Source organism: Mycobacterium sp. NGS29, from assembly GCF_059812965.1.
This window is the reverse complement of the sequence record NZ_JCALDR010000010.1, coordinates 1-112068: the sequence shown is the minus strand read 5'-3', so window position 1 is coordinate 112068 and position 112068 is coordinate 1. Positions and strand designations below refer to the sequence as shown.

The window sequence follows — 112068 nt, the reverse complement described above, 5'->3', positions numbered from 1 at the left end:
ATGACTGTCACCCGGTTCATCCTCGGTAGCCGGATGTTGCGGACGTCGAAGATGGTGCTCAATTCTGGCTACCTCCCGCTGCGCCACTGCCACCGGATCCACCGGGATTGATAAGCGGAGCCGGCAACTGAGCCCCCGGCCCGGGTGGTGCCGGCGGGCCCGGGGGCAGCCCGGGCGCGAAGGTCGATGGCGGACCTACCGGGCCGGCCGGTCCCAGCGGTTCGGTGCGCGAACCCGGCGGGCTGTTCGGCGGTATCGGCACGGGGGTGCCCTGCACCTCCGGCGCCGGTTCGCCCGGCCGTCCGGCTATCGGCAGACCCGGCACGTATGGCACCCCGTTCGGGTTGGGCGGCGAGGACTGCACGTCGAATGGCGCGGGGAAGCCTATTCCACCGAACGGACCCACGTTGAGTCCCAGGCAGGGCAGCGGGTTCTGGGGCGTCGGGACGCCGTCCGGCGGCGGGGTGTACGAGCAAGGCGAACCCGGCGGCACGGCCGGCCCCGGGTGGTCCGGGGTGCCTTCCAGAACCCGCGGTCCCGGCGGCGGGGCGCCGTTGGGGAACCGGGTGCCGTTGGGGTCGGGGAACCGGTAAGCCGGCAGCCCGGCGCTGCGCCAGAAATTCTCCGGGTCCAAGCCGCGCTTCTTGAATGCGGCGTCGATGAACGGCTGGATGAGCTGGCCGGGGACTAAATTATGGATCACGACCTTGAAGAACGGACCGGACCCGATCGACTCGTTCAGCGACGGCAGGAACCCGCCGACCATCTGCAGGGCATTGGCCACGTCCTGCTTGCGCTCCGCTAACAGGTCACTGACGGTGCGCAACTGCTCCAGTACGTGGTTGAGATTGGGGTTGTCATTGATCAGACCGGACACCTGGGTCGAGAAGGAGGCGACGTTGCCCAACAATGCGTCGATCGCACGACCCCGCTCGTTGAACGCGGCCAGCAACGTCTTGGCGTTGACCAGCAACCGGTCCACCTGCTCGCTGCGGTCGCCGAGCACACTGGCCACCTGATTGGCTTGGGCGAGTAGGTGCTTGAGTTCGTCGTCACGCTTGCCGAGGGTGTCAGAGAAGCGGGACACCCCGTCCAGCGCGGGGCTCAGCTGAGGGTAAGTCTGGTCGATCGTCTCGGAGAGCACATGCAGTGATTGTTTGACGGTGTCGATGTCCCAGCCGCGTGCCGCCTTGGTGACGTCCAGGAAGGCATCGTAAATCTGGTAGGGCGTGGTGCTTTGACCGAGCGGAAGGACGCCGTTGGGGCGCAACGGCTGATTGCCGCGCGCCTCGATCTCCAAGATCTTCTTGCCCAGCAGCGTGTCGGTGCGGATCTGCAGGCGGCTTTCGGTGCCGATGCTCTGGGTGCCGATCTGGAACTTCATCACGATGTGGTCGCCGTCGATCTTGATTGCCTCGATCTTGCCGACATCCATGCCGGCGATGCGCACCTTGTCGCCTTTGTTGATGCCGCCGGTGTCGGTGAACTGCCCGTAGTAGTACGGCTTTGCCATCAACATCGGCACACTGGTGAAGCTTTGGCCAACCCCGATGACCAGCAGCGTCACCAGGATGCCCATCAGTCCGATTTTCAAGCGGTTGGGGGGCTCCAGCGTTCTCATTGCGGCGAGCACCTTCCTGTCGGCTGGTGGAAGAGCCGGACGGTGCGCACCGGACCGCCGGCCTGCAAGCCGTTGAGCCGAAGGCTGATGTCGCAGGAGTAGAAGTTCACGAAGTCTCCGTAGGACCCGATAGACCGGCCAATCAGGTTCAACGCGGGCGGCACGTGCTGCAGGAAGTCGCTGAACTGCTGACGTTGGTCGATGATTGGCTGCTGCACGGAATCGAGGTAGTTGACAGTGCGGTGCAGCAAAGACCGGTCCTCGGCCAGCAGGTCGGCCACCGTCCCGGCACCGTTGCTGATGTTTGCCACTCCGCCTGCCAGGCCGTCGCTATGGTCCTTCAACCCGGTGATCAACACCTCGAGATTGTTGACCGTCTGGTCAAAGTCCTTGCGGTGCCGAACGGTCGTGTCCAGTACCGTGTTGAGGTTCTTGATCACCTCACCGATGGCTTGGTCGCGCTCGGCGAGTTGCGAGGTCAGCGACGCGGTCTGATCCAGGATGTCGTTGATGGTGCCGCCCTGCCCCTGGAAAACGGTGACCAGGGACGACGCGATAGCGTTGACCTTGTCCGGGTTCAGCGCCCGGAAGACCGGTTTGAAACCGCCGATCAGCGCGTCCAGGTCCAGCGCCGGCGACGTCCGCGACAGCGGGATCAAGCCACCGGGCGCCATCACTTTGTCCGCGCCGTCACCTTCGCCGCGCCGCAACTCCAAGTAACGGTTACCGATCAAGTCAAGGTAGCGAATCTGGGCGGTCGTCGACTGGTACAGCGGGATCGTGCGGTCGACGTCGAAATCAACCTTGACGCGCCGGCCGCCGTCGAGCAGTTCGACGTTCTTGACCTTGCCGATCTCCACGCCGGAGGCCCGTACGAACTGCCCGTTACGCAGCCCGCTGATGTTGCTGAACTCCGCGGAGTAGTTGCTCGTCCGGTCGAAACGGATCTGACCGAAAACCACGATGATCATGACGCTGAAGATCAGCAGCACGATCGCGAAGATGCTGAGTTTGACTAACGTCCCGGTGATTTTCATGGGTTGATCGTGTTGTCCCCTACCTGACGGCCCCAGACGTACTCAGTCACGTAGGGCGAACCGGTATCCAAGTGGTTGTACGGCGCGATGCTGTTGCCGGTGTCCATCACCAATTCCGGCGCCGGCCAGAGCTGGCGGGTGATCTGCTGCCAGCAACCCGGGGCGCCGCCCGGCCCACCGTGCGCGTTGACCCGCGGCAGGTTCTCCGGGTACATGTAGGGGTTCGGCGCCCCACCCACCAGGCCGGCGGCCAACCCACCGACCGCTGAAAGCAGCAGTGGCACCAGCGACACCGGGTTCAGCAGCCCACCCAGCGCGGAAAGTAGCTCCGTGCGGCTGTTCAGCGCGTAACCGTCGCCGCCCAAGAAGGCACGAACCGTCGGCTCGACGTCGTGGTAGTTGCGCAACGTGCAGAACAGCTCCGGGCTGTAGGTGTCGAGCAGTTCGGCGGTGGGCCTGAGGTCTGCAGCGCCGCGGGCCAGATACGGTCCACCGCGCTCGAAGATGTCGGCGCCGGTGTTGCCGAACCCGGCGGCCGCCAGCAGCGCCTGGTCCAGATCCCGTTGCTGGGCATTGATGCTGCGCGCGGTCGGCACCGAGTTGTTGAGGAAGTCCAGCAGGTCGGGCGCGGCGTTCGCGTAGACGTCGCCGAGCGCTGCCAATTGCTGGATGTCGCGGCGGGCCTGCGGCATTTGCGGGTTGATGTCGTCGAGGATGGCGTTGCCGTTGACGACCGACTGGCCGAACCGATCGCCCAGTCCGGTCAGGGCTTGCGCGGCTGCGCTCAGCGTCAGATTCAGCTTGACCGGGTCCACCTGTTGAGAGATTGAGGTCAGCGTCTGGAAAACGGTGTTGATTTCGGTGGTCACCGCGGACGCGGTGATGGTGCCCTTGGCCGATAGGTGACCCCGCGAGACGATTTGGCCGTTGGCGTCCTTCGGCGTCGTCAGCGACACGTACTTGCCGCCAAACACGGTGGTCGCCTTGATCTGGGTGTCCACGTTCTCCGGGACCACGCCGTCGGGGCCGAGGTATTGCGGGTAGATCTCCAGGGTGAATTTCGCGGCCGGCTTGCCGTTGCGTGTTACCTCTTCGATGCTGCCCACGCGGCCGATCTGGACGCCGTTGTAGGTGACCTTGGAGCCCGGGTCCATCACCAGGCCGGCCCGCTCCGAGTACATCGTCACTTTGTCCTTGGACGTGAATCCGCCGCGGAACTGTATGTATACCAGCGAGAGCACCAGCAGGAGCACCACGAGCGCGCTGATGCCGATGGTCTTATAGGGGGTGCTCGGCATCTTGTTCTGTCTGCCTGGACCAGTCATGGCGCTACACCGTCAGTGCGAAGTTGGGGTTGACGCCATACAGCGCCAACGCAGCGGACAAGACAACTATCTGCACTGAAACCAGCGAGAACCGCATGGACCTACCGACGGCCTCGCCGACGCCGACAGGTCCCCCGCCGGCGTTGTACCCGTAGTAGCAGTGGGTCACCATCACGATCAACGCAATGATGATGGCTTCCAAGAACGACCAGAAGACGTCCTCGGGCCGAAGGAACGTCCGGAAGTAATGCTCGTAGGTGCCAGTTGACTGGCCGTACAGTGCGGTGGTCACGACTTGCGGGGACAGGAAGGACATGATCATTGCCAGCGCGTAGAGAGGGATGATCACTACCAGCCCCGCGACTACGCGGGTGGAGGTGAGGTACGAGATCGAGTTGATACCCATTACTTCCATCGCATCGATTTCTTCGGAGATTCGCATGGCGCCCAACTCCGCGGTGGCACCGGCGCCGACGGTGGCCGCCAGCGCAATGCCGGTCACTACGGGCCCGGCAATACGCACATTGATCAGCGCGGAAAAGAAGCCGGTGAATGCCTCGACACCGATGTTGCCCAGCGACGCGAAACCCTGGATGGCCACCAGTGAACTACCCGACAAGGTCACGAAGCCGACGATCGCCGCAGTGCCACCGACCACAGCCATCGCACCGGTACCCATACCGATTTGCGCGATCAGGCGCAGCGTCTCCTTTCGGTACGACGCAAGCGTCTGGGGGACCAGGCCGATGCTGCGAAGGACGAACCAGGCCATCTCGCCGGTCTCGTTGAGCCCACGCCCGAAGCTGCCTGCATACTTGTTGAAATTCTCGACTGCCCTGGGGAACCGGGACCGGACTACCGCAGCTGTCGACATTTCAGCGTCCTGTCCCAAAGCGCACACCGATCGTGGTCAGGATGACGTTGACGGCGTAGAGCGCGACCACGCACAGCACGACGGTCTCGTTCACGGCGGTGCCCAGCCCTTTCGAGCCGCCACTTACGGTCAACCCGCGGTAACACCCGACCAGACCCGCGATCAGTCCGAACGTCGCGGCCTTGACCATGGCGATGATCACTTCGGGAAGGCCGGTGATGGTGGTCAGCGTGGCCAGGTAAGCGCCACCGGACACGTTTTGTAGATACACGCCGAACAGGTAGCCGCCGACCAGACCCACAGTGATCACCAAGGCGTTGAGTAGGGTGGCGACCACGGTCGCAGCGATCACCCGGGGTACAACTAGCCGGTGAATCGGGTCGATGCCCAGCACCTCCATCGCATCGATTTCTTCGCGGATGGTGCGGGCGCCCAAGTCGGCGCAGATAGCAGTGGAGCCAGCACCGGCGACGACCAGCACCGTGGTCAGCGGACCCAACTGGGTCACTGCACCGATCGCTGCGCCCGCGCCGGACAGGTCCGCGGCACCGAACTGCGCAAGCAGCACGTTGAGGGTGAAGATCAGCAGCACGGTCAGCGGAATCGACACCATGATGGTTGGCAGCAAGGCCACCCGCATGATGAACCAGCACTGCTGAATCAGCTCCCGCCACTGGAACGGCCGGCGGAATAAGGCCCGGCCGGTAAGCACGCACATGCGGAAAAAGCCGCCGACCATGGTCAGCGGTGTCTCTAGCTGATCGCGGACGTAGCTGACGAGTTGGGGCCGGGAGGATGTCGTCACTGCTGCCCCCTCACAGACCAACGCCCTGGGAGAGCGGGACCGATCGCACCGGAACGGTGCGGCGGATTTCGGTTCACGCCTCCTCCTAGCCCCGAGCCTGTGTGTGTGACCCAGCGCTTCCTACCCGCAGGTAGTAACTGAGACCACAGGAATGTACCCGATGGTTGCTCCCGTGTGTACCGCAACGCGACAATTGACACTTCGTCAGCACCTGGCAAACATCTTGAGTCCCGTCCGCTTTCCTCTCAATTGATCGATCCTTCTGTCGCAGAATCGCTTTCGCATCCATTGGGTGTCCCGTACCGCAAGCGCAGCTCAGTTTTGAGCACTTTCCCGGCGGCGTTGCGAGGCAAGGCGTCCACGATCTTGAGCGCCCTGGGGTGCTTGTACCGCGCGAGCCGCTCGGTCAGGTACTCATCTAGCTCTTCGATGCGTAGGTGGTCTTCTGTTACAGCGGCTACCGCGATCGGCACCTCACCCCATTTGTCGTCGCTGAGCCCGATGACGGCCGCTTCGATGACCCGGGGATGACTGACCAAGACGTTCTCCACCTCGGCGCAGTAGATGTTCTCCCCCCCGGAGATGATCATGTCCTTCTTGCGGTCGACCACCCACACGTAGCCGTCGTGGTCCATGCGCACCAGGTCCCCGGAATGGAACCAGCCGCCGGCAAACGCCTCGGCGGTGGCGCCGGGATTGTTCCAGTAGCCGCTCATCAGGGTCGCTGCGCGGTAGACAATCTCGCCTACCTCACCCACCGGTACGTCGTTCATGTCGTCGTCGACCACTCGGGCGGCGACCGTCGGGATCACCCTGCCCACCGACCCGCGTTTGCGTGTCGCGTCGTCGCCCAACAGCATGCACGTCACCGGTGACATCTCGGTCTGCCCGAAGGCGGCCAGTACCTGGGTGCCGGGGAACATCTCAGACATCCGGCGCAGCAACACATCCGGCGCCGGGGCCGCGCCCCACGAGATCACCCGTAACCGGAGGTCGCGCGGCCGGGCCTGCTGCTCTGAGCACACCGCCTGCCACTGCGCGGGGACCAGGAAGATGCCGGTGACCTTCTCGGCCTGCAGCACGTCGAGCAGTTGTCCGGGTTCAAAGGCACCGAGCGGGTAGATCACCGTGGGCAGGCCGAGCAGCATGCTGCCGAGCAAATTGCCGATTCCGGCGATGTGGAAGAGCGGGACACCGATGAAGCCGACGTCGTTGTTGAGGTCCACTCCGTTGGTGTAGAGCATGGTCATCGTCTGACCGGTCAGGTTGGTGTGGGTGAGCACCGCGCCTTTCGGCCGGCCGGTGGTGCCCGAGGTGTACATGATCAGGGCCGGTGACTCGTTCGGGACGTCGACGAGTACCGCCGGGTCGCCCGCCTCACTCATCAGGTCTTCATATAAATGGGCTCGGTCGTCAGTCGTCGCGCCGTCCGCATCACCTGCCACCACCACGGCCTCAAGGAGCGCGGCGATGTCGCGGACGCCGATGGCCACCGGTACCAGCACCGCTTCGGTAATGATCACCCGCGCTCCACTGTCCTCGACCAGGAACGCGATCTCGGTGGGGGTCAGCCGGAAATTCAGCGGTACTGCGATGGCCCCCAGCATGTTGGCCGCCAGCACCGACTCGACGAATTCGGTGCGGTTGAGCATCAAAACCATCACCCGGTCGCCGAATCCCACCCCGCGACGGCTCAGGGCTCCGGCGAGCGTCGCGACGCGGTGCCGCAGCTCGGCCCAGGTGATGGTGTTGCCCAGGAAGCGCAGCGCGGTGGCCTGCGGCTGCATCATGGCGTGCCGCTCGAGTTGGTTGACCCAGTTCTGCCGACGAGACAGGTAAGGCTGCTCGTGCGCATAGGCCTGGGTAGCATGGCCGGCGAGTTGCGCGGTCAACTCAATTCCTTTCACGCCTTCTGTTTAGTCACATACGCACCGCTTGCGTTCCGGTGATATTTGATAAAACATGTGTTGTCTGGGTCACATTAACGGGCATGGGAGCCATTAACAAGGCCCAGCAACACACCCGAGACGAGACCGATAAGCGCCTGAAAGGCCTGGCAGGCCCACGTGAACGCACCCTCGCCGGCAGCGTCGTCCAAGGCACGACGCCGGCGGCCGCTACGTCGGTCACAGCTGTCCGACGAGGTTGCCGGCCACCTACGCGCCGCAATCATGTCCGGCACCCTACGTCCGGGCACCTTCATCCGGTTGGACGAGACCGCCGCCGAACTCGGGGTGAGCATCACGCCGGTGCGTGAAGCCCTGGTGAAGCTGCGCGGCGAAGGCATGGTTCAACTCGAGCCGCACCGCGGCCACGTCGTGCTGGCCCTGACCCGACAGGACATCAAGGACATCTTCTGGCTGCAGGCCACGATTGCCCAGGAGCTGGCGGCCACCGCCACCGGCCGCATCACCGAGGTCGAGATCGCCGAGCTGGAACGCATCAACGACCTGCTGGCCGCGGCCGTCGCCGCGGCCGACGCCGAGGCCATCGCCACTTATGAGTTCGCGTTCCACCGCGTGTTCAACCAGGCCAGCGGGCGGATCAAGTTGGCCTGGTTCCTGCTCAACGCCGCGCGGTACATGCCGGCGCAGATGTATGCCGCCGACCCGCAGTGGGGCGAGGCCGCGGTCGGCAATCACCTGCAGTTGATCGCCGCGCTACGCCGCCGGGACGCCGCCGCCGTGGTCGAGCACACGGTGTGGCAATTCACCGACGCCGGCCAGCGGCTTACGGAGGCGCTGGACCGGACCGGGATATTCCGGGAGCGGTAGCGGGCTACCGCAGACTGCGGATGAGGAAGACTGCGCCAGGCACCCGGTAGCCGAGCCGATAGAAGAAGGCGGTCGACGTGAGCCTGGAGTCCGCGATGACTCCCCTGGCCCCGAGCAGTCGCGCCCTATCGACGAGCGCTTCGTGCAATACCTTTCCGGCGCCGGACCGCTGACACTCGACGCTGACGGCGATGTGGCTGAGGAAGACGTGGAAACCGTTGAAGACAGCCAGCGCCGCGCCCACCCAGTCTGCGTCATCGAGGACCACCAAGCAGGTCTCGGGAGAGTGCTCGATCGATTGCCGGACTCTCGCGTGCAGCCCCTCGGGCTCGCAAAGATCAACGGCAACAAGCAGATCGGCGATCCACCCGATATCCTCCGGAGCCGCTTGGCGGACGCTGAGCTCGGACATGCGCGCCGGCGCGGGCTAACCGGCCAGCTGCTCGGCGCGCTGCTTGACGTTCGCGGCGAGCTGATCCAACACGTTGTTCAGCAGCATCTTCACCATCGGCGGCGGCACCGGCATGCTCGGCTCGACGTCGATGTCCACGGTCAGCAGGCTGCTGGGGCCGGTGGCCACCACACTGAACAGCTGCTCCTGCTTGGTGAACAGGTCACCCTGCTGCATCACGGTCTGAATCTGGTTCTCGCCCGGGTAGTACACGGCGTGGATGTAGACGCCGTCGATGCCCTGCACGGAGGTGTCGAGGCGCACCTGGCTGGCGCGGCCGTCGTCATAGCGGGCAAGGACCCACGCGCCCTTGACGCCTTCGTTCCACTCCGGGTAGCGCTCGATGTCGGAGACAATGCCCATGATGGCGTCAGCATCGGCGCTGACCTCGACCGTCTTGCTCAAAACTGGCATTGGCGAAGCATACTGGTGGCCGCCCGTGATCAATCGGTGCAGGCGGCCAGCAACGGCCGGATCGTCTCGGGAATCGGGACGGGCCGGCGGCTGGCGCGGTCCACATAGACGTGCACCCAGTGGCCCAGCGCGGCGATCGGTTGCGGGGAATCCGAGGCCCGGAATACCCCCAGTCGATAGGTGACGCTGCTGCGGCCCAGCCGGGCGACCGCCAGTCCGACCGTCAGTTCGTCGGGAAAAGCGAGCTCGGCGAAGTATCGGCAGCCCGACTCCGCGACGATGCCCAACTCGGGGATGGTGAGCGGGTCGACACCGGCCTCGGTGGCGATCCAGCCGTTGATCGCGGTGTCGAACAGTTGGTAGTAGACGGCGTTATTGAGGTGGCCGAACATGTCGTTGTCGGCCCAGCGGGTGCGCACCGGCCACAGCACCGGGAAGTCGCTGCTGGTCAGGTCATCCCGCCCAGCCGGTACAGCGGGCGGCACGGAACTCATGGTTGTATTCCAACATGTCTGCGATCCGGGGCGCGGTACTCGAGCGGATCGGTGCGCCGCGGCCGTACGCGCAATCCCGCCCGATCACCGTCACCGACCTGGACCTCGATCCTCCCGGAGCGGGTGAGGTGTTGGTTCGCATCGAGGCGGCGGGGGTGTGCCACTCCGACCTCTCGGTGGTGGACGGCAACCGGGTCCGGCCGGTGCCGATGTTGCTCGGCCACGAAGCGGCCGGGATCGTCGAAGCGCTCGGCGACGGCGTGGACGGGTTGACCGTCGGCCAGCGGGTGGTGCTGGTGTTCCTGCCGCGCTGCGGGCACTGCCGAGCCTGCGCGACGCAGGGGCTGACACCGTGTGAGCCGGGCAGCGCGGCCAACAATGCCGGCACGCTGTTGGGTGGCGGGATGCGGTTGTCCCGGGACGGGCATCCGGTTCATCACCATCTGGGTGTCTCGGGTTTCGCCACGCACGCGGTGGTCAACGCGGCCAGTGCGGTCGCGGTACCGCCCGACGTGCCGGCCGGGGTCGCCGCGCTGCTGGGGTGCGCGGTGCTGACCGGCGGCGGTGCGGTGCTCAACGTGGGTAATCCGCAACCGGGCCAGTCGGTCGCCGTCGTCGGGCTCGGCGGGGTCGGCATGGCCGCGGTGCTCACTGCGTTGACCTTTCCCGACGTCCGCGTCATCGCTGTCGATCAGCTGGCGGAAAAGCTTTCTGCGGCAACTCGTTTGGGCGCCCACCAGACATACACACCGCAGCAGGCCGACGAGGCAGCGGTTAAAGCCGACGTCGTCGTCGAGGCCGTCGGTCATCCCGCTGCGCTGCAGACATCGATCGGACTCACCGCGCCGGGCGGGCGCACCGTGACCGTCGGGCTGCCGCCACCGGACGCGCGAATCAGTGTGTCGCCGTTGGGTTTTGTCGCCGAGGGCCGCTCGCTGATCGGCAGCTATCTGGGTTCGGCGGTGCCCAGTCGCGACATTCCCCGGTTCGTGTCGTTGTGGCAGTCGGGCCGGCTGCCGGTGGAATCGCTGGTGTCCTCGACGATCCAGTTGGACGCGATCAACGAGGCGATGGACAACCTGGCCGACGGCACCGCGGTGCGTCAGCTCATCACCTTCTGACGGGGATCAGGACATGTCGATCAACGATCGGGTATATCGGCTGTTGCGGTTGCCACTGCCGCTGGTGTCGCTGCGCACCATCGTGATCGTGGCGGCGATGTCGGTGATCGCGTTGGTCATCCTGTTGGGCACCTGGGTATGGGTCGGCGTCACCAACGACCAGTACAGCCAGTTGGATCGCCGACTCGACTCGGTGAGCAGTCTGGGCGACGTGAGCACGCTGCTGCAGAGCCCGGCGCAGTCGGGCTCCGAGCGGCCCGCCGCCGACGACACCGTGGTCCGCACCGTGCGGGTGGGGGGTAAGACCACGACGGTGCCCAGCGGCATCGACCTTCCCGAGTTGCCGGTCGGGTACGTCACCACCACCATCAAGGGCGTCCCCTATCGGGTGCGCACCTTCACCGCGGGCAACGCCACCGTCGCGTTGGGTGCGCCGCTGGCGCAGGCGGAGGACCGCATCGACCGGTTGCACCTGCGCGTGCTGCTGATCTGCGGCAGCGTGATCGTCGGCACCTTCCTGGTGGGCAGCGTGATGTGGCTGATCATGATCAACCCGTTCCGGCTGCTGGCCCAGCAGGCCCGGGCCATCAACGCACAATCCAAACCGGACGAGGTCCAGGTCCGCGGGGTGTGGGAGGCGGTCGAGATCGCCGAGGCCGTCGAAGGCATGCTGGCCCGCATCGGCGACGAACAGCAGCGCACCAAGAATGCCCTGGACTCGGCCCGCGACTTCGCCTCCGTCGCCTCCCACGAGTTGCGCACCCCGCTGACGGCGATGCGGACCAACCTCGAAGTGCTCGCCACGCTGGAGTTGCCCGCCAAGCAGCGCGAAGAGGTGATGGCCGACGTGCTGCGCACCCAGAACCGCATCGAAGCAACCCTGTCCGCACTGGAACGGCTCGCCCAGGGCCAGACCATCACCACCGACGACTTCGTGCCGGTCGACATCACCGAGTTGCTGGATCGCGCCGCGCATGACGCCGAGCGCAGCTACCCCGAGCTGACGGTATCGCTGCTACCTTCCCCGACGCTGCTGATGCTGGGTCTGCCCACCGGTCTGCGGCTGGCGGTGGACAACGCGATCGCCAACGCGGTCAAGCACGGCCACGCGGACCGGGTGCAACTGTCGGCGGTCAGTTCCCGTGCCGGCGTGGAGATCGCGATCGACGACGACGGCACCGGGGTACCCGAGCACGAACGCCATACGGTCTTCGACCGGTTCTCCCGCGGTTCGACGGCGTCGCATTCGGGCTCGGGCCTCGGCCTGGCTCTGGTGGCACAACAAGCCGAATTACACGGCGGCACAGCCTCTCTGCACGCCAGTCCGCTCGGCGGCGCGAGGTTGCTGTTGCAGCTTCCCGGGCCACGCCCACCCAGCGAGACGTCTTAATCCGGGTAAAAGGCTTTTGTCAGCGCATCGCCCTGCAGCGCGAAAAGTCGTTGACTGGCCGACCATTCCGGCAACAGCGAATCGAATCCGTGGCAGGCGCCGGGAAACACGTGCAGGCCGGTGCCGACCCGAGCGCGCAGCATCCGCAGCGCGTATTCGACCGCTTCGTCCCGGAACGGATCGATCTCGGCGCACGTCACCAATGCCGGTGCCAGGTCGGTCAATTCGTCACGACGGGCGGGGACCGATGCCGCCGACGGGGCCTGGCCGGCCAGATAGTGCCGCCACATCAACTGCGCACCCTCGCCGTCGAAGGCCGGGGTGGCGCGGAACTCCGTCATGGACGCGGTGCTGCGGTCATCCAGGACAGGCTGATGCAGGAGCTGCAACACCAACGGCGGCAACACTCCGTCGGCGGCGCCGTGCGCCAGGCAGGCGGCCAGCGCGGCACCGGCGCTGCTACCCGCGACGGCCAGCCGCGCCGGGTCTACCTCCAGCTGCGTCGCGCTGTCGGCTACCCACCGCAGCACGGCGACGGCGTCTTCGAGCGCGGCCGGGAACGGATGCTCGGGCGCCAGCCGGTAGTCGACCGAGATCACCGAACACCGTGCGCGGCGGGCGAGTTCGATGCACTGCCGGTGGTCGGTGTCCAAGTTACCCAGTGCGAAACCACCTGCGTGGCAGTAGATGAGGGCGGGCGCCGGCGCCGGGCCGCCCCGATAGATGCGCACCGGCACGCCCGCGGCGAGCGTGTTCTCGATGGCCACCCCGGCGGTGTCCCCGGCGATGTCGGCGCGCCGCTGGTTCATCGATTCGCGGATCAGCGGGATGGCTTCGGCGGTGAAGACCGTTCGGGTGACCGCTACGGCCCGCAGGGCCGGATGCAGTCGGTCGACGGCCTGCAACTGCGTCGCGCTCATCGGATCTGCAGGCACTGGCCACCGTCGACGACGAGTTCCGAGCCAGTGATGAAGGAGGCCGCGTCGGACACCAAAAAGGCCACCGCGTCGGCGATCTCGGCGGGTCGGCCGAGTCGCCCGAACATCGCGACGGCGGCCAGCCGCTGCTGAATATTTTCGTCGAGCATCGGGGTGGCGACCGGGCCGGGGAACACCGCGTTGACGCGGATACCGTCCGGCGCGAGCTCGGCGGCCGCCGTCTGGGTCAAACCACGCAGCGCCCACTTGGCCGAACCGTAGGCGCAGTGCTGCGGGAAGGGCCGGATCGCCCCGGTGCTGCAGATGTTGACGATCGCGGCACCTTCGGCCTCTCGTAGCGGCGCGAGCGCGGCGCGCATGCCCAGGAACGCGCCCAGACAGTTGACCCGCCAGGAGTTCTCGAAGTCTTCGACGGTCTCGTCGGCCAGCGCGGCACGGTGCAACACCCCGGCGTTGTTCACCAGGGCGGTCAGCGCACCGAACCGGTCGACGGTGGCGGCCACGGCGGCGTCCCACTGCGCGGGATCGGTGATGTCCAGCGGGACCGTCAAATCCGCGGCATCGGTATCGATCTCGTCGACGCTCAGATCCCCGACTGCCACGTAATAACCTTGCCCACGAAGCTTTTTGGCGATCGCTGAGCCCTGTCCGCCCGCGGCGCCGGTGACAAATGCGACGCGGCTCATTCCGCGGCCGCTTCGCGCAGGTGTTCGGCTGCACCGCGGCGCAGCGCCTGCGACTCGGCCGCCAGGGTGATCATCTGAAATCCCATCTTGGCCAATGCATTACCCGTTGGGCCGTCGCTGCCGTGGATGCCGGTGACCAGGCCGGCATCGGTGGCCACGCGGTGAATCCGGGCGATCGCGTCCAGCACTTGCCGATTCCTGGAGGCCCCGACGACGTCTACCCCCATCGAGATCGCCAGATCGGCCGGCCCCACATAGATTCCGGTCAGCCCCGCGACAGCGCAGATCTCCGCGATGCCGGATACGGCTGCGGCGGTCTCGATCATGGCGAACACGCTTGCGCGGGATTCCAGCGCCGTCGGGTCGTGTCCGAGGCTGGTCCGCAGCGGGCCGAAACTGCGCACGCCGGAGGGCGGAAACCTGGTGGCAGCGACCGCTGCCGCGGCCTGGTTTGCCGATTCGATCATCGCGATGATCACCGCGTCCGCCCCGGCGTCGAGCACCCGGCCGATCGGCGCCGGGTCGGCATCGGGCAGCCGCACCGCGGTGGCAATCGGGACGTGTTCGAGACGGCGCAGGATGCGCGCGACGTCGGCGTCATCGAGATAGCCGTGCTGGGTGTCGAATCCGACGTAGTCGTAGCCGGCCTTGGCGAACTCCTCGGGTCCGATCAGGGTGGGCCCGGTGACCCAGCCGCCAAAGATGGGGCGCCGCACGTCGGATTGGAAGATGCTCATTGGGCGATCGCGATCTTGATTCGCTCGGGGATCGGGCGGCAGGCGAGGTCGAACGCGCCCTGCACGTCGTCGACCGCGAAGGTGTGTGTCAGGTAAGCCTCGAGCAGATCCGGGTGTTGGGCGGCGAACTTGCCGGCATCCTCCAGGACGCGCCGGCGATCCAGTGTGACACCGGATTTCAAGGTCAAGTTGTTGCGCAACATGCCGCGCATATTGATCGGGTAGGCGTCGTCGTCGGCCACGCCGAAGTAGAACACGGTTCCGCCCGGGGCGGTGGCAGCGATCGCGTGGTTGAGGGTGGCCACCTGGTGTCCGACCGCTTCGATCACCACGTCGGCGCGGTCGGCGGCGACGAGCTGGCTCACCCACCTATCGCTGGTGGCGCGTACCGTGTCGTCGACTCCGAATGTGCGGGAGAGCTTTTCGCGATCCACCGGGTCGACTCCGGTGACGCGTCGCGCGCCGGCCGCTTTGGCGACGTAGGAGAACAACAACCCGATCGATCCCTGCCCGATGATCGCGACGTGCCGTCCGGCCAAGTCCGGCAGCTGTTCGCAGGCATACAGCACGCAGGCCAGCGGTTGCAGGCCGACCGCCTGCGCGGGTTCCAGGGCCGGGTCGTACGGTGCCAGACCGTCACCATTGCTGATGACGCATTCCATCAACCCGTCGAAGCCTGATGCCCAGCCCACCACCAGGTCACCCGGACGATGCTCGGGGTGCCGGCTGGCGATCACCTCCCCCGCGACCTCGTGGATGGGGAAGCCGTCCTTCTCCGCCGCGCTGCGCCCGTCGTCACCGGGCAGGCGGCCCCGGGTGCCGCGGAACGCGGGCAGATCGCTACCGCACACCCCGGCAGCCAGAAAGCGCAGCAGCACTTGACGATCCGAGAGATCGTCCGCGGTCTTCGTTGGGATGGCAGTCCGTTCGAATTGATAGGGCGCGATGATCCGATAGGACCACACGTCAAACCTCCACCGGCAAGTTGTTCCAGCCCCATTGGAAACTCGACGGCAGCCGGGTCGCCCTGTCGTCCTGGATCTCGAAGTTCGGCACGCGGCGCAGCCATTCCTCAAGCAGCACAGAAACTTCCAATCTCGCGAGATGGAAACCGAGACAGAAGTGCTGGCCGCGGCCGAACACCAGGGAACGTCTTATCGGCCTGTCCCAGATGAATTCGTCGGGGTCCGGATATTCCCGTTCGTCCCGGTTCGCCGACGCGAGCAACGTGATGACCCGTTGTCCGGGTTCGATGGTCTGACCGTGAATCGTGAAGGGTTTGCGCGCAGTGCGGGCGAACCACTGCGCGGGTGCGCAGTACCGCAGTATCTCTTCCCGCGCGATCTGCACGTTGGCGGCGAGATCTGCTCGGACCGCGGCCATCTGATCGGGGCGTCGACTGAGCTCCCACAGCCCCGTAGCCACGATCTTGGGCACTGTCTCGGTGCCGCCGATGAAGACGCACAACATCTGGGTGGCCACCTCGATGTCGCTGAGCCCGCTACCGTCGGGCAGTTGATAAGCGAGAAGGCCATCAACGATCGGCAAGACGTTGCCGCCACCTTCCCGGTGACGTTCCACCACCGGAATCAGGAATTGCAGGTAGTTGGGCCGGGATTCGGCGGTGTCGACACCTTCGCCGGGCTGGGCGAGGCTGCCGGCGTTGACCGCCGCCAACACCTGCGGCGCGAGATCTGTTGATATGCCCAGTAAATCGCACACCATCGACGCCGCGACGATACCGCCGTACTCCTGGGTGAGATCGAATTCGCCGCGCGGTAACAGCAGGTCGAGGCGTTCGTTGGCCAGCGAGCGGATGCGGGTCTCCAGCGCGGTGACCGACCGCGGCCGGAACGGCTGGGAGTGTGCACGGCGTATCTCACCGTACAGGTCCGCGTCGAATACGGCGTGAAATGGCAAGGGGTGCAACGGTGGATCGGCGACCGGCCCGTCGTTGTGCTTGGCCAGCACCGAGGCCGGCGGCAACGTACCCTCCGATGCGACGAACGTCCCGTCGTTGACTTCCAGTACCCGCCAGATGTCGTCGAACCGGGAGAGCGCGAACGTATCCCACTGCGGCATGTAATACACCGGGTATTCGTCACGCAGGGTGCGGTAGTACACCGGCGGGTTCGCCATCACCTGCGGGTCGAAGGGGTCGTACCGGAAATCTGTCACTGCAACGGCGACGGTGGTAGCGCCTGCAGGATCGAATCCTCCCAGCCGTCGCGCAGAGCGGGCGCGACACTCATCCAGGTGACGATCTCCGCCGGTGGGCTGTCCTTCCACGACGGGTAGTGGTTGGCGAAGCATTCCCAGCCGCCTTCGAGCGCCCAGTAGTGGATGACCTCGTTGAAGCGGAAGGTGGTGGTGAAGGAGCCGAGCCAGTACTTGCCGGTGCTCTCCGACCACGGGACGTAGAGCCGTTCCAGTTCGCGGATGTAGTCGTCCTGCCGACCGGGCTTGGTCTGCATGATCTCCTGAATCACCAGACTCGCACTGAAATTGGCTTCTGTGAGTTGCGCGAGACTCCGGTTGCTCGGGCCCGCGTACATGATGCGTCCCTCTCCTTTGGCGCCGGTGTCGGACAGGAACGCCGACCACTTCCCGGCTGCCGCCTCATGGCTGCCGCCGCGGGCCTGCGCGGCGCCGATGCGTGCGTAGTCGGAGAACCCGTCGATCTCCCAGATCACGGTGACCTGGGGCCAGTGGCCGTTGAAGGGGGTGGACTCCCAGATCGCGAACAGCCGGGCACCGAGGTCTTCCATCATCGGTTGGTAGGTGTCGCTGAACACTTCGGTGAACCGGTCGCTGCGGCCGGCGCCCAGGTCGATCGTCTCGTGCAGGTAGAGCAGTGTGTGCCGGTAGTACTTTTTCATCCCCGGCTAGCCCAGCCAAGCCGAGTCGGTCAGCAGTGTTTCAATGGGATCTATTGAGAGATAAGGTATTCCGGCTGCGCGTAGCGCCTGCCCTTTGAATGCCCGGGCGGCGGCACTGAGCTGGTAGCGGGTGGTGGTCAGCCCACGGCTGACCCCGAGCGGCCAGCCCTCGCCCCACAGGGCGACTCCGGTGACGCGATTGCCCAGGGCCTGCCGCACCATCTCGCGGACGCAGTCGTAGGCCGCGAGAGCCTCGGCGCTGACGGCCAGACCCTGGCCCATCGGGCCCGTCATGTCGAAGTCGGATTCCAGGTCCAGCACCCGCACTCCCAGAATGCGCAGCGGCCGGGGATCGTAGCCCCGGGGCAGCATGACGTTGACTTCCCAGCCGGCCATCACCCGGTCAAAGAGCCAGCCTCCGGTCGTCTGCACGACGTCATCAGCGCCTGCGGCCACCACGTCGAGCCGGTGCCGTAGGACCTGGCCGTCGTCGCGAGTGCGTCGCGCCGCGCTCGTCACATTGATTGTTGAAATGACCATCAATCCGTACCTGTCGCGCTTGTCATGGGCTGTGCACAGCGTGACACTTTTGCGTAGTTTTGTAAAGCTCCCAGCTGCGTTCAGGAGTCGCGGCGAGACGCCAGCTCGGCAATCACCTCGTCGGTGTGCTGGCCCAGTTCTGGCGCCGTCCAGCGCGGCGACCAGGGCGTACCGTGGAAGTCCGCCGGCGTGGCCACCATCGGCACACCCGCCTCACCAGCTGGTACGTCGACGATCCCGCCGGCGGCATGGAACTGCTCGTCGGCGACGATGTCTTCCAGGGAGTTGATCGGCGACCAGAAGAAGTCCGGTTCGCCGGCGAAGAGTTCAGCCCATTCGTCGAGCGGCCTGGTCGCGAAGATCTCGTCCAGGCCGGCAATGAGTTGCACGGCGTTCTCGGCGCGGGCGCGGGCACTGGGGTATTGCGTAAGCCAGTCCGGCTTGCCCACCACCCGGCACAGCGCCGGCCAGTGGCGGTCGACTTCCAGTCCGACAATCCAGAACCGGCGGCCGTCGCCCGCTGCGTAGTTATTCATGCACGGATTGCCCATGGTCGTGCGTTGTCCGATCGCAATCGGTTGACCGGTGAGCAGATAGGTGTTGAGGTCGAAACTCACCGTGTACGCGCCCTGCCGGTACAGCGAGGTGGTCACCAGTTGGCCCTCGCCGGTGCGAGCGCGGGCCAGCAGCGCCGCGCACACAGCCGCGGCCAGCGTCATGCCGGCCGAATGATCACCCATGCCGCCGCGCTGGAACGGTGGGGTGTCGCCGGGCCGGGTAAGCAGGTGGGCGATCCCGCCGCGCGACCAGAATGCGGCCACGTCGAAAGCGGCGCGGTCGGCGTCCGGCCCGGATTCGCCGTAGCCGGTGATCAGGCCGTAGACCAACATCGGATTGCGGGTCGACACCGTCTCGTAGTCCAGCCCCAACCGCTGCAACGCTGCGGGCCGGACGTTGGTGACGAAAACATCTGCGTCGGAGAGCAATTCGAATGCGGTCTCGCGACCGGCAACGGTCGTCAGGTCCAGGACGACGCTGCGCTTGGACCGGTTGTCCATCTCGAACGGCGGGTTCACCCCGAGATCGCAGCCCAGCATCCGGCCGAATAACCGTCCGGGGTCACCGGTGGGCGGTTCGATCTTGATGACGTCGGCGCCCCAGTCGGCCAAGATGCCCGCGGTCGCAGGGCCGGCGACCCATACCCCGAGCTCTACGACTTTGGTGCCCTCCATCGGTCCAGCCATGACAGGGACCTTAATCAGCCGCGTCAGAACGGAGGTTCGTCGGGCAGCAGTTCGTGGGGTGGTGTGTCGGGTGCCCAGTCCTTGGGGAGGTCTTCGGGTTCGCGGGGGTCGTTGATCCAGGTGCTGAACGGGCTGGTGCTGGGCGCGCCGCCGTTAGAGATGAGCGGCCCCGCAGGCGATTCCGCAGAGCCCCGCGAAGGAGCGGAATTGACCAGCGGGCCATCCACGATGCGCACGGGCCTAACATCGTTCGGGCCGGTAACCGATCGCGCAGGGAGTCACATGGTCACGATCAACGTGGAGCGCACGATCAGAGCATCGCCGGAGCGTGTCTTCTCCTGGCTTGCCGACCCCGCGGACCTGACGACCGCTCCTTTGATCCTCAGAGCTGGATGGGCGAAAAATTCCTCGCAGCCCGGCGTAGGCGCACTTCGGCAGGCTACCGCTGTCGGCATGTGGCTCCGCGAGGAAATCACCGCGTACGACCCGCCGAGGACCTACTCGTATCGGATCATCCGTTCTTTCCCTGGTTTCAAGCACGAGGGCGGGACGCTGACTCTGACCCCGTCCGGCGACGGCACCCATGTGCGTTGGTCGACCACCTATACGCACCCACTTCACTCGGGCGGGAAGGCACTGGAAGCCGTCACCTCCCGGCTATTCCCGTGGAACTTTCGAGCGATCCTTGACTCCTGCGCGAGTGCTTTGGAGAGCTAGTGTTACGACTCGCGCTGACGCTGACCTGCTGACTTTCGTCAGCCGCGTCAGAACGGAGGTTCGTCGGGCAGCAGTTCGTGGGGTGGTGTCTCGGGTGCCCAGTCCTTCGGGAGGTCTTCGGGTTCGCGGGGGTCGTTGATCCAGGTGCTGAACGGGCTGGTGCTGGGCGCGCCGCCTTTGAAGAGGAGCAACATGTCGCGCATGTGATTTCGCCAACGCCGGTCGGCGATCTCCTGTTTGCGGGCTTGGGCCAGCTCGCGACGTTGCTCGTTGATCGGGCGGAATTCTCGATTATGCTTGCGAGCCCGCATGATTCGGCTCGCGCGTTGCTTGGACCGGCTGCGCCGGTTCGGTGTCGGCGGCGCACAGGGTGGGCGACCGACTGTCGGGAACAGATCGACTCCGGCGGGTGAGGTTCGATAGGTCCGCCCCAGAGGCGAGGTCCACACCACCGTCCCGTCAGGCAGTTGCTGATCTCGCCAGCCACCGAAGGTTTTGAGCCGATGGTGCTGGCGGCACAGGCATTTGAGGTTTTCGAACACCGTGCGTCCGCCGGCTTCGGGGTTCTGGTGGTTGAACGGGACGGTGTGGATGCTCCTATGCACCGTCAAGGGTGGCTGCTGGCGGGTTCAAATCGGCTTGAAGTGCGCGGTAGAGCTCGCGGATTACTGCGCGTTTGAGGCAACGGATGATCTCCTTGGTGGTTTTACCTTCTTGGGTTCGACGTTCGACGTAGCGCTTGGTTGTCTCGTGCCAGCGAAGTCTGTTGACGACGATCAGGTGGATCGAGCTGTTGGCGCTGCGGTCGCCGCCGCGGTGTAGGCGGTGGCGGCTGGTGTTTCCGCTGCTTGCTGGGATGGGGGCAACGCCGCATAGTCGCGCCAAAGATGCCTCGGATTTGAGCCGATCGATGTTTTGGCCGGCGGTGGTAAGAAGTTGCCCGGCGGCTTCAGTGCCTACGCCATTGACGGCCAGCAGGTTGGGTGCGTGATGGGTCAAAACGGCGCTGAGTTCGGCGTTTGCGTCGGCGATCTCGAGGTCAAGCATTTGGATTCGCTTGGCCAACCTGCGCAGCATCCGACGGGCGCCGACGGTGGGATCATCGAGTGAGTGGGTGCGAGGAATGCGCAGCCGGGCGCAACGTACCACCAGGGCAGCACGGTCATAGTCAGCCAATTTCGTACGCAACTCCTCAGGGGCGCACCACAGCAGGCCATGAATCTGAGCCAGTGCGGCCCTGCGTGCTTTGACCGCGCCGCGCCGGGTCGCACGGATCTGACGCACAGCCTCGACATAGCCGTCTCGGCACTTGGGCGTGGTCGTTGCCAGCTCACTTATGACCGCACGTGCGGCGTTAATCGCATCGATCGGGTCAGACTTGCCCTGCCGGCGACGATCTTGGCGGTTCGGCCGCGACACCTCGATCACTGTCACCGCTTGAGACTGCAAATAGCGCTGCAGACCCGCACCATAAGAGCCGGTGCCCTCCACTCCGGCCTTGACGACCGACCCAAACGAGCACATCCATGTGTAGAGCTGGCGGTAGCCGGCCCGGGTGGCAGGAAATTCACGATCGCCCAACAATTTTCCAGTACTTGCGTCGAGCGCTGCGCCGTGATGCGTCGACTTGTGGGTATCGATTCCAGCGACGATGTGACGAGTGCCCGCTTGGCTTGTCATGCTTATACCTGCCGTCCTCTGTTCCGGTGGATGGGTGGCGCCACCGGCGTTGACGGTTGGACAAGACAGAAATGGGCAGCTTGTGGCGCAAGCTCCTATGAAGTCACAGCCGTCGCGTCGGTGACGTCAAGCGCGTCACCCGCGGCAGGGGCCGACAGATCCACACAAAGACAACCGCCGGCGTCAATCGAAGTCAGAGTCAGACCGCCACCGCGAGCGACAACCCATCTTCTCTGTCAAGATCGCAACGCATCGCCGGTCGCCCGCATCCGGGAAACCTGCAGGTCAGGTCGCGGCACCGTACTGCCCGCTCCAACGAGGCCGGGGGCTGATAGGCCAGCGCCTGCGCCGGAGTGGTGTAAGGGTTGATCACATGTAGTGCTGCGGTGGCCACCAGCTGCTGTACCTGCTCGGCGTCGATCACCCCGTAGCCCTCCAGATAACCCGGTTCGGCGCCGGTGCGGGCCACGGTTTGATCGGTGGCGATCACGTTGATGACCACCCGCGCCCCACCCGCGGGATCGGCGGCCTTCTCGGTCTTTGCCGGGCAGTCGGGCTGTCCACACCCGCACGCCAGCCGGCTCCCCATGACTAAAGACCACAGCGCGTCGGCTCGACGTTGATCCATCGTGCGTGGATCCCCGGGGCATACGCCTTTGGCCAGTTGCGAAAGCCGCTGATCGAACGCCGTCGCTACCGGCGTGGTGACCTTGCCGCGCAGCTCGGCCACCCCGTCCTCAGTCGCGGTCACCACGATATGGCGTTCGTCCTCTTTGGCCTGGCGCTGCTCATGGATGGCATCGGGATCCGCAGCGCGGACCGCGGCATCAACGGCGTTGATGATGCGCCGCCGAGACCAGCCGTGCCACCTACCGATCCGTTTGGCCAGCGACCGATCCAACTGGGCAATCACTTCGTCGTCGTTGACCAGCTCGGTGCGGGTAATGATCAACCGTACGGTCCGCCAGTCGGTCAACCCTTGGGCCAGCAGCTCGGCGATCTCCGGTAGCCGGGTATCGAGAGTCTCGGCGTAACCCACCACGAAACTGGCGGCCATCGGCGACAGGTTCATCGCCGCAGCTACGTCCGCCGACGTTAGGTGATACCCGTCCATAGTGGCGTACCCACGTTCCTCATCGCGCTCTTGTACGGCGTCGAGCCGGTGTCGCAACAACGCGGCCACCGCTGCCATCTGCTGAGCCATCAGCACCGACTCTTCGCGCTGTAACGACTCCACCTTCGCCACCAGCGCATTGGCACTCAGGTCCTCGAACTCATCGAACATACATTCGATTGTGCCATGTGGGTGTGACAATTCCTGTGATGTCAAAGTTCATGGTGGCAGTTCCAGGGATGCGACCCGCGGGGGTTGCGCCGCCTGTCGAAATCGGATTCGTCACGAATAATGCGCCTGTCCTGCAGTCAGTTTGCGGCACCATTCAGGCCCAACCCCGTATGCAGTCAATGAGAACGACACTGTTGCCGTTAAGCCCTCTACCCTCAAAGTCAATCACCATGACGCATCAGGCCACCGGCCTGGTCCGGTCGCAACGCCGCCGGGCGCGGCCTCCGCTCACGGACGCCCTCCGTTCATTCGCGTAGACCATTGGACGCCTGGCCGTCGTTAAGATAGCCGTGCAGATACACGGGACCGGTCGGCAGATGCGTATGCCGAGGAGGAACAAATGGCCGCCAACAACACTCCGTCATCTCTGAAGCTCAGTTGGAATCCTGGCAAAGGCCGTGATTTTTTGCGCCGCTCCGATGGCGCTGAGTACTCAATCGGGACGGGGCGCAAGGGCACCTACGAGTGGGTGTTCAAGGACGGTCTGCACTCCGCATACTTCTTCGCAAACGGTGTCCAAACGCGCACGCCAGTCGTACTGATGCCGCCACAGAGCAGCTGGAAGCGCGCTTACCAGGCGTGCGTCGATCACAACAAGGCCGGCCTCTGAGCCGGCGGGTTAACTGAGCATGCTCTCCCTAACACCTCGACCTCCGTCGAGATCGGAGACATGCCCATGAGTCTGGTAACTGGCCACGGTCCGTTGAGCAGCAACCCGGCCGGACGCTTCGTTCCGCCGATACCCGCCAAAGTTATCTACATCGAGCCGCATCCGCGTCGAATCCAGGCAATCATCAACGGCCGCACCGTCATCGACACCGAGAAGGCCCTGCTGGTACACCGGCCAGACCGCCCGCTCAGTTACGCCTTCCCCGCCGATGCGGTCGCCGACCTACCCAGCGAGCCCGAACCCGAGGCACCGGGTTACCGGCACGTGCCCTGGGACGCCGTGGACACCTGGTTCGAAGAGGGGCGCAAACTGGTCCACTACCCGCCGAATCCGTATCACCGTGTCGACTGCCGTCCGACTAATCGGCGCCTCAGCGTAAGCATTGACGGCACCGTCTTGGTCGATACCGACGACACGGTCGCAGTGTTTGAAACCGCGTTGCCAGCAAGGCTTTACGTATCACCACAACACGTGCGCACCGACCTGCTGCGCAAGACCGACACCGCCACCTACTGCAACTACAAGGGCTTCGCGACGTACTGGGCAGCAGCCGGCAGAGAAGTTGCCTGGAGCTACGAGGACCCGCTGCCCGAAACTCGGCCCATCAAAGGCTATTTCAGCTTCGATGCCGCTCAGGCCGAGGTGGAGGCCGAACTACCGTAGGCGGGCCGCCCCAGCCGCAATTCATGCTGGGCAATCATATTGCGGAACACCTCCAACGAGCCGCCGTAGATGCCCACCGGCACCGCCAGTCGCGAAACCTGTTCGGTCGCACCATCATCGGGTGATCCCTTGGCATCCGTCGGCAGCACCGACGCCGGACCAAGGAGTTCCATCAGATCCCGGGAGATATCCCGCATCGTCTGCGCGATCGCGACCCGGCCATACATCCCCGGGGTGGACAGCGAAGCCTCGATTTGCGCACAACTGCGCCCGAGTCGGTATGCCACGCCCCCGTCGTCCACATCGACCAAGCCGGCCACCCCGTCCAGCGCCTCAGCCATCAGCATGCCCTGCATCACCATCGCCGCAACATCCTGCAGGCCATGGTCTTCGGTTTCGGTGAGGCCGTGCTCGGAGTCGAGCGCTGCCCGCATCACCGTCCAGCCGCCGTTGACTTCACCGATGCGGTAGAGGTCGTCGACTCGCACATCGCTGTAGAAGACGATGTTGGTGCGGTCACCGTCCAGCGTGCGGATGCCCTGGATCTCGATCCCGGGCGAGTCGAGCGGCACCAGAAACATGGTGAGACTCTGGTGTTTCGGTGCTTGCGGGTCGGTGTTGGTGAGCAGGAATACGTATTTCGCGTTCTGCGCGTTGGAGGTGAACATCTTGGAGCCATTAATGATCCAGCTAGACCCATCCGCCTCCCGTACCGCGCGGGTCTTGCAGGTGGCGACGTCCGACCCACCCTCCGGCTCGGTGTAACCCAGACACAACCGGATGTGGCCGGAAAGCACCCCCGGCAATACCTTCTCGGCGAGTTCCCGGGCCCCGAACTGTTGCACCAGGTGCGCAACCACCGATGTGGTGCCCCAGTGGTACCACGGTGTGTGCGCCCGCGCGATTTCCAGATTGAAGATCCGCCGGCGCACCGGACTGAACCCGCCGTCGGACTCGTCGTTCCAATCTGCGGCCAGATAGCCGGCTTCGCCGAGCGCTAGATGTACCTTCTCATCGAAGTTTTCGCCGAACTCACGATTCCGCGCCAACACCTCGGAGGTGACCAGCGACGTCACCAACGCCTGAGTCCGATCGTAGAAGGCCTGGTCGTCGGCGGAGAGTTCTACTCGCGAGAAGTCCATTCAGATCACATCGATCACCGAAGAGCGGAACCGGTCTATGGTTTCCAGGATGTGCGTCAGGCTGTCGCCGGGCAGATGCACCGTGACCCACGTAACACCCAGTGCTGCAAGCTTTTCCAGGCCACCCAAATAGGCATCGGCGTTGAAGTCGTCGGTCGCCGGATTGCCGCCGTCGAAGTTGGTGAACGTCACATCCACCGCCGACCAGTCGCGGCCCAGAGATTCACACCGGCGCCGCAGATCGTCGATACCGGAGGCGAGCTTGTCCATGGAGTCGATGGAGGCGGTGCCCGCGGTACGAGCCAGGCCCGCCGGTGCGGGAAATGGGCACCAGCCGTCGCCGAATTGAGCCACCCGTTGACGAGCCGTGGTCGTGTTGCCGCCCACCCAGATCGGCGGGTGCGGATGGCTCGAAGGGCGCGGATGCGCGGTGATGCCACGCGCGGTGAAATGCTTGCCCTCAAAAGAGATATTGTCAGACGTCCACACGGTGCGGATGACTTCGAGCGCTTCTTCGAACAACTCGGCACGCTCGTCGTAGTCCACACCGAGCGCGGCGAACTCCTTCTTGAGGTAACCGACTCCCACCGCCAGCGTGAAACGACCACCCGACAGCACGTCCAATGTTGCCCCGGACTTGGCCACCACGAACGGGTTTCGGTAGGGCAGCACCACGATGTTGGGGATCAACCGCAACGTCGTCGTCCGGGCGGCCGCATACCCGAGTGCGACAAAGGGATCCAGCGCATCGTGACCACCGGCCTCCAGCCAGCGCTGCGATGGCGCCGGGTGGTCGGTGAAGCCGAAGCCGTGTATACCGGCTTGTTCGACGGCAGCGGCGACCGTCGCGATACCGGCCCCAGAGATCAGCTCCGGGTTGTACGGATGACTGTGCATCGGGTGAGTGACGGTGAAACGCATGGGATTCAGAACCGTGCCCGTGCGTCGATCGACGTGTCGGTGGTGCGTAACGGGCGGATCAGTGCCTCTTGCGCGAAGGAGCACAGCAGCTCGCCGCCCTCGGTATGCACCGTGCCGCGCACATAGGACATCCCGGCACCCACTTGGGTGCTCTCGTGGCTGTAAAGCAGCCAGCCGTCCCAGCGCACCGGTTCATGGAATGAGACGAAGATCGACATCGGCGCGGTGGAGACGGTCAAGTGCGCCTGGGCGGTGCCGATGCCCTCATGGGCGCGCATAGTCGTTGAAATCCCCAGGTGGCCAGTGAAATACGCGATCAATGCCTTGGCGAGGTCGTCCCGGGAAGGGATCGGGTCGTAGTGCAACCAGGCGTGCAATTCAGGTGGTCCGACCTCGTCGGGACTGTTGACGTCGACCACGTCGACGAGGCGCAGTTCCCGACCGATCATCGGCATCTCCGACACGTTCGCGTCCGCGGGCGCGGCGACCTCGGGTCGCGGCTGGTGATGGCGAATCACGTCCTCGGTCGGGACATCGGTCAGAACCGTCACGACCACGCAGCGCTTCTGGTTCTGGTACACCGAGATGACCGCGGTCGCCGTCGACCTGCCCTCGTTGAGCACGTCGAGGACGAGTTCGATCGGCGGCCCGACCATGATCGCGCGGGCGAAGACCGCGTGCGCCGATCGCACCGACTTGCCCTGGAACCGGGTTGCCGCCGCCACAATCGCCTGGGCTACCACCTGGGTGCCTTCCACCACCTGCCGGCCGTCCTGCCCGGGCAGCCCGGTCTCGGCGGCGTAGCGATCAACTCCGTCGATGGCCTGCACGGCGAAAAGATCCAGCAGGCCCGCGACCGACCATTGGGCCTGGTCAGATTCTGTCGTCAATGCGTTCACCTCTTGCTCCGGCAGCTCTCGCCCAGCGTGACAGTTTGCGCATTGTTTGTAAAGCTAGGTAAGGGTCTGCGGCCACAACGCGCGTTGACAGCGATACCCGCAGTGCATGACACTTCTGCAGTGATTTGTAAAGGCTCGGCGGCGGCCCCGCTCGCCGACGGCTTTTGCTTCGGCGAGGGTCCGCGCTGGTTCGAGGGATTGCTCTGGTTCTCCGACATGCTCGGGGAAGCAGTTCACACCGTGGACATGCGCGGCTCCCTGACCACGGTGCCGTTGCCGGGTCGCACGCCTGCGGGTCTGGGGTTCCGGCCCGACGGCTCGCTGCTGATCGTGTCGACCGAAGACCGGGTGGTGCTGAGCTACGACGGCGAGGCCGTCGTCCCTGTCGCCGACCTCTCCGAGCTCGCCCCGGCCAGCCTCGGCGACATGGTCGTAGACGACTCCGGACGCGCCTACATCGGATCGCAGGCATTCCACGGCGGGCTGATCATCCGCCTCGATCCGGACGGCCGCGCCGTCGTCGTCGCCGACGACCTCGACTTCCCCAACGGGATGGTCATCACCGAAGACCGCAGGACCTTGATCGTCGCCGAGTCGGTCGGCCGGCGGTTGACCGCGTTCAGCATCGGGGACGACGGCGCCTTGCACGACCGCCGGGTCTTCGCCGACAATCTCGACGGTCCCCCGGACGGCATCGCGCTGGATGCGCAGGGTGGGGTGTGGGCGGCGATGACGCTGGCCCACCAGTTCGAACGGATCGTTGCCGGCGGCGAGGTGACTGACCGTGTTGACATGGAAGACCGGGTGGCGATCGCCTGCGCGTTGGGCGGCCCGGAGCGGCGCACCCTGTTTCTACTGTCGAGCACCGATGCTTATCCCAAGCGCTTGGTGGGCACCCGGCTGTCGCGGTTGGACGCCGTGCGGGTCGAGATTCCCGGCCTGCCCTGAACGTAAGGTCTGCCGTGACACGAAAAGGTGAATGAATGTCCGACTCGTATTACGAGCTGATAGGCGATGGCGCGCACGGCGAGCAGTTCCGGGCCACCGACCTGGCTCGGGGCACCTGGTCGGCCACGATCCAGCACGGTGCGCCGGTGTCGGCGTTGCTGGTGCGCGGGTTGGAGCGTTGCGAGGCGCGCGACGACACCCGGCTGAGTCGCGTCGTCGTCGACCTGCTGGGCCCGGTCCCTGCCGACGGCGACCTGTGGATGCGATCCCGGATCGAGCGCGGGGGCAAGCAGATCGAACTGGTGACCGCCGAGATGCTGGCGCCGGGTCCCGACGGGCAGCCCCGGCCGGTGGCCCGCGCCAGCGGTTGGCGACTGCAACAACTCGGCACACAGGCGGTCGCGCACGCGTCGATCCTGTTGCCGCGCCCACGATCCGAGGCGCGCGAACGCAACATGAAGGCGCAGGGCTGGGACCGCAATTACGTGCACAGCCTGGAATGGCTGTGGCTGACCGAGCCGCTGGCCCCGGGGGGCGGTGAATCCTGGATCAGACCGATCGCCGACCTGGTCGCCGGTGAGGCGATGACCCCGCTGGAACGGTTGTTCGCGGTGGCTGACTGCGCCAACGGCATCGGCAGCACGCTGGACATCAGCAAATGGACTTTCCTCAACACCGATCTGGCGGTGCACGTGTTCCGGGTCCCGGACGGGGACTGGATCGGGATCCGAGCGGAGACAAGTTACGGGCCCGACGGGATCGGCACGACGATCGGGTCATTGTTCGACGAAACGGGTGCGGTCGGGGCCATCCAGCAGTCGGTGCTGGTACGGCCCCGACCGCCTAAGCCGCCGAAGGTGCAGTCATGACTCAAGCCTCTGAAATGGACACCTTCGAGTCCGACAGTTCCACGCGACTGCGCATCCTGGCGGCCACCGCTGAGGTGCTGGCGCGCAGCGGCAAGACCAAGCTCAGCCTCTCCGAGGTCGCCACCCAGGCCGGGGTGTCCAGGCCTACGCTGTACCGCTGGTTTGCCTCCAAAGAGGAGCTGATGTCGGCGTTCTCCCGCTACGAACGCGAGGTCTTCGAAAGCGGCATAGCTAAAGCCACCGCCGGGCTCAAGGGTGTCGAAAGACTCGACGCCGCAATGCGATTCATCGTTGACTTCCAATATTCCTACTCCGGTGTGCGGATGGTCGACATCGAACCCGAACACGTCATCTCGCAAATGGGTGGGGTGATCCCGGAGATGCGCGCAGGCCTGCAACGGCTAATCCCGGGCCCCAACGCCGCGGTCAAGGCAGCAACGGTCATTCGAATCGCCATCTCGCACTACGTGGTTCGCAGCGACGACGCCGACCAGTTCCTGGCGCAGTTGCGGCACGCCGTCGGCATCAAGAACACCGACTAGCCCGGCAACCTCGGTGCGCGAGCAGACGCAAAAGCCCCCTGAGGGGGCGCTTTTTAGGGGCTTTTACGTCTGCTCGCGCGAGAACAGCACCGCCGCATTGAGATAACCCGTCGGGTCCAACGCCGCCTTCAGTGTCCGCATCGCCGCGATATCCGCCGCCTCGCGGGACATACCCAGATACGGCCGCTTGCGGGTGCCGACCCCGTGCTCGGAGCTGACGTTGCCACCGCACCCGGCGACCAGGTCCATCATCTGCGCATACAGCTCGTCCTCGCGGTCCGCCGGAAAGCGCAACACGTTGAAATGCAGGTTGCCCTCGCCGACGTGGCCGAACAGCAACGGCAGCGCCTCGGAAACCGAACCGGTCACCAACTCCACTGCCCTACAGGCGAAATCAGAGATCGCCGACAACGGCAGCGACACGTCGAACTTCAGCGGCGGCCCGTGCCCGCCCAATACCTCGGCCAGTGATTCCCGGACACGCCACAACCGTTGCTGCGCAGCCACATCCACGCCCACCGCCGGCTCCCCGCACAACCGCACTCCGTCGAGCAACTCAGCCAACCGCTCGCTCTGATCATGGTCGGCGGCCAACTCCACCAGCAGCAACCAGTCACCGGGCACCGGCGGAGGCACCCCGAGCTCGGACTGGACCAGCGCGGCGGCCCGGCCGTCGATCATCTCCAACGCGGCGATCCCGTCGACCTCGGCGAACTGCCGGCCAACGTCGACCAGCTCCGCGAGATCGTCGAACCCGCAGACCGCCGTCACCCGGTGCGCCGGGGTCGGGTGCAGCCGCAGGTCCAGCGCGGTGATGACGCCCAGGGTGCCTTCGGCGCCGACGAACAGCGCGGGCAGGTCGTAACCGGTGTTGTCCCGGCGCACCCGGCTGTGCCGGCGCAGCACTGTCCCGTCGGGCAGCGCCACGTCCAGACCGACGATCTGCTCGCCCATGTTGCCGTAGCGCACCGTGCGTAACCCGCCGGCATTCGTCGAAGCCATCCCGCCGACGGTCGCGGTAGCGCGGGCCGCCAGGTCGACGCCGAACACCAGGCCCGCCGCCGAAGCGGCCTGCTGCACCGCCGCCAGGGTGGCTCCGGCACCGGCCGCCACCCGGCGTTCCGACGAGTCGACATCACCTACGGCACAGAGCCTTTCGGTGGACAACAACACGTCGTCGTGCTCGGGAACGGCGCCGGCCACCAGCGAGGTCCGGCCACCCTGCACGGTCACGAAGGCGCCGGCATCGCGGCACACCCGCAGCACCTGCGCGACCTCGTCGGCCGAACCCGGGCGTACCAGCGCGCTGGCACGACCGCGGTACCGTCCGGTGTGGTCGACGCTGCGACCGGCGAGCACGTCGGGATCGGTGACGACGTGATTGGCGCCCACCACATCCCGCAACGCGCCGGCCAGACCCGCCGCGGTCATCCAGCGCTGAAATCTTTATGGTTCACGTCGGTCACCAAGCCGCCGTCCATGATGAACTCGCTGCCCGTCGCGTAGGACGCCTCGTCGCTGGCCAGGAAAACCACGAAGGTCGCCACTTCGCGCGCCTCGGCGGGACGTCCCAGCGGAATGGTGACCATGTCCTCGGGCAGGTGGGCGGTCATCGGGGTGCGGATGAAGCCGGGGTGCAGCGAATTCACCCGGATGTTGAGCGGCGCCAGTTCCAGTGCCGCCGACTTGGTGATGCCCCGCACCGCCCACTTGGACGCGACGTACGGATGCACCATCGGCGCGCCCCGGATCCCTTCGATCGAGGACACGTTGATGATGGACCCGCCGCCGGCCTCGGTCATCGGGTCGACGGCCGCGCGCATGCCCAGGAAGGTGCCGGTCAGATTGACGTCGAGCACCTGCTGCCACTTGTCCATCCGGAACGCGCGCAACGGCCCGGCCGCGACGATGCCGGCATTGTTGACCAGCACGTCGAGCTTCCCGAATTCGCCGGTCGCGGTGGCGACCGCTGCTTCCCACTGGTCCTGTTGGGTGACGTCGAGGTGGACGTAGCGCGCCGAGTCACCGATTGCTTCGTTGATTTCGGAGGCCAGTGCGCTGCCCTCGTCGTCTCGGATGTCGCCGATCACCACCTTGGCGCCTTCGGCGGCCAGCAGCCGCGCGTCCTCGGCGCCCATTCCGCGGGCGCCGCCGCTGATCAGCGCGACCTTGCCCTCGACCCGTCCCGGTCGTTCCATTGAGAGTCCTTTCGGTTATGTGGCGACTGGATCCGGCGGCGCGAACAGGCCCGTGCCGGTGACCAGCGGCAGGTCCAGCGTGTTCCGAATGCCGGGTGGGGCGGCGATCACATCCGGGATGGAGTTGACGATGCGGCCGGCAGCGCCGGCGATCGCGGCGTGGTTGTGGTCGCCCTTGCGGCTGGTCGGCACGATGTCCACGGCGTACGACGGTTCGCCGGTGATCTCGACCCGGTACGAGCCGGTGCCCGCGGCGGGCTGCGGAAGATCCGGCCGCAGATCCGGACGCAGCCGGGTGATGTGCTCGATGACGATGGCCGGGTGTCCCTTGACCAGGCCGCGTATCTCGAACTGCAGGACCGCGACGGTGCCCTCGGCCACGTGGCCGACGGCGATGTCGAAGTCCTCCGGCGCCGGTTCACGTTGGTAGGACTCGGTGATCTCGTCGACCTCGATGCCCAGGCCGGCCGCCAACTGTCGGATCGCGGTTCCCCAGGCGATGCTGAGCACACCCGGTTGCAGCAGCATCGGAATCTCGTCCATGGGCCGGGCGAACCCCATGTAGTGCATCACTTCCGCGCCGTTGTAGCTGGCATAGTCGTGGATCTCCATGCACCGCACCTGCTCGATGCGCTGGCAGGTGCCGGCCAGTGCGAACGGGACCAGGTCGTTGGCGAAGCCAGGGTCCACGCCGGTGATGAAAATACTCGAATTGCCCTGCTGCGCAGCGGCTTCCACCCGACCGATGTACTTCTCGGGCATCACGCCCCACGGGTACTGCAGCAGCCCGGGCGACGACCCGACGACGTTGATCCCGGCGGCCAGGATGTTCATCACGTCGGCCATCGCGTCCGGCAACCGGGTGTCACCCATGGCGCAGTACACGATGCAGTCGGGTCGGGTGGCCAGCAGTGCGTCGAGGTCGTCGACGGCTTTGATCCCGGTCTCCGCCGGGGCGTCCAGGCCGACTCCGCAGAGTTCGCCGGCATCCTTACCGACTTTTCCCGGAGTGGACACGCATACCCCGGTCAACTCGAACGTCGGATTGGTGATGAGTCCGGCCAGCGCCAACCCGCCGACATTTCCGGTGCCGACATGGGCGACACGAATCGCCATGACTGTCCTTCCGTCCGTAGGGCCCAGAAGAGATCCGAACTTTTCCAGACAGTAGTCCATAATTTTTGAAGGGGTTCCGATGGCACTGCTGTCGCGAAACGCCGAAATACCCGGCGGCACCGTTCTACCCTCTGAGGGTGCCTACTACCCGCGGTCTCGGGTAGGGGAAGGACGGGGGAAATGTCCTACTTGCTTGCCACGACCGACACGCTCGCAGCTGCGGCCACCGACGTAGACGGCATCGCCGCGGCCATCCAGGCGGCCAACGCCGCAGCCGCCGGCCCCACGTCGGGACTGCTCGCCGCGGCCGGTGATGAAGTTTCGGCCGCCGTCAGCGCGCTGTTCAACGCCTACGGCGCCGAATACCAGGCAGTCGTGCGCCAGCTGGGCGCCTTCCAGAGCGAATTCACCCGCACGCTGGCCGCAGCCAGCAATGCCTACGCACAGGCCGAGGCTGCGGCGGTCCAGGCACTGGTCGGCCCCACGACGGGAGCGGCGCTGCCGGCGGCAGCCACCAACGTCGCGCTGATCATGGGCGGCACCAACAATCCGCTGCCCATTCAGGAGTACATCGACGACATCCGCACGAATTGGCTCGGCAGACTTTATTCGGGCGTACCTTCCTTCGGCTTACTCACTCCGCAACAGTTCTGGCCGGTCACCCCCGACATCGGCACCATGACGTACAGCCAGTCGGTCGCCAAAGGTGTCGCCGCGTTGCACAGCGCGATCCAATCGCAGATCGGTTTCGGCAACAGTCCCGTCGTGTTCGGCTATTCGCAGAGCGCGTCGATCATCAACAACGAGATCCTGAACCTCATGGCGAACGGCTCGCCGTACCACGATGAGCTGTCGTTCATCATGGCGGCAGCCGGAAACAACCCGAACGGGGGCCTGCTGGCCCGCTTCCCCGGCTTCTACCTGCCCATCCTGGACGTGCCGTTCAACGGCGCGACGCCGGCCAACAACCCGTACGAGACCCTGATCTACACCGCGCAATACGACGGCGTCGCGCATGCGCCGCAGTACCCGACCAATATCCTGGCCGACGTCAACGCGCTGATGGGCTACTTCTACGTGCACAACCAGTACCCGACGTTGAATCCTCTGGACGCGGTCCAGCTGCCCACCTCGCCCGGCTACGACGGTGCCACCAAGTACTACATGTTCCTGACGCAGGATCTGCCGCTGCTACAACCGATCCGCGACATCCCCTACGCCGGTCCGCCGATCGCCGACATCTTCCAGCCGGCCCTGCGGGTGATGGTCGACCTGGGCTATTCCGACTACGGCTACGCCGACCTGCCGACTCCGGCCGGGTTGATCAACATCCCGAACCCGTTTGCCGTCGCGTACCACCTGGGCCAGAGTCTGTGGATGGGCCCCTACGGCGCGGCGGTGGAGATCGGCGTGGAGGCCGGGTTCTGGGGTCCCGAGCACTTCCCGGACGCCTATCCCTGGGTCCCCTCGACCAACCCCGGCCTGAACTTCTACCTCGGTCCGCAGTTCAGCCAGCCGCCGGTGACGCTGCTGTCGACGGTCGGGGGCGCGCTGGGCAACGTCCTGCACATCATCCCGCCGATCTTCAACTGAGCAGGACGGTCACGGTCCCAGCGGAGCGGTGGTGCGGATCCCCTCGTCGCGAATCAGACCGCGCAGCAGCGCCGTGCTGAACTCGGCGGCGATCTCCTTGGCCGACCGCCGTCCACTCGGCCGCAACCAGCGGTAGCTCCCCAGCGTCATCCCGATATAGCCGAGCGCCAGCACGTGCGAGTCGCACTCGTAGAACTCGCCGCTGGCGACCCCCCGGTCGATCAGGCCGTGCACGTGCTCGTAGACCTGGGCTTCCTTCTCGCGGACCTCGGCCACCTGTTCGCTGGTGAACCACTCGGTGATGTAGGGCTGTTCCTGGAAGTACACCGCGGCCCGCTCCGGGTTGCTGGCGATGCCCATCAGCAGCCGGACGGTGTACTGGTACAGCGCTTCCCGGGCGGTCCAGGTCGGATCGTCGTGCACCGCGGCCAGGGTGCCCTCGGCCGCCTGACGGTAGATGTCGAACAGGATCAGCGACTTGCTGGCGTAATAGTGATAGACGGTCGCCTTGTTCAGGCCGATCACGTCGGCGACGTCGTCCATCCGGGTGCCGTGATAGCCACGGGCGGCGAACAGCTTGGTCGCAACGGCCAGCAACTCTTCGCGGCGTGTCAGGCCAGTTTCGGACGGCATCGGTACTCGCTATTCGTCACTGCCGCCCCGGTCGAACAGCACCCGGCGCGACATTTACCAATCAACTGGTTGGACAGTTTACGGGCGATGCCGCCTGTCGCTGCGACCCGGATGGGACTAGACTCGATTTTCGGACCCAGTCGCGACGAGAGAGGCGAAGGAATGGACCCCACTCCTGACTACGACGGCAGCGACGAGATCGAGTTCTTCTTCAGCTATCTGACCTGGGGTTTGCGCGGGGTGGAGTCCGGCAACGGCTACCCGCCGCCGGCCTACCCGCCCGTCTAGAGCTACAGCGCTTTCAGTTCCTCGGCGACCTCGGTCACCGATTTCTTCGCGTCCCCGAACAGCATCGTGGTGTTGTCACCGAAGAACAGTGGGTTCTCGATGCCGGCGTAACCCGATGACATCGAACGCTTGAGCACGATCACCGAACGGGCCTCGTCCACGTTGAGGATCGGCATCCCGTAGATCGGACTGGACGCGTCGTTGCGCGCCGCCGGGTTGGTGACGTCGTTGGCGCCGATCACGATCGCGACATCCGTCCGGCTGAACTCGCCGTTGACGTCGTCCATCTCCTTCATCGCGTCGTATTCGACGTCGGCTTCGGCCAGCAGGACGTTCATGTGGCCCGGCATCCGGCCGGCCACCGGGTGGATCGCGTACTTCACCTCGACGCCCTTGGCCTCGAGCAGCGACGCCATCTCCTTGACCGCGTGCTGGGCCTGCGCGACCGCGAGCCCGTAACCCGGCACCACGATCACCTGATTGGCGTAGGCCATCTGGATCGCGGCGTCGGCTGCGGAGGTGGACTTCACGGTGCCCTGCTCGCCGCCCGGACCGGCCGCCGCGCCGCCGTCACCGCCGAACGAGCCGAACACGATCGCCGGGATGGATCTGTTCATCGCGACCGCCATCAGGTTGGTCAGGATCGAACCCGAGGCGCCCACGATCATGCCGGCGACGATCATCGCGGTGTTGTTCAGCGCCAGACCCGCAGCAGCCGCCGACAATCCGGTCATCGCGTTGAGCAGCGAGATCACCACCGGCATGTCCGCGCCGCCGATCGGGAACACCACGAACAGCCCCATCACGCCCGCGAAGGCCAACACCAACAGGATCCACCAGACCGGCCGGCCCGGGGTCAGCCCGAGGTAGACCGCAACGCCGACCGCGCCGAACAACAGCACGATGTTGGAGAGCTGGAAGAGCTTGGCCGACGCCACCAGCCGCTTCTCCACGTTCTTGGGGATCGACTCCTGCAGCTTCAAGAACGCCACCAGCGAACCCCAGAACGACACCGACCCGATGATCGCGGCGAACAGTGATCCGACGACCAGCGCGACGGTCGGCGACTGGTCCGGCCGGAAGACCGAGAAACCTTTGGTCTCAATGAATTCCGACCAGGCGATCAAGGCGACAGTGCCGCCGCCGACGCCGTTGAACAGCGCCACCAGCTGCGGCATAGCGGTCATCTTGGTCTTCTTGGCGGGTGGCACACCCAGCACCACGCCGATGGTCAGGCCCGCGGCAATCAGTATCCAGTTGAACGGCGCGGTGTCGCGCACCTTGATCAGCGTCGCGACCACAGCGATGCCCATACCGACCGCGGCGATCCAGTTGCCGCGCACCGCGGTTTTCGGGCCGGTCAGGCCGGACAGGCCGTAGATGAACAACGCGAACGCCGCGATATAGAGGACGTCCACGCCGTAGTTGACGTTCTGCGCGCTCATTTGACGGCTTCCTTGTCGGGCGCGGGCTTGCGCGACTTGAACATGCCCAGCATCCGGTCGGTCACCAGGAAGCCACCGATCACGTTCAGGGTGCCGAAGATCAGCGCGACGAACGCGATCGCCCGCACCCCCCAGCCGGCGTCGGCGGGCAGTTCACCCAGCACCAGCAGCGCACCGAGCACCACGATGCCGTGAATGGCGTTGGTGCCCGACATCAGCGGCGTGTGCAAGGTGTTGGGCACCTTGGAGATGACCGCGAATCCGACGAACCCGGCGAGCACCAGGATCGCCAGGTTGGCCAACAGCTGGTCGTACATCTAGGAGTCCTCCCCGGTGGTTCGGGTCACGCACGAGCCTGCGACGACCTCGTCGTCGAAGTCCGGCGCCAGCTTGCCGTCCTTGATCAGCAGCTCCAGCAGCGCGGTGATGTTCTTGCTGAACAGTTCGCTGGCGTGCTCGGGCATGGTGGCCGGCAGGTTCAGCGGCGACGCGATCGTCACGTCGTGCTTGACCACGGTCTGCCCCGGCTCGGTGAGCTCGCAGTTCCCACCGGTCTCGCCGGCCAGGTCCACCACCACGCTGCCGGGCTTCATCGCCTCGACCGCAGCAGCGGTCACCAGGCGCGGCGCCGGGCGGCCCGGAACCAGCGCGGTGGTGATCACCACGTCGAAACCGCTGATCGCCTTCTCCAGCTCTTTCTGCTGCTGGGCGCGTTCTTCGTCGGTGAGTTCGCGGGCGTACCCGCCCTCGCCGGCGGCGTCGATGCCGATGTTGAGCCACTGGGCGCCCACCGAGCGCACCTGGTCGGCCACCTCGGGACGCACGTCGTACCCGGTGGTCCGGGCGCCCAGCCGCTTGGCTGTGGCCAACGCCTGCAGTCCGGCTACCCCGACGCCTAGCACCAGCACGGTCGCCGGCTTCACGGTGCCCGCCGCGGTGGTCAACATCGGGAAGAACCGGGTGGACTCCGAGGCGGCCAGCAGCACGGCTTTGTAGCCGGCGACGTTGGCCTGCGACGACAGCGCATCCATGGCCTGGGCACGCGAGATGCGCGGGATCGCCTCGAGCGCGAACGCCTGCACCCCGGCCTGCTTGAGGGCACCGATCGCGTTCTCGGCATTACGCGGCGCGAGGAAACCGATCAGGGTCTGCCCGTCCCGCAGCTTGCCGACCTCCTCGGCGGTGGGTGGTGCCACCTTGACCACGATGTCGGCGGCCCAGGCATCGCCGATGCTGGCGCCGGCGTCGGTGTAGAGCTCGTCGGGCAGCAGCGCCCGCTCACCCGCGCCGGATTCGACCACGACGGCTGCGCCGCTTTTCACCAGTCCTGCGACCGCCTTGGGGACCAGCGCGACCCGGCGCTCGTCGACTCCGGACTCGGCGACGACCCCGACCTTCACGAGTCCCGTCTGCGCTTCTGTCATGGCGCGTACATCTACTTCCCTCATAGGTTGGGGTGGACCCCGATTAGATTGCTCAGACACCCTACGGGACTGTTCGGCCGCCCAAGAAACGCGACTACCAGAGCGGTATTTCGCTGTCGTGCTGGACCGCCGGGCGCGGACCGAAGATTCGCCGCTGCGCTTCGGTGATCGGTACGTCGTTGATGCTCGCTTCGCGCCGCGCCATCAGACCGTCGGCGGTGAACTCCCACAACTCGTTGCCATAGCTGCGAAACCATTGGCCGGTGCGGTCGCGGCATTCGTATTGGAATCGCACGGCGATGCGGTTGTCGTGGAAACTCCACAAGCTCTTGCGCAGCGAATAGTCGAGTTCGCGCTGCCACTTGCGGGTCAGGAATTCCACTATCTGCGCGTGGCCGACGAGGTGCTCGTCGCGGTTTCGCCACTGCGAGTCGGCGGTGTAGGCCAAGCTCACCCGGTCGGGATCGCAGGTGTTCCAGGCATCCTCCGCGGCTTGCACTTTCAGTTGCGCCGTAGCGGCGGTGAACGGCGGAAACGGCGGGCGGGGCTCGGTCATGACCACCATTCTTCCCCGCGAGCAGACGCAGAATCGCACAAATCCTGCCTGCCACATGCGATTCTGCGTCTGCTCGCCAGCGGGAGGTACCCCTACCCCGCGGCGGAGCGGATTGTCATATCGTGGCGGTCATGGACTTCGCGATGTCGGCCAAAGGCAGCGACTACCACAAGAAATTGTCCGACTTCATGACGGAGCACGTGTTTCCGGCCGAGGCCGAATACGACAGGTACCGGCACGAAGCCGGCCCCAATGACCACAGCGTGCCGCCGGTGGTCGAAGACCTCAAGATCAAGGCCCGCGAGCGTGGCCTGTGGAACCTGTTCCTGCCGGCCGAGTCCGGACTGACGAACCTGGAGTACGCGCCGCTGGCCGAGCTGACCGGCTGGAGCCTGGAGATCGCGCCCGAGGCGCTGAACTGCGCGGCGCCGGACACCGGCAACATGGAGACGCTGCACCTGTTCGCCACCGAGCAGCAGCGCAAGGACTGGCTGGAGCCGCTGCTCAACGGTGAGATCCGCAGCGCGTTCTCCATGACCGAGCCGGCGGTGGCCAGCAGCGATGCCCGCAACATCGAGACGTCGATCGTGCGCGACGGCGCCGACTACGTGATCAACGGCCGCAAATGGTGGACGTCGGGTGCGGCAGACCCGCGCTGCAAGATCCTGATCGTGATGGGCCGCACCAATCCGGAGGCCGCCAGCCATCAACAGCAGTCGATGGTCCTGGTTCCGATCGACACCCCCGGGGTGACCGTGGTGCGCTCGACGGGCGTGTTCGGCTGGCAGGACCAGCACGGGCACTGTGAGATCGTCTACGACAACGTGCGGGTGCCCGCCACCAACCTGCTCGGTGAGGAAGGCGCGGGCTTCGCGATCGCCCAGGCCCGGCTGGGTCCGGGCCGCATCCATCACTGCATGCGTGCCCTCGGCGGCGCCGAACGGGCGCTGGCGCTGATGGTGCACCGGGCCAACACCCGGATTGCATTCGGCAAGCCGCTGGCCGACCAGGGACTGGTGCAGCACGCAATCGCCAAGTCCCGCAACGAGATCGACCAGGCGCGCCTGCTGTGCGAGAAGGCGGCCTGGACCATCGACCAGCACGGCAACAAGGCCGCTCATCTGCTGGTCTCACAGATCAAGGCGGTTGCCCCGCAGGTGGCCTGCGACGTCATCGACCGCGCCATCCAGGTGCACGGTGCCGCCGGCGTCTGCGACGACACGCCACTGGCCCGGCTGTACGGCTGGCACCGCGCCATGCGCATCTTCGACGGTCCCGACGAGGTGCACATGCGCACCATCGCGCGCAAAGAGCTCGGCGGGGAGCAGTCCGCGCTCGCCGCGGCGGTCACCCGCCATGGCTGACGGCCTGCGAGAGTTGCCGGGCGCGTGGAATTTTCGCGACGTCTCCGACACGGTCCCGGCGCTGCGTCCGGGCCGGTTGTTCCGGTCCAGTGAGCTGAGCAGCCTCGACGACGACGGCCGCGCGATACTGCGGCAACTGGGCATCACCGACGTCGCCGACCTGCGCGCGGCCCGGGAGGTGGCCCGGCGAGGTCCGGGACGCGTGCCCGCCGGCGTCGAGGTCCACCTGCTGCCGTTTCCCGACCTCGCCGACGACGACAAGGCAGCCGACGCCGGCACCGACGACGAGGCGCCGCACGAGTCGGCATTCAAGCGGTTGATGATCGAGGGTGAATCCGACGAGTCGGACGAGGCCATCGAGGCCAAAGCCGTCCGCTACATGACCGACGAATACCGCCAATTCCCCACCCGCAACGGGGCGCAACGCGCGGTGCACCGGGTTTTCACCCTGCTGGCCTCCGGCCAGCAGGTCCTCACCCACTGCTTCGCCGGCAAGGACCGCACGGGTTTCGTGGTCTCCACCGTCCTGGCGGCGGTCGGGCTGGACCGTGACGTCATCATCACCGACTACCTGCGCAGCAACGACGCCGTCGCCACGCTGCGCGACCGGATCAGCGACATGATCGCGCAGCGCACCGACGTCGAACTGACTCCCGAGGTGGAGACGTTCACCAAAGCCCGGCTCTCCGACGGGGTGCTGGGGGTGCGAGCCGAATACCTCGAGGCGGCATGGCAATCGATCGACGAGTCACACGGGTCGCTGGACGGTTATCTGCGTGACACGGGAATCACCGAGGACGATGTGGCCCGGCTGCGGAGTGCGCTGCTGGGCTGAGCTCCCTATGAGCTCGGCCAAAGCCCGGACAGCCCGGCGGGATTCGCCCTACCCTCTACGCAGGAGGGAGTCAGCTTGTCTCACGTATTCGCACAACCGCCCGTATTGACTGCAGCCGCAACCGAGTTGGCCGGGATCGGCTCGGCCGTCGGGGATGCCGCCGCGCTCGCCGCTGCACCGACCACCGGCATCCTGACCGCCGCGGCGGACGAGGTGTCGGCCGCCATCGCCAACTTCTTCGGTGGCTTCGGGCTCGAATTCCAAACTGTCAGCGCCAATTTCGGCCTGCTCTACGACGGATTCGTGCAGCGGCTCAACGCCACCGTGGCGTACTACACCAACGCCGAGGCGATCAATGTCGCTCAGCTGGTCCAGGGCGCGACGGGTGGGCTCCCCAACCCGCCGACCGGCCCGGCCGTCCCGATCGGGAATGTGGCGATCATCATGGGCGGGACCGGCACGCCGATACCGGGACCCACGTACGTCAATGCCGTCTATGACCTGTTCGTGGCGCCCTTCAACCCGCCTGCCGTCAAGATACCGCTGGCCACACCCGAGCAGCTCTACCCCATCACCGGCGTGCGGTCGCTGCCGCTGGCCACCTCCGTGCAGCAGGGGTTGGAGATTCTCAATGCCTCCGTCTCGGAGCAACTCGCCGCCGGAAACCACGTCACCGTCTTCGGCTACTCCCAGAGCGCCATCATCTCGTCGCTGCTGATGCAGCACTACATCTCGCTGGGTCCGAACATGCCGAACCCGGACCTGATCAACTTCGTCCTCACCGGCAACGAGATGAACCCCAATGGCGGGATCCTGGCCCGCATCCCGGGCTTGAACATCTCCACCATCGGCCTGCCGTTCTACGGCGCCACCCCCGACGGCCCCTATCAGACGACCACCTACACGCTGGAATACGACGGCTTCGCCGACTTTCCGCGCTACCCGCTGAACATCCTGGCCGACATCAACGCGGTGTTCGGCATCCTCACGGTGCACACCACGTACGCGGATCTGACCCAGGCCCAGATAGATTCGGCCATTCTGCTGCCGACCGAGAGTCCGACGAACAACGAGTACTACATCATCCCGCATCCCGATCTGCCGCTGCTGGACCCGGTACGGGCGATCCCGGTGATCGGCCCGCCGCTGGCGGCCCTGGTGCAACCCGACCTGAAGGTCTTCGTCAACCTCGGGTACGGCGACCCGAACTACGGCTATTCCACCAGCCCGGCCAACGTACCCACCCCGTTCGGACTGTTCCCCAACGTGCCGCCCGGCGTCATCTTCGATGCCCTGGTCGCCGGGACCAACCAGGGCATCAACGACTTTGCCGCCGCGTTGCCGGTTGCGCTCAGCACGCCGCCGGTGATCCCCACCCCCGCGTTCCCGCCGCTGATCCAGGCCTACCTGCCGGACCCGCCGCCGAGGGTGCCGGCGACCCCGGTGAACATCGCCAACACGTTCGCTTCGGTGGTGTCCACCGGCTACTCGGTGCTGCTGCCGACGGCCGACCTGGCCACCGCGTTCGCCACCACCCTGCCGGCCTACGACGCGACCCTGTTCGTGAGCCAACTACTGCAGGGCAACATCAGGGAAGCGATCGAACTTCCACTGGCGGCGACGGCCGGATTGGCGGCGCTGGGCGGCATGATCGAATTCATCGCGGTGGTGGAAGCGGCGGCGGAAATTGCTCAGGACCTGCAGAGTCTCTCCTTCTGAGACCGGCCGGGCGTTGATCTCAATTCGGTTGCGCAGCAACAAATCACCGTAAAACGCCGATGTTTCCGGGTGTTCCCCCTACGCTTGCGCCTGGGTTCAGGGGTCAGCGCAGCCTGACGGTCGGGAAAGGGTGTGGCCTTGTCGTATCTATTCGTTGAGCCGGAAATCGTCACGGTGGCGGCCGCGCAGGTGGCAGAGGTCGGCTCCGCGATCGGCGCCGCCAGCGCCGCCGCGGCTGCGCCCACCTCGAACCTGCTGGCGGCGGCCGCCGACGAGGTGTCCGCGGCCGTCGCGAATTTCTTCGGCGCGTTCGGGCGCGAGTACCAGGACCTCCTCACGCAGCTGACCGGATATCAGAACCAATTCCAGCGGACAATAACCGCAGCGGCGACCGCGTACTCCACCACCGAGGTGGCGGCGGCCGCGGCCCTGCCTTGGCTTCCCAACGACGTGTCGCTGTTCATGAGCGGGACCGGGGTCCCGATCGTCACGTCACAGTTCATCCAGAAGGCCAACGACCTCTATGTCGGCGCCACCGGCCTACTGCGCGGACTCAACACTCCTGAGGAGCTGTATCCGCTGACCGGAGTCAGGAGCCTGTACTTCAACAAGTCAGTCGATCTGGGACTGACCATTCTCGACAACGCCGTCTTCGAGCAGATCCAGCAGGGAAAGACCGTCACTGTTTTCGGGGTTTCGCAGAGCGCGGTCATCTCGTCGTTGTACATGCGGAATCTCGCTGCGGGTCTGACGAGTTTCGGAGCCAACCCGCCGGGGGCGGGGGAACTCAACTTCCTGTTGGCCGGCAACGAGATGAATCCGAATGGCGGTCTGCTGTCGCGCTTCCCGGGCCTGTCGATGACGAGTCTGGGCCTGGACTTCTACGGCTCCACCCCGTCGGACACCATCTACCCGACCAAGATCTACACACTGGAATACGACGGCTTCGCCGATTTCCCCAAGTACCCGCTGAACATCGTCGCCGACCTCAATGCGATCGCCGGCATCATCTATGTCCACCCGACGTATTTGTCGCTGACGCAGGCGCAGGTCGCGAACGCCATTCAGCTGACGCCGTCGCCGGGCTATACCGGCAACACCGAGTACTACATCATCCCGACCGAACACCTGCCACTGCTCCAACCGCTGCGCGCGATACCCGGCATCGGCAATCCGTTGGCCAATCTGCTGGAGCCGACTACGCGGGCGATCGTCAACCTCGGCTATGGCGACCCGGCCTATGGCTACTCCACCAGCCCGCCGGACGTACCAACCCCGTTCGGCCTGTTCCCCGAGGTGGCTCCGAGCACTGTCTTCAACGCGCTGACAGCCGGGGTGCAGCAGGGGGTCACCAATTTCAGCTCCGACGTGCAGGTGCTGCTCAGCCAGCCGCCCGTGGTGCCGACGCTGGACCTGCCCATCCCGACCGCGCTGCCGTCGCCGTCGACCATCGCCAACACGGTGGCGTCGATCATCTCGACCAACTACAGCGTGCTGCTGCCCACCGCCGACATCGGGCTGTCCATGGTGACCTCGCTGCCCGCCTACAACCTGCAACTGTTCACCGAACAACTCGCGCAGGGCAACCTGATCAATGCGATCGGCTATCCGATTGCCGCCGACATCGGCTTGGCGACGGTGGCCGGCGGCGTCGAAGTCCTGGTGATCGCCGAGGCGGCGGTGAACACGATCCGCGACATCCAGTCCCTTTTCGCCTGAAAGATCCCGTCGGATATTTAGTCGGCAAAAGCAGTATGCGGTTGACCTGACCGTTCTAGTCTGACAAGTGCCGAGCTCGCTGGTGTCCTCAGCGCCGGGTTATCGAGCTCAGCTCCGCAACGAAATACCCTGGCCGTGAAGGGACTTCGCCGTGTCGCAGCTGACCGTGCAACCGTCATCGATTACCGCCGCCGCAGAGAACCTGGCCGGTATCCGAGCCGCTCTGGCAGAAGCCAACGCTGCCGTCGCCGGACCGACCACCAGTCTGCTGGCCGCAGCTGCCGACGAGGTGTCCGAGGCCGCGGCCCAATTGTTCGGTGTGTTCGGGCTGGAGTACCAGCAGATCGTCGGTCAAGCCGCGGCGTACCACGCGGAGTTCAACCGTGCCCTGGCCGCGGCCAGCCTTGCCTACGCGGAAGCCGAGCTGGCCAGTGCGGCAGCGCTGGCGGCACCGTCGCCGATCGAGGCGTTATTCGCCCCGCTGCTCGCACCGTTCCAGTCGCTCTTCGGACCGCCCGCCATTTCGGGCGGAACTCCGGTGACCGCGCCCCAGGTGTTGCCGTCAACCGACGTGGCGCTGATCATGACCGGCAGCGGTACGCCGATTCCCACGCTGGCCTACATGGCGAGTGTGCGGCCCTGGATTGCAGCCACGCTCACCCAGGGTCTGTTGATACCGCTCAACACCCCCGAGGGGCTGTATCCGCTGACCGCGATCAAGGATCTGCCCCTCAACATCTCCGTCGACCGTGGCGTCGAGATGCTGCACAACGCGCTCTTCTCCCCCACCGGGCTGATCACCAACAACCAGAGCGTTTCGGTACTGGGTTACTCGCAGAGCGCCGCATTGTCCTCGATCGAGTTGCGCAACCTGGTTGCTTCGAACATCCCCTACGACCCGGCCAACCCGCTGACCTTTACCCTGCTGGGCAACCCGATGGCACCCAACGGGGGCCTGCTCGCCCGCTTCCCGGGCCTGACGCTGCCCGCCCTGGGCCTGGACTTCTTCGGCCCGACACCGTCCAACACCGGCTACCCGGTCAACATGTTCTCGTTGCAGTACGACGGCTACACGCAATTTCCGAGGTACCCGATCAACTTGCTGGCCGACCTGAACGCTTTCCTGGGCATCCAGACGGTGCACGGCGACTACCCGAGCATCATCCAGGCCGACGGGACGCTGGCCCCCGGTTACAGCATGGTGGAGTTGCCGGTGTCGCCCGGCAATGGCACCGACAACTACTATCTGATCACCTACGACGGCCTACCGCTGGTGCAGCCGATCCGCGCGATCCCGGTGATCGGGAATGCGTTGGCAGAGCTGGTCGAACCGAATTTGACCTACCTGGTCAACTGGGGATACGGCGACCCGCGCTACGGCTATTCGACCGGCTACGCCGATGTGCACACGCCGTTCGGGCTGATCCCGCCGATCCCACCGAACTTCATCGGTGACCAGATCGCGCTGGCCAACCAGGGTTGGGGCGCGTTCGTGGGTGAGGTCGGCGCGATGGTTCCGACGTCGCTGCCGGCACTGACGGATCTGCTCCCGACAGGTGGTGGCGGCGGTGACGGTGGCGGGCTGCCGTTCGAATTGCCCTCCCTCGAGGGCATTTCGGTGAACGGCATCTTCGACGCATTGGAAGCGGCGAACACCAACGTCACCACCGCAGTCACCACTTCGGCCGCAGCCGCCTACGCGACGCTGCTGCCCACTGCCGACATCGTCAACTCGCTGTTCACCACCCTGCCTTCCTACAACGTGAATCTGTTCCTGGACGGCATCCAGCAGGCGTTCAATGGTGACCCCGCGGGGTTGATCAACGCGTTCGGTAACCCGATCGCCGCTGACGTCGCGTTGTTGACGCTGGCCGGAGGTTTCCAGCTGATCGTGGTGATGGACGCGCTCACTTCGATCATCGACAATCTGACCGGCGCTCTCATCCCTATCGATGTGATTCCGTAGTCGACGCATTGGTAAAAGTGCTGCGTGGAAATGCGAACGGCTCTACGCTGGCACATGCCGCAGTGCGGCATGGGGGGCCTTAACAGCTGAAGGATGGGCCGATGTCGTATGTGACCGTGCACCCGGACCTGCTCACTTCGGCAGTCACCAGCCTCGAAGAACTCAGTTCCACGATCGGCGCGGCGAACACGGCAGCAACGTCTCCAACCACCGGTGTGCTGGCCGCGGCCGCCGACGAGGTGTCGGTCGCGTTCACCCGGCTGATGAACGAGTTCGCCGCGGGATACCAGGGCGCCGCGCGGCAGGCCGCAGCGTTTCACGAGCAGTTCGCCGGTCTGGTCGCGGGCAGTGGATTGGCTTATGCCCAAACCGAACTCGCCAACGCCGTCGACAACGCACTGGCGCCGGTCCGGTCGCTGATCGCCAACACCGCCGCGGCCCCGGCCGCGGGTGTGTTCACCCTGGTGATGGGCGCCAGTGGATACCCGATTCCCATCGAGGACTACATCCAGGGCATCCCGCCGTCGTATATCGACCCGATCTGGGGCGGGGGGATCAACCTCGGTATCAATACCCCCGAAGGGTTGTATCCGCTCACCGGAATCAAGGACCTCACCTTCGACGTGTCGGCGGCGCGCGGGCTGACCATCCTGGACAACGCGATTCGGGCGGCCTTCGGTGAACTGACCGCCAGCCAGGTCAACGTGTTCGGTTACTCCCAGAGCGCGGTCATCGCCTCGATGGAGATGATCGCGCTCAATCCCGCCAATATCCCGGGCGCGGGCGTCTTCACCGACTTGAACTTCACCCTGGTGGGCAATCCCAGCAACCCGAATGGCGGTCTGCTGGCACGTTTCCCGGGGCTGGCGCTGCCGAGCCTGGGGTTGGACGTGTTCGGCGTCGCGACGCCGGACAACTCGTTCCCGTCGCGCATCTACACGATCGAGTACGACGGATTCGGCGGCTTCCCGCAATACCCGCTCAACGTGGTCTCCGACATCAACGCATTCCTGGGCATCATCGAGCTCCACGGCCGCTACCCGTTCCTTTCCGCGCAGACGTTGGCCAACGCGGTCGAACTGACCAACACCACCCACCCGACGCTGACCGAGTACTACATGATTCCCACCGAGAATCTGCCGATCCTGTCCCCGTTGCGCGCCATCCCGATCATCGGGCACCCGCTCGCCGCGCTGGTCGAGCCGTGCACGGAAGTGATCGTGAACCTCGGCTACGGCAGCACCACCAACGGCTGGTCGCCGGATCCGCCGAACGTGGCCACCGGATTCGGTGTCATCCCGCCGGTACCGCCGGGTGAGATCGTCGCCGCTCTGGCCGCCGGGGCCCAGCAAGGTGTCGTCGACTTCGCGCACGAACTGTCGCTGATCGGACCGTCGGACTTCACCTCGCTGCTGCCGACGGTCGATACCGCCGGGCTCAACAGGGTGCTGACGGGCGCACAGTACTCGTTGTCGTCGCCGCAGCATCTGGTCGAGTCCCTGCTCAATGCGAACCTCAAGATCGGTTACGCCACGTCGGCCATCGCTGCGTCGGCCTACTCGACCGTCCTGCCGACCACCGACATCGTGAACGCCGCGCTGACTGCCATCCCCGCCTACAACGTCAGCCTGTTCGGGAACGGAATCCTGCAGGCGCTCAACGGCGACCCCGTCAACGGGCTGATCAACGCGTTCGGCAAACCGGTAGCCGCAACCGTCGGATTGGGAGTGCTGATGGGCGGATTCGAGGTGCGGGTCTTCCAGCACGCGGCCAGCGACATCGTCGCCGAGATCAACGGCCTGTTCGCCTAAGGCTCCAGAACGACCTTGCCGAGCACCCCGCCGTCATCCAGGCTCTGCAGCGCGGCCCGCGCCTCGGACAGCGGATAGCGTTGCGGCGGAGGTGGTTTCAGGCCCAGTGAGACCAATTGGTGTAGACCCGCAGCGAACACCACCGCCGAACCAGGCACCTTGTTCAGGTACTCGCCCCACGCGACACCCAATACCCCGACGTTGCGCAGCAACAGCCGGTTGACGGTGAGCGTGGGAATGCTGCCCGCGGCGAAGCCGATCACCAGGAGCTTGCCGTCAATGGCCAGCACCCGGATTGCGTCGTCAAATGTCTTGCCGCCGATGGGATCCACGACGATGTCCACGCCCTGGCCGTTGGTGTGTTCGAGCACCCGCTCGACCCAGCCGTCGGCCAGGTGCACCACCTGGTCGGCGCCCAGTGCCGCCACGTAGGCCATCGCGGCTTCGCGGTGCACCACCCCGATCACCTGGCTGGCACCCATCGCCTTGGCGATCTGCACGGCGGCGGTACCCACGCCGCCGGCCGCGCCGAGTACCAGCACCGTCTGTCCCGGCCGCAGCACCGCGCGCCGGGACAGGGCGAAATACATGGTGTTGTAGTTGACCAACAACGACACCGCTTCGGCGTCGTCGAGTTCGGCCGGGCTGCGGATCACGTGGGACACCGGCACGGCCACCTGCTCGGCGTAACAACCCAGCACACCGAACGCCGAAACCCGTTCGCCCACCCGGAAACCCGAGTCCACCGGCGCCGATCGCACCACCCCGGCCGTTTCCATGCCGGGCACGAACGGCGGCGGCAACTTGAGCTGGTATTTGCCCTTGCTCAGCAGCAGATCAGGAAAGCACACCCCGGCGGCGCGTACCTCGATGACGATGTTGCCACCGCCATCGGGTACGTCGTCGATATCGGTGTAGACGATGCCGGACGGACCGGAAAGCTCTTGAACCACAGAAGCTTTCAAGGTTCGTCTTACAGCTTGAAGCCAGCTTTTTGCGCGGCCGACAAGTCGGTGATCTGGCCCCAATGGTCGGCGACGTCCTCCACCGTCGGCGGCTTGTCGAAGTTCACCCCGTCGTTCTGGAACAACGCAACGCGCTGCACCTTGCCGCCACCCACCACGAACACCGACCCGTTGTCCGGGTTCTCCTCGGTGCACAGGTAGGCCACCACCGGCGCGACGAACTCGGGCGTCAGCTTGTCCAGCACTTCCTTGGGCATGATGTCCTCGGTCATGCGGGTGGCCGCGATCGGGGCGACGGCGTTGGAGTGGATGTTGTACTTGGCACCCTCGAGCGCCAGCGTGTTGATCAGACCGACCAGGCCGAGCTTGGCGGCGCCGTAGTTGGTCTGGCCGAAGTTGCCGAACAGCCCGCTGGTGGAGGTGGCCACAACGACCCGGCCGTAGCTCTGCTCCCGGAAATGCGGCCAGGCCGCACGGATCACGTTGTAGCCGCCGTAGAGGTGCACCTTGAGCACGGCGTCCCAGTTCTCCGACGTCATCTTGTGGAACGTGCCGTCCCGCAGAATCCCGGCGTTGCTCACCACCCCGTGCACGGCGCCGAACTCGTCGATCGCGGTCTTGATGATGTTGGCCGCGCCGTCGGCCTCGGCGACGCTGTCGTAGTTGGCGACCGCACGGCCGCCGCCGTCCCGAATCTCGGCGACGACCTGGTCGGCCATCGCCGAGCCGCCGCCCGTGCCGTCGCGGGCACCGCCGAGGTCGTTGACTACGACGCTGGCGCCCTCCCGGGCGAGAGTGAGGGCGTACTCACGACCCAGCCCTCCGCCGGCTCCGGTAACTACGACGACGCGATCCTGCACTCCGGGCATCAGTTTCCTTTCCGCAACTCTGCAACGCGCTCAATGGACGCCTCAGGCTAGAACAGCTTGCGAGCCAGCTTGAAGGCCCGGTCGGTGTACGGCGGATAGATCATCTTGGAGAAGTCGGGACGGGTCGGCTTGGTCAGCACCGCTTTGCGGTGGCTGAACTCGTCGAAGCCCCATTTGCCGTGGTAGGCACCCATCCCGGAGGCGCCGACGCCGCCGAACGGCAACTTGGCGGTGGACACCTGGAAGGCGAGGTGGTTGATCAGCATGCCGCCCGCGGTGACCTCTTTGATCACCCGTTCGCGGGTTTCCTTGGCCTTGGTGAACAGGTAGGCCGACAGCGGCTTGGGCCGGGCGTTGACGTAGCGGATCGCCTCGTCCAGGGACTTGACGGTGACCACCGGCAGGATCGGTCCGAAGATCTCGTTCTGCATCAACGGACCGTCCGGGTCGGGATCGACGACCACGGTCGGCTGGATACGCAACGTCGATGGGTCGCACTTGCCACCGACGGCGACGGTCGACTTCCCGTCGGACTGCGCCTCCTCGAGGTAGCCGCTCAACCGGTCGAACTGGCGCTGGTTGACGATGCGCAGACCACTCGGGTTGTCCCCGCTCCGGAACTTGGCGAGCGAGGCCCCGATCTTCTCGACGAGTTCGTCGCGGATGGTGGCATCGGCCAGCACGTAGTCGGGTGCCACGCAGGTCTGCCCGGCGTTCATGATCTTGATCCAGGCGATCCGCTTGGCGGCGACGTCGACGTCAGCGTCGGCCGCCACGATCACCGGGCTCTTGCCGCCGAGTTCCAGCGTGACCGGGGTCAGGTGCTTGGCCGCACCTTCGTAGACCTTGCGGCCGATCTCGGTGCCGCCGGTGAACAGGACGCGGTCCAGGCCCTGCTTGATCAGCTCCTGGGTGGTGGCGCCATCGCCCTCGATGACCGCGACCGCCTCGGTGTCCAGGTACTTCGGTACCAGCTCGGCCATCAGCCGCGACGACGCCGGAGCAATCTCCGACGGTTTGAGGATGACGGCGTTGCCGGCGGCCAGGGCGCCGACGGCGGGACCCAGCGTCAGGTAGAACGGGTAGTTCCAGGCGCCGATGATCAGCACCGTGCCGTACGGCTCGTACTCCACCCAGCCGCGGCCGGGCAGCTGCGGCGCCTCCAGCAGCAGGTACTTGCGGCGCATCCATTTCTTCAGCTTCTTGGCCGCATATTTGGCCTCGCCGGCGGTGGTGGCGATGTCGGCGATGAACGCCTCGACCTGGTTGCGGTCCAGGTCCTCGGCCAGAGCGGCGGCGATGGCGGGTTCGTTCTCCTCGACCAGGTTCGCCAGGGCCAGCAGCTGCTGCTTACGCCACTCGTAACTGCGGGTGCGTCCCGAGGCGAACGTGCTGCGCAGCCGGGCGACCGTACCCGCCACCGCGTCGGTGTCCGGGGTGACGTGCGCCTGCGAGGGGGCGGGTGGGGATTCGGTGGTCATCGTTGTCCTTCCTTCCCCAGGGCCCGCACGCCGTCGGCGCGCGGTCGCTCGTGGGTGATAACCGCGATCCTAGTCACCCGGCGGTAGCCGCAGTAGGACGGCGGTAGGAAAGAAAACGACGAACGCGCAGGCGCTACCGGCGCTGCGCGGTGACGAAGTCGGAAAAGGCGCTCTTGTCGTCGGCCATCGGCACCTCGGCCACCCAGCGGCCCAGCCGCTCCATCTCGTCGGCGGAGCTCACGCCCACCGCCTGCCAGCCGTTGGCGTTCAGCCAGTCGGCCACCGGCGCGCGATGCTCGTCGCGGTATATCAATTCGCCGACATCGATGGTTTCTTCCAGGCCGATCTCGTCGGCGACCTTCTTGAACCGCTCGCGCATCTGCTGGCGCCGCTCGTCGGCATGCGCGGGCGCGGTCTCGGCCGCGATCCGGCTTCCGGCCGGGCTCAGCTCGCCGACCTGGGTGAACAGCTTGTCCTGCGCCTCGGCGGGCAGGTACATCAGCAGCCCTTCGGCCAGCCACGCCGTGGGAGCCGAGGCGTCGAAGCCGGCCTCGCGCAGGGCCGCCGGCCAGTCCTGGCGCAGGTCGATGGCCACCGCGCGGCGATCGGCCGACGGCGTCACGCCGTTGTCCGCGAGGGTTTCGGACTTGAACTGCAGCACCTGGGGCTGGTCGATCTCGAAGACGGTGGTGCCGGCCGGCCAGTCCAGGCGGTAGGCCCGCGAGTCCAGGCCCGAGGCCAGGATGACGATCTGGCGGATCCCGGCGGCCACGGCGTCGCGGAAGAACGTGTCGAAGAAGTGCGTGCGCACCGCCTGGTAGCCGCGCATGTGGCGGACCATCGCGGCGGCCTCGGGGTCCATCGCTTCGACCTTGGCCGCGACGGCCGGGTCGAGCATGGCCTCCCACAGCACCCCGGCGTTGGCGTTGGTCACCAGCAGTTTGGCGAACGGGTCACGGATCAGCGCGTCGGGTTGCTCGGTTTCGACGGCCCGCGCGGCGGCCACCATCACAGCGGTGGTGCCGACGCTGGTCCTGATGTCCCAGGTGTCGTCGTGGGTGCGCAGTCCGCTCATCGTTGTGCTCCTGTCAGGTGGCCCCACATCAGGGTCGACGTGATGGCGTCGGGGACCAGGTCTTCGGGTACCGGACGGCCCAGCCGGGCCATCTCCTGGTGGTTACCCACGCTGTGCACCTGCCAGCCGTGGTCGGCCAGCCACTGCGCCGGATCCGAACGGTCCGGCTCGTGGTAGGTGAGGTCGCCGATGTTCACGTCCAGACCGAGCCGGTCGCGCATCCGGTCCCAGCGCCGCCGGTTGCCGTCGACGACCATGTTGAACGCCTCGACGGCGATCCGGCTGCCCGGCGCGCTCTGCGCCGTGCACATCTGGAACAGGCGGTCCTGGGCATCGCTGGGCAGGTAGGCCAGCAGTCCCTCGGCCAGCCACGCGGTCGGACGGGTCGGGTCGAATCCGGCCCCGGTGAGCGCGGCCGGCCAGTCGTCACGCAGATCGACCGCGACCGCGTGCCGGGTCGCGGTGGCGGCCACGCCGTGCGCACTCAGGATCTCGGCCTTGTATTCCAGCACCTTGGGCTGGTCGATCTCGTACACCTGCGTTCCCGACGGCCACTGCAGCCGGTACGCGCGCGAGTCCAGTCCGGCGGCGAGGATGACGACCTGGCGGATGCCGGCCTCGGCTGCCGCTGCGCAGTAGGCGTCGAAGTAGCGGGTACGCACGGCCTGGTAGTCGCAGCCGACCCGGTGCAGCCGCTGCCCGTGCTCGTCGCCGTCCAGCCAGGCGATGCTGGGGTCGGCCAATTGCGCCCAGGCGGGGCCGGCAGCGGAGACCAGCAGCTGTGCGAACTCGTCGCGGATCAGCGGATTCGAGCCGGCCGTTTCCACGGCGCGCGAAGCGGCGACCGCCAGGGCAGTGGCACCGACACTTTCGGTGATATTCCAGCTGTCGCCGGCGGTGCGGAGCAGGGGTAAGTGCAGGTCGGTCATGAACCGACATCTTACCTCGTAAGTTAGGCAAACTATACGCTCTGTGTGGCAGTTCACGGCGGGCGAATCAGCGCCGTCAGGACCGCTGCGACCCGGGACTCCACAAGCTGCCCCCGATCAACTGCCGCAACGTACCCAGGATGTTCTCCACCTCCTGGAAGGAGCCCACGAAGCCCGCATAGAACCCGACCCCGCACAACATCAGCAGCAACGCCTCGGCCAACCGGTCGCCGTCGATGCCAGAGGCGAGTTCTCCACATTCCAGGGCTTCGGTGACCGACCGCCGCAGGAAGTCCCGGGTGACGCGCACCGCGTCGTTTTCGACCCGCCGCAGTTCCGGATGCCGCTGGGACTCCAGTACCGCAGTGGCCAGAAACGCCGCGGTTCCCGGGTTCTCCGCGTCCGCTTCCATCGCGACGGTGATGAACGCGGCCAACCGCCCCATCAGCGTCCGTTCCCCCCGCGCCCGGTCGATGCCGGCGGTGACGACGAGTTCGTTGGTGCGGTCGGATACCTCGGTGTACAGCACGCGCTTGCTGGCGAAGTAGTGGTTGATCGCCGGCCGGGTCAGATCGGCGCGCATCGCGATGGCCTGGAACGTCGCCCCGTCGTAGCCGCGTTCGCTGAACACCTGGCGGGCCGCGCGCACGATGCGCTTGCGCGTCTCGTCAGCTTTCGCGGCGGGAGGGCGCCCGGGCCCGCGACTTGCCAGGTGCGGCATCCCTAGAGTGTGCCACCGCTACGGTGCGGCATCAGGGCGTTCGGCGGGATACTGCCGAACTTGCCGGCCTGGTAGTCCTCCAACGCCTGGATCACCTCCGACTTGGAGTTCATCACGAACGGGCCGTAGTGGAAGACCGGTTCCCGGATCGGCTGCCCGCCCAGCAGCAGCACGTCGAGCGGGGTCTCCCGGCCGGCCCGGGCTGCGACGGTGATGCGATCCCCCACCCCGAGTACGGCGAGTTGGCCCTGCTTGACCGGGTGTCCGACCGGACCGACCGACCCTTCGCCGGACAGCACATAGACCAGCGCGTTGAAGTCGCGGCGCCACGGGATGTTCAGCCGCGCTCCGCTTTCGATCGTCGCGTGGGCCATGGTGATCGGCGTGTGGGTGATCCCGGGCCCGAGACGACCGTCGACTTCGCCGGCGATGACCCGAATCAGCGCGCCGCCGTCGTCGGACGCCAGCAGCCTGGTGTCGCCGCCCTCGATGGCCTGGTAGCGCGGCGGGGCGAACTTGTCCCGCTTCGGCAGGTTCACCCACAGCTGGATGCCGTGGAAGAGTCCGCCGCTGCCGACCATCTCGGCCGGCGGGGTCTCGATGTGCAGGACACCCGACCCGGCCGTCATCCACTGGGTCGCCCCGTCGGTGATCAGGCCACCGCCGCCGTGCGAATCCTGATGGGCGAACGTGCCGTCGATCATGTAGGTGACGGTCTCGAAGCCGCGGTGCGGGTGCCAGTCGGTGCCTCGCGGCTCACCGGGCTGGTAATCCACCTCGCCCAGCTGGTCCATGTGCACGAACGGATCCAGGGCGGCGGCGCTGACCCCGGCGAAGGCGCGGACCACCGGGAAGCCGAGGCCCTCATAGCCTTTCGGACCGGTGGTGACGGATCGGACCGGGCGCTCGGTGTCCGCGGGGCCGGCCGGCGCCACCCTGGTCAAGGTGAGGGTGTCGGCGGTGATAGCTGGCATGGGTACCTCCTCGATAGCAGATACCCGATATAACCGGACCGCAGTCCGTTTATTCCGTCCAGCCGGACGCCTGTTCCTCCACGCCGGAGGAAATGCAACCCCGGCTGCGAGGCGCAGCGCTACTTGCTCTTCTTGCGCGCCGCGTTGGCGGCGCCCTTTTCGCTGGTCGCCCCACCGTGCGCCAATTCGCCACCCGAACTCTCCAGGTGGGCCCGCACGAACCACTGGAACTTCTCCAGCTGACCGGCCTGCCCGATCAGCAGATCCTGGGTGACGGGGTCCAGGTCATCGGTTTCGTCGATGGCTTTACGGATGTCCTCGATCACGCCGTTGTAGACGAGGTCCAGGGCGGCCAGATGCGCCTGGACGGTGTCGCGGCCCACCGAGTAGTCGTCCCAATCCCGATCCTCGATGATCGCGGTCGGGGTGCCCTTGGGGGACGCGCCCAGGGCTGCAATGCGCTCGGCTACGTCGTCTGCAAACCCCCGCGCCGCATCAACCTGCGGATCGATCATCTCGTGCACGCCGATGAAATTGGGACCCACCACATTCCAGTGAATGTGCTTCAGCGTCAGGTGCAGGTCGTTGTAAGTGCTCAGCTGGCGCTGCAGCAACTCGGCGAGCCGCGCACCCTGCTTGTCGGTGAGGCCTGGAATGGTGAACTGCGTCATCGATGTCCCCTCGAAAAGTCGCTTTGTGGTCCTTTGGTGTCCTTGCAGCCGGGTACCCGATGGACGATTCCCTAACCCGAATGCCGTTACAGCAAACGGATTTGCTGCACCGGCAGGCGCGGGCCGCGGCGCGGTTCGTACGCCAATCCACTGGCGTACAGCAACTGGACCACCCGATGCCGGTGCGGGCGCATCGGCTCGAGCAGCTCGACCATCTCGGCGTCGTCGATCGGGTGGCCCAGCAACGTCCAGCCGATCATCTTCGACACGTGGTAGTCGCCCACCGACAACGCATCGGCATCACCGAAGGCACGCTGCGCGGTCTCGGCGGCGGTCCATATCCCGACGCCGGGCAGCGTCATCAGCGCGGCCCGCGCCCGGTCCGACGGCAGCGCGACCAGACGTTCCAACGAAGACGCCCGTCGAGCACAACCCACCACCGTCTGCGCCCGCCCGGGATCGACGTTGGCCAGGTGAAACTCCCAGGATGGGATGTGTCGCCACGCGTCCGCCGACGGCGGCACCCGCATGCCGTCCGGCGCCGGGCCGGGCGCCGGGGTGCCGAACTTGGTCACCAGCACGCGCCAGGACCGGAATGCGTCCGCGCCCGGAACCCGCTGTTCGATCACGGCCGGGATCAAGGCTTCCAGCACCTGTCCGGTGCGGCCCAGCCGCAGGTCCGGGACGTTGCGCAGCGCGGCGGCCACGGTCGGATTCCGCGGCACGAAGTCGGTGGCGTCGTCGTCGGCGCCCAGCAGCGCCGCAAATCGCTCGGCGAACTCCGCCGCTCCGTCGCCCCACGCTTCGCAACGCGCACTGTCGTGGGCCACCCTGCTGATTCGGGCGGTGACGGGCCCGCTCGGCAGCAAACTGGTGCGCCACACAGCGCCGTCCCCGGGTACCCGACAGCACGGATCGCCGCGGCCACGCCGCAGCGGTGCCAACGTATGCCCGAAGCGGGCGGCCCCGGGGAAGGTGACGGTTCGCGTAACACTCATGGCCATGAATCTGCGGTCAATTGACCGCGAACTCCCCGCCGGGACAGGATGACGGGGTGACGACGCCCTTCGACGACCCCCAGGCCGAGCTCGCCTGGATGTTCCTGCAGAGCATGTGCGAAGGCGGCGACGTCGACGAGGGCTTCGCGCTGCTCAGCGATGACTTCACCTACTGGAGCATCGTCACCCGGGTGGAATACGACAAGCGGCAGCTGCGGAAAGCGTTCGAGCGGCGCAGGAAAGTGTTCGAGACCAACATCGATCTGCTGCGCTGCGTCAACGAGGGTGAGACGGTGGTGGTCGAAGGCCAGGTCGACGGCGCCACCGCGGACGGCACTCAATACGAGAGTCCCTTCGTCTGCATCTTCGACACCCGCGACGGGCTCATCGTGTCGGTGCGCGAGTACACCGACACCCAGTCATTGGCGAAGGTGTTCCCCTGACACGCCATCACTCAATACTGATCTCGGCTTTGCTCGGATAGAAAGCCACGTGCCCGGCGATTGCGGCGACCGCGGGGTAGGGCTGTTCGTAGAACCAGATCGCATCCTCGACCGTCTCGCCGGCGGTGGTGGTCACGCTGTAGTAGCCCGCCTCGCCCTTGAACGGGCAGTAGCTGGTGGTGTCGGAGCGGGTCAGCCGGTCCCGCGCCACGTCGGCCAGCGGAATGTATTGCACCAGCGGCAAACTGGCCTCCTGCAGGCTCAGCGCCGCGGTGCTGTCGGCGACGAGTTCACCGTGGACCCGAACCCGGACCCGGCCCTCGGTCGGCTCGATCGTGATGGGGTGCCCGGCGCTGGGTTCTTTGATTTCTGGATGGCTCATAGCCTGTGCAACGCCGAGTAGCGACCGGCATTCCCGTCAGCCGGGCTTGCCCGCCTTGCCGGTGGTGCGCATCGCCGCCCAGAACCGGGCCGCCTCCCGTATCGATTCCTCGACCGGGCGGGGTTGCCAGCCCAACTCCCGTACCGCCTTGCCGTGGTCGACGTGGGCCTCGGCGCGCATCATCCGCACCGACTCCAGGCTCAGCTCGGCGTCCTTTCCGGTGAGCTTGGCCCGCGCGCTGCCCAGCGCGCCCAGCGCGTACAGCACGGGCACCGGGATCGACCGTTGCGGTGGCCGCACCCCGGCTTCGTCGGCCGCGATGCGGACCACGTCGGTCAGCGGCATCATCTTCTCCGAGATCAGGTACTTCTCCCCGTTGCGCCCGCGCTCGGCGGCCAGGATCATCGCCCGCGCCGCGTCGTCGACGCCGACCACCTCGAGCTGAATGTCCTTCATCAGGAACGGCAGTTTGCCGAAGACCGCGCCGGCGATGAAGGCGCCGTGCGGGGTGCGGCCCCAGTCTCCGGTGCCGTAGGTGGTCGAGACGCACATGGCGACGGCGGGCAGCCCGTGCTCGGCGACGTAGCGCAACACCAGGTCCTCGGCCTGCACGCGGGACCGGACATAGGGACTCACCCGGCGGTTGCCGATCCGGTCGGCCTCGGTGGCGACGTGTCCGTGCCGGCGGTCCACCGTCGCGTAGGTGGAGGTGAACACGAACCGGCGCAGGTCGGCGTCCTTGGCCACGTCGAGGACGTTGCGCAGGCCCTCGACGTTGGTGCGGAACAGCGGCGCGGGGTCGCGCAGCCAGGCGCGGGTGTCGACGACGCAGTAGTACACGTCGTCGCAGCCGTCCATCGCCTCGCGCACGGTGGCGGTGTCGAAGACATCCCCGTGAAAGCGGGTGAGCTCGAGGTCGTCGATCGAACGGGTGTTGGCGCCGTCGCGCACCATCGCGCGCACCTGGTGCCCGTCCTGCACCAGCAGGCGGGTGACGTGCGACCCGAGGAACCCGTTGGCGCCGATCACCAACTTGGGTTTGCCACTCCCCGAGCTCATTTGGCCGCACCGTACTGCTTCAGGAAGCGCGCGGCCTCGTCGTCCAGCGTGCCGCACTCCTGCGCCTTGCGGCACCACTTCAGCGCGGCCTGCACAAAGCGCAGCGGGTTGTAGATGTCTTCCTGCCGGCGCCACAGCCCGTCGCCGGCGTAGGTGATGATCGAGATGTTCGTCGCGGTGATCACGCTGCCGTCGCCGGGGTCGCGCATCGGATTGTCGAGTTCCATGATGACGCGACCGGTGGGCTCGTCGATCACCGACCACAGCGACGGGAATTCCACCATGTGGCTGCCCGGGAAGGTGGTCATCGTCCGCTGGATCCAGGTGCGGACTTCGTCGCGGCCGTGCATCGTTCCCGCTGCGTGTTCGATGTACAGCACGTCGGGGGTGTAGTGCTGCACCCAGGCGTCCCAGTCGTGGGTTTCGGCGGCGCGAGCGACCGTCTGCTCGAACGTCGCGAAGGCCTCGACGAGTTCGCTGCGGGGGAATTCTGGGCTGCTCACGAGCCGTTACACCTCACGGGCGGAGTGTAGCCTGGGGATTCTTGCGAGGGAGGACTGAGATGACGAGCACCCGACGAGCCGTTCTTGCCGGTGGCTGCTTCTGGGGAGTGCAGGATCTGATCCGCAAGCAGCCCGGCGTGATCTCCACCCGGGTCGGCTACAGCGGTGGCGACGTCCCCAACGCGACCTACCGCAACCACGGCACGCACGCCGAGGCGGTCGAGATCGTCTACGACCCGTCGGTCACCGACTACCGCACGCTGCTGGAGTTCTTCTTCCAGATCCACGACCCGACGACGAAGAACCGGCAGGGCAACGACCGCGGGCTGAGTTACCGCTCGGCGATCTACTACGTCGACGAGGAGCAGAAGCGGATCGCCCTGGACACCATCGCCGACGTCGACGCCTCCGGTCTGTGGCCGGGCAAGGTGGTGACCGAGGTCAGCCCGGTCGGCGATTTCTGGGAGGCCGAACCCGAGCACCAGGATTACCTGCTGCGCTATCCCAACGGTTACACCTGTCACTTCGTGCGGCCCGGTTGGAAGCTGCCGCGCCGCGCTGAGGCAAATCAGTAGCTATCGGCGCCGGTGCACCACGACGCGGCCGCCGTCCTTCGGGACGAACGCGACGCCGCGGTTGTGCGAGCGTTCCCCCGGCGCATCGGTGGTCGCAAAGCTGAACTCGCGCAACACCGTTCGCAACACCACGTCCATCTCCATATTGGCGAAGGCCGCCCCGACGCAGCGCCGGGTGCCGCCGCCGAACGGTATCCACGCCGCCGGGTTCGGCTTGTTCCCCACAAAGCGGTACGGGTCGAAGCGGTCCGGGTCAGGAAACACCTCGGGATTGGTGTGGATCTGCGAAATGCTGGTCAGGATCGAGTAGCCGCGGGGTATCTCCCACTGACCCAGTCGATACATGGGCGCGTGCACCTGACGCGCGGCGAAGTCGATCACGTTGCCCACCCGCTGGACTTCCAGGATCGTCGCCTGACGCAACTCGCTGCCACCGGCGTCGGCTTCCTCGACCAGCGCGGCCAGCACCTCGGGGTGCCGGGTCACCCGCTCGAACGTCCAGGCCAGCGTCGACGCCGTGGTCTCATGGCCAGCGGCCAGCAAGGTGAGCAGCTCGTCGGCAATGTCCTTGCGCGACATCACCGATCCGTCGTCGTAGGTGCTGCGCAGCATCAGCGCCAGCACGTCGGTGCGGTTCTCGAAGTTCGGGTCGGTCCGCTCGCCCTCGATGAGTGTGTCGATCACGATGTCGTACTGCCGCCGGTAGTTGGCCAGCCGGCCCCACGGGCTGTAGCGACCGTAGTCGCGCTTGGTCTGCGGCATCAGCGCCATCCGCGAGCCGAGGGTGACCCACGGCGGGATGATGCGGCGCAGCTCGTCGAGTTCGGCACCGTCGGCGCCGAAGATCGCGCGCAGGATGGCGTTGAGGGTGATGTGGTTCATCGACGGCAACGTCGCGAAGTGCCGACCCTGCGGCCAGTTCGCCGTCTCGCGCAAGGCCTCTTCTTCGATGATCGTTTCGTATTTCTTCATGGCCTTGCCGTGGAACGGCGGCGCCAGCAGGCGGCGCCGGCGGCGGTGGTCGTCACGGTCGAGGGCGAACACCGAGCCGGAACCGAACAGCCGGCTCAGGTTCGGCTGGATGTTGCCCAGTTCCTCGGGGCTGGTGGTGAAGATCTGTTTGGCCAGTTGCGGCTCACACACCACCACCACGTGGCCGAATACCGGGATGCGGACGGTGAACACGCTGCCGTGCCGGCGGACCATGCTGTCCATGAACTGCCGGCGGCGGACGGCAAAACCCAGCCCCTGCACGAATTTGGGCGCCCGGACTGCCGGTGGCAGCCGCGGTGCGGGGGTCGTCACCATCACGTCGCTGATCGCGTCGGCGCTCATCGAGTCATCCCTCCCTACGCGGTACTGCGGCGTACCACGCCTCTATCCCGGTACGGTACTCTGTGGTACCAACCATGACAAGCGCGAAGGGCGGGTCGGACGTGACGGTTACGGCCGGCGACACGGCACTGGCCGGGCCCGACCCGTTCCGGCTCCGGCTGATGGACGGACTTGCCGACTCCATCGCAGCGCGTGGCTACCGCGCCACCACCGTCGCGCACATCGTCAGTGCGGCGCGCACCTCCAAGCGCACCTTCTACGACCAATTCCCCAGCAAGGAGCAGTGCTTCCTGGAATTGCTGCAGGTGCAATTCGGGGTGATGGCCGAGGACATCCGCGTCGCGGTCGATCCGGACGCCGACTGGCATCAGCAGATTCGCCAGGCCGTCGAAGGCTACGTCGGCCACATCGAGGCCCGTCCCGCATTGACGCTCAGCTGGATCCGGGAACTGCCGTACCTCGGTGACGAGGCCCGGCCCGTGCAGCGGCAGGGCTTGGAGCTGTTGACGAACTTGTTGATCAGCCTCAGCAGCAGCCCCGGTTTCCGGCGGGCGGAGCTGCCTCCGTTGACCTGGCCGCTGGCGGTGATCCTGGTCGGTGGCCTGCGGGAGTTGGTCGCGCTGGCCGTCGAGGACGGCCGGCCGGTCCGGGACATCGTGGCGCCGGCGATCGACGCGTCTGTCGCTTTGCTCGGACCCCGGCACTAGGTTCGGTAAGTATGCCCGCCACCATGCGCGCCGAGCGCTTCTATGCCGACACCAAAACCGTTGCGTTGGAAGATGTTCCAGTGCCCCAGCCCGGACCCGGCGAAGTGCTGGTGAAGGTGGCCTTCTGCGGCATCTGCCACTCGGACCTGAGCCTGATCAACGGAACCTTTCCGGCCCAAGCGCCGGTGGTCACCCAGGGCCACGAAGCGTCGGGCACCATCGCCGAACTCGGTCCGGGGGTGACCGGCTGGGCCGAGGGCGACCGGGTGGTGGTCGCCGCCGGCCGGCCGTGCCTGCGATGCCCGAACTGCCGGCGCGGAGACGTGGTGAACTGCCTGCGAATTCAGTTGATGGCCTTCGCTTATGACGGCGCCTGGGCCGAATACACGGTGGCGCAGGCGGCCGGCCTGACCCGGGTTCCGGACAACGTGCCGCTGGAGCAGGCGGCGATTCTGGCCGACGCGGTGTCGACACCGTTCGGTGCGGTCGTGCGCACCGGCAAGGTGGCCGTCGGCGAATCGGTGGGAGTGTGGGGCGTGGGCGGCGTGGGCACCCACATCGTCCAGCTCGCCCGGTTGGTGGGCGCGGTGCCGGTGATCGCGCTCGACATCAACCCCGCGGTATTGGAACGCGCGCTGCAGATCGGCGCAGACTTTGCGTTCGACACCCGCGACGAGGCCCTGCGGGACAAGATCGCCGAGGTCACCAGCGGCCGCATGTTGGACGTCGCATTCGACGCAGTCGGGCTCAAGGCGACCTTCGAGCAGGGCCTGGACGCGCTGACCGCCGGCGGCCGGCTGGTCGGTGTCGGGATGAGCGCCGAGTCACCGACGGTGGGCCCCACCGCGATGTTCGGGCTCACCCGCAAGCAGGTACTCGGCCACCTCGGCTACCAGAACGTCGATATCGAAACCTTGGCGAAGCTGGTTTCCTATGGGCGCCTTGATCTTTCACGTTCGATCAGCGAAATCGTGGCGCTCGAGGACATCGCCCTGGGCATTGCGAAGCTGGAACGCCAGGACGGCAACCCGATCCGGATCCTGGTCAAGCCCTGAGGAATGCGCGCAGCCGGTTCAGCACCAGATCCGGGCGCTGGTCCACGATCCAGTGTCCGACGCCAGGCACCAGCTCCACGGCGAAATCGCTGATGTGGTCTTCGTATCCGTTGGTGCCGTCGGGGGTGATCACCGGATCCTCCGTGCCGGTGAGCCAGCGGACCGGAACGTCCACCCGGGCATCTTTGTATTCGCCGCGCGACCAGCGCAGCATTTCGGTGCGCTGAAACGAGCGGTACCAGCGCGACCCGGCCTCCGCGTGACCCGGCTCGGTCATGCACTCGAGGTAGAGGCGCATGTCCTCCTCGGGCAGCCTGAAACCGCCGCCCACCCAGGACGCCAGCATGCGGGCGTAGCGGGCCTTGGGGTCGCTGATCAATCGCGGGCCGATCACCGGCAGCGAGATCGGAATCTGATACCAGAACCGCCAGAGCTTGCCCAGCGCAGCGAGGTCGCGCTTGACGAAGGGCGCTGCCGTATTGCAGCCGAAGAAGCCGGTCACCTTCTCCGGATGACGCAGCATCATGATGAACGCGGCCGGCCCGCCCCAGTCGTGCGCGACCAGCGTGACCTGCTCGACAGCCAGCGCGTCCAGCAGGCCGGCCAGGTCGTCGGCCAGCTCGCTTTTGAGGTACCGGGTCGGCGGCGCCGAACTCCAGCCCGACCCGCGTAGATCGGGGCAGAGCACGCGGTAACCGTCGGCGGCCAACGGCCCGATCAGCGCGTGCCATTCCCACCAGTTCTGCGGAAATCCGTGCACTAGCATCACCACCGGACCGTCAGCCGGGCCGGCATCCGCCACATGGATGGTGACTCCGTCGCCCAGGTCGACGAACCGGTGTTCAACGCCTTCAAGTTCGGGCATGGTGACCATCTGACAGAACCTACTGCAGGAACCGCTCCACGTAGGGCGCGAAGCGTTCGCGCAGGTCTGCTTCGTCCAATCCGAACATCTCGAATGACGTCTCGACACTGCCCAGGCGCCCCCGCTGGTGACCAGACAGGTAGCCGGCGACGGCGGCGCGCACCTCGTCGGTGAACGGTTGGTCGGCCAGCGCGTAGATCCGTTTGGCGATGCCCACTTCGTCGGCCATGAAGTCGTCGAATCGGACGTCGATGGACCGGTCGTGCCCGAAGATGTCGCGGTCGCGGACCAGGGCGCTGAGCATGCGATCGAGGCGTTCGATCCAGTATTCGGCGATCTGGTGCACCGGCACCGGGGAGCGGTGCATCCGCGCCGAGTAGGTGATCATCGCAATCATCGACAACGCCACCGGCACCGGGTCGCGGTGGGTGAACACCACGATGCTGTCCGGGAAAACCCGGTCCAGCACCGGCACCTGCTCGAGGTGCTGTGGGGACTTGAGCAGCCAGCGCCGCCCGCCGCGCAGGAATTGCATCGCCTTGAGCTGGCGGGCGAGGTAGCGGTAGTGCGGCGTCTGGTCGTGGGTCTGGTAGTAGTCGCGCCAGCGCGGCACGTGACCGAGCGTCTCGAACAGCATGGTCGAGAAATCGTTGGCCAGTAGCTGGATCTCCTCGTGGACGTGGTCGGTGGTCATCTCGTGCATCAGCGCGAAATGCGGCATGACCAGGTCGATCACGCTGACCGCAACGTCCATCCGCGCCCGGCGCTCCTCGATACCGCTTTCGGAAGGCAACGGGAACGGCTCGTTGCTCTCCCAGTACGGCATGGTGCGGAAGGTGGGTGGCGCTGCCAGCAGGTTGTGCAGGTGGGTGGTGCCGGTCCGGGGCAGGCCCGCGATCACCACCGGCGAGTGCAGTTCGATGTCGTCGATCTCAGGATGACGGCTCGTCAGGTCGGTGAGCAGCAGCCGGTTCTTGAGCATTTGCAGCAGTTGGCCGTAGAAGTTGACGACTCCGGCGTCGTGCAGGCCGTCGATGTCGCGCACCGCGGCGAGGTAGACGTCGAGGCGTTCGCGGTAGTCGTCGGGGCCGAAATCGACCAGGCCGGTGTCGGCGCTGGCCTGGGCGTGCAGTGCGTCGGAATCCAGCGGACAGTTCGCGGCCATCGCGGCCATCATGTCCAGGATCGGCTGGGCCTCGGCGCTGAACCGGGGCTGCTCTAGATCGTCGAGGCGGGTCACGCCGAATTATGTTACTTTGAGTTTCGTAATGGTTCTAGATCTGGGTCGTCCCCGTGATCCGCGCATCGACGCGGCGGTGCTCAACGCGACCGTTGAACTGCTCGCCGAAACCGGTTATCCCGGCCTGTTGGTCTCGGTGATCGCCGAACGGGCCGGCACCAGCAAGCCGGCCATCTATCGGCGCTGGGCCAGCAAGGCCCATCTGGTGCACGAGGCGGTGTTCCCGATCGGTGCTGCGACCGAAATCCCGGACACCGGAACGTTTTCCGACGATCTGCGCGAGATGGTGCGGCGCACCACCGCGGTACTCACCACACCGGCGGCCCGGGCAGCGCTGCCCGTACTGGTCGCGGAGATGGCCGCCGACCCGACGCTGCATTCGGCACTGCTGGACCGGTTCGCCGGAATCTTCGCCGGCGGACTGGCCGGGCGCCTGCACAGTGCCGTCGCCCGCGGCGAGGTCCGTCCCGACGTATCCGCCACCGAACTTGCCGAGGCGATCGCCGGTCTGACCCTGATCGCCCTGCTCACCCGGATCACCGCACTCGACGATGCCTGGGTCGAACGCACCACCACACTGCTCCTGGAAGGAATCGGCGCATGACACACGAGTCGACCGCGGCCTGGAAAGACCTGTTGGCCACCCTCGGCGAGCTGGACCGCGGCTTCCTCGAAGGCGACAAGGCCGTCACCGACGACCGCCACATCGCCGACGGCTACCGCATGCTGGCCACCACGCTCGGAGTCGCGCTGGACACCTATTTGTTCACCGAACCCGGGCGCCCGCAGTTCTTCGCGGTCAACACGCCGTTTCGCCGCGATCGCCGCTGGGGTGGCGACAACACCGATGCCTACTACTTCTGCTGTCCGGTGGACCCGCAGCGGCGCTACCGGATCAGCGGCAACAAGGGCGACAGCGTGTACTTTTCGCTGACCGCCTACAACGAACCCTCGCCGGGCGCCTGGTCGGACCGGGTGGTCTCGATCGTGCGCGACACCGACCTCGACGTGGACGCCGACGGCAACTTCAGTTTCGAGTTCCCACCGACGCCCGGCGCTGCTGTACTGATGACCAGGGACTACCAGGCCGACCCGTCCACCGGTCGCCCGGTCACCTGGGAGATCGAGGCGCTGGACACGCCGGAACCGATCCGGCACGGGGACGCCGAGACCGCGGCGCGGTTACGGGCAGCGACCACCTGGCTGCGCACCATGTTCGCGATCGTACCGCTGGCGGTGGGCGCCCGGGCCGCGGACGAGCATGCGCTGGGACACGAAGTAGGTTATGCGGCAAACCAATTCGCCGATCCCTATCAGGTGCCTGATGCCAACTTCGGCTGGTCGGCACGCGACGCGTGCTACGCCTACGGCAGTTTCGTGCTCGACGACGACGAGGCACTCGTGATCACGCACCGGCCCCCGTCGTGCCGGTTCTGGAACCTGGTGGTGTGGAACCAGTTCATGGCAACCTATGGCGCCTCGGAGGGCCCCGACATCCGCTGTTCGGTCAACGGCCACAGCGCCGTGCCCAACAGTGACGGGTCGGTGACCGTCGTGTTGTCCAATGAGGTGACCGGACACCCGAATTCGTTGACGACGCTGGGTTACCCGCGTGGCAATCTGGCCTTTCGCTGGTTCCTGGCCGACGGGGTACCGGCGCGGCCCGAGGTCGAGCTGGTAAAGCTCTCGGACGCACCTACCGAAACCGACTAGACGTCGGTGCCAGTTCGAGACTGCGACCAGGGTGACCCGATATCGGGTGACACACCCTGGCCGCAGTCTCGGCGCCACCAGTACAGGCTGGTGAAGAATCAGGCAGCCACCAGCTCTGGCTCAGCGGGCGCCGGAGCCTTGGTGCGGGACCCGAACTTCCACGAGTCAGGGAAGGTCAGCCGCACGATCTTGCGGACCACCGTGCCGAATTGCTGCAACAGCGGACCCTTGTTGTACGGGATTCCGTAGCGCTCGCAGATCTCCTGCACCTCCGGGGCGATCTCGGCGTAGCGGCGGGCCGGCATGTCCGGGAACAGGTGGTGCTCGATCTGGTGGGACAGGTTGCCCGACAGCAGGTGGAAGACCTTGCCGCCGGTCAGGTTCGCCGAACCCAGCACCTGCCGGAAGTACCACTGGCCGCGGCTCTCGTCCCGGGTCTCCTCGACGGTGAATTCCTGCGTGCCGTCCGGAAAGTGCCCGCAGAAGATGATCATGTACGACCACACGTTGCGCATCAGGTTGGCGGTCAGGTTGCCGGAGAGGACGAACGGCGCGAACGGGCCGGCCAGCAGGGGGAAGGCGACGTAGTCCTTGAGCGTCTGCCGGCGGGTCTTCTTCCAGATCTCCTTGAGCGTCTCGCGCTTGTCGCGCAGCTTGATCTCACCGGCGCGGATCCGTTCGGTCTCCAACTCGTGCAGCGCCACGCCGTACTGGAACAGCACCATCAGCAGGAACGCGTAAGCAGGGTTGCCCAGGAAGTAGGGCTCCCACGGCTGGTCCTCGCTCATCCGGATGATGCCGTAGCCGATGTCGCGGTCCATTCCCACGATGTTGGTGTGGGTGTGGTGCATGTAGTTGTGCGAGTGTCGCCACTGGTCGGCCGGGCAGGCGGTGTCCCACTCGAAGTCGCGGCCGGAGATCGTCGGGTCACGCATCCAGTCGTACTGACCGTGCATGATGTTGTGGCCGATCTCCATGTTGTCCATGATTTTGGCGATGCCCAGCATGCCGGTGCCGAACAGCCAGAACGGCGGCAGGAACAGCAGCGCCCGCCCGCCGACTTCGAGGCTGCGCTGCAGCTTGATGACCTTGCGAATGTATTCGGCGTCTTCTTCGCCGAGGTCGGCCATCACGCGTTCCTTGATGGTGTCGAGCTCGCGGCCGAAGGCGTCGGCCTGTTCCTTGGTGAGGCTGATCTTGTTCTGTGACATGGCTTTTCCTTCTGTATTCCGTGGTGGCAGGGCGGTCAGAGGGAGATCTCGACGTCGCCGACGGGGGCGGTGACGCAAATTTGCACCTTCTCGTCGGGCGCGGTGGAAACAGCGCCGGTGACCAGGTTTCGTACGGTCCCGGAGGTCTTGCGGCGGGTGCAGGTGTGGCAGATGCCCATCCGGCAGCCGTTCTGCGGTGTCAGACCGGCCGCTTCGGCCTGCTCCAGAATCGAGCGGCCGTCGTCGGCGACGTCGACGTTGCTCTCCGCAAAGACCACTCGACCACCCGTCGGGGCGGCCGGTGCCGCGATCACCGGCGGCACGAAGCTTTCGGTGAACACGTTTTCACAGTTGGCCGCTGCACAGTGCTCCCGCACGGCATCGACCAAAGCGGTTGGCCCGCAGACGAACACCGCGTCGGGCGCTGTCATCGCCGCCGCCAGGTGCTCGGCGCCGAACCGGCCGTCCAGGTCGCCGGCCCCGGATCGGGTGTAACCGTGCAACACCCGCACTCCGGGCATCGTGGCCAGCTCGTCGCGGTAGCAGGCTTCCTCGGCGGTGCGGGCGTAATGCACGAAGGCGAGTTCGGTGCCCCGGTGGTTCGGGTGGCCTTCGGCGACCAGGGTGCGCAGCATGGCCAGCACGGGCGTGATGCCGCTACCGCCGGAGACGAACAGGATCCGGTTCGGTCGCTGCTCAGGCAATACGAAGTCACCACCGACCCCGTCCAAGCCGACTACCAGGCCGGGACGGGCCTGCTCATAGAGGAAAGTCGACACCAGACCGCCGTCGTGGACGCCGACCGTGAACTCGAGTTGGGTGCTGCCCTCGACGTTGGCCGGCGAGTAGCACCGGGAGTGCATGCGGCCGTCGATCTCGACCGTGACGTTGACGAACTGTCCGGCCTTGACGGTGTGGCGCTCGGTGAAGGCGGGATTCGGGGCCAGCGTCAGGGTGACGCTGCGCGGCGTGGACCGCCGCACATCGACCACCTTGGCGCGGGCTTCGCCCGACGTCCAGGTCGGCGTGACGAGCTCGGTGTACCGGTCGACGCCGTGCGGACCGGTGAGCAGGTCGACCAGGTCGGATCTCAGGACCCGCTTGGCGATCGTCCGAGTGAAAGTTTGAGTGAACATATGTACACCGTGACATCCGTTGATGCAGGTGGTCAAGGGTTTTCATCGGCCTTGTGGTACGGTTCACATAGTGAACGGTCGTACTCCTAGCTCACACTCCCGGCGCACCAGCCCGGATAGGGTCCGCGACCGGGTGCGGGACAGCCCGTCACGCGAGGAACGCAAGGAGGCGACCCGGCGCGCCATCGTCGCCGCGGCACTCAAACTGCTCAACGACCGCAGCTTCAGCGCCCTGAGCCTGCGCGAGGTCACCCGGGAAGCGGGCATTGTGCCGGCCGCGTTCTACCGCCATTTCGAGTCGATGGAGGCGCTCGGACTGGTGCTCATCGACGAGTCATTCCGCAGCCTGCGCGACACGCTGCGGGGCGCGCGGGCCGGGAAGCTGGACCCCAACCGGGTCATCGAGTCATCGGTCGAGATCCTGATCGCCAGCGTCGCCGAGAAGCGCGAGCACTGGCGGTTCATCTCCCGGGAACGATCCACCGGATTGTCGGTGCTGCGCTACGCGATTCGCACCGAGATCCGGTTGATCACCTCGGAGTTGGCCACCGACCTGGCGCGTTTTCCGCGGCTGAACGAGTGGAGCACCGAGGATCTGAACGTGCTGGCCAGCCTGTTCGTCAACGCGATGATCGTCACCGCCGAAGCGATCGAGGACGCTCAGAGCAACGAAGCGTTGGAAGAGATTCACCGGATCGCGGTCAAGCAACTGCGCATGGTCGCCATCGGGGTGGCCGGGTGGAAATCCAGCCCCTGAGTCATTCCTCCACGACGGTGTAGAGCGAATCACCGTCTTCGGGGGTGCCGTCCACCTGACCCCGGTGCACACCACCGGACAGCCCGCCTTCGCCGGTGCCGGCCGACCCGGGCCGGATCAGATCCGGTTCCTCGGCGGCCAGTTTCTGGTCCAGCGATTCCCCTTCCCGCTCCTCCCGCGGGGTCATGCCGAACTTGTCGGCCTCACTCCACTGATCGGGCGGGTCGACGACGGTGTCGCCGTCGTCGTTGCGCAGTTCGTCGGAGTCAGTCGACTCCTGTGGGCTCAGGGTCTCGTCGGGGCCGCCTTGCATGCGCAGTTGGTTGCCCATGACCACCGCGGCTAAACCCGCTCAGCGCGGGTCGCGCCACATCGGCCACAGGCTCGGTCCCCCGTCGGGAACCTTGATCTCACCGGTGACGGTGAAGCCGAAACGTTCGTAGTACGGCACATTTTCGGGTTTGGACGACTCCAGATAGGCCGGGCAGTATTCGGCGTCGCAGCGCTCCAGCCGCGACCGCATCAGGGCCTGGCCGAACCCCTGCCCCCGGACGCTGGGGTCGCTGCCGATGACCGCCAGATACCAGTGCGGCTCCTCGGGGTGCACCCGCTTCATCAGCTCCTGGAGCCGACGGCCCGGTCCGGTGTTGAAGCCGAACACCCGCAGGAAGGTCGGGATCTGCGCCAGCTCCGCCCGGCGCGATTCGCGCCACTTGTCCGGCGGGTCCCACAGGGCCGCCGCGCCGATGCCCGGCCCGTCGGTGGCCACCTCCACGCCACCGTGCGCCAGATGGTGGTGCCGGGTCATGGTGGCGAACATCCGGTGCAGGTGGCGGCGGCGCGCGTCGTCGTCGGGCAGCAGCCACACCGAGATGGGATCGTCGAAGAACGCGCGGCCCAACGTCCGTCCCAGTTCGCGAACATCGGCTCTGCGCGCTGGGCGCACCTGGGGAGTCACCCTGTCGACGCTAGCAAGGCCCTTACGATGGGGTGGCTCCAACGACAAGGCCGGTGCACCGCAGCGCCGGGGAACGGTGGCCAACGGTGTGGGACTTCGAAACCGACCCGGAATACCAGGCGAAACTGGACTGGGTCGAAGAATTCATGGTGACCGAACTCGAGCCGCTCGACCTGGTCGCACTCGATCCGTATGACAAGAACAACGATGAGATGATGGCGATCCTGCGGCCGCTGCAGCAGCGGGTCAAGGACCAGGGGCTGTGGGCTGCACACCTGCGCCCCGAGCTGGGCGGCCAGGGCTTCGGCCAGGTCAAACTCGCGCTGCTGAACGAGATCCTGGGACGTTCGCGCTGGGCGCCGTCGGTGTTCGGTTGTCAGGCACCGGATTCGGGGAATGCCGAGATCCTGGCGCTGTTCGGCACCGACGATCAGAAAGCGCGCTACCTGCAGCCGTTGCTGGACGGCGAGATCACCTCCTGCTATTCGATGACCGAACCGCAGGGCGGTTCGGACCCCGGCCTGTTCGTCACCGCTGCCACCCGGGACGGGGACGATTGGATCATCAACGGCGAGAAGTGGTTTTCCAGCAACGCCAGGCACGCGTCGTTCTTCATCGTCATGGCGGTCACCAACCCCGAGGGCCGCACCTACGAGAAGATGTCGTTGTTCATCGTGCCGGCCGAGACGCCGGGCATCGAGATCATCCGCAATGTCGGCGTGGGCGCCGAGTCGTCCAAGCGAGCCAGCCACGGTTACGTGCGATACAACGACGTCCGGGTACCGGCCGATCACGTGCTCGGCGGTGAAGGTCAGGCGTTCATGATTGCGCAGACCCGGCTGGGTGGTGGCCGCATCCACCATGCGATGCGCACAATCGCGTTGTCCCGCAAGGCTTTCGACATGATGTGCGAGCGGGCGGTGTCACGCAGGACCAGGCATGGCAGATTGTCGGACTTCCAGATGACCCAGGAGAAGATCGCCGACAGCTGGATCCAGATCGAGCAGTTCCGGTTGCTGGTGCTGCGGACCGCGTGGCTGATCGACAAGCACCACGACTATCAGAAGGTGCGGCGCGACATCGCGGCGGTCAAGGTGGCGATGCCTCAGGTACTGCACGACGTCGCGCAGCGCGCCCTGCATCTGCACGGGGCACTCGGCGTCTCCGACGAGATGCCCTTCGTCAAGATGCTGGTGGCGGCGGAATCGCTGGGCATCGCCGACGGCGCCACCGAGCTGCACAAGATGACGGTGGCCCGTCGCACGCTCAGGGAATACCAGCCGGTGACGACGCCGTTCCCGTCGCAGCACATCCCGACCCGTAAGGCCGAAGCGGAGGCCAGGCTGGCTGCCCGCCTGGAACACGCGGTCGCCGAATTCTGATCCTTTCCCACCCGCGAGCAGACGCAGAATCGCACTGTTCATGGCTCCCACGTGCGATTCTGCGTCTGCTCGCGGTCAGGAGATGTAGCGCGCCACGCTTTCGGCCACGCAGGCCGGCTTGGCCGCACCCTCAACTTCCACCGTGGTCGACAACGTGGCCTGGACGGTGCCTTCACCCAAGTCGTCGACGCTGACCAACGTGACCGCCGCCCGCACGCGGGACCCGACGGGCACCGGGGCCGGGAAACGAACCTTGTTCAGGCCGTAGTTGATCGCCAGCTTGATGCCATTGACGGTGTAGATCTGGTGCTGCAGCCGCGGCAGCAGCGACAGGGTCATGAACCCGTGGGCGATGGTGGTGCCGAACGGCCCCTTGGCGGCCCGCTCCGGGTCGACGTGTATCCACTGGTGATCACCGGTCGCATCGGCGAACAGGTTGACCTCTTCTTGGCTGATCGTCACCCAGTCGCTGTGCCCGAGGTCCTCACCCGCGGCGGCGGCGAGGTCGTTGACGGACTCGAACGTACGCATGGATCCATCCTCTCGTCGGGGTATGCATAGAACTTATGCGCCTGTTGCTGATCGCCGACACGCACGTCCCCAAACGGGCGCGGGACCTGCCGGCGCAGGTGTGGGACGCGGTCGACGAGGCCGATGTGGTCATCCACGCCGGCGACTGGGTGACCCCGGACCTGCTGGACCGACTCGAGGCCAGGTCCGCACGGCTGCTGGCGTGCTGGGGCAACAACGACGGCCCCGAGCTGCGGTCCCGGCTGCCGGAGCGGGCGGACGCGCAGCTGGCCGGGCTGCACGTCACGGTCGTGCATGAGACGGGTGCGACCGCAGGTCGCGAGGCGCGCATGTCGCGGCTCTACCCCGACTCCGACGTGTTGGTCTTCGGGCACAGCCACATCCCCTGGGACACCACCACGGCCAGCGGGCTGCGGTTGCTCAATCCGGGCTCGCCGACGGATCGGCGCCGGCAACCACACTGCACCTACCTGACCGCCACGGTCGCGCGGGGCGCGCTGCACGAGGTGGTGCTGCATCGCATTACTAGATAGCTCGGCTACAGAGGTATTCTGGACGGCAGTGGACACACAGACCGACCTCACTGCCGATATCCCGCGGATCCTGGGCAGGTTCCGCCGCCAGCTGCGGCGTTCCGCCGGCACCGGTTACGCACCCGGACAGCTTTCGGAGTCTCAGGCCGAGCTGTTGCGGTTGGTCACCCACCGTCCGGGGGTCTCGGTCAGCACTGCGGCCGCCGAACTCGGCCTGATGCCCAACACCGCGTCCACCCTGGTGACCAAACTGTCCTGCGCCGGCCTACTGGAGCGGACCGCTGACCCCGCCGACCGTCGGGTCAGCCGGTTGCGGCTCACCGAGTCGGCTCAGCAGGTGATGGACGCGACCGCGCAGACGCGTCGGGCCGTGCTCACCGACCTGCTCGCCGAGCTTGACGAAGACCAGATCGGGGTACTGGCCAACGGGCTGAAAGTCCTCGAAGACATGACCAGACGGCTGCGGGAGCGGGACACATGAACCAGGCGATCGACTGCCGGCACCTGACCTACCGCTACGGCCAGGACATCGCCGTCGACGACGTCACCTTCGGGGTGCACCCCGGTGAGACGATGGGCCTGCTGGGCCCCAACGGCGCCGGCAAGACCACCGTGGTGCGGGTGTTGACGACGCTGGCGCCGGTTCAGGACGGCGAACTCTATATCTTCGGGATGGATGCCCGACGTCAGACCATCGACATCAGAAGCAACATCGGCTATGTGCCACAACAGCTTTCGATTGAAACGGCATTGACCGGCCGGCAGAATGTGCAGTGGTTCGCCCGGTTGTACGGAGTGCCCCGTCGCGAGCGCTCCGAGCGCGTGGAGCAGGCGCTGGACGCGATGAACCTGCTCGACGTCGCCGACAAACTGGCCTCCAGCTACTCCGGAGGCATGGTGCGGCGACTGGAAGTGGCACAGGCCCTGGTCAATCGACCCTCGCTGCTGGTGCTCGACGAACCGACAGTGGGACTCGATCCCATTGCGCGCGATGGGGTTTGGACGCAGGTGCGGAGCATGCAGGAGCAGTTCGGCATGACCGTGCTGCTGACCACGCACTACATGGAGGAGGCGGACACGCTGTGCGATCGCGTCGCACTGATGCACCACGGCGCGCTGCAGGCGATCGGAACACCCGCAGAGCTGAAGGCCAAGGTCTCACCCGATGCCACCCTCGAGGATGTGTTCCGTCACTACGCCGCCTCAGATCTGCACACCGAAGCCACCACTCCCCGTGAAATCCGTTCCAGCAGAAGGGCTGACCGTCATGTCGGTTGACCGGGACTGTCCCCCTGCCACCGCCCATCCGGTACGCGCCCCACGCGGCATCGACCGGGTCAGGGCGACCGCGAGCAGCGTCGGGGCCTTCGCGATCGTCGAATTGCAGAAGTTGCAGCACGATCGCACCGAACTCGTGACGCGGATGGTGCAGCCCGCCTTATGGCTGCTCATTTTCGGGACCACCTTCAGCCACCTGCGTGTCATCGACACCGGCCACGTGTCCTACCTCGCGTTCCTGGCCCCGGGAATCATCGCCCAGTCGGCGCTGTTCATCTCGATCTTCTATGGCATTCAGATCATCTGGGATCGCGACGCGGGCGTGCTGGCCAAGCTGATGGTGACCCCGGCACCGGCCTCGGCCCTGATCGCCGGCAAATCGTTCGCCGCCGGCGTGCGCTCGGTGGCCCAGATCGTCGGCGTGTTGGTGCTGGCTTACGCAATGAACATCGGCCTGACGGCCAACCCACTGCGCATCCTGGCGGCGATGGGTGCGGTCATGCTCGGTGCTGCCTTCTTCGCTTGTCTGTCAATGACTTTGGCGGGTCTGGTCCGTAACCGCGACCGGTTGATGGGGCTCGGCCAGGCCATCACCATGCCGTTGTTCTTCGCCTCCAACGCCCTCTATCCGGTCGACGTGATGCCGTCCTGGCTGCGGGTGCTGAGCAAGATCAACCCGCTGAGCTACGAGGTCGACGTACTGCGGGCGTTGCTGATCGGCACTCCCTTCCACCTCGTCGACGTCGCCGTGCTGCTGATCGCTCCGGTGATCGGAATCGTTGCGGCGTCAAAGGTTTTGCGTCGACTGGTCACCTAGCCCTGGCACGGCCTGAGCACAAGATGCCACGGCTGATCCGGTAATCGATCGTTACGGTTTCGCGACCTCGTCACCGGCTTGTCCGGCCCGACACTCAACCGTTAGCCAACCGCGACCCAAGGTTACGGCCGCGACGCCTGAGTTGCGTCTGCCGCTTGTGTTTCACTCGCCGAGAACAGATTCCACCGCGGTGAGCGGCAGACGAGCAGTTGGGATGAGGTTAGCGATGTCGTTCTTGGCAAAGATGCGAAATCTGCGAGGCGCAGCCAAAACCATGCCCCGCAACCTGGCTGTCGCGGCGGTGGGCGCCGCGCTGCTGCCCGGTCTCGTCGGCGTGGTCGGCGGATCGGCTCCGGCGCAGGCATTCTCCCGGCCCGGCCTTCCGGTGGAGACGCTGCAGATCCCGTCCCAGGCCATGGGCCGCAACATCAAGGTGCAGTTCCAGGGCGGCGGGGCGCACGCGGTTTACCTGCTGGACGGCCTGCGCGCCCAGGACGACTACAGCGGCTGGGACATCAACACCCCCGCCTTCGAGGAGTTCTACCAGTCCGGGTTGTCGGTGATCATGCCGGTGGGCGGCACGTCCAGCTTCTACAGCGACTGGTACCAGCCGTCGCAGGGCAACGGCCAGGGCTACACCTACAAGTGGGAGACCTTCCTCACCCGGGAGATGCCCACCTGGTTGCAGGCCAACAAGGGTGTGTCGCCGTTCGGCAACGCGGCCGTGGGCCTGTCCATGTCGGGCGGTTCGGCGCTGGTGATGGCCGCCTACTACCCGCAGCAGTTCCCGTACGCCGCGTCGCTGTCGGGCTTCCTCAACCCGTCCGAGGGCTGGTGGCCGACGCTGATCGGCCTGGCAATGACCGACTCCGGCGGCTACAACGCCAACAGCATGTGGGGGCCGTCCACCGACCCGGCGTGGAAGCGCAACGACCCGATGGTGCAGATCCCCCGCCTGGTCGCCAACAACACCCGGGTCTGGGTCTACTGCGGCAACGGCACGCCCAGCGACCTCGGCGGGGACAACATGCCGGCGAAGTTCCTCGAAGGCCTCACCCTGCGCACCAACCAGCAGTTCCAGCAGACCTACGCGGCCAACGGCGGACGCAACGGGGTGTTCCAGTTCCCGAGCAACGGGACCCACTCATGGAACTACTGGAACCAGCAACTGATGGCGATGAAACCCGACATGCTGCAGGTACTCACCGCGGTGAACGCGCCGCCACCGGCGGCACCGGCCGCCCCGCCCGCGGTGCCTGGGCAAGGGGCCTGATCCGCCCGAGACCACATCGGCAGCAGCGCTACGGCCAGCGCTGCTGCCGATGTTTCTTTTTCACGCTCTGTTGTCCAGCAGGCCACGCCGATCAGCGTGCAGGTAGGTGTAACAGGTCGTCACCGCGCAGACGAATGCGGCGACGGCCAGCATCTGCGTCCCGCTGACCACCAGGCTGATCGCGCCGCCGATCGCGGCGCCCGCCATGAAAGTGGCCAGCATCATGAAGTATCCGAACCAGTCCTCGATCTGTCCGCCGGCCATGTGCCGTTCGATGCCCTGGCCCATCTTGACCAATGTCCCGGTCACATAGCTCAACGGCACCGACACTTCACCGTCCTTGACGAACGAGGTGTTCAGCGCGCCGACCCCGAACACCACACACATGATCGGCACGAAGTCGAGCATGGTTTCCTCCCAGCCGCCCAGGACGATGTCCAGACCGGTCGCGGAAAGCAGCGCGAACGTCGTCAGCACGGTCGGGCCGTGCGGGTGGGCCGCCCAGTACCGCCGCCGGCAGATCGAGGACACCAGGACGCCGGTGAGAAAGCACAGCAACAGCGTCCCGGCGGTGATGGACAGCCAGACGTCGTCGCGGAAGACCCCCAGCACCGCCCGCTGCGCGTTGCCGGTCATGAAGGTGACGAAGTAGCCCTCGGAGTGGCTGAACGCGGTGGCGCCCAGCACCCCGGCCAGCGCGGCCAGCAGCCAGGCCAACCTGGCCTCGCTGTCATACATTTCTTTCTGCACCCGCCCCATGCTTCCAGAGCGGCCGCGATCGGGCCTAACGCCGCATCTCAGGCGGTGGTCAGGCGCGCGATCGAGCGCAGCGGAATCGGCAGCCAGGTGGGACGGTGCCGCGACTCGTACCCGGTCTCGTACACCGCTTTGTCGAGTTCGTAGGCAGCCAGCAGCAGCGCCGAGTCGCGCGGGTCGGTCCCCGACGCGGCGGCGTAGCCGTCGCAGAAGGCGGTGCGGTTGCGTCCGACCCACTCCCGGGCCCGCGCGGCCAGCTGCTTGTCACCACCCTGATCCACCAGCGGACCGTAGGCGGCGTATTCGAACGACCGCAGTACACCCGCCACATCCCGCATCGGCGAATCCGGTGCCCGCCGCTCGGCCACCGGTTGGCCCGGCTCGCCTTCGAAGTCGATCAGCAACCACCTCTCCGGGGTGCGCAGTACCTGGCCCAGGTGCAGATCGCCGTGCACCCGCTGCACGGTGATCTGCTCGTCGGCGAGCTTGCCGAGCCGCTCCTGGATCGTCGAGGCGTATTGCGCCAGTTCCGGCACCGCGGCGACCGACAACGACAGCCGCGACAGCATGTGCTCCAGCGGGAACGGCGCCTGCGACGTGCCCAGGGCCTCCGCCAGCGTGGCGTGCACAGACGCCACCGCTTCCCCCAACCGATAGGACTCGCCGGCGAAATCGCCGCCGACTTCGTGGGCGTACAGGTCGCCTTCGGCGAATAAATCCCGCACGCTGGCGGTGGCCATGGCCCAGCCTTCGGCCGCGTTGCCGGCGAAGGCGGTCACCATGCCCAACGGGGACGTCGCGTCCGCGGACGCGTCCTGAGCGCCGATTTCGTAGCTGCCGAGCAGCCGAGCCACGTGCGGGTTCCCGGCGCGACCGAGCACTCGGTTCAGCTCGACGTCGGGGTTGATGCCGGGGCTGACCCGCCGGAACACCTTGAAGATGGCGGCTGGGGCACGGTCGAAGATCACGCTGGTGTTGCTCTGCTCGGCATCGGACACTCTGGGGTAGGCGTCCAGCGGCAGCTGGACATCCGGTTCCCCGATGAACCTCACCTGGGCGGCCGCGGAGCCGCGGACCTCCGAGGCGTCGATCAACGAGAGCAGGAAGCGGGGCGAGGCGCCGTCATAGAGCGCATCGAAACCGGTGTGCGTACCGACCTCCCCGATGGTGGCCTGGTCGCTGAACTCCGAGACGGGTTCGGCGTCCCAGCCGACGATCACCTGGTAGCGCTCGGTGCAGCCGTCCGTATATGCCACGTCGAGCAGCACCAATTCCAGGTCGTCCCGCAGCGGCACGACGACCCCGGGCCGGGCGCTCGACAGTTGCCGGTTGCGGCCCGCGTACCAGCGTTGCTGCGGCAGCCATTCCGACCACGGCAGCTGGGCTGCATCACCGGTGCGAGTCATGGTCCTCCTCAATCAGCGACAGCGAGAACCAGTAGAACCCGTGGCCCGGCAGCGTCAGCAGGTACGGCAGGTGCCCGATCCGCGGGAATTCCACCTGGCCGGTCAGCTCGACGGGTGTGTAGTTGTTCCACTGCTGCAGGTTCAGTTCGATCGGCTGCGGGAACCGCGACAGGTTGTTCACGCACAGGACGACGTCGTTGTCCCGGTCCTCGCGGGGCACTTCGCGCACGTAGGCCAGCACTGAGGGGTTGGATCCGCCGAGTTCGTGAAATGACCCGATGGCGAACGCGTCGTGGCGGCGGCGCACCGCCAGCATGGTGCGGGTCCAGTTCAGCAGCGATGTCGAGGTGTCGCGCTGCGCCTCGACGTTGACCGCCTGGTACCCGTACACGGAATCTTGGCTGGTCGGCAGGTAGAGCCGGCCCGGGTTGGCGGTCGAGAAACCCGCGTTGCGGTCCGGCGTCCACTGCATCGGGGTGCGCACCCCGTCGCGGTCACCAAGCCAGATCACGTCGCCCATGCCGATCTCGTCGCCGTAGTAGAGCACCGGCGATCCGGGCAGCGACAGCAGCAGCGCGTTGAACAACCTCATCTGGTTGAAGTCGTTCTCCAGCAGCGGAGCCAGCCTGCGGCGGATGCCGACGTTGGCTTTCATCCGCGGATCCTTGGCGTACTCCGCGTACATGTAGTCACGCTCTTCGTCGCTGACCATCTCCAGCGTCAGCTCGTCGTGATTGCGCAGGAAGATGCCCCACTGCGCCATGTCCGGGATGGCCGGCGTCTGGGCCAGGATCTCCGAGATCGGGAAGCGGGACTCGCGGCGCACCGCCATGAAGATGCGCGGCATCAGCGGGAAGTGGAACGCCATGTGGCACTCGTCGCCGCCGGTGCTGGGGTCGCCGAAATACTCGACCACGTCGGCCGGCCACTGGTTGGCCTCGGCCAGCAGCACCCGGCCCGGGTATTCGTCGTCGACCACCTTGCGGCACCGCTTGAGGAAGGCGTGGGTCTCCGGCAGGTTTTCGCAGTTGGTGCCTTCGCGGGCAAACAGGTAGGGCACCGCGTCCAGCCGGAACCCGTCGATGCCCAGACCGAGCCAGAAGCGCAACACGTCGATCATCGCTTCCTGCACGGCCGAACTGTCGTAATTCAGGTCCGGCTGGTGGGAGAAGAACCGGTGCCAGTAGAACTGGCGGCGCACCGGGTCGAACGTCCAGTTCGACTCCTCGGTGTCGACGAAGATGATGCGGGCGTCGGTGTACTTTTCGCTGGTGTCGCTCCACATGTAGAAGTCGCCGTACGGCCCGTCGGGATCGCGCCGGGACTCCTGGAACCACGGATGCGAATCCGATGTGTGGTTCATCACCAGGTCGGTGATCACCCGGATGCCCCGCTTGTGCGCTTCGTCGATCAGGGCGACGAAGTCCTCGACGGTGCCGAACTCGGGCAGCACCTTGTAGAAATCGCGGATGTCGTAACCGCCGTCGCGCAGCGGTGAGTCGTAGAACGGCGGCAGCCACAGGCAGTCGACACCGAGCCACTGCAGATAGTCCAGGCGGTCGATCAGGCCGCGCAGGTCACCGGATCCGTCGGCGTTGGAATCGAAGAAAGCCCGGACCAGCACCTCGTAGAACACCGCGTGCTTGAACCAGGTGGGGTCTTCGGGCAACGCAACGGCGTTCCCGAAGTCCTGGGCGGTCGGGTGCTCGACCACACCCCCCTCGACGTGACTGCCCTCCGCGGGATCGTGCGCGGGATCGTGCCGGACGGCATCTCTCTCGTCGTTCATCAATTCCACGATGCCACGTGTACCCGACGCCCGTCGTTAAGAAAACATGTGGCCCAGGTGACAGCGAATCCCGTTCAATACCAAAAGAATTGGCGTGTTGCAACCCGAGAGGACCTGTCCGCCTACGCGGGTGGCCCTTCTGCCAGTGTCACGTTCTCGGTGCGTGCGACTCCGGACTTGGACGTGAAGCTGATCGAGATGACATCCCCGGGGTGGCGCGGCGTGAGCGCATCGGACAGGGCAGTGGCCGAGTTGATCGGCACCCCGTCGATCGCGGTGATCACGTCACCGTTGGCGATCCCGACCGAGGCTGCCGGGGCGGAGCCAACCACCCGTTGCACCCGCGCGCCGTTGCCGCCGTTGTCGACGACGCCCAGGCCCAGGAAGGCCGTCGGCCCCACGTGCACGGTGGGTGAGCCACCGCCGCTGCGGATCTGGTTCGCAATGCCCATTGCGGTCCCGATCGGGATGGCAAAGCCCTGCCCGCCCTGCAACTGGAAGTTCTCCGAGGCGGCCGTGTTGACGCCGACCACCTGCCCGGCACTGTTGACCACGGGCCCGCCGGAGTCACCGGGGGCGATCGCGCCGTCGAACTGGATCAGTCCGTTCAGCGTTTCGGCCGCGCCGGTCAGCGCGTCCGAGGCCTGGACGGTTTGGCCGACCGCGATCACTTTGCCGGTCACCGCGCGCGGCGCGCCACCCTGTCCGCCGGTGTTGCCCAGCGCCACCACCGGTTCGCCGACGCTCACCGGTCCGCCGATTGCTGCGGTCGGGATGCCGCCGGCGCCACGCAGCTGCAGCACCGCGATGTCCTGGGTGCGGTCATAGCCGATCACGTCGACGCCGTAGGTGCGCCCGTCGCCGACGCTGAATGCGCTGATGTCGGTGGCGCCCGAGATCACGTGATTGTTGGTCAACACCACGCCGTTGGAGTCGATGACGATCCCCGTCCCGGCACCCACCGCGTTGTTGTAACCCAATTTCGTGTTGATGTTGACCACTTGCGGACTCACCTGGGCGACGGTGGCCGCGGGGTCAAGCGGTTTGGCGGGAAAGTGTTTGAACGGCGCGGCCTGCGCGGGTCCGGGCGGGATCGCCAGGCCCAATCCGAGCAGGACCAATACGGCGACCATCCACCCCAGCGAACGGTGGCGCAATTTGCTCATCGGTGAAGAACCTCCTGCGTCGGAAAACAGCCGAATTGTCCCAGCCCAAGGGTCCGGGCGGCGGCCTTGTCTGGCACCACCGTATTCCAGATACCCATTTAATACGGTGGTCAGGCAAGGAATCGGGGAAACTGCGACCCTAATTTCCGCTCAAAGCGCAATTGCCAAACCAGAAGGTGACTCTCGTCACCTCCTAAGCTGAGCCGGTGGAATTCGACCCCGTGGCGTGGTTTGCGCGTTCCCCGGTCGCGCGGCTGGCGACGGTGAGCGCGCAGGGTGTTCCCCACCTGGTGCCGGTGGTCTTCGCGCTGCATTCCGGTGTTGTCTATACCGCGGTGGACGCGAAGCCGAAAACCACCCGGCGCTTGCGACGGTTGACCAATATCGAGACCAACCCGGCCGTCAGTCTGCTCGTCGACCACTACGACGACGACTGGACCCGGCTGTGGTGGGTGCGCGCCGACGGCACCGCGGCCATTGCCCGCGACGGCGAGTCACTGGACACCGGATTTCGACTGCTGCGGGCCAAATATCCGCAGTACCAGTCCGTTTCGCTGGATGGCCCGGTGATCGCGGTGACCGTGTGCCGTTGGTCGAGCTGGCACGCCTGACCCCGCCGTCCCCGCCGTCCCCGCCCGCCCGGCGGCGCACTGCCGCGCCCGACCCTTGTGCTGGACGTCGCCGCGGAGAAAAGTTGGCACTGCGTCCTGTGAGCTGGATCACCCGGGATTCCGGGAGAACTGGAGGAATGTCATGGCCGACAGAGTCAGTGCTGCCCAGGGCGCGGCTACCGCCCCCACCGCGACCGGTCCGGACGGCATTCGCAATGTGGCGCTGGTCGGGCCGTCCGGGGGCGGCAAGACCACCCTGGTGGAGGCGCTGCTGGTGGCCGCCGGGGTGTTGTCGCGGCCGGGTTCGGTGACCGACGGCAACACCGTGTGCGACTTCGACGAGGCCGAGATCCGGCAGCAACGCTCAGTAGGCGTCGCGGTGGCGTCGCTCGCCTACCAGGGCGTCAAGGTCAACCTGATCGACACACCCGGGTACGCCGACTTCGTCGGGGAGTTGCGGGCCGGTCTGCGCGCGGCGGACTGCGCGCTGTTCGTGATCGCCGCCAACGAGGGTGTCGACGAACCGACCAAGTCGCTCTGGCAGGAATGCAGCCAGGTCGACATGCCCCGGGCCGTGGTGGTGACCAAACTCGACCACGCCCGCGCCAACTACGCAGAAGCGTTGGCGGCGGCCCAAGAAGCGTTCGGCGACAAGGTGTTACCGCTGTACCTGCCCACCGACGCCGGGCTGATCGGACTGCTGTCGCAAACCGAGTACACCTACGCCGGCGGCAAGCGCACCGAATCACCCGCCGACACCGACCGGATCGAGGAGGCCCGCGGCAGCTTGATCGAAGGGATCATCGAGGAATCCGAGGACGAGTCGTTGATGGACCGCTACCTCGGCGGCGAGACGATCGACGAGTCGGTGCTGATCGAGGATCTGGAAAAGGCCGTCGCCCGTGGCTCGTTCTTCCCGGTCATTCCGGTGTGCAGCAGCACCGGCGTCGGCACCCTGGAACTGCTCGAGGTGGCCACCCGCGGCGGCTTTCCCTCTCCCCGCGAGCATCCGTTGCCGGAGGTGTTCACCCCGCAGGGCGCCGCGCACGAGGACCTGGCCTGCGATGTCGACGCACCACTGCTCGCCGAGGTGGTGAAGACCACCTCCGACCCCTATGTCGGCCGGGTCAGCCTGGTCCGGGTGTTCTCCGGGACGATCAAGCCGGATGCGACCGTCCATGTGTCGGGCCACTTCTCGTCGTTCTTCGGTCAGGACCGGACCGTCCAGGGGCACGGGGCGCTGCACCCCGACCACGACGAGGACGAGCGCATCGGGGTGTTGTCGTTTCCCCTCGGAAAGCAGCAACGGCCCGCTCCGTCCGTGGTGGCCGGAGACATCTGCGCGATCGGCAAACTCAGCCGCGCCGAAACCGGCGACACTTTGTCGGACAAGTCCGAGCCGCTGGTACTCAGACCGTGGACGATGCCGGAACCGTTGCTGCCCATCGCTATTCAGGCACACGCCAAGACCGACGAGGACAAGCTGTCGGTCGGGCTGGCCCGGTTGGCCGCCGAGGACCCCACGCTACGCATCGAGCAGAACCCGGAGACCCATCAAATGGTGCTGTGGTGCATGGGCGAGGCGCACGTCGGTGTGGTGCTCGATGCCCTGGCCAACCGCTACGGGGTGACGGTGGACACCGTCGAGTTGCGGGTGCCGCTGCGGGAAACGTTGGGCGGCAAGGCAAAAGGGCATGGTCGGCACGTCAAGCAGTCCGGCGGCCACGGCCAGTTCGCGGTGTGCGACATCGAGGTGGAGCCGCTGCCCGAGGGCTCGGGATTCGAGTTCGTGGACAAAGTGGTTGGCGGGGCGGTGCCGCGCAACTACATTCCCAGCGTGGAGAAGGGCGTGCGCGCCCAGATGGACAAGGGCGTGCACGCCGGCTATCCGGTGGTCGATCTGCGGGTCACCTTGTTCGACGGTAAGGCACACAGCGTGGACTCGTCGGACTTCGCTTTTCAGATGGCAGGTGCCCTGGCGCTGCGCGAGGCGGCGGCCGCGACGAAGGTGGTGCTGCTCGAGCCGATCGACCAGATCTCGGTGCTGGTGCCGGACGACTTCGTGGGTGCGGTGATGGGCGACCTGTCCAGCCGCCGCGGCCGGGTGCTGGGCACCGACACCGCGGGCCACGAGCGCACCGTGGTCCATGCCGAGGTGCCGCAGGTGGAACTGACCCGCTACGCCATCGACCTACGTTCCCTGGCGCACGGGGCGGCGTCGTTCACCCGCAGCTTCGCCCGCTACGAGCCGATGCCTGAATCCGCCGCGGCCCGGGTGCGGGCCAGCGCCTAGCGCTGCGGACTGAACCGCTGCGACACCGCGCGCCGATCCAGCGAGCCCTTGGCGGTGTGCGGCAAGTCTTCGGCTACGGCGAAGCTGGCCGGAATCTCATACGGCGCCAACCGGTCCCGGCAGAACTGTGCGAGCTCTTCGGCGGTGGCGGCTGGCCCCCGGGGCACGATCACTGCCGCGACGGCCTCGCCGTACATCGGGTGCGGCACACCGAACACCGCGCATTCCAGAACCTGGGGATGGGCGGCCAGCACCCCCTCGACCCGCTCGGGTGAGATCTTCTCGCCGCCGCGGTTGATCAGCTCCTTGATGCGGCCGCGGATGGTCAAGTCACCGGAATCCGACAGCGTCCCCAGGTCGCCGGTACGCAGCCAGCCGTCGGTGAAGTTCGCGGCGGTGATCTTCGGGTCGCCGAGGTAACCGCGCACCACGGTGGCGCCGCGCAGCCACACTTCACCGACGTCACCGGGCGCGACGGTCTTGCCGTCGGAGTCGACGATCCGGATCTCGGGTCCGGTGGAGCGGCCGACCAGGCCGGCCGACGCCGCGGGATCAACCTCCTGGTCGGCGGACGTCGTCGCCACCTGATGGGTGGCCTCGGTCATGCCGAACGCGCACAACACCGGCGCCGAGAACTCCGCGTGCAGCGCCGCGGCCACCTCCGCGGTCAACGGTGCGCTACAGCTGCGGATGAAACGCAGACTGGCTCTTCTAGTTTCGGCGTTCTCGCCGGCAGCACGCTCCAACAGGATCTGATGGATGGTCGGCACGGCCGTATACCAGGTGGCTCCGACGGCGTCGATGTCGTCCCAGAAGGTGTGCGCCGAGAACTTCCCGCGGGCCGGCAACAGCACGGCGCCACCGGATGCCAGCGTGGACAGCAGCGCCGCGACCAGCCCGTGGCCGTGGTACAGCGGCATCACCGCGACCGTCGCATCCTGTGCGCCCAGCCGGTATCCGCCGACAATGGACCGGACCGAGGTGGCGATGTTGGCGTGGGTCCACGGGACCATCTTGGGCAGGCCGGTGGTGCCGCCGGTGAACATGATCATCGCGTCGTCGTCGTGCAACCCCGCAGGGGAAACGGCGGCCGCATCGGGTGCCGTGGGCGTATCCACTCGGGCTGTACACGTACCGCCGGTGACGGCAACTGCGATCGGCCACCACGGCACCGGCGGCTCGGTGGGACCGCCGTCGATGAGCACCACCCGCACACCGGCCGCCGCGCTGCGGGCGCGCTGGTCGGCGAGCGGCAGCGCCGGATCCAGCGGCACCACGATCAGGCCCGCCCGCAGCCCGCCCAGCAGACCGACCACGAATTCGGCGCTGCTCCCGGTGCGCAACCCCACCCGGTCCCCAGCCACCAGGCCGGCCTGCGTCAACTGGGCCGCGAGATCGTCGACCAGGTCCATCAGCCGGCCATAGCTGACCGGGACGCGATCAGCGGTGATGACCAGCGACGTCGCTTCCGGCGCGCGGTTCGCGGCCACCTCGATCAACTCGAGAATGCGCGGACGCCGTTCAGTGGTCTCATCGGCTGTCATGCCACGCTCCTTCGGGGCCGGTGCGGCTTCTACCGTGCACCCTGCCGGGGCGCAAGGCTCGCTGTCCAATGACGGGCAGCGTGAATGATGAGCAGTGACGCCGGATCACCACCTGAGGAGGGGCGACCCATGACCGCCGCGCTGACCAACGGCTTCCACCTGGTGGTGGACGCGCTGCAAGCCAACGACATCAGCACCGTCTACGGCCTGGTCGGGATTCCGATCACCGATCTGGCCCGCACCGCGCAGGCCGCCGGGATCCGCTACATCGGCTTCCGGCACGAGGCCTCGGCCGGCAACGCCGCCGCCGCGGCGGGTTTCCTGAACCGCCGGCCCGGGGTGTGCCTGACGACCTCGGGGCCCGGCTTTCTCAACGGCCTACCCGCGCTGGCGAACGCCACCACCAACTGCTTCCCGATGATCCAGATCTCCGGGTCCAGCGACCGCGCGGTGGTGGACCTGCAACGCGGTGACTATCAGGACATCGACCAGCTCAACGCGGCGCGGCCCTTCGCCAAGGCGGCCTACCGGATCGGCCGGGTCGAAGACATCGGGCGCGGTGTCGCGCGGGCCGTCCGGACCGCGATCTCCGGGCGGCCCGGCGGGGTCTATCTGGACATTCCGGGCGAGGTGCTGGCGCAGACGATGCCGGCTGCCGACGCCGCCAACTCGATCTGGCGCATCGTCGACCCGGACCCGCGGCAACTGCCGGCACCCGACGCGGTGGACCGGGCGTTGACCGTACTGGCCCGGGCACGGCGACCGTTGATCGTGCTCGGCAAGGGCGCCGCATACGCGCAGGCCGACAACGTGATTCGGGAATTCATCGAGACCACCGGGATCCCCTACCTGCCGATGTCGATGGCCAAAGGCTTGCTGCCGGACGTACACCCGCAGTCGGTCGCCGCCGCGCGTTCGCTGGCGATCAAGCGCGCCGACGTCGTGCTGCTGGTCGGCGCGCGACTGAATTGGTTACTCGGACACGGGGAATCACCACAATGGTCCCCGGACGCCGAATTCATCCAGATCGACATCGCGCCCAGCGAGTTCGACAGCAACCAGCCCATCACCGCGCCGCTGACCGGGGACATCGGTTCGGTGATGTCGGCGTTGCTGGACGGGCTGGCCACCCACCCGGTGGAGGTTGCGGCGGCGTGGCCGGATGAGCTCGGCGAACGCAAAGCCCGTAACGACGCCAAGATGCGCCAGCAGCTCAGCGAAAATCCGTTCCCGATGCGGTTTTACAATGCGCTCGGTGCCATTCGCGCTGTCCTGCAACGTAACCCGGACACCTACGTGGTCAACGAAGGCGCCAACGCGCTGGACCTGACCCGCAACGTCATCGACATGGAGTTGCCGCGGCACCGGCTGGACACCGGAACGTGGGGTGTGATGGGCATCGGGATGGGCTACTCCATCGCGGCGGCCGTGGAGACCGGGCGCCCCGTCGTCGCCATCGAGGGTGACAGTGCGTTCGGGTTCAGCGGCATGGAGATCGAAACCGTCTGTCGTTACCGGCTTCCCGTCACCGTCGTCGTCCTCAACAACGGCGGTGTGTACCGCGGCGACGAGATCACTGCGGCCGCATCCGACCCGGCGCCCACCGTGCTGAACATCGACGCACGGCACGACCTGCTCGCAGAAGCGTTCGGCGGCAAGGGATACCACGTGCGGACGCCGGCTGAGCTGGAGACCGCGCTGACCGAAGCACTGGCGTCGTACGGTCCCGCCCTGATCGACTGCGTGCTCGATCCCGGCGCCGGGGTGGAAAGCGGGCACCTGGCCGCCCTCAACCGCAGCAGCAAGATCTGACGACACCGGAAAGCCGAGCCCCGGCTACGCTGGCCATGTTTGCTATGACCCCTTCCGGGGGATAGCCACTAGACTGTGTGGTTGTGTCCACCGCACCATCCCGAAGGGTCGAGACCATGCGTCGAGCGGTTCGTTATCTTTTCGTCCTGGTCGCGATCACCACGATGGCCGCGGCCGGATCGGGCAGTCCCGCGACCGGCGCCGTCCCGGTCCCCCACCCGCTGCCCGGGGTGGCCTCGATCTTCCCCGCCGGGGGAGCCGTGGTGGGCATCGCCACGCCGGTGGTGGTGACCTTCACTGCGCCGGTGCGGGATCACCGCGCCGCCGAACGGTCCATCCGCATCAGTTCTCCGAGCAATATGACCGGTCACTTCCAGTGGCTCGACGGCAATGTCGTGCAATGGGTGCCGGACCGGTACTGGCCGGGCCACACCCACGTCTCCGTCGGCGTCCAGGCCCTCAACGAAGGCTTTGACACCGGCGACGAGCTGCGCGGCGTGGCCAGCATCTCCGCGCACACCTTCACCGTCAGCCGCAACGGCGAGGTGCTGCGCACCATGCCGGCGTCGATGGGCAAGCCCAGTCGTCCGACCCCGATCGGCAACTTCAACGCGATGTCCAAGGAACGCACCGTCGTGATGGACTCCCGCACCATCGGCATCCCGCTCAACTCCTCGGACGGGTACCTGATCACCGCCTCGTACGCGGTGCGCGTCACCGGCAGCGGCGTGTACGTGCACTCCGCGCCGTGGTCGGTGGGTTCGCAGGGCTACGCCAACGTCAGCCACGGCTGCATCAACCTGAGCCCGGACAACGCCGCCTGGTACTTCAACATGGTCAGCATCGGCGACCCGATCGACGTCGTGGCCTGACGCTCAGGACCGCCGGCGGGCTGATTCCGGGGGCATACAGTCGGGTGTATGGCCAATACTTTGCAAGATCCCCGGGTCGCCTCGGTGCTCGACCGGATGTATGCCGCTGCCGGCGCGCAGATGTCGCAACTGCGCGACCGGCGCGGTCAGTTCGACGGCCCGATGACGGTGCAGGAACGCACCGAAGCGATGAGCGAGTTCTATATTCCGGTGACGCCCGACGCCGGCCGCCTGCTCTACTCGCTGGTGCGGGCGAGCCGTCCGGCGACGGTGGTGGAATTCGGGATGTCCTTCGGCATTTCGGCGATCCATCTGGCTGCCGCGGTGCGCGACAACGGTGCCGGCCGGGTGGTGACCACCGAGCTCAGTGACACCAAGATCGCCGCGGCGAAGCAGACGTTCGCCGACGTCGGGTTGCAGGACGTGATCACGATCCTGGAAGGCGATGCGCTCGCCACCCTGACGAAACTGGACGGGCCGGTCGATTTCGTCCTGCTGGACGGCTGGAAAGACCTCTACCTGCCGGTGATCAATCTGCTGCAACCGTCGCTGTCGTCGGGCGCGCTGGTGATCGCCGACAATGCCAGCGCGTCGGATATGCAGCCCTACCTCGACTTTGTGCGCGACCCCAGCAATGGTTACGTGAGCTTCAACTTCCCGGCCAGGGAGAGCGACAGCATGGAGCTGAGCTGCTGGTCGAACTAGCGGACCGACTCCTCCAGCCAGGGCAGCAGCCATTTGACCCCTTCCGGAGTCAGGTGCACACCGTCGCTGCGTACCTTGATGCCGTCGACCTTCGCGGTGTAAACGCCGTCCGGACAGAGCTTTTTGTTCAGGTCGACGATGCCGACATGCGGATGCTCACCGATAGCGTTGCGCAACATGCTGTTCCACTGGTTGACCCGGTCCGGTTGGTCTTCGGGATACAGTCGGCCGTCCGGCTTCTCCCCGCCCCGGCTGTACGGCACCGTCGCCACCATCACCCGAACACCGGTGGAGCCGACGATATTGAGCGCCCGGTGCAGTTCTGAGTTAAGGTACGCGTCGAACGTCGGGTCGCCGATGTGCGTCCACTTTCCTTCGTTGACCCGGTCGACCGTCTCCCACCGCCCGATGACCAGCAGCGCGACGTCCGGCCGATCCTGGCTGATCTGGGTCGCCCAACGACCGGGCCACGAATCGCATTCGGAACGCTGCTCCAGCGTCTGACCGATGTACCGGTACGGCGTGCCGCGCACCAGGCTGCAGCCGATGACGGTGTGGTCGATGAACCGGAAACCGGGTGTCGGCGGCAGGAAGTGCATCATCGTCCAGCCGATCGAATCGCCGAACACCGAAACGGTGAACGGCTGATTGGGATCGCGCGGGCCGGGGGCGGCGGTGGGCTGAGCGGCGCCCGGTGGCGACGGCGACACCGCCGCGACCGCCGACACGCCGGGCGGCAGCCCGACCTCCCGCAGCCCCGCTCCGACCGGGACCACCAGGATGGTCGCCGCGGCGGCACTGGCAACGGTGGCCGCGGCCAGCGGCAGCAGCGGCACCCGTTCCGGGCGCCAGCGCCGGATGGGTTGCTCGATCGCCCAGTAGGACACGCCCGCCACCGCCAGCGTGACCGCGCAGCGGGCCGCGAACAGGCCACCGCCCGACCACCCGGTGCGTTCACCGTTGAGCACCAGGAAGATCGGCCAGTGCCACAGGTAGACGCCGTAGGAGATCATGCCCAGCCACACCAGCGGGCGCCACGCGAGTACGCGGGCAACGGCGCCGCGCTGCTCCATCGCCACCGGTGCCACCACCAGCACCGCCGCGACGGCCACCACGATCAGCAGGCCGTGGCGGAACTCACCGGCGCTTCCCGTCGCGTAATGCGTGACCGCCGCCAGCGTGCCTAACCCGACAAGTGGCAGCGCCCGGGCGGCCCGTCGTCCCCAGCGGCTGCGGATCAGACACCAGCCGCGGTTCAGCGCCGGCCAATCCCGGACCAGCAGTGCCGATGCCGCGGCACCGATCAGCAACGCCTGCGCGCGGGTGTCGGTGCCGAAGTAGATCCGGTCGCGATTGCCGTCGCTGGTGCAGACGATGGTGGCCGCGGCGGAGGCGACCACGCCCAGGGTGGCGATCACGAAGGCGCTGAACCGGACGTGCCCCACCGTGGTCTTGCCGAAGTAGCGCCGGGCGCGGGCGGCCAGCAGCAGCGTCACCGCGATCAGCAGCACCGGCCAGACGATGTAGTACTGCTCTTCCACCCCCAGCGACCAGGTGTGTTGCAGCGGCGAGGGTGGTGCGCCCTGGGTGAAGTAATCGGTCTTCTGGGCTACGAACCGCCAGTTGGCCAGCCAGCAGAACGCGGCGATCGCGTCCCCGCGCAGGCCGTTGAGTGACTGGTAGGGCAGCAGTTCCCGGGCCACGCTGACGGTCAGCACCATCAACAGCAACGCCGGCAGCAGTCGGCGCGCACGCCGAATCCAGAAGCCGCGCAGGTCGATCCGGCCGCTACGGCCGAGTTCGTCGAGCAACAGCGAGGTGATCAGGAAGCCGCTGAGCACGAAGAAGATGTCGACGCCGATGAATCCGCCGCTGACTCCCGGGATGCCACCATGTCCGATCAGGACCAGCGCCACCGCTATCGCCCGCAGTCCGTCCAGCGCCGGAACACCGCTGTGCCGCTCTTGCCGATCCCATCCCGCCGACCGGCCGACGCGTCGGACCGGGGCCACCCAGCGCCGCCGGAATGCGGAATTGGCCGGTGCGGCTGGTATCCCGCCCGGCTCAGTCCTTGTCTTCAGCGCGCCCTGACCGTGTGGTCGTCCGGCGCCGTCCTTGCTGCCGATACGTCGCTACCCCTCGAAGTTGATCCAAGAAATCCTAGAGGCGCGGGCCTCGCAAGCCCGGCAGGACACGCCACGGTCACGGAGCCCCCTCGATGTTCTGTGGAAGGGCCGCAGCAACTTCCGTACCCTGGACGACGCGCAACCGCGCACCCGGTCGGCACGGCAGAAGGCATCCACATGGGCTGGTTCACCCGGCGTCGCAAGACCAGTCCGGGCGAGGAAGCCGCTGCGGTGGAAGTCATCTCGGGCGACGCCGCCGCGGTTGCGGCCGGACCCGCATGGACTGGTCGCGCGCTACTGCTGCCGGCGGTGCCGAGTCCCGCCACGGCGGCCGAAATCGCCGGTCGTGCCGTCGCGGCAGCCCAGACGCTGTCCGCAGTCGAACTCGACTTCAGCCCGGCCTCGTTGCACGACGTGGACGCGATCCTGGACGGCTTCCGCGGGCCCGGGTCCGACCTGATGGCCGAACCCATCTTTGTGCTCGGCTGCTACCTCGGCGAGGTCATGGTGCGCAACGCCGGCTACGTATGGGTGGACACACCGGCCGAGCTGGCGCAGCATCTGGGCTCGCTGACCGTGTACCACCCCGGCACCCACACCCACGCCAACCCGATCAGCAAAGCCTTCAAGCGGGTCGATTACGGCAGCCCGGACAATCTGACGTACTTCTACCGGGCCTACACCACCGACAGTCCGCTCTTCGACTAACCGGGGGGTTCGGAGTCCACCGGCATCAGGCCCAGTTCTGCCAGCACCGCCTCAGTGTGCGCGCCCAGCTCCGGGGCAGGACCGGCGACGCGACCCGGCGTCCGGGAGAACCACGTGGGCACTCCGGGAAAGCGCACCGGTCCGTGGGGCGTGTCGACGGTCTCGAAGAAGCCGACCGCGTCGAGTTGCGGATCGTCCAGCAACTCCGCCGGACTGGACAGCGGGGATGCGGGTATCTCCAGTTCGCGCAGCAGATCCAGCCACTCCTGCGTGGTGCGCTCGGCGAACGTCTGGGCCAGCAACCCGTAGACGGTGTCGATCTGACTCGCCCGCCCCGCCAACGTCGTGTACCGATCGCTGGCCCAGGCCGGTCGCACCGCGTCGACGAATGCGGCCCAGTGTTTGTCGTTGTAGATCAGGGCGGCGATGTGGCCGTCGCTGGTGCGGTACGGCCGTCGGTTGGGCGCCACCGCGCGCGGGTAGACCGCGGGACTCAACGGCGGGTCGAACATCGCGCCGTTGACGTGTTCGACCAACATGAACGACGCCATCGCCTCGAACATGCCGACTTCGACCTCTTGCCCCTCGCCGGTGCGCTCGCGGTGGAAAAGCGCCATCGTCGTCGCGTACAGCGCGGTGAGGCCGGCGACCTTGTCGGCCAGGATCGTCCCGACGAAGTTGGCCTCGCCGGTCAGTTGCTGTTGCACCGACGGCAACCCGCACGCGGCCTGGATGGTGTCGTCGTACGCCGGCAGGTCGCGATTCGGCCCGCGCCGCGAGTAGCCGTAGCAGTTGGTGTACACGATGGCCGGGTTGACGGCCGCGACCTCGGCATAGCTCAGCCCGAGGCGGGCGATCGCCTTGGCCCGCATCGAATGGATGAACACGTCGGCGCGTTCGATCAGCGCCCGCAGGGCGCGCTGGCCGGCGTCTGACTTCACATCGATGGCAACGCCGCGCTTGCCGCGGTTGACGTTGACGAAGACGCCGCTCATGCCGGGCGCCGGGCCCACCGATACGTAGCGGGTGTCGTCACCCCGCGGGGGTTCGATCTTGATCACGTCAGCACCCATGTCGGCCATGATCTGCGTGCAGTACGGCCCCATCACCATCGCGGTGAGGTCGACGACGCGGACGCCGGCCAGCGGGCCGGTACCAGCCTCAGACATGGTGCGCGCGCTCCCGCATTGCCCAGGCCGCAGAGTCGAAGCTGTACCGGATGTGCTGGGCGTGCCCGTCGGGGACCACCGGGAATTCCAGTGGCGCCGCGAGGTTCCGGATGGCGTAGAGCTGTTCGGCGACATCCTCGACGGTCCACGACAAGCGTTGCACGCCCGGGCTTTCGGCGATCACCGCACGGGCGATCCGGCCGGCGATCGCGATCAACATCTCGCCGTTCACCGGGCAGGATTCGTGCGCCAGCAACCCCACCACCGGTGCCACCAGCTCGGTCCCCATCGGGGGGTATTGCGAAATATCAAGGCCGTCAGCCATTCTCGTCACCGCTGACGGGACGACGACGTTGCACAGCACCCCTTCCGCCGCGCCTTCGAGTGCGACGACGTTGGACAGTCCGATCACGCCGGCCTTCGCGGCCGCATAGTTGGCGACACCGTGGTTACCGTACAGCCCGCCGATCGAGGAGGTCAGCACGATGCGGCCGTAACCGGCACCGCACATCACCGGGAAGGCGGGGCGCACCACGTGAAAAGCGCCCCGCAGATGCACGTCGAGGACGGCGTCGAAGTCCTCGTAGCTCATCTCCTTCAGCGAACCGCGCCGCACCGTACCGGCATTGTGAATCAGGATGTCCAGCCGCCCGTACTGGTCGAGTGCGGCCCCGACGATGGCCTGCCCACCCGCGGCGGTGGTCACCGATTCGGTGCAGGCGACGGCCGCACCGCCGGCCGCGTTGATCTCGTCGACAACCTGCTGTGCCGGGCCGGCGTCCACGCCGCCACCACCGGTCAGCGCGCCGCCGGTGTCGTTGACCACGACGCTGGCCCCGCGGGCGGCCAGCATCAGCGCGTATGCGCGTCCCAGGCCCCGGCCGGCACCGGTGATCACCGCCACCCGATCGTCGAATCTGAGTTCAGCCATCACGGTTCCAGGATCAGCCCGTCCAGCTTGCCGCCGGCGCGCCACTCGGCGAGTAGGTCACCGAAAGCATAGAAGCCCGGACCGTACGGCTCACCCAGATGCGACCGGATGCCCTCGGTGCCGCCACCTTCGTTGTTGTAATAGCCTGGCGTGCAGGCCTGGTCGAACGCGCTGTTGTCGATCGCCGTCTCGCGGATCGTGGTGCACCAGTCGTCCTGCGCCTGTTGGCTGGGCTCGACCGTGGTCGCGCCACGGGCCAGCGCTTCGGCGATGATGTAGGCGATGTGCTCACCCTGCAGTTCGTAATTGGCGGCGATGTTCGCCGAAATGCCGACCTGGGTGAATCCGGTGAAGAACTGGTTGGGGAAGCCGCGGCTGGTCATGCCGTGCAGCGTCTTATAGCCGTCGCGCCAGTAGTCGAACAGCGACAGGCCGTCGCGGCCTTCGATCGCCTCCAGTGAGTACCGGCGGCTGATCTCGGTCGTGATCTCGAACCCGCTGGCGTAGATGATGCAGTCGACCTCATACTCGACACCGTTGGCCACCAACCCGTTTGCGGTGGCGCGCTCCACGCCCTTGGACGACGACACGTCGACCAGCGTGACGTTAGGCCGGTTGAACGTCGGGAGATAGTCGTCGTTGGTGCACGGCCGCTTGCACAGGAAGTTGTAGTACGGTTTGAGCGCCTCGGCGGTCTCGGGATCGTCGACGATGTCTTCGATGCGCCGGCGCAGCCGCTCCATGACCTTGTAATCTTCCTCCTCCCGGATGGCCATGAACTGTTCCGGGGTCATCGCTGCCGGATCCTCGAGCGCCATCACCCTGGCCGCGGTGTTGCGGCCGAGCTCGGTCCAGAAGTCGCACACCAGATCTGGCTGGCCGGGCGCCATGCCTTCGAACGTCCAGGCGTGAAAGTTGCGCTGCCGCTCTTTCTGCCATCCGGGTTGCAGCGATTTCACCCATTCCGGATCGGTCGGGGTGTTGTTGCGGACACCGACCGAGGACGGAGTGCGCTGGAACACGTACAGGTGCTTGGCGTAGCGGCCCAGGAACGGCACGATCTGGATCGCGGTGGCGCCGGTGCCCACCACCGCGACACGCTTGTCGCTCAATCCGTCGAGTCCACCGGTGGCGTCGCCGCCGGTGTAGCTGTAGTCCCAACGCGATGAGTGAAAGCTATGTCCCTGAAAGTCTTTCAGGCCCGGGATGCCCGGCAGCTTGGGACGGTGGAAGGGACCCGACGCGACGACCACGAACCGCGCCCGGATGTCGTCGTCGCGGTTGGTGCTGACCCGCCAGCGCTTGATCTCCTCGTCCCAGCGCAGCGCCCGCACCTGGGTGGAGAACAGCGCGGCGTCGTAGAGCCCGTAGTGCTTCCCGATCCGGCGGCAATGCTCGTAGATTTCGGTACCGTCGGCGAACTTCTCGCTCGGGATATAGTCGAGTTCCTCTAATTGCGGTATGTAGCAATATGATTCGTTGTCACATTGCAGCCCGGGGTAGCGGTTCCAGTACCACACTCCGCCGAAGTCGCCACCCAGTTCGATGATGCGCACGTCCTCGACGCCCGCCTTCTTCAGGTGCGCAGCGCACAGCAGCCCGCCGAAGCCGCCGCCGAGCACGGCCACGTCGATATCCGCCGAGATCGGATCGCGCACCAGGTCCGGCGAGTGCGGGTCGATCTCGTAGTATCCGGCGAAGTCGTCGACGAGTTCGATGTACTGCTTGGAACCCTCCGGACGCAGCCGCTTTTCGCGTTCATGGCGGTACTTTTCGCGCAAACCGTCCAGGTCGATGTCGATGGGCGCCGACGTCGGCGGGCAGTCGGAGACTCCGGTCATGCCAGCGCGTTCTCCGGTAGCGCGGCCGGGTGCAACGGTGCCGCCATCTCCTGCACCGCTGGCAGTACCTCCTTGGCGAACAGCTCCGTGCTGGCCGTCGCCTCGTCGTAGGGCATGGTGCCGAACTGCGGCACGATCGTCAGTTCACAGAACGAGCACGCTTCCTGGGCCGCTTTGATCCGGTTGAAGATTTCCTCGGGAGTCCCGATCAGCAGGTTGGAGGCGTGATAGCCCGGCGTCTTGGGCGCACCCTTCGAGTCGTGTGTCACCGAGGACGCCAGCACCGCGGTCGCGGTCGCTTCCCGGGCCGCATAAGCCTCATAGCCCTTGACGCCTTTGAAGTTCGAGGCGTCGGCGAACCCGTAGTGCACGGTGACGTCGCGGTTGGCCGTGTAGATCCACTCCTCGGACCTGGCCGCACCATCGGGATCGGCCGTGCAGTACATGAACATCACGTTCTTCGGCTGACACGGTGGCAGACCCTCCTCCTGCCGGAAGGTGTTGACCTTCTGCACTTCCCGGCCGGCATCCTCGATCGGTTTGTTGCCGACGAACAGCGGCACCATGCCGCGCCGGGAAAGGATCTCCAGCGACTCCGCGGTGGACGACGAGGAATAGATGCGGGAGAACAGGTCCCGACTCCGCGGCTCGGGCCGCAACGACATCTCGGGCACCTTGAAGATCTCTCCGTCGTAGGAGAACCGCTCCCCGGAGAACGCCAGCTCCAGGATGTCCAGCGTCTCGTTGAACCGCTGGCGGCTCTCCTCCCTGGGCACCCCGACGGCGTCGAACTCGCCCTTCGACACACCACGGCCGATCCCGATCGTGGTGTACCGGCCGTTGGAGATGATGTCGAGGTAGGCGATCTGGTGCGCCAACCGAATGGGGTGCCACCACGGCGCCACTGCCACAAAGGTGCCCAGAGCGACCCGTTCGGTGCGACCGGCGCAATAGCTCAACGCCTGAATCGGGTTGGGTGTCATGCCATAGGGCGTGCCGCAGTGCTCGGGCATCCAGATGCCGTCGAACCCGAGCGGTTCGGCCAGATCGGCGATCGCCAGTGTGCTCTGCACACATTCCCAGTCCGGGGTTGCGGGCGGCTGGCTGAAGTCCTCGGCCAGCACTCGCTCCCAGTCGTGCGAATTGTGTGCTCCGAAGCCAAGGTTGACCTTCATCGTTGAATCTCCGTCTCTGTTGCAAGGGCCTGCGGCGCGCCCCGGCCCAGGTACTCGGCGAGGTTGCGGTGCAGGTTGGCGGTACTGCGTTCCATGTAGGGGTTGGGCTTGGGGCCGCGGAAGCCCAGGGACTTCATTCCTTGCTGCACCGCGGCCATATTGGAGAAGTCCTGCGGCAGGACGCTGCGCCAATTCGGGTCGTCCGGCGGCGCATACACCCACTCGGTGTGCGGCTCTTCGCCTTTCGGGTACAGCTCGTAGCAGGACGCTTCGAAGATGCACTCGTCGGGGTTGTAGCCGTGCGGGCGCGCGCTGTAGCACAACGCCGTGGTCAGACCCTGCCCGATCTGGAAGTTGGGGAATATCTGCCAGGCGGTGCCGCTGTTGGCCAGGTGTTCGGGATCGATGGTCGGCCAGACCACGCCGCGGTCGGCGTCGTCGCGGCGTGCCGAGGTCAGCCAGTGACTGAGCACTCTGTCGGCGGGCGCGTCGTCGGGCAGCTCGTCGACCAACCGCAACGCCGCGTTCACCAGTGTCTGAGTGGTGGTGGCGTTGGTCTCTTCCAGTGTGTAGAGCTGCATTTCGGCCGTCGAGACCCGCGGGTCCGCCCCGGTGCCCAACCGGATCTTCGACTTGGTCTCACCGAGATCCGCCGGTGCGTCGTAGCCGATGTTGCTGTGCCTGCCATGCGCGGCGGCCCAGCCGCGGAAGTTGCCGAACTTGTTGAACTGCGGGTGCGTGGTGGCGACATGGTAGGTCTCGTTGAAAGCCTCCATCGCGACCTTCCAATTACATTGGAAATGCAGCCATTTGCGCCACTTGCAGCGCATGTCGGCCAGATTGAACGGATCGAGCATGGTCGCTGCCGGTTCGAGGTAGTCGCGCAGCGGCTCGGCCGCCGGGTCCATGTTGATCCAGATCCAGCCGCCCCAGGTGTCGACGTTGACCCTGCCCAGATGGGTGTTCTCCGGGGTCAGCGCCCCCTGCCAGTCCGCCCGTTCGGGGATGTGGGTGCAGTTGCCGTCCTGGTCATAGGTCCATCCGTGAAATCCGCAGACGAACGACTTCTTGTGGCCGCAAGCACTTTTCGCGCCGGCGGGGGTGTCCACCAGCCGACGGCCGCGGTGCACACACACGTTGTGGTGGGCCTTGAAGGTGTCGGGTCCGGTGCGCACCACCAGGATCGAGTCGTCCAGGATGTCGTAGGTCAGGAAGCTACCCACCTTGGGCAGATCTTCGACGCGCCCGACCTGCTGCCAGACCTTGCGCCACAGCTTGTCCCGTTCGGCGCGGGCGTAGTCCGCAGAGATGTAGGCCTCGACCCCGATCGTGACCGGTGCGGTCAGATCGTCATTCATCGCTTTCCCCTTCTCCTCAACGCTTGATCGCAGCGCGGAACGACTCGTCCTTGAGGAACAGCGAGGTGTTGTCGGCACCCAGGTGTCCCCACTTGAGGTTCAGACCGCCGTCGACCAGCAACGTCTGTCCGGTGATGTAACTCGACAGATCGGACAGCAGGAACAGGATCGCACCGGCGATTTCCGCCGGGCGCCCGCGCCGGCCCATCGCGATGGCACGTCGGTCCCGTTCGGGATCGTCGTCGGTGTAGGTGCGCGACGCCGGTGTCTCGGTGACCCCGGGCGCGACCGCATTGACCCGGATCGCCGCGCCCCCGTCGTCGTCACAGGCCAGTTCGGCGGCCATGGTCCGGGTCACTGCGACGATCGCGGCTTTGGCGGTGCCGTAGGCGATATGGAACGGCGCGGTGTTCAGCCCGCTGATCGACGAGATGGACACGATCGATCCGGCGCGCCGGTTGCTCTTGAGCTCCGCGGCCACGGCCTGGCTCATGAAGAACATCGTCTCCAGATTGCGGGTGAACAATTCCCGCCAGTCGCTGCGCGTCACCCGCGTCGCAGGCATCCACGTCGACGGGTCCGCACCACCGGCCACGTTGACCAGACCATGCAGTTCTCCGTCGGCCTGCCGCGCCGCTTCGATCGTGGCCGCCACGCCGTCATCGGTGGACACGTCGGCGGCCACCGGTACCACCGGCAACCCTTCGGCTACCAGCGGACCCAGGTGCCGGTCCAGATTGTCCTGGCCGCGACTGACGCCGATCACCGTCGCGCCGGCCTCGGCGACCACGCGCGTCACCGTGGTGCCGATGCCGCCACCGGCAGCGCCGGCGACCACGACGACGCGTCCGGCGAGACCGAGCAAATCCGTGCTCACCGAATTGTCCGGACAAGATAATGATGTGCACCCATTGGAGAGCATGATTCTCTCTACGTAGCGTGCACGTCAAGGCCGGCCGCGGAATATCGACGCACTATTGTCTGGACCACGGCACGATTGCTATCGTCCGAGCGGTGATAGCCGGAACCGGATGGTCGCACCCAACTGGCCAACTTGGCCGGTACCCCGTCCCGTACTCGCCCACTTTGGCCGAAGGGTGGACACTGATTCGGCTCACCGATCCCAGCCGTCTGTTCGGGGCCAACGGCATCCGCACCGGACCGGACGGCCGGATCTACATCGCCCAGGTGACGGGCAGCCAGATCAGCGCGCTCGACATCGAGACCGGCCTGGTAGACACGGTCAGCGCCAAGGGCGGCGACATCATCGCACCCGACGACGTCGCGTTCGGCCCCGAAGGCAACCTCTACGCCACCGAAGTGATGGACGGCCGGGTCAGCATGCGCGACGCCGCCGGCCGCACCCGGGTGCTACGGGACGACCTGCCGTCGGCCAACGGCATCACGGTGCACCGGGGCAGGTTGTTCATCAACGAGTGCCGCGCCGGCGGGCGGCTGCTCGAACTCGACCTCAACGGCGGGGCGCCGCGGGTGCTGCTGGAGAACATTCCGATGCCCAACGCGATGGAGGTGGGGCCGGACGGAATGCTCTACTTCCCCGTCATGACCGCCAACGAGATCTGGCGCATCGACCCCGAAGGCGGTGCAGCCGAACGGGTTGCCGGTGACCTCGGTGTCCCCGACTCGGTGAAGTTCGACGCCGACGGCTACATCGTGTCGACCCAGGTGCACAGCGGCCAGGTGCTGCGCATCAATCCGCGCACCGGTGAAAAGACCGTACTGGCCAGCCTGAACCCGGGTCTGGACAACTGCACCTTCGTCGGCAACCGGTTGTTCATCTCCAGCTTCACCGGCGAGATCACCGAAATCGGTCGCAACGGTGACTCGCAGACGGTGCTCAAGGGCGGGTTGAACTGGCCGTTGGACCTGACGGTCGGGCCCGACGGGCAGCTCTACATTGCCGACGGCACCTTCTTCTACACGCTGCTTGACGACGGCACGCTGCGGACCGTCGGAATGTTGTTCAGCCCCGGCTATCCGGGATTCCTGCGCGGACTGGACTCGACCGGTCCCGGCGAGTTCGTCGTCACCACCTCCAACGGAGAAGTCACCCGCTACCGGCCCGCGGACAACGAAAGCGAAGTGCTGGCAGCAGGTTTCGATCAGCTCTACGGTGTGGCGGCGGCATCGGACGGGACCGTGTTCGTCGCTGAACTCGGCACCGGTCGGGTGCTGGGACTCCGCGGCAACCAGGTTCAGGTCCTGGCCTCCGGTCTGATCGATCCGGTCGGCGTCGCGATCGACCGCGACGGCAGCTGCCTGGTGTCGGAGACCGGCCGGGTCCGCAGCCTCGACGGCGGGTTGGTGTTCGACGGTCTGCAGCGGCCGCAGGGGCTGCTGGTGCTGGGCCGGCAACTCTACGTAGTAGACACCGGCGCAAAGGAAGTCGTCGCCTTCGACCTGGACACCGGTGTCCGGACCACCCTCGCTGCGGATCTGCCGCTCGGCGCCCCGCCGGGCATCACACCCAAACCGCTGCGCGGCATGCCGCCGTTCTCCGGTCCTCAGGGACCGTTCGCGGGTATCGCCGCCGGCCCCGACGGCACGCTGTACATCTCGGCCGACGGCGACGGCAGTCTGCTGGCCCTACGTCAGGAATCCTGAAGGGCCACCGGCAATGTCCTCACCACCTTCGGAAGCAAAAGTCGTCGACCACCGGTACCTGCAGGTGGCCCGCACGTTGCGCAAGGAGATCGTGGACGGCATCTACCCGGTGGGATCGCAGCTGCCCACCGAGCACGAGCTGTGCGAGCGGTTTGCGGTCAGCCGGTACACAATCCGGGAGGCGTTGCGACGACTGCGCGACGACAACCTGGTGTCGTCGCGGCCACGCACCGGAACTCTGGTGGTGCCGCGACCGTCGTCGGATTCGTATGTCCAGCACGTCATGTCGATCAACGACCTGCTGGCGTTCGCCACCGGCACCAGGTTTGCGATCGAATCGGTCGCGATGGTCACCATCGACGGAGAATCGGCCGCACGCAGCGGGCTGGCCGTGGGTGAGCAGTGGCTGACCGTTCGTGGCTTTCGTCGCTCCGACGACTCCGAGACCGCGTTGTGCCGCACCGAGTACTACATCAACCGCGCGTTCGCGGCCGTCGGCAGACTGCTGCAGCGCCACGAAGGACCGATCTTTCCCTTGATCGAGGACCTGTTCGGGTTGAGCATCGTTGAGGTGCAACAGGAAATCATCGCCGTCCTGCTGGCCCCGGAAGTGGCCGAGGGCCTCGATGTGGAGCCCGGCACGCCGGCGCTGCAGGTGCAACGCACCTACCGTGCCTCCGACGGCCAGGTCGCCCAGGTCACGATCAATACCCACCCGGCGTCCCGCTTCCGCCATTCGATGACGATGCGACGAGTGCGTGGGTAGGAAGCTGATCGGCGGCCGCCTACTGCGCTGGGACGATGACCGAGCCACGCAGGCCTACGCCCAAGGTTATTGGGGCCGTGCCACATTGGCAGATGCCCTCGAGGACGCCGCTCGGGACACTCCGGAGCGGATCGCGCTGGTCGACGGCGACTACCGACTGTCCTGCGCCGAGCTGCATCGGCAGGCCACGGCATTGGCCCACGCGCTGCACGCGCGGATCCCGCCGGGCAGTGTGGTGTCGTTCCAGCTGCCCAACTGGCATGAAGCCGCGGTGATCTACCTGGGCGCCACGTTGGCGGGCATGGTGGCCAACCCGATTCTGCCGTCGCTGCGCGATCGGGAGCTGCGCTTCATCCTGGAGGACGCGGACAGCCGAGTGGTGTTCATCCCGCCTGATTTCGGCGGCTACGACTATGTCCCGATGTTGCGTCGGGTCACCGCCCAGCTGGAGTCAGCGCCGGATGTCGTCGTGGTGCGCGGTGACGGCGGACCCGACGAGATCCCGTTCCGGTCACTGCTCACCACGCCGCGAACGCCCGAGCCGTTGCCGACACTGGATGCCGATGCGGTCCGGATGATCCTCTACACCTCGGGAACCACCGGTCGCCCCAAAGGCGTTCTGCACAGCCATAACTCGATTCACGCGCTGATCCGACAGATTCGCGAGCACTGGTTCGTCTCGCCAGGAGACGTGTTTCTGGTCGCCTCGCCGATCGCCCACATCGGCGGATCCATCTACGCCTTCGAAGCCCCGCTGCTGCTCGGCACCACCGCAGTGCTGATGGACCGCTGGCATGCCGAGAGCGCGGTGCGGATCATGCGGGCCCAGCGTTGCACGCACATGGCGGGCGCCACACCGTTTCTGGAGCAGCTGCTGGCGGCCGCACAGCGCGCCCACACCCGCCTGCCCGATCTGAAGTTGTTCATCTGTGGTGGCGCTTCGGTGTCACCGTCACTGATCCGCAGCGCGACAGCGTATTTCGAAGCAGCCGTGGTGACCCGGGTGTACGGGTCGACCGAAGTGCCGGTGACCACGATCGGAGCGCCGCGGGACCGCGATCGTGCCGCGGATACCGACGGCCGGGTCGGGGTCGCAGAAGTGCGGCTGATCGACGACGAGATCCGGGTGCGCGGCCCACAGATGCTGGTCGGCTACCTGCACCCCGAGGACGAGGACGGATCCTTCGACACCGACGGCTATTTCCGCACCGGGGACCTGGCGCGCTGGGTCGGCGATGGATACCTGGTGGTCACCGGCCGGGCCAAGGACATGATCATCCGCAACGGCGAGAACATCTCCCCCAAGGAGGTCGAGGACGTGCTGGCCAACCATCCGGGGATAGCCGAGATCGCCGTGGTCGGGCTGCCCGACCACCGCACCGGCGAGCGGGCGTGCGCGGTCGTCGTCGCCGCCGGTCCCGGCCCCGACGTGCACGACTTGCGCAGGTTCCTCGAAGCCGCGGGCGTTGCGCGCTTCAAGGCACCCGAGCAAGTGGTTATCTGGGCGGGTCTGCCGAAAAACGATGCGGGGAAGATCCTCAAGCATCGGATCCGGGCGGAACTGATGGCGGAAGATCGGTGACATGCAGGTAGCGATTGTGACGGGGGCGACCGGCGGCATCGGATTCGGTTGTGCGACAAAGCTTGCAGACGCGGGGGTGGCGGTGTTGGCTACCGGTCGCGACGAGGGCCGGCTCGCTGAGCTCAGTCGCGCGATCGGCGATCCCGCACGGGTGGCCACCCTCGCTGTCGACCTCGTCGACGATGACGCGCCCCGGCAGGTTGTCGCTGCTGCGCTGGACCACTGGGGCCGTGTCGATTTCCTGGTCAACGCGGCCGGAGTGGGCAGCCCCAAACCGCTACACGAAACCGACGATGAATCGTTGGACCATTTTCTGCGGCTGATGTTGCGCGCGCCGTTCCGATTGGTGCGCGAGGTGCTGCCGCACCTGCAGGCCGGTTCGGCGATCATCAACATCACCTCCACATTCGCGGTCGTGGGCGGCATGCGCGGTGGTGCCTATTCGGCAGCCAAGGGCGGTCTGACGGCGATGACCACCCACATCGCCTGCCAGTACGGGGCACAGGGCATTCGCTGTAATGCGGTGGCTCCCGGGGTGATTCAGACGCCGATGACCGAACATCGCCTGCAGGACGAACGTTTCCGGCGCATCAACACCGAGATGACACCGCATCAGCGATTGGGCAGTGTCGACGACGTCGCCAGTACGGTCGCGTTTCTGTGCTCGCCGGGTGGTGCCTTCATCAACGGACAGACGATCGTCGTCGACGGCGGATGGAGTTCCACCAAGTACCTGTCCGAGTTCGCGCTGACATCGGAATGGAAAGCGGCTCAGCCTGATTCAAAATGACGCCGGATGCCGGACAGCATCTTGGTGTGCGCCTCGGCCGCCGCGCGGACGGTGAACCCGGCCAGCGGTCGCGGCGCGGCGAACCTGATCCGCTCGGTGACCAGCGTGCCGCCCTCGATCGGCGCGAAACTCACCGTGCCCCGCAGCCGCACGCCCGGGGACTGGTCGGCCTCGGTGCGGACATCTCCGTCGACCGGAACGTGTAGCCGCGCCCGGTAGCTGATCTTCGTGGTGACCGGCCCGAGCCGGATGCGGTCGACCACCCGGTAGCTGACCCGGTAGCCGTCCGGGGTGTCGCTGCGATCGAGCAATTCCACCGACACGATCAGCGGATGCACCAGCCTGATGTTGTCCAGGTCGACGTAGTAGTCGCGCACCTCGCCGGGCGGGGCGGGGATCTGTTCGCTCAGGATCCGCTCGGCCTGCGCGGTCCACCAGGTCATACCGGGCAACCTACCCCGCACGGGAACCGCCGCCCCGGCGTCAGGTGAGTTGGTTGAGCAAATCGGCCGTGCGCCACCAGATCAACGCCCCGAACAGGCACAGCGCTGCCACGGTCGCGGCGGCCTGGACCAGGTCACGTCGTTGCCGTGGTGCATACATGTAGGCCGCCGCGATCGCGCCGCCGGCCACCAACCCACCCACATGCCCCTGCCAGCTGATCGCCTGCGAACTGATCGCCGGCACCACGAACGTGAACGCCAGGTTGATGAGGATGACCGCCACCACCCCACGCACGTCGAGGGTGAGCCGCTTGGCCAGGACGAACATCGCCGCGAACAGCCCGTAGATCGCGCCGGATGCGCCCGCCGTGGCCGTGTTCAGCGGTGCGAGCAGGTACACCAGCACCGAACCACCCAGTCCACTCAGGGCGTAGAGCGCGACGAACCGCAACCGGCCCAGCCACATCTCCAGCGGTGGCCCGACGAAATACAGCGCCAACATGTTCAACCCCAGGTGAGCGGGGCCGTAGTGCAGGAACGCCGAGGTCACCAGGCGGTAGTACTCGCTGTACGCCGCCACCGCCGGCGGCCACAGGGTGAACTGCCGTTGCACCGCGACCGAGGCATACTCCGCAACGAACGCCAGCACGTTGATCACGATCAGCGCGTAGGTGACCACCGGCCGGTCCGAGCCCTCCCGCCCGCCGAAGCGGGTCCGCGGCTGCCGGACGGTGGCCGCGCCCGCCTGCACGCACTGCTCACACTGGTGACCGACCGCGGCACTGCGCATGCAGTCCCCACAGATCGGCTGTTCGCAGCGGGTGCAGCGGACGTATGTCTGGCGGTCGGGATGCCGATAGCAGGTCGGCGCATCGGCCGGCGGCTGCGGTGTAGTCATGGCGCCATTCTTGCCGGGCGTCCGCTGCCCGGCGCCGCACCCCCGCCACCGGGACTATTCCCTCGCCTGCCTGGTTCACCTACTGTGACAGAGGTGGAGTCACACGGAACCCCCGAGTTGGTGGCCGTCGAAGATTTGCACTCAGGCGATCCGATCACCGACAACGGTCAGCGGTACATCGTGCTGGAATCCAAGGCCGTCGGCGACGGCTGTGTGGTCCTCGAGCTGGAATCCCGGGTGGACCACCACCTCCAGGTGATCGAGAAGTCGTTCCCCACCGGCTATCACGTCGGCCGGGCGAATCACCGGCACTTGTAGGAGCTCGCGGCCGCGCCGAGCGTGCGGTTCACGACGACGCGCCGGCGTGTCGCGTCGTGGTCCGCACACTCGCCGATTCAACCGGCCGTCGCCGAGTACCGGCCAAACACCGATAACATGGTGGCGGCCCATTCCATCCAGGTTCTTACCTGCCTCAACCGGGGCGGCGTCCCGGGCATCGCCGCGATGACCGTCTTTCTCGATCCGTTGCTGTTCTCGTTGTTTGGGTTGCCGCCCACGCGGTAGTCCAGGGGCAATCCGCGGACCGTGTGGACAGGTGCTGAAGGCGCCGGAAGGATTGGCGCGGGATAGACGTATTCGAAGGGTGATGGATGAAAATTCCGGGCGTGGCCGACATCGTCGGCACTCTCACCGGAGGCGCCACGCAGGTCGTCCGGGCCGGCGTCCAGGGAGCTGCCGGCGCGGCCGGCGCGGTGCAGACGTTGACCAGTCCCGTCACCGAGCTGGTGGGCCCGGTGGTGCAATCGGTGGCGCACAGCACCGGGCGCGCGATCGGCCTGGGCGGCGCCAAGGACGGCGCCCCCGAGGCGGTCACCCCGCCGGTGCGCTGGCACAGCGGGCGCCGGGTGCACCTGGACCTCGACCCGCTGTTGCCGTTTCCCTGCTGGCATGAATACGCGGCGGTGATGGAGGAGCCGGTCCGCCGCATCGACGGAGTAGCCCAGGCACACGTCGAAGGGGCGCTGGGCCGGCTGGTCGTCGAAATCGCCGAGGACGCCGACGAGGACGCGGTGCTGGACGAGATCCGCGAAACGGCCGCGGCCGTCGCTACCGACCTCACCGCCTCGGGCACCTCCTCCGCGTCCCAGGCGGCACCGTTCGCCGACCCGGCCAACCCGCTGGCGATCCTGGTGCCGCTGACCGCTGCGGCGATGGACGCCGTGGCGGTGGGTGCGGCGGTGACCGGTTGGCTCACCCGGCTGCCCATGGCACCGAGCAGCGCCAAGGCCGCCGCGGCCCTGCTGAATTACCAGCCGCGGGTGGTCGCCGTCCTGGAGTCGCGCCTCGGTCGCGTCGGCACCGACATCGCGCTGAGCGGTTCCACCGCATTGGCCTACGGGTTGAGCGGTTCCCCCAGCACACCCATGCTGAATCTCACCCAGCGCACATTGCAGCTCGTGGAGGCGACGGCCCATCGGCAGCGCTGGCGGGAGCGGGAACGCGAACTCGCCTCACCCGCCCGGCCGCAGGCGCCGGTGGTTCCGGTGCTGAACTCCGCGGGGGCCGAGTCGCAGATGCCCCGGCACAACTGGGCGGCGGCCGCCGCCGGCGAGGCCTCCCACGTCGTGGTCGACGGTGCCATCGACGCGGCGATCGACATCGGCAAGGGCGCGATGAAAGGCCCGGTTGAGAACTACTCAGACCAGGCGGCCAGCGGTTCGGTGATCGCCGCCGCGGGTGCGCTGTTCGCCGGTGGCGGTGCAGCCGAGGCCGCCGAAGCGATCCTGGCCGGGGTGCCGAAAGCCGCGCACATCGGCCGGGAATCGTTCGCGACCACTCTCGGGCGCGGTCTGGCGAATGCGGGACTGCTGGTACTCGACCCGGGGGCGCTGCGTCGCCTGGACCGCATACAGGTGGTGGTGATCGACGGCGCCGCACTGCGCGGCGATCACCGCGCGGTGCTGAGCGCCTGGGGTGAGGAACCCGGCTGGGACGACGACCGCGTCTACGAGGTGGCCGACGCGCTGCTGCACGAGGAGGAGCCACCCGAACCCGATCCCGACGAACTGCCTGCCGGGGGTGCGCGGCTGAAATGGATTCGGCCGGAAGGTTCTTCGTCGGCGACACCGGCGCAGGGTCTGGAACACGCCGACCTGGTCTGCGACGGCCGGCGGGTGGGCCACGTCGACGTCGGTTGGGAAGTCGACCCCTTCGCAATCCCGTTGCTGCAGACCGCGAACCGCACCGGGGCGCGGGTGGTGTTGCGGCACGTGGCGGGCACCGAAGATCTGTCCGCCAGCGTCGGTTCGACGCATCCGCCCGGGACTCCGCTGTTGAAGTTGGTGCGCGACCTGCGCGGGGACCGCGGACCCGTGCTGCTGATCACCGCACTGCACCGCGACTTCGCCTCGACCGACACGTTGGCCGCACTGGCCATCGCCGATATCGGGGTCGCCCTCGACGATCCCCGTGCTGCCACGCCGTGGGCCGCCGACATCATCACCGGCACCGATCTGGCCGCCGCGGTGCGCATCCTGTCCGCGCTGCCGGTGGCCCGCGCCGCCAGCGAATCCGCGGTGCACCTGTCCCAGGGCGGCACCACGCTTGCCGGCCTGTTGCTGGTCACCGGTGAGGACGGCCGGTCCACGAGCCCGGTGTCCTTCCGGCGCTTCCTGAACCCGGTCAACACCGCCGCGGCGACGGCCCTGCTCTCCGGATCTTTCTCAGCCGCCCGGGTGCTGCGCCTGCCGGATCCCACACCGCAACCGCTGACCGCCTGGCACGCGCTGGACCCGGAGATCGTGTACTCGCGGCTGGCCGGCGGATTGCGCCCGTTGGCAGTGGCGTCCGACACCCCGACTTGGCGCCGTCGGCTCGACGACCTGTCATACGAGCCGGTCGTGGCGCCGCTGCGGGGTCCGGTTCAGACGCTGGGGCGGCTGGCGGTGGCCACCCGGCACGAATTGTCCGACCCGCTGACGCCGATTCTGGCGGTGGGCGCGGCGGCTTCAGCGATCGTCGGCAGCAACGTCGACGCACTGCTGGTCGCCGGCGTGATGGCGGTCAACGCGGTCACCGGCGGAGTGCAGCGACTGCGTGCCGAGGCCGCGGCCGCGGAGTTGTTCGCCGAGCAGGACCAACTGGTGCGTCGGGTGGTGGTGCCTGCGGTGGCAACGACGCGGCGCCGGTTGGAGGCCGCCCGCAACGCCACCCGGACCGCCACGGTGTCGGCCAAGAAGCTGCGCCCCGGCGACGTCATCGACCTGACCGCCCCCGAGGTGGTCCCGGCAGACGCCCGGATCCTGGTTGCCGACGACCTCGAGGTCGACGAATCCTTCCTGACCGGCGAGTCGCTGCCGGTCGACAAGCAGGTGGATCCCGTCGCCGTCAACGACCCCGACCGGGCCAGCATGCTGTTCGAGGGAAGCACGATCGTCGCCGGGCGCGCCCGGGCCATCGTCGTCGCCACCGGAGTCGGTACCGCCGCACAACGCGCCATCTCCGCGGTGGCCAACGTCGAGACGTCGGCGGGCGTGCAGGCCCGGCTGCGCGAGCTGACCAGCAAGGTGCTGCCACTGACCCTGGCCGGCGGGGCGACCGTGACCGGCCTGGCCCTGCTGCGGCGCGCCCCGCTGCGTCAGGCGGTGGCCGACGGTGTGGCCATCGCGGTCGCCGCAGTTCCCGAGGGCCTGCCGCTGGTGGCCACACTGTCCCAGCTCGCCGCCGCCCAGCGACTGACTGCGCGTGGAGTGCTGGTGCGTTCGCCGCGCACCATCGAAGCCCTGGGCCGGGTCGACACCATCTGCTTCGACAAGACCGGCACCCTCACCGAGAACCGGTTGCGCGTGGTGCTGGCCGTCCCGGCCGCCACCTCGGCACAGGGACCGTTCCCGAAAACGTCCGAACCGCAGTCGATTGCAGTGCTGCGGGCCGCCGCGCGGGCATCCACCCAGCCGCACGACGGCGAGGGACACGCGCACGCCACCGACGAGGCGATCCTCACGGCGGCGAATTCCCTTGACGGCGAAGGTGACTGGACGATCCTGGCCGAGGTTCCATTCGAATCCAGCCGAGGCTATGCCGCATCGATCGGCGCGGAGGCCGACACGGCGGCCGCGCCCGTGCTGATGGTGAAGGGCGCGCCCGAGGTCATCCTGCCGCGCTGCCGCTTCGACGATCCCGAGGCTGAGTCCGATCATGCCGATTCGCTCGTGCAGCACCTCGCCGAACAGGGGTTGCGGGTGCTGGCCGTGGCGCAACGTACCTGGGAGCACGGCACCAGGGAAGACGACACCGACGTCGACGACGTCGACGCCGCCGCGCACGACCTGGAACTGCTCGGTTACGTGGGTTTGGCCGACACCGCGCGGGAATCGTCCCGGCCATTGATCGAGGCGCTGGTGGAGGCCGGGCGCAACGTCGTGCTCATCACCGGCGACCACCCGATCACCGCACGGGCCATCGCCCGCCAGTTGGGCCTGCCCGACGACGCGCGCGTGGTGACCGGTGCCGAATTCGCCAGCCACGACGAAGAGGGACACGCCAAGCTCGCCGCCGATGTCCAGGTATTCGCCCGGGTCAGCCCGGAGCAGAAGGTGCAGATCGTGGCGGCGCTGCAACGTTGCGGGCGGGTCACTGCGATGGTCGGCGACGGCGCCAACGACGCCGCCGCCATCCGGATGGCCGACGTGGGGATCGGTGTCAGTGGCCGCGGATCGTCGGCGGCCCGCGGTGCTGCCGACATCGTGCTCACCGACGACGACCTGGGGGTGCTGGTCGACGCCCTGGTCGAGGGCCGCAACATGTGGGCCGGTGTGCGTGACGCTGTCACGATCTTGGTCGGCGGCAACGTCGGTGAGGTGTTGTTCACCATCCTCGGCACGGCCTTCGGCCAGGGCCGCGCCCCGGTCGGCACCCGTCAGCTGCTGCTGGTGAACCTGCTCACCGACATGTTCCCCGCCCTCGCGGTCGCGGTCACCTCGCAGTACGAGGACCCGGAAGAAGAAGACGGTCTGAGCGCCGACGAAGTGGAGGATGCGCGCCGGGCCCGCCAGCTCGACCTGCTGACCCAACCCGCGCCGTCACTCGACGAGCCGCTGATGCGTGCGATCGTCAACCGCGGCGTCATCACCGCTGCCGGTGCGACGGCCGCCTGGTCCATCGGACGCTGGACACCCGGCACCGAAAGGCGCACGTCCACAATGGGTTTGACGGCCCTGGTGACGACGCAGCTGGCGCAGACGCTGCTGACCCGTAGCCACAGCCCGCTGGTGGTGGCCACTGCGCTCGGCAGCGCGGGCGTGCTGGTCGGCATCATCCAGACACCGGTGCTCAGCCAGTTCTTCGGCTGCACACCACTGGGCCCGGTGGCGTGGACGGGCGTGATCGGCGCCACCGCGGGAACCACCGTGGTCTCCGTGGTGGCACCGCAGTGGCTCAACAGGGCCGTCGGCGCCGTGACTCCTGACCCGCCCGAGTTGGAGGACGGCTCCTGACCGGTGCCGCTTCGCTGCTAGGTGACGCGTGGCGGGTCTCGTCCGTCACATCTGTGACTCGAAGTGGCGGTGCGCCCCGGCTACTAATGTATTAGACGCATTCCGGTGCCGTTCGGTTCCGTCTATCTTGAGCGAATTATGTTCTGGCGCAATCGTTTATCGCTCATCTGGTTGTCGGTGGTGGTTCGTAGCATCATTGGTATGGCAACCAGTTCGCGTGATGAGATCGTGGCGGTCTTCGACGCGCTCGATGCTGGGTTGGATCGGTTGTGTGGGTTGTCGTTTGAGGTGTTGACCACCCCGGAGCGGTTGCGCGCGTTGGAGCGTCTGGAACGGGTGGCGCGGCGGTTACGGGTCCCGCAGCACCCGTTGATCAAT

The 112068-nt window shown here is 66.6% G+C and carries 107 protein-coding genes and 2 pseudogenes (1 of these 109 only partly in view); 42 read left to right on the top strand and 67 right to left on the bottom strand.

Annotated elements, in window-relative coordinates:
* The 7 genes from AC5Y5Z_RS15515 to fadD5 all read right to left on the bottom strand — a co-directional run.
* A protein-coding gene (locus tag AC5Y5Z_RS15515) for a virulence factor Mce family protein (RefSeq protein WP_499926058.1) crosses the window boundary here: on the bottom strand, positions 1-62 show its 5' end (the start). The gene continues 1549 nt to the left of window position 1, outside the view; only the first 62 of its 1611 coding nucleotides appear in the window; the start codon lies at positions 60-62; its stop codon lies beyond the left edge, outside the window.
* Positions 59-1621, bottom strand: coding sequence for a virulence factor Mce family protein (locus tag AC5Y5Z_RS15510; RefSeq protein WP_499926056.1), 1563 nt, complete (start codon positions 1619-1621; stop codon positions 59-61). Before AC5Y5Z_RS15510 ends, AC5Y5Z_RS15515 begins: the two co-directional genes overlap by 4 nt.
* A complete protein-coding gene (locus tag AC5Y5Z_RS15505; RefSeq protein WP_499926054.1) occupies positions 1618-2658 on the bottom strand; it encodes a virulence factor Mce family protein in 1041 nt (346 codons plus the stop codon). Before AC5Y5Z_RS15505 ends, AC5Y5Z_RS15510 begins: the two co-directional genes overlap by 4 nt.
* Entirely contained in the window at positions 2655-3983 is a 1329-nt protein-coding gene (locus tag AC5Y5Z_RS15500; RefSeq protein ID WP_499926052.1) for an MCE family protein, read from the bottom strand. The genes AC5Y5Z_RS15505 and AC5Y5Z_RS15500 overlap by 4 nt, the downstream gene beginning before the upstream one ends.
* A 4-nt stretch (positions 3984-3987) precedes the next feature.
* Entirely contained in the window at positions 3988-4857 is an 870-nt protein-coding gene (locus AC5Y5Z_RS15495; protein WP_499926050.1) for an MlaE family ABC transporter permease, read from the bottom strand.
* Position 4858: 1 nt separating this feature from the next.
* Positions 4859-5596: an MlaE family ABC transporter permease gene (locus AC5Y5Z_RS15490; protein ID WP_499926170.1), complete on the bottom strand. Its 738-nt coding sequence runs from the start codon at positions 5594-5596 to the stop codon at positions 4859-4861.
* 311 nt (positions 5597-5907) lie between these two features.
* On the bottom strand, positions 5908-7554 hold the full coding sequence (fadD5, locus tag AC5Y5Z_RS15485) for a fatty-acid--CoA ligase FadD5 (protein ID WP_499926168.1): 1647 nt from the start codon (positions 7552-7554) through the stop codon (positions 5908-5910).
* Between the two features lie 174 nt (positions 7555-7728).
* Between fadD5 and AC5Y5Z_RS15480 the strand changes: the two genes are divergently transcribed.
* Complete coding sequence (locus AC5Y5Z_RS15480) at positions 7729-8436, top strand: GntR family transcriptional regulator (protein ID WP_499926048.1); 708 nt, start codon at positions 7729-7731, stop codon at positions 8434-8436.
* A gap of 4 nt (positions 8437-8440) precedes the next feature.
* Here the strand turns inward: AC5Y5Z_RS15480 and AC5Y5Z_RS15475 are convergent, their stop codons facing one another.
* The 3 genes from AC5Y5Z_RS15475 to AC5Y5Z_RS15465 are packed head-to-tail and all read right to left on the bottom strand — an operon-like array spanning position 8441 to position 9795.
* Positions 8441-8848, bottom strand: coding sequence for a GNAT family N-acetyltransferase (locus AC5Y5Z_RS15475; protein ID WP_499926046.1), 408 nt, complete (start codon positions 8846-8848; stop codon positions 8441-8443).
* Positions 8849-8863: 15 nt separating this feature from the next.
* Positions 8864-9301, bottom strand: coding sequence for an SRPBCC family protein (locus AC5Y5Z_RS15470; protein ID WP_499926044.1), 438 nt, complete (start codon positions 9299-9301; stop codon positions 8864-8866).
* Positions 9302-9330: 29 nt separating this feature from the next.
* On the bottom strand, positions 9331-9795 hold the full coding sequence (locus AC5Y5Z_RS15465; protein ID WP_499926042.1) for an acyl-CoA thioesterase: 465 nt from the start codon (positions 9793-9795) through the stop codon (positions 9331-9333).
* Positions 9796-9809: 14 nt separating this feature from the next.
* Here AC5Y5Z_RS15465 and AC5Y5Z_RS15460 point away from each other — a divergent pair, with 14 nt between their 5' ends.
* Positions 9810-10916 (top strand): alcohol dehydrogenase catalytic domain-containing protein, encoded by a 1107-nt coding sequence (locus AC5Y5Z_RS15460; RefSeq protein ID WP_499926040.1) that lies wholly within the window; start codon positions 9810-9812, stop codon positions 10914-10916.
* Between the two features lie 55 nt (positions 10917-10971).
* Entirely contained in the window at positions 10972-12306 is a 1335-nt protein-coding gene (locus tag AC5Y5Z_RS15455) for a sensor histidine kinase (RefSeq protein WP_499926166.1), read from the top strand.
* Here the strand turns inward: AC5Y5Z_RS15455 and AC5Y5Z_RS15450 are convergent.
* The 9 genes from AC5Y5Z_RS15450 to AC5Y5Z_RS15410 form a co-directional block, all read right to left on the bottom strand.
* A complete protein-coding gene (locus tag AC5Y5Z_RS15450) occupies positions 12303-13226 on the bottom strand; it encodes an alpha/beta hydrolase (protein ID WP_499926164.1) in 924 nt (307 codons plus the stop codon). The genes AC5Y5Z_RS15455 and AC5Y5Z_RS15450 overlap by 4 nt on opposite strands.
* The gene (locus AC5Y5Z_RS15445; RefSeq protein ID WP_499926038.1) at positions 13223-13930 is read right to left on the bottom strand and encodes an SDR family NAD(P)-dependent oxidoreductase; all 708 of its coding nucleotides are present in this window, start codon (positions 13928-13930) and stop codon (positions 13223-13225) included. The genes AC5Y5Z_RS15450 and AC5Y5Z_RS15445 overlap by 4 nt, the downstream gene beginning before the upstream one ends.
* A complete protein-coding gene (locus tag AC5Y5Z_RS15440) occupies positions 13927-14667 on the bottom strand; it encodes an HpcH/HpaI aldolase family protein (protein WP_499926036.1) in 741 nt (246 codons plus the stop codon). The genes AC5Y5Z_RS15445 and AC5Y5Z_RS15440 overlap by 4 nt, the downstream gene beginning before the upstream one ends.
* Complete coding sequence (locus AC5Y5Z_RS15435; protein ID WP_499926034.1) at positions 14664-15632, bottom strand: zinc-binding dehydrogenase; 969 nt, start codon at positions 15630-15632, stop codon at positions 14664-14666. The genes AC5Y5Z_RS15440 and AC5Y5Z_RS15435 overlap by 4 nt, the downstream gene beginning before the upstream one ends.
* A 1-nt stretch (position 15633) precedes the next feature.
* On the bottom strand, positions 15634-16806 hold the full coding sequence (locus AC5Y5Z_RS15430; RefSeq protein WP_499926162.1) for a cytochrome P450: 1173 nt from the start codon (positions 16804-16806) through the stop codon (positions 15634-15636).
* A gap of 35 nt (positions 16807-16841) precedes the next feature.
* The gene (locus tag AC5Y5Z_RS15425; RefSeq protein ID WP_499926032.1) at positions 16842-17546 is read right to left on the bottom strand and encodes an NIPSNAP family protein; all 705 of its coding nucleotides are present in this window, start codon (positions 17544-17546) and stop codon (positions 16842-16844) included.
* A gap of 6 nt (positions 17547-17552) precedes the next feature.
* Positions 17553-18086 carry a hypothetical protein gene (locus AC5Y5Z_RS15420; protein ID WP_499926030.1) on the bottom strand — a complete coding sequence of 178 codons (534 nt, stop codon included), beginning with the start codon at positions 18084-18086 and terminating at the stop codon, positions 17553-17555.
* Between the two features lie 80 nt (positions 18087-18166).
* The gene (locus AC5Y5Z_RS15415; RefSeq protein WP_499926028.1) at positions 18167-19330 is read right to left on the bottom strand and encodes a CaiB/BaiF CoA transferase family protein; all 1164 of its coding nucleotides are present in this window, start codon (positions 19328-19330) and stop codon (positions 18167-18169) included.
* A 23-nt stretch (positions 19331-19353) separates the two neighbouring features.
* Positions 19354-19566, bottom strand: a complete 213-nt coding sequence (locus tag AC5Y5Z_RS15410; protein ID WP_499926174.1) for a hypothetical protein — start codon at positions 19564-19566, stop codon at positions 19354-19356.
* A gap of 46 nt (positions 19567-19612) precedes the next feature.
* Between AC5Y5Z_RS15410 and AC5Y5Z_RS15405 the strand changes: the two genes are divergently transcribed.
* Positions 19613-20047, top strand: a complete 435-nt coding sequence (locus AC5Y5Z_RS15405; protein WP_499926026.1) for an SRPBCC family protein — start codon at positions 19613-19615, stop codon at positions 20045-20047.
* 47 nt (positions 20048-20094) lie between these two features.
* On the opposite strand, the pseudogene AC5Y5Z_RS15400 reads toward AC5Y5Z_RS15405, so the two are convergent.
* The 3 genes and pseudogenes from AC5Y5Z_RS15400 to AC5Y5Z_RS15390 all read right to left on the bottom strand — a co-directional run.
* Positions 20095-20637: pseudogene (locus tag AC5Y5Z_RS15400) on the bottom strand (HNH endonuclease signature motif containing protein); the annotation flags it as partial.
* Between the two features lie 7 nt (positions 20638-20644).
* On the bottom strand, positions 20645-21727 hold the full coding sequence (locus AC5Y5Z_RS15395) for an IS110 family RNA-guided transposase (protein WP_499926024.1): 1083 nt from the start codon (positions 21725-21727) through the stop codon (positions 20645-20647).
* Between the two features lie 235 nt (positions 21728-21962).
* A pseudogene (locus AC5Y5Z_RS15390) lies at positions 21963-23012 on the bottom strand (DUF222 domain-containing protein); the annotation flags it as partial.
* A 400-nt stretch (positions 23013-23412) separates the two neighbouring features.
* Between AC5Y5Z_RS15390 and AC5Y5Z_RS15385 the strand changes: the two are divergent.
* Positions 23413-23682 (top strand): hypothetical protein, encoded by a 270-nt coding sequence (locus tag AC5Y5Z_RS15385; RefSeq protein ID WP_499926022.1) that lies wholly within the window; start codon positions 23413-23415, stop codon positions 23680-23682.
* A gap of 66 nt (positions 23683-23748) precedes the next feature.
* Positions 23749-24405 (top strand): DUF427 domain-containing protein, encoded by a 657-nt coding sequence (locus AC5Y5Z_RS15380; protein WP_499926020.1) that lies wholly within the window; start codon positions 23749-23751, stop codon positions 24403-24405.
* Here AC5Y5Z_RS15380 and AC5Y5Z_RS15375 read toward each other — a convergent pair.
* The 3 genes from AC5Y5Z_RS15375 to AC5Y5Z_RS15365 are packed head-to-tail and all read right to left on the bottom strand — an operon-like array spanning position 24375 to position 27358.
* Complete coding sequence (locus tag AC5Y5Z_RS15375; RefSeq protein WP_499926018.1) at positions 24375-25547, bottom strand: acyl-CoA dehydrogenase family protein; 1173 nt, start codon at positions 25545-25547, stop codon at positions 24375-24377. The two genes, AC5Y5Z_RS15380 and AC5Y5Z_RS15375, sit on opposite strands and share 31 nt — an antisense overlap.
* Positions 25548-26468, bottom strand: coding sequence for an LLM class F420-dependent oxidoreductase (locus AC5Y5Z_RS15370; protein WP_499926016.1), 921 nt, complete (start codon positions 26466-26468; stop codon positions 25548-25550). It lies immediately after the preceding gene.
* A gap of 5 nt (positions 26469-26473) precedes the next feature.
* Positions 26474-27358, bottom strand: a complete 885-nt coding sequence (locus tag AC5Y5Z_RS15365) for an acyl-CoA thioesterase (protein WP_499926014.1) — start codon at positions 27356-27358, stop codon at positions 26474-26476.
* 132 nt (positions 27359-27490) lie between these two features.
* Here AC5Y5Z_RS15365 and AC5Y5Z_RS15360 point away from each other — a divergent pair, with 132 nt between their 5' ends.
* Genes AC5Y5Z_RS15360 through AC5Y5Z_RS15350 form a run of 3 tightly spaced genes read left to right on the top strand, consistent with a single transcriptional unit; the run spans position 27491 to position 29726 of the window.
* Positions 27491-28315 carry an SMP-30/gluconolactonase/LRE family protein gene (locus AC5Y5Z_RS15360; protein ID WP_499926160.1) on the top strand — a complete coding sequence of 275 codons (825 nt, stop codon included), beginning with the start codon at positions 27491-27493 and terminating at the stop codon, positions 28313-28315.
* Positions 28316-28350: 35 nt separating this feature from the next.
* Positions 28351-29184 (top strand): thioesterase family protein, encoded by an 834-nt coding sequence (locus tag AC5Y5Z_RS15355; RefSeq protein WP_499926012.1) that lies wholly within the window; start codon positions 28351-28353, stop codon positions 29182-29184.
* On the top strand, positions 29181-29726 hold the full coding sequence (locus AC5Y5Z_RS15350) for a TetR/AcrR family transcriptional regulator (protein ID WP_499926010.1): 546 nt from the start codon (positions 29181-29183) through the stop codon (positions 29724-29726). Before AC5Y5Z_RS15355 ends, AC5Y5Z_RS15350 begins: the two co-directional genes overlap by 4 nt.
* 63 nt (positions 29727-29789) lie before the next feature.
* On the opposite strand, the gene AC5Y5Z_RS15345 is transcribed toward AC5Y5Z_RS15350, so the two are convergent.
* From AC5Y5Z_RS15345 to AC5Y5Z_RS15335, 3 genes are read right to left on the bottom strand one after another with little or no spacing between them, the layout of a single operon-like run.
* Entirely contained in the window at positions 29790-31157 is a 1368-nt protein-coding gene (locus AC5Y5Z_RS15345; RefSeq protein WP_463827929.1) for an FAD-binding oxidoreductase, read from the bottom strand.
* Positions 31154-31924, bottom strand: a complete 771-nt coding sequence (locus AC5Y5Z_RS15340; protein ID WP_463827928.1) for a glucose 1-dehydrogenase — start codon at positions 31922-31924, stop codon at positions 31154-31156. Before AC5Y5Z_RS15340 ends, AC5Y5Z_RS15345 begins: the two co-directional genes overlap by 4 nt.
* A gap of 15 nt (positions 31925-31939) precedes the next feature.
* Positions 31940-33040 carry an NAD(P)H-dependent amine dehydrogenase family protein gene (locus AC5Y5Z_RS15335; RefSeq protein WP_463827927.1) on the bottom strand — a complete coding sequence of 367 codons (1101 nt, stop codon included), beginning with the start codon at positions 33038-33040 and terminating at the stop codon, positions 31940-31942.
* Between the two features lie 180 nt (positions 33041-33220).
* Here AC5Y5Z_RS15335 and AC5Y5Z_RS15330 point away from each other — a divergent pair, with 180 nt between their 5' ends.
* Entirely contained in the window at positions 33221-34633 is a 1413-nt protein-coding gene (locus tag AC5Y5Z_RS15330; RefSeq protein WP_463827926.1) for a PE family protein, read from the top strand.
* A gap of 9 nt (positions 34634-34642) precedes the next feature.
* Here AC5Y5Z_RS15330 and AC5Y5Z_RS15325 read toward each other — a convergent pair whose 3' ends face one another.
* Complete coding sequence (locus AC5Y5Z_RS15325) at positions 34643-35266, bottom strand: TetR/AcrR family transcriptional regulator (RefSeq protein WP_463827925.1); 624 nt, start codon at positions 35264-35266, stop codon at positions 34643-34645.
* 162 nt (positions 35267-35428) lie between these two features.
* Here AC5Y5Z_RS15325 and AC5Y5Z_RS15320 point away from each other — a divergent pair, with 162 nt between their 5' ends.
* Complete coding sequence (locus AC5Y5Z_RS15320; RefSeq protein WP_463827924.1) at positions 35429-35554, top strand: hypothetical protein; 126 nt, start codon at positions 35429-35431, stop codon at positions 35552-35554.
* 2 nt (positions 35555-35556) lie between these two features.
* Here AC5Y5Z_RS15320 and AC5Y5Z_RS15315 read toward each other — a convergent pair whose 3' ends face one another.
* From AC5Y5Z_RS15315 to AC5Y5Z_RS15300, 4 genes are all read right to left on the bottom strand, one after another.
* Positions 35557-36999, bottom strand: a complete 1443-nt coding sequence (locus AC5Y5Z_RS15315; RefSeq protein WP_463827923.1) for an NAD(P)(+) transhydrogenase (Re/Si-specific) subunit beta — start codon at positions 36997-36999, stop codon at positions 35557-35559.
* The gene (locus tag AC5Y5Z_RS15310) at positions 36996-37316 is read right to left on the bottom strand and encodes an NAD(P) transhydrogenase subunit alpha part 2 (protein ID WP_463827922.1); all 321 of its coding nucleotides are present in this window, start codon (positions 37314-37316) and stop codon (positions 36996-36998) included. The genes AC5Y5Z_RS15315 and AC5Y5Z_RS15310 overlap by 4 nt, the downstream gene beginning before the upstream one ends.
* Positions 37317-38423, bottom strand: coding sequence for a Re/Si-specific NAD(P)(+) transhydrogenase subunit alpha (locus tag AC5Y5Z_RS15305; RefSeq protein ID WP_463827921.1), 1107 nt, complete (start codon positions 38421-38423; stop codon positions 37317-37319).
* Between the two features lie 94 nt (positions 38424-38517).
* Positions 38518-38979 (bottom strand): nuclear transport factor 2 family protein, encoded by a 462-nt coding sequence (locus tag AC5Y5Z_RS15300; protein ID WP_463827920.1) that lies wholly within the window; start codon positions 38977-38979, stop codon positions 38518-38520.
* A 143-nt stretch (positions 38980-39122) separates the two neighbouring features.
* Here AC5Y5Z_RS15300 and AC5Y5Z_RS15295 point away from each other — a divergent pair, with 143 nt between their 5' ends.
* The 6 genes from AC5Y5Z_RS15295 (at position 39123) to AC5Y5Z_RS15270 (ending at position 48393) form a co-directional block, all read left to right on the top strand.
* Positions 39123-40343, top strand: coding sequence for an acyl-CoA dehydrogenase family protein (locus tag AC5Y5Z_RS15295; RefSeq protein ID WP_499926158.1), 1221 nt, complete (start codon positions 39123-39125; stop codon positions 40341-40343).
* Positions 40336-41178, top strand: a complete 843-nt coding sequence (locus AC5Y5Z_RS15290; protein WP_499926004.1) for a tyrosine-protein phosphatase — start codon at positions 40336-40338, stop codon at positions 41176-41178. The genes AC5Y5Z_RS15295 and AC5Y5Z_RS15290 overlap by 8 nt, the downstream gene beginning before the upstream one ends.
* 75 nt (positions 41179-41253) lie before the next feature.
* A complete protein-coding gene (locus AC5Y5Z_RS15285) occupies positions 41254-42897 on the top strand; it encodes a PE family protein (protein ID WP_499926002.1) in 1644 nt (547 codons plus the stop codon).
* Between the two features lie 138 nt (positions 42898-43035).
* On the top strand, positions 43036-44616 hold the full coding sequence (locus tag AC5Y5Z_RS15280) for a PE-PPE domain-containing protein (protein ID WP_499926000.1): 1581 nt from the start codon (positions 43036-43038) through the stop codon (positions 44614-44616).
* A 151-nt stretch (positions 44617-44767) separates the two neighbouring features.
* Entirely contained in the window at positions 44768-46582 is a 1815-nt protein-coding gene (locus AC5Y5Z_RS15275; protein WP_463827916.1) for a PE-PPE domain-containing protein, read from the top strand.
* 101 nt (positions 46583-46683) lie between these two features.
* Complete coding sequence (locus tag AC5Y5Z_RS15270) at positions 46684-48393, top strand: PE family protein (protein ID WP_499925998.1); 1710 nt, start codon at positions 46684-46686, stop codon at positions 48391-48393.
* Here the strand turns inward: AC5Y5Z_RS15270 and AC5Y5Z_RS15265 are convergent.
* The 9 genes from AC5Y5Z_RS15265 to AC5Y5Z_RS15225 form a co-directional block, all read right to left on the bottom strand.
* Positions 48390-49358, bottom strand: a complete 969-nt coding sequence (locus AC5Y5Z_RS15265) for an NADPH:quinone oxidoreductase family protein (protein ID WP_463827914.1) — start codon at positions 49356-49358, stop codon at positions 48390-48392. The two genes, AC5Y5Z_RS15270 and AC5Y5Z_RS15265, sit on opposite strands and share 4 nt — an antisense overlap.
* Positions 49359-49366: 8 nt before the next feature.
* On the bottom strand, positions 49367-50227 hold the full coding sequence (locus AC5Y5Z_RS15260) for an SDR family NAD(P)-dependent oxidoreductase (RefSeq protein WP_499925995.1): 861 nt from the start codon (positions 50225-50227) through the stop codon (positions 49367-49369).
* A gap of 47 nt (positions 50228-50274) precedes the next feature.
* Positions 50275-51708, bottom strand: coding sequence for an aldehyde dehydrogenase family protein (locus tag AC5Y5Z_RS15255; protein WP_463827912.1), 1434 nt, complete (start codon positions 51706-51708; stop codon positions 50275-50277).
* A 133-nt stretch (positions 51709-51841) separates the two neighbouring features.
* A complete protein-coding gene (locus AC5Y5Z_RS15250) occupies positions 51842-52783 on the bottom strand; it encodes a class I SAM-dependent methyltransferase (protein WP_499925993.1) in 942 nt (313 codons plus the stop codon).
* Positions 52780-53712, bottom strand: coding sequence for a class I SAM-dependent methyltransferase (locus AC5Y5Z_RS15245; protein WP_499925991.1), 933 nt, complete (start codon positions 53710-53712; stop codon positions 52780-52782). Before AC5Y5Z_RS15245 ends, AC5Y5Z_RS15250 begins: the two co-directional genes overlap by 4 nt.
* Positions 53713-53788: 76 nt before the next feature.
* On the bottom strand, positions 53789-54433 hold the full coding sequence (locus AC5Y5Z_RS15240) for a TetR/AcrR family transcriptional regulator (RefSeq protein ID WP_463827909.1): 645 nt from the start codon (positions 54431-54433) through the stop codon (positions 53789-53791).
* A 2-nt stretch (positions 54434-54435) separates the two neighbouring features.
* A complete protein-coding gene (locus AC5Y5Z_RS15235) occupies positions 54436-55407 on the bottom strand; it encodes a pirin family protein (RefSeq protein ID WP_499925989.1) in 972 nt (323 codons plus the stop codon).
* Between the two features lie 119 nt (positions 55408-55526).
* Complete coding sequence (locus AC5Y5Z_RS15230) at positions 55527-56078, bottom strand: Dps family protein (RefSeq protein ID WP_499925987.1); 552 nt, start codon at positions 56076-56078, stop codon at positions 55527-55529.
* Between the two features lie 86 nt (positions 56079-56164).
* A complete protein-coding gene (locus tag AC5Y5Z_RS15225; RefSeq protein WP_499925985.1) occupies positions 56165-57076 on the bottom strand; it encodes a DNA-3-methyladenine glycosylase family protein in 912 nt (303 codons plus the stop codon).
* 98 nt (positions 57077-57174) lie between these two features.
* Here AC5Y5Z_RS15225 and AC5Y5Z_RS15220 point away from each other — a divergent pair, with 98 nt between their 5' ends.
* Positions 57175-57519 carry a nuclear transport factor 2 family protein gene (locus tag AC5Y5Z_RS15220; RefSeq protein ID WP_463828025.1) on the top strand — a complete coding sequence of 115 codons (345 nt, stop codon included), beginning with the start codon at positions 57175-57177 and terminating at the stop codon, positions 57517-57519.
* Between the two features lie 7 nt (positions 57520-57526).
* Here AC5Y5Z_RS15220 and AC5Y5Z_RS15215 read toward each other — a convergent pair whose 3' ends face one another.
* From AC5Y5Z_RS15215 to AC5Y5Z_RS15205, 3 genes are read right to left on the bottom strand one after another with little or no spacing between them, the layout of a single operon-like run.
* Positions 57527-57901: a DUF427 domain-containing protein gene (locus AC5Y5Z_RS15215; protein ID WP_463827905.1), complete on the bottom strand. Its 375-nt coding sequence runs from the start codon at positions 57899-57901 to the stop codon at positions 57527-57529.
* A 36-nt stretch (positions 57902-57937) separates the two neighbouring features.
* Positions 57938-58960, bottom strand: coding sequence for an NAD-dependent epimerase/dehydratase family protein (locus AC5Y5Z_RS15210; protein WP_499925984.1), 1023 nt, complete (start codon positions 58958-58960; stop codon positions 57938-57940).
* The gene (locus AC5Y5Z_RS15205; protein WP_499925983.1) at positions 58957-59463 is read right to left on the bottom strand and encodes a nuclear transport factor 2 family protein; all 507 of its coding nucleotides are present in this window, start codon (positions 59461-59463) and stop codon (positions 58957-58959) included. The genes AC5Y5Z_RS15210 and AC5Y5Z_RS15205 overlap by 4 nt, the downstream gene beginning before the upstream one ends.
* A 59-nt stretch (positions 59464-59522) precedes the next feature.
* Here AC5Y5Z_RS15205 and msrA point away from each other — a divergent pair, with 59 nt between their 5' ends.
* Positions 59523-60038, top strand: a complete 516-nt coding sequence (gene msrA, locus AC5Y5Z_RS15200; protein ID WP_499925981.1) for a peptide-methionine (S)-S-oxide reductase MsrA — start codon at positions 59523-59525, stop codon at positions 60036-60038.
* On the opposite strand, the gene AC5Y5Z_RS15195 is transcribed toward msrA, so the two are convergent.
* Entirely contained in the window at positions 60039-61346 is a 1308-nt protein-coding gene (locus AC5Y5Z_RS15195; protein ID WP_499926156.1) for a cytochrome P450, read from the bottom strand.
* A 128-nt stretch (positions 61347-61474) separates the two neighbouring features.
* On the opposite strand from AC5Y5Z_RS15195, the gene AC5Y5Z_RS15190 reads away from it, so the two are divergent.
* Both AC5Y5Z_RS15190 and AC5Y5Z_RS15185 read left to right on the top strand, forming a co-directional pair.
* The gene (locus tag AC5Y5Z_RS15190) at positions 61475-62080 is read left to right on the top strand and encodes a TetR/AcrR family transcriptional regulator (protein ID WP_499926154.1); all 606 of its coding nucleotides are present in this window, start codon (positions 61475-61477) and stop codon (positions 62078-62080) included.
* 11 nt (positions 62081-62091) lie between these two features.
* Positions 62092-63135, top strand: coding sequence for a zinc-binding dehydrogenase (locus AC5Y5Z_RS15185; RefSeq protein ID WP_463827901.1), 1044 nt, complete (start codon positions 62092-62094; stop codon positions 63133-63135).
* On the opposite strand, the gene AC5Y5Z_RS15180 is transcribed toward AC5Y5Z_RS15185, so the two are convergent.
* Both AC5Y5Z_RS15180 and AC5Y5Z_RS15175 read right to left on the bottom strand, forming a co-directional pair.
* Positions 63125-64009 carry an alpha/beta fold hydrolase gene (locus tag AC5Y5Z_RS15180; RefSeq protein ID WP_499925979.1) on the bottom strand — a complete coding sequence of 295 codons (885 nt, stop codon included), beginning with the start codon at positions 64007-64009 and terminating at the stop codon, positions 63125-63127. The genes AC5Y5Z_RS15185 and AC5Y5Z_RS15180 overlap by 11 nt on opposite strands.
* Positions 64010-64019: 10 nt before the next feature.
* On the bottom strand, positions 64020-65177 hold the full coding sequence (locus tag AC5Y5Z_RS15175; protein WP_499926152.1) for a sulfotransferase family protein: 1158 nt from the start codon (positions 65175-65177) through the stop codon (positions 64020-64022).
* A 91-nt stretch (positions 65178-65268) separates the two neighbouring features.
* Here AC5Y5Z_RS15175 and AC5Y5Z_RS15170 point away from each other — a divergent pair, with 91 nt between their 5' ends.
* Together AC5Y5Z_RS15170 and AC5Y5Z_RS15165 are read left to right on the top strand one after the other, a co-directional pair.
* On the top strand, positions 65269-65844 hold the full coding sequence (locus tag AC5Y5Z_RS15170; protein ID WP_499926150.1) for a TetR/AcrR family transcriptional regulator: 576 nt from the start codon (positions 65269-65271) through the stop codon (positions 65842-65844).
* The gene (locus tag AC5Y5Z_RS15165) at positions 65841-66953 is read left to right on the top strand and encodes a DUF1214 domain-containing protein (protein ID WP_499925977.1); all 1113 of its coding nucleotides are present in this window, start codon (positions 65841-65843) and stop codon (positions 66951-66953) included. Before AC5Y5Z_RS15170 ends, AC5Y5Z_RS15165 begins: the two co-directional genes overlap by 4 nt.
* 98 nt (positions 66954-67051) lie before the next feature.
* Here the strand turns inward: AC5Y5Z_RS15165 and AC5Y5Z_RS15160 are convergent, their stop codons facing one another.
* Positions 67052-68164, bottom strand: a complete 1113-nt coding sequence (locus AC5Y5Z_RS15160; RefSeq protein WP_463827898.1) for a fatty acid desaturase family protein — start codon at positions 68162-68164, stop codon at positions 67052-67054.
* Between the two features lie 35 nt (positions 68165-68199).
* Positions 68200-69300: a ferredoxin reductase gene (locus AC5Y5Z_RS15155; protein ID WP_463827897.1), complete on the bottom strand. Its 1101-nt coding sequence runs from the start codon at positions 69298-69300 to the stop codon at positions 68200-68202.
* A gap of 70 nt (positions 69301-69370) precedes the next feature.
* Between AC5Y5Z_RS15155 and AC5Y5Z_RS15150 the strand changes: the two genes are divergently transcribed.
* Positions 69371-70057, top strand: coding sequence for a TetR family transcriptional regulator (locus AC5Y5Z_RS15150; protein WP_463827896.1), 687 nt, complete (start codon positions 69371-69373; stop codon positions 70055-70057).
* Between the two features lies 1 nt (position 70058).
* Here the strand turns inward: AC5Y5Z_RS15150 and AC5Y5Z_RS15145 are convergent, their stop codons facing one another.
* A complete protein-coding gene (locus AC5Y5Z_RS15145; RefSeq protein ID WP_499925975.1) occupies positions 70059-70388 on the bottom strand; it encodes a hypothetical protein in 330 nt (109 codons plus the stop codon).
* Positions 70389-70409: 21 nt separating this feature from the next.
* Positions 70410-71015, bottom strand: a complete 606-nt coding sequence (locus AC5Y5Z_RS15140) for a GNAT family N-acetyltransferase (protein WP_463827894.1) — start codon at positions 71013-71015, stop codon at positions 70410-70412.
* Between the two features lie 86 nt (positions 71016-71101).
* Here AC5Y5Z_RS15140 and AC5Y5Z_RS15135 point away from each other — a divergent pair, with 86 nt between their 5' ends.
* Positions 71102-72397, top strand: coding sequence for an acyl-CoA dehydrogenase family protein (locus tag AC5Y5Z_RS15135; protein ID WP_463827893.1), 1296 nt, complete (start codon positions 71102-71104; stop codon positions 72395-72397).
* 75 nt (positions 72398-72472) lie between these two features.
* Here the strand turns inward: AC5Y5Z_RS15135 and AC5Y5Z_RS15130 are convergent, their stop codons facing one another.
* Entirely contained in the window at positions 72473-72928 is a 456-nt protein-coding gene (locus AC5Y5Z_RS15130; RefSeq protein WP_463827892.1) for a MaoC family dehydratase, read from the bottom strand.
* A 35-nt stretch (positions 72929-72963) separates the two neighbouring features.
* On the opposite strand from AC5Y5Z_RS15130, the gene AC5Y5Z_RS15125 reads away from it, so the two are divergent.
* The 5 genes from AC5Y5Z_RS15125 (at position 72964) to ag85C (ending at position 76829) form a co-directional block, all read left to right on the top strand.
* Entirely contained in the window at positions 72964-73461 is a 498-nt protein-coding gene (locus AC5Y5Z_RS15125) for a metallophosphoesterase family protein (protein WP_463827891.1), read from the top strand.
* A gap of 28 nt (positions 73462-73489) precedes the next feature.
* Positions 73490-73942: a MarR family winged helix-turn-helix transcriptional regulator gene (locus tag AC5Y5Z_RS15120; RefSeq protein WP_499925972.1), complete on the top strand. Its 453-nt coding sequence runs from the start codon at positions 73490-73492 to the stop codon at positions 73940-73942.
* A complete protein-coding gene (locus tag AC5Y5Z_RS15115; RefSeq protein ID WP_473138846.1) occupies positions 73939-74739 on the top strand; it encodes an ATP-binding cassette domain-containing protein in 801 nt (266 codons plus the stop codon). The genes AC5Y5Z_RS15120 and AC5Y5Z_RS15115 overlap by 4 nt, the downstream gene beginning before the upstream one ends.
* Positions 74729-75556, top strand: a complete 828-nt coding sequence (locus AC5Y5Z_RS15110) for an ABC transporter permease (RefSeq protein ID WP_499925969.1) — start codon at positions 74729-74731, stop codon at positions 75554-75556. The genes AC5Y5Z_RS15115 and AC5Y5Z_RS15110 overlap by 11 nt, the downstream gene beginning before the upstream one ends.
* A 226-nt stretch (positions 75557-75782) precedes the next feature.
* Positions 75783-76829, top strand: coding sequence for a diacylglycerol acyltransferase/mycolyltransferase Ag85C (gene ag85C / locus AC5Y5Z_RS15105; protein WP_499925967.1), 1047 nt, complete (start codon positions 75783-75785; stop codon positions 76827-76829).
* A gap of 60 nt (positions 76830-76889) precedes the next feature.
* Here ag85C and AC5Y5Z_RS15100 read toward each other — a convergent pair whose 3' ends face one another.
* The 4 genes from AC5Y5Z_RS15100 to AC5Y5Z_RS15085 all read right to left on the bottom strand — a co-directional run bounded on the left by AC5Y5Z_RS15100 (position 76890) and on the right by AC5Y5Z_RS15085 (position 81946).
* A complete protein-coding gene (locus tag AC5Y5Z_RS15100; RefSeq protein ID WP_499925965.1) occupies positions 76890-77588 on the bottom strand; it encodes a YoaK family protein in 699 nt (232 codons plus the stop codon).
* Between the two features lie 38 nt (positions 77589-77626).
* A complete protein-coding gene (locus tag AC5Y5Z_RS15095; protein WP_499925963.1) occupies positions 77627-78991 on the bottom strand; it encodes a maltokinase N-terminal cap-like domain-containing protein in 1365 nt (454 codons plus the stop codon).
* A complete protein-coding gene (treS, locus tag AC5Y5Z_RS15090) occupies positions 78975-80780 on the bottom strand; it encodes a maltose alpha-D-glucosyltransferase (protein ID WP_499925961.1) in 1806 nt (601 codons plus the stop codon). Before treS ends, AC5Y5Z_RS15095 begins: the two co-directional genes overlap by 17 nt.
* 122 nt (positions 80781-80902) lie before the next feature.
* Positions 80903-81946: a S1C family serine protease gene (locus AC5Y5Z_RS15085; protein WP_463827883.1), complete on the bottom strand. Its 1044-nt coding sequence runs from the start codon at positions 81944-81946 to the stop codon at positions 80903-80905.
* Between the two features lie 206 nt (positions 81947-82152).
* On the opposite strand from AC5Y5Z_RS15085, the gene AC5Y5Z_RS15080 reads away from it, so the two are divergent.
* On the top strand, positions 82153-82557 hold the full coding sequence (locus AC5Y5Z_RS15080; RefSeq protein ID WP_463827882.1) for a TIGR03668 family PPOX class F420-dependent oxidoreductase: 405 nt from the start codon (positions 82153-82155) through the stop codon (positions 82555-82557).
* A gap of 142 nt (positions 82558-82699) precedes the next feature.
* Entirely contained in the window at positions 82700-84850 is a 2151-nt protein-coding gene (locus AC5Y5Z_RS15075) for an elongation factor G-like protein EF-G2 (protein WP_499925958.1), read from the top strand.
* Here AC5Y5Z_RS15075 and AC5Y5Z_RS15070 read toward each other — a convergent pair.
* Positions 84847-86394 (bottom strand): FadD7 family fatty acid--CoA ligase, encoded by a 1548-nt coding sequence (locus AC5Y5Z_RS15070; protein ID WP_499925956.1) that lies wholly within the window; start codon positions 86392-86394, stop codon positions 84847-84849. The genes AC5Y5Z_RS15075 and AC5Y5Z_RS15070 overlap by 4 nt on opposite strands.
* Before the next feature lie 129 nt (positions 86395-86523).
* Here AC5Y5Z_RS15070 and oxc point away from each other — a divergent pair, with 129 nt between their 5' ends.
* The 3 genes from oxc to AC5Y5Z_RS15055 all read left to right on the top strand — a co-directional run bounded on the left by oxc (position 86524) and on the right by AC5Y5Z_RS15055 (position 89783).
* Complete coding sequence (oxc, locus tag AC5Y5Z_RS15065; protein ID WP_499925954.1) at positions 86524-88206, top strand: oxalyl-CoA decarboxylase; 1683 nt, start codon at positions 86524-86526, stop codon at positions 88204-88206.
* 116 nt (positions 88207-88322) lie between these two features.
* The gene (locus AC5Y5Z_RS15060) at positions 88323-89078 is read left to right on the top strand and encodes a L,D-transpeptidase (protein ID WP_499925952.1); all 756 of its coding nucleotides are present in this window, start codon (positions 88323-88325) and stop codon (positions 89076-89078) included.
* 48 nt (positions 89079-89126) lie between these two features.
* A complete protein-coding gene (locus tag AC5Y5Z_RS15055; RefSeq protein ID WP_499925950.1) occupies positions 89127-89783 on the top strand; it encodes an O-methyltransferase in 657 nt (218 codons plus the stop codon).
* Here AC5Y5Z_RS15055 and AC5Y5Z_RS15050 read toward each other — a convergent pair.
* A complete protein-coding gene (locus AC5Y5Z_RS15050) occupies positions 89780-91837 on the bottom strand; it encodes a DUF459 domain-containing protein (RefSeq protein WP_499926148.1) in 2058 nt (685 codons plus the stop codon). The genes AC5Y5Z_RS15055 and AC5Y5Z_RS15050 overlap by 4 nt on opposite strands.
* A gap of 249 nt (positions 91838-92086) precedes the next feature.
* Between AC5Y5Z_RS15050 and AC5Y5Z_RS15045 the strand changes: the two genes are divergently transcribed.
* Complete coding sequence (locus tag AC5Y5Z_RS15045; RefSeq protein WP_499925948.1) at positions 92087-92617, top strand: hypothetical protein; 531 nt, start codon at positions 92087-92089, stop codon at positions 92615-92617.
* Here AC5Y5Z_RS15045 and AC5Y5Z_RS15040 read toward each other — a convergent pair.
* From AC5Y5Z_RS15040 to AC5Y5Z_RS15015, 6 genes are read right to left on the bottom strand one after another with little or no spacing between them, the layout of a single operon-like run.
* On the bottom strand, positions 92614-93786 hold the full coding sequence (locus tag AC5Y5Z_RS15040; RefSeq protein ID WP_499925946.1) for a CaiB/BaiF CoA transferase family protein: 1173 nt from the start codon (positions 93784-93786) through the stop codon (positions 92614-92616). The two genes, AC5Y5Z_RS15045 and AC5Y5Z_RS15040, sit on opposite strands and share 4 nt — an antisense overlap.
* Positions 93779-94717 (bottom strand): SDR family NAD(P)-dependent oxidoreductase, encoded by a 939-nt coding sequence (locus AC5Y5Z_RS15035; RefSeq protein ID WP_463827874.1) that lies wholly within the window; start codon positions 94715-94717, stop codon positions 93779-93781. The genes AC5Y5Z_RS15040 and AC5Y5Z_RS15035 overlap by 8 nt, the downstream gene beginning before the upstream one ends.
* Positions 94717-96558 (bottom strand): flavin-containing monooxygenase, encoded by a 1842-nt coding sequence (locus AC5Y5Z_RS15030; protein WP_499925944.1) that lies wholly within the window; start codon positions 96556-96558, stop codon positions 94717-94719. Before AC5Y5Z_RS15030 ends, AC5Y5Z_RS15035 begins: the two co-directional genes overlap by 1 nt.
* Positions 96555-97733, bottom strand: a complete 1179-nt coding sequence (locus AC5Y5Z_RS15025; RefSeq protein ID WP_499925942.1) for an LLM class flavin-dependent oxidoreductase — start codon at positions 97731-97733, stop codon at positions 96555-96557. Before AC5Y5Z_RS15025 ends, AC5Y5Z_RS15030 begins: the two co-directional genes overlap by 4 nt.
* A complete protein-coding gene (locus tag AC5Y5Z_RS15020; protein WP_463827871.1) occupies positions 97730-99091 on the bottom strand; it encodes an aromatic ring-hydroxylating oxygenase subunit alpha in 1362 nt (453 codons plus the stop codon). Before AC5Y5Z_RS15020 ends, AC5Y5Z_RS15025 begins: the two co-directional genes overlap by 4 nt.
* 16 nt (positions 99092-99107) lie before the next feature.
* Entirely contained in the window at positions 99108-99968 is an 861-nt protein-coding gene (locus AC5Y5Z_RS15015; RefSeq protein WP_473138834.1) for an SDR family NAD(P)-dependent oxidoreductase, read from the bottom strand.
* Between the two features lie 125 nt (positions 99969-100093).
* Here AC5Y5Z_RS15015 and AC5Y5Z_RS15010 point away from each other — a divergent pair, with 125 nt between their 5' ends.
* From AC5Y5Z_RS15010 to AC5Y5Z_RS14995, 4 genes are read left to right on the top strand one after another with little or no spacing between them, the layout of a single operon-like run.
* A complete protein-coding gene (locus tag AC5Y5Z_RS15010; protein WP_499926145.1) occupies positions 100094-101716 on the top strand; it encodes an SMP-30/gluconolactonase/LRE family protein in 1623 nt (540 codons plus the stop codon).
* Positions 101717-101729: 13 nt separating this feature from the next.
* Positions 101730-102482 carry a GntR family transcriptional regulator gene (locus AC5Y5Z_RS15005; protein WP_463827869.1) on the top strand — a complete coding sequence of 251 codons (753 nt, stop codon included), beginning with the start codon at positions 101730-101732 and terminating at the stop codon, positions 102480-102482.
* A gap of 22 nt (positions 102483-102504) precedes the next feature.
* Positions 102505-104064 carry an AMP-binding protein gene (locus tag AC5Y5Z_RS15000; RefSeq protein ID WP_499926143.1) on the top strand — a complete coding sequence of 520 codons (1560 nt, stop codon included), beginning with the start codon at positions 102505-102507 and terminating at the stop codon, positions 104062-104064.
* Position 104065: 1 nt separating this feature from the next.
* The gene (locus AC5Y5Z_RS14995; RefSeq protein WP_473138832.1) at positions 104066-104854 is read left to right on the top strand and encodes an SDR family NAD(P)-dependent oxidoreductase; all 789 of its coding nucleotides are present in this window, start codon (positions 104066-104068) and stop codon (positions 104852-104854) included.
* Here AC5Y5Z_RS14995 and AC5Y5Z_RS14990 read toward each other — a convergent pair.
* Positions 104836-105297, bottom strand: coding sequence for an SRPBCC family protein (locus AC5Y5Z_RS14990; RefSeq protein WP_499925939.1), 462 nt, complete (start codon positions 105295-105297; stop codon positions 104836-104838). The two genes, AC5Y5Z_RS14995 and AC5Y5Z_RS14990, sit on opposite strands and share 19 nt — an antisense overlap.
* Positions 105298-105337: 40 nt before the next feature.
* Complete coding sequence (locus AC5Y5Z_RS14985) at positions 105338-106195, bottom strand: rhomboid family intramembrane serine protease (RefSeq protein WP_499925937.1); 858 nt, start codon at positions 106193-106195, stop codon at positions 105338-105340.
* A gap of 93 nt (positions 106196-106288) precedes the next feature.
* Between AC5Y5Z_RS14985 and AC5Y5Z_RS14980 the strand changes: the two genes are divergently transcribed.
* On the top strand, positions 106289-106513 hold the full coding sequence (locus AC5Y5Z_RS14980) for a hypothetical protein (protein ID WP_463827865.1): 225 nt from the start codon (positions 106289-106291) through the stop codon (positions 106511-106513).
* A gap of 332 nt (positions 106514-106845) precedes the next feature.
* Positions 106846-111690 (top strand): cation-translocating P-type ATPase, encoded by a 4845-nt coding sequence (locus tag AC5Y5Z_RS14975; protein WP_499925935.1) that lies wholly within the window; start codon positions 106846-106848, stop codon positions 111688-111690.
* Positions 111691-112068: the final 378 nt, after the last annotated feature.

Excerpts from the sequence above, each read along its gene's own strand:
- AC5Y5Z_RS15465 (WP_499926042.1), bottom strand. The coding sequence starts at position 9,795 with ATGAGTTCCGTGCCGCCCGCTGTACCGGCTGGGCGGGATGACCTGACC.
- AC5Y5Z_RS15300 (WP_463827920.1), bottom strand. The coding sequence starts at position 38,979 with ATGACCGAGCCCCGCCCGCCGTTTCCGCCGTTCACCGCCGCTACGGCG.
- AC5Y5Z_RS15250 (WP_499925993.1), bottom strand. The coding sequence starts at position 52,783 with ATGAGCGGACTGCGCACCCACGACGACACCTGGGACATCAGGACCAGC.
- AC5Y5Z_RS15225 (WP_499925985.1), bottom strand. The coding sequence starts at position 57,076 with ATGAGTGTTACGCGAACCGTCACCTTCCCCGGGGCCGCCCGCTTCGGG.
- AC5Y5Z_RS15070 (WP_499925956.1), bottom strand. The coding sequence starts at position 86,394 with ATGACAGCCGATGAGACCACTGAACGGCGTCCGCGCATTCTCGAGTTG.
- AC5Y5Z_RS15330 (WP_463827926.1), top strand. The coding sequence starts at position 33,221 with ATGTCCTACTTGCTTGCCACGACCGACACGCTCGCAGCTGCGGCCACC.
- AC5Y5Z_RS15310 (WP_463827922.1), bottom strand. The coding sequence starts at position 37,316 with ATGTACGACCAGCTGTTGGCCAACCTGGCGATCCTGGTGCTCGCCGGG.
- AC5Y5Z_RS15295 (WP_499926158.1), top strand. The coding sequence starts at position 39,123 with ATGTCGGCCAAAGGCAGCGACTACCACAAGAAATTGTCCGACTTCATG.
- AC5Y5Z_RS15215 (WP_463827905.1), bottom strand. The coding sequence starts at position 57,901 with ATGAGCCATCCAGAAATCAAAGAACCCAGCGCCGGGCACCCCATCACG.
- AC5Y5Z_RS15075 (WP_499925958.1), top strand. The coding sequence starts at position 82,700 with ATGGCCGACAGAGTCAGTGCTGCCCAGGGCGCGGCTACCGCCCCCACC.
- AC5Y5Z_RS15130 (WP_463827892.1), bottom strand. The coding sequence starts at position 72,928 with ATGCGTACGTTCGAGTCCGTCAACGACCTCGCCGCCGCCGCGGGTGAG.
- AC5Y5Z_RS15035 (WP_463827874.1), bottom strand. The coding sequence starts at position 94,717 with ATGGCTGAACTCAGATTCGACGATCGGGTGGCGGTGATCACCGGTGCC.
- AC5Y5Z_RS15240 (WP_463827909.1), bottom strand. The coding sequence starts at position 54,433 with ATGCCGCACCTGGCAAGTCGCGGGCCCGGGCGCCCTCCCGCCGCGAAA.
- AC5Y5Z_RS14975 (WP_499925935.1), top strand. The coding sequence starts at position 106,846 with ATGAAAATTCCGGGCGTGGCCGACATCGTCGGCACTCTCACCGGAGGC.
- AC5Y5Z_RS15195 (WP_499926156.1), bottom strand. The coding sequence starts at position 61,346 with ATGGTGACGACCCCCGCACCGCGGCTGCCACCGGCAGTCCGGGCGCCC.
- AC5Y5Z_RS15180 (WP_499925979.1), bottom strand. The coding sequence starts at position 64,009 with ATGGTCACCATGCCCGAACTTGAAGGCGTTGAACACCGGTTCGTCGAC.
- AC5Y5Z_RS15060 (WP_499925952.1), top strand. The coding sequence starts at position 88,323 with ATGCGTCGAGCGGTTCGTTATCTTTTCGTCCTGGTCGCGATCACCACG.
- AC5Y5Z_RS15175 (WP_499926152.1), bottom strand. The coding sequence starts at position 65,177 with ATGATGGCCGCGATGGCCGCGAACTGTCCGCTGGATTCCGACGCACTG.
- AC5Y5Z_RS15085 (WP_463827883.1), bottom strand. The coding sequence starts at position 81,946 with ATGAGCAAATTGCGCCACCGTTCGCTGGGGTGGATGGTCGCCGTATTG.
- AC5Y5Z_RS15470 (WP_499926044.1), bottom strand. The coding sequence starts at position 9,301 with ATGCCAGTTTTGAGCAAGACGGTCGAGGTCAGCGCCGATGCTGACGCC.
- AC5Y5Z_RS15100 (WP_499925965.1), bottom strand. The coding sequence starts at position 77,588 with ATGGGGCGGGTGCAGAAAGAAATGTATGACAGCGAGGCCAGGTTGGCC.
- AC5Y5Z_RS15440 (WP_499926036.1), bottom strand. The coding sequence starts at position 14,667 with ATGAGCATCTTCCAATCCGACGTGCGGCGCCCCATCTTTGGCGGCTGG.
- AC5Y5Z_RS15375 (WP_499926018.1), bottom strand. The coding sequence starts at position 25,547 with ATGGACTTCTCGCGAGTAGAACTCTCCGCCGACGACCAGGCCTTCTAC.
- AC5Y5Z_RS15160 (WP_463827898.1), bottom strand. The coding sequence starts at position 68,164 with ATGTCACAGAACAAGATCAGCCTCACCAAGGAACAGGCCGACGCCTTC.
- AC5Y5Z_RS15370 (WP_499926016.1), bottom strand. The coding sequence starts at position 26,468 with ATGCGTTTCACCGTCACTCACCCGATGCACAGTCATCCGTACAACCCG.
- AC5Y5Z_RS14990 (WP_499925939.1), bottom strand. The coding sequence starts at position 105,297 with ATGACCTGGTGGACCGCGCAGGCCGAGCGGATCCTGAGCGAACAGATC.
- AC5Y5Z_RS15500 (WP_499926052.1), bottom strand. The coding sequence starts at position 3,983 with ATGACTGGTCCAGGCAGACAGAACAAGATGCCGAGCACCCCCTATAAG.
- AC5Y5Z_RS15445 (WP_499926038.1), bottom strand. The coding sequence starts at position 13,930 with ATGAGCCGCGTCGCATTTGTCACCGGCGCCGCGGGCGGACAGGGCTCA.
- msrA (WP_499925981.1), top strand. The coding sequence starts at position 59,523 with ATGACGAGCACCCGACGAGCCGTTCTTGCCGGTGGCTGCTTCTGGGGA.
- AC5Y5Z_RS15230 (WP_499925987.1), bottom strand. The coding sequence starts at position 56,078 with ATGACGCAGTTCACCATTCCAGGCCTCACCGACAAGCAGGGTGCGCGG.
- AC5Y5Z_RS15345 (WP_463827929.1), bottom strand. The coding sequence starts at position 31,157 with ATGACCGCGGCGGGTCTGGCCGGCGCGTTGCGGGATGTGGTGGGCGCC.
- AC5Y5Z_RS15385 (WP_499926022.1), top strand. The coding sequence starts at position 23,413 with ATGGCCGCCAACAACACTCCGTCATCTCTGAAGCTCAGTTGGAATCCT.
- AC5Y5Z_RS14995 (WP_473138832.1), top strand. The coding sequence starts at position 104,066 with ATGCAGGTAGCGATTGTGACGGGGGCGACCGGCGGCATCGGATTCGGT.
- AC5Y5Z_RS15420 (WP_499926030.1), bottom strand. The coding sequence starts at position 18,086 with ATGGTCATTTCAACAATCAATGTGACGAGCGCGGCGCGACGCACTCGC.
- AC5Y5Z_RS15430 (WP_499926162.1), bottom strand. The coding sequence starts at position 16,806 with ATGGCGAACCCGCCGGTGTACTACCGCACCCTGCGTGACGAATACCCG.
- AC5Y5Z_RS15165 (WP_499925977.1), top strand. The coding sequence starts at position 65,841 with ATGACACACGAGTCGACCGCGGCCTGGAAAGACCTGTTGGCCACCCTC.
- treS (WP_499925961.1), bottom strand. The coding sequence starts at position 80,780 with ATGAACGACGAGAGAGATGCCGTCCGGCACGATCCCGCGCACGATCCC.
- AC5Y5Z_RS15305 (WP_463827921.1), bottom strand. The coding sequence starts at position 38,423 with ATGACAGAAGCGCAGACGGGACTCGTGAAGGTCGGGGTCGTCGCCGAG.
- AC5Y5Z_RS15290 (WP_499926004.1), top strand. The coding sequence starts at position 40,336 with ATGGCTGACGGCCTGCGAGAGTTGCCGGGCGCGTGGAATTTTCGCGAC.
- AC5Y5Z_RS15425 (WP_499926032.1), bottom strand. The coding sequence starts at position 17,546 with ATGAAAAAGTACTACCGGCACACACTGCTCTACCTGCACGAGACGATC.
- AC5Y5Z_RS15490 (WP_499926170.1), bottom strand. The coding sequence starts at position 5,596 with ATGGTCGGCGGCTTTTTCCGCATGTGCGTGCTTACCGGCCGGGCCTTA.
- AC5Y5Z_RS15185 (WP_463827901.1), top strand. The coding sequence starts at position 62,092 with ATGCCCGCCACCATGCGCGCCGAGCGCTTCTATGCCGACACCAAAACC.
- AC5Y5Z_RS15320 (WP_463827924.1), top strand. The coding sequence starts at position 35,429 with ATGGACCCCACTCCTGACTACGACGGCAGCGACGAGATCGAGTTCTTC.
- AC5Y5Z_RS15110 (WP_499925969.1), top strand. The coding sequence starts at position 74,729 with ATGTCGGTTGACCGGGACTGTCCCCCTGCCACCGCCCATCCGGTACGC.
- AC5Y5Z_RS15030 (WP_499925944.1), bottom strand. The coding sequence starts at position 96,558 with ATGACCGGAGTCTCCGACTGCCCGCCGACGTCGGCGCCCATCGACATC.
- AC5Y5Z_RS15340 (WP_463827928.1), bottom strand. The coding sequence starts at position 31,924 with ATGGAACGACCGGGACGGGTCGAGGGCAAGGTCGCGCTGATCAGCGGC.
- AC5Y5Z_RS15040 (WP_499925946.1), bottom strand. The coding sequence starts at position 93,786 with ATGTCTGAGGCTGGTACCGGCCCGCTGGCCGGCGTCCGCGTCGTCGAC.
- oxc (WP_499925954.1), top strand. The coding sequence starts at position 86,524 with ATGACCGCCGCGCTGACCAACGGCTTCCACCTGGTGGTGGACGCGCTG.
- AC5Y5Z_RS15025 (WP_499925942.1), bottom strand. The coding sequence starts at position 97,733 with ATGAAGGTCAACCTTGGCTTCGGAGCACACAATTCGCACGACTGGGAG.
- AC5Y5Z_RS15245 (WP_499925991.1), bottom strand. The coding sequence starts at position 53,712 with ATGACCGACCTGCACTTACCCCTGCTCCGCACCGCCGGCGACAGCTGG.
- ag85C (WP_499925967.1), top strand. The coding sequence starts at position 75,783 with ATGTCGTTCTTGGCAAAGATGCGAAATCTGCGAGGCGCAGCCAAAACC.
- AC5Y5Z_RS14985 (WP_499925937.1), bottom strand. The coding sequence starts at position 106,195 with ATGACTACACCGCAGCCGCCGGCCGATGCGCCGACCTGCTATCGGCAT.
- AC5Y5Z_RS15395 (WP_499926024.1), bottom strand. The coding sequence starts at position 21,727 with ATGACAAGCCAAGCGGGCACTCGTCACATCGTCGCTGGAATCGATACC.
- AC5Y5Z_RS15125 (WP_463827891.1), top strand. The coding sequence starts at position 72,964 with ATGCGCCTGTTGCTGATCGCCGACACGCACGTCCCCAAACGGGCGCGG.
- AC5Y5Z_RS15055 (WP_499925950.1), top strand. The coding sequence starts at position 89,127 with ATGGCCAATACTTTGCAAGATCCCCGGGTCGCCTCGGTGCTCGACCGG.
- AC5Y5Z_RS15405 (WP_499926026.1), top strand. The coding sequence starts at position 19,613 with ATGGTCACGATCAACGTGGAGCGCACGATCAGAGCATCGCCGGAGCGT.
- AC5Y5Z_RS15510 (WP_499926056.1), bottom strand. The coding sequence starts at position 1,621 with ATGAGAACGCTGGAGCCCCCCAACCGCTTGAAAATCGGACTGATGGGC.
- AC5Y5Z_RS15095 (WP_499925963.1), bottom strand. The coding sequence starts at position 78,991 with ATGACTCGCACCGGTGATGCAGCCCAGCTGCCGTGGTCGGAATGGCTG.
- AC5Y5Z_RS15260 (WP_499925995.1), bottom strand. The coding sequence starts at position 50,227 with ATGCCCGGAGTGCAGGATCGCGTCGTCGTAGTTACCGGAGCCGGCGGA.
- AC5Y5Z_RS15235 (WP_499925989.1), bottom strand. The coding sequence starts at position 55,407 with ATGCCAGCTATCACCGCCGACACCCTCACCTTGACCAGGGTGGCGCCG.
- AC5Y5Z_RS15460 (WP_499926040.1), top strand. The coding sequence starts at position 9,810 with ATGTCTGCGATCCGGGGCGCGGTACTCGAGCGGATCGGTGCGCCGCGG.
- AC5Y5Z_RS15415 (WP_499926028.1), bottom strand. The coding sequence starts at position 19,330 with ATGGCTGGACCGATGGAGGGCACCAAAGTCGTAGAGCTCGGGGTATGG.
- AC5Y5Z_RS15355 (WP_499926012.1), top strand. The coding sequence starts at position 28,351 with ATGTCCGACTCGTATTACGAGCTGATAGGCGATGGCGCGCACGGCGAG.
- AC5Y5Z_RS15335 (WP_463827927.1), bottom strand. The coding sequence starts at position 33,040 with ATGGCGATTCGTGTCGCCCATGTCGGCACCGGAAATGTCGGCGGGTTG.
- AC5Y5Z_RS15005 (WP_463827869.1), top strand. The coding sequence starts at position 101,730 with ATGTCCTCACCACCTTCGGAAGCAAAAGTCGTCGACCACCGGTACCTG.
- AC5Y5Z_RS15315 (WP_463827923.1), bottom strand. The coding sequence starts at position 36,999 with ATGAGCGCGCAGAACGTCAACTACGGCGTGGACGTCCTCTATATCGCG.
- AC5Y5Z_RS15380 (WP_499926020.1), top strand. The coding sequence starts at position 23,749 with ATGAGTCTGGTAACTGGCCACGGTCCGTTGAGCAGCAACCCGGCCGGA.
- AC5Y5Z_RS15220 (WP_463828025.1), top strand. The coding sequence starts at position 57,175 with ATGTTCCTGCAGAGCATGTGCGAAGGCGGCGACGTCGACGAGGGCTTC.
- AC5Y5Z_RS15155 (WP_463827897.1), bottom strand. The coding sequence starts at position 69,300 with ATGTTCACTCAAACTTTCACTCGGACGATCGCCAAGCGGGTCCTGAGA.
- AC5Y5Z_RS15020 (WP_463827871.1), bottom strand. The coding sequence starts at position 99,091 with ATGAATGACGATCTGACCGCACCGGTCACGATCGGGGTCGAGGCCTAC.
- AC5Y5Z_RS15505 (WP_499926054.1), bottom strand. The coding sequence starts at position 2,658 with ATGAAAATCACCGGGACGTTAGTCAAACTCAGCATCTTCGCGATCGTG.
- AC5Y5Z_RS15325 (WP_463827925.1), bottom strand. The coding sequence starts at position 35,266 with ATGCCGTCCGAAACTGGCCTGACACGCCGCGAAGAGTTGCTGGCCGTT.
- AC5Y5Z_RS15450 (WP_499926164.1), bottom strand. The coding sequence starts at position 13,226 with ATGAGCGCGACGCAGTTGCAGGCCGTCGACCGACTGCATCCGGCCCTG.
- AC5Y5Z_RS15350 (WP_499926010.1), top strand. The coding sequence starts at position 29,181 with ATGACTCAAGCCTCTGAAATGGACACCTTCGAGTCCGACAGTTCCACG.
- AC5Y5Z_RS15270 (WP_499925998.1), top strand. The coding sequence starts at position 46,684 with ATGTCGTATGTGACCGTGCACCCGGACCTGCTCACTTCGGCAGTCACC.
- AC5Y5Z_RS15115 (WP_473138846.1), top strand. The coding sequence starts at position 73,939 with ATGAACCAGGCGATCGACTGCCGGCACCTGACCTACCGCTACGGCCAG.
- AC5Y5Z_RS15495 (WP_499926050.1), bottom strand. The coding sequence starts at position 4,857 with ATGTCGACAGCTGCGGTAGTCCGGTCCCGGTTCCCCAGGGCAGTCGAG.
- AC5Y5Z_RS15475 (WP_499926046.1), bottom strand. The coding sequence starts at position 8,848 with ATGTCCGAGCTCAGCGTCCGCCAAGCGGCTCCGGAGGATATCGGGTGG.
- AC5Y5Z_RS15045 (WP_499925948.1), top strand. The coding sequence starts at position 92,087 with ATGGGCTGGTTCACCCGGCGTCGCAAGACCAGTCCGGGCGAGGAAGCC.
- AC5Y5Z_RS15145 (WP_499925975.1), bottom strand. The coding sequence starts at position 70,388 with ATGGGCAACCAACTGCGCATGCAAGGCGGCCCCGACGAGACCCTGAGC.
- AC5Y5Z_RS15170 (WP_499926150.1), top strand. The coding sequence starts at position 65,269 with ATGGTTCTAGATCTGGGTCGTCCCCGTGATCCGCGCATCGACGCGGCG.
- AC5Y5Z_RS15210 (WP_499925984.1), bottom strand. The coding sequence starts at position 58,960 with ATGAGCTCGGGGAGTGGCAAACCCAAGTTGGTGATCGGCGCCAACGGG.
- AC5Y5Z_RS15255 (WP_463827912.1), bottom strand. The coding sequence starts at position 51,708 with ATGACCACCGAATCCCCACCCGCCCCCTCGCAGGCGCACGTCACCCCG.